Source organism: Clostridium gelidum (genome assembly GCF_019977655.1).
Taxonomy (GTDB): domain Bacteria; phylum Bacillota; class Clostridia; order Clostridiales; family Clostridiaceae; genus Clostridium; species Clostridium gelidum.
In genome coordinates this window covers 1,335,001-1,450,343 of sequence record NZ_AP024849.1, presented here as the reverse complement: position 1 = coordinate 1,450,343, position 115,343 = coordinate 1,335,001, and the positions used below count along the sequence as shown (strand labels likewise).

The 115,343-nt window shown below is 29.6% G+C and carries 89 protein-coding genes, 2 rRNA genes, 2 pseudogenes and 1 riboswitch (2 of these 94 only partly in view); of the genes and pseudogenes, 13 read left to right on the top strand and 80 right to left on the bottom strand.

The genetic code is table 11. The features are described from left to right. The 23 genes from psyc5s11_RS06500 to psyc5s11_RS06390 all read right to left on the bottom strand — a co-directional run. Positions 1-3,126, bottom strand: the 5' portion of a protein-coding gene (locus psyc5s11_RS06500; protein WP_224036806.1) for an RHS repeat-associated core domain-containing protein. 4,575 nt of this gene lie to the left of the window's left edge; only the first 3,126 of its 7,701 coding nucleotides appear in the window; its start codon is at positions 3,124-3,126; its stop codon lies beyond the left edge, outside the window. A gap of 34 nt (positions 3,127-3,160) precedes the next feature. Then, positions 3,161-4,042 carry a DUF4280 domain-containing protein gene (locus psyc5s11_RS06495; protein ID WP_224036805.1) on the bottom strand — a complete coding sequence of 294 codons (882 nt, stop codon included), beginning with the start codon at positions 4,040-4,042 and terminating at the stop codon, positions 3,161-3,163. A gap of 4 nt (positions 4,043-4,046) precedes the next feature. After that, a complete protein-coding gene (locus psyc5s11_RS06490) occupies positions 4,047-4,568 on the bottom strand; it encodes a hypothetical protein (protein ID WP_224036804.1) in 522 nt (173 codons plus the stop codon). Beyond that, entirely contained in the window at positions 4,565-5,668 is a 1,104-nt protein-coding gene (locus psyc5s11_RS06485; protein WP_224036803.1) for a pentapeptide repeat-containing protein, read from the bottom strand. Before psyc5s11_RS06485 ends, psyc5s11_RS06490 begins: the two co-directional genes overlap by 4 nt. Positions 5,669-5,746: 78 nt before the next feature. After that, a complete protein-coding gene (locus psyc5s11_RS06480; protein ID WP_224036802.1) occupies positions 5,747-7,189 on the bottom strand; it encodes a phage baseplate assembly protein V in 1,443 nt (480 codons plus the stop codon). A 362-nt stretch (positions 7,190-7,551) separates the two neighbouring features. Then, a complete protein-coding gene (locus tag psyc5s11_RS06475) occupies positions 7,552-8,175 on the bottom strand; it encodes a hypothetical protein (protein ID WP_224036801.1) in 624 nt (207 codons plus the stop codon). Between the two features lie 310 nt (positions 8,176-8,485). Then, positions 8,486-9,928 (bottom strand): type VI secretion system Vgr family protein, encoded by a 1,443-nt coding sequence (locus psyc5s11_RS06470; RefSeq protein ID WP_224036800.1) that lies wholly within the window; start codon positions 9,926-9,928, stop codon positions 8,486-8,488. A 25-nt stretch (positions 9,929-9,953) separates the two neighbouring features. After that, positions 9,954-10,733, bottom strand: coding sequence for a hypothetical protein (locus psyc5s11_RS06465; RefSeq protein ID WP_224036799.1), 780 nt, complete (start codon positions 10,731-10,733; stop codon positions 9,954-9,956). Positions 10,734-11,129: 396 nt separating this feature from the next. Then, positions 11,130-13,760: an Hsp70 family protein gene (locus psyc5s11_RS06460; RefSeq protein ID WP_224036798.1), complete on the bottom strand. Its 2,631-nt coding sequence runs from the start codon at positions 13,758-13,760 to the stop codon at positions 11,130-11,132. A gap of 27 nt (positions 13,761-13,787) precedes the next feature. Continuing rightward, positions 13,788-14,486: a hypothetical protein gene (locus tag psyc5s11_RS06455; RefSeq protein ID WP_224036797.1), complete on the bottom strand. Its 699-nt coding sequence runs from the start codon at positions 14,484-14,486 to the stop codon at positions 13,788-13,790. After that, positions 14,483-15,763, bottom strand: a complete 1,281-nt coding sequence (locus psyc5s11_RS06450; RefSeq protein WP_224036796.1) for a normocyte-binding protein — start codon at positions 15,761-15,763, stop codon at positions 14,483-14,485. The genes psyc5s11_RS06455 and psyc5s11_RS06450 overlap by 4 nt, the downstream gene beginning before the upstream one ends. 17 nt (positions 15,764-15,780) lie before the next feature. Continuing rightward, positions 15,781-17,655, bottom strand: a complete 1,875-nt coding sequence (locus tag psyc5s11_RS06445) for a PP2C family protein-serine/threonine phosphatase (protein ID WP_224036795.1) — start codon at positions 17,653-17,655, stop codon at positions 15,781-15,783. A gap of 97 nt (positions 17,656-17,752) precedes the next feature. Beyond that, positions 17,753-18,598, bottom strand: coding sequence for a PP2C family protein-serine/threonine phosphatase (locus tag psyc5s11_RS06440; protein WP_224036794.1), 846 nt, complete (start codon positions 18,596-18,598; stop codon positions 17,753-17,755). 11 nt (positions 18,599-18,609) lie between these two features. Then, a complete protein-coding gene (locus psyc5s11_RS06435) occupies positions 18,610-19,113 on the bottom strand; it encodes an FHA domain-containing protein (protein ID WP_224036793.1) in 504 nt (167 codons plus the stop codon). A gap of 90 nt (positions 19,114-19,203) precedes the next feature. Then, complete coding sequence (locus tag psyc5s11_RS06430) at positions 19,204-19,773, bottom strand: FHA domain-containing protein (RefSeq protein ID WP_224036792.1); 570 nt, start codon at positions 19,771-19,773, stop codon at positions 19,204-19,206. Between the two features lie 13 nt (positions 19,774-19,786). Then, entirely contained in the window at positions 19,787-20,230 is a 444-nt protein-coding gene (locus tag psyc5s11_RS06425; protein WP_224036791.1) for a DnaJ domain-containing protein, read from the bottom strand. Positions 20,231-20,576: 346 nt separating this feature from the next. Further along, positions 20,577-21,002, bottom strand: coding sequence for a membrane-associated protease 1 (locus psyc5s11_RS06420; RefSeq protein WP_224036790.1), 426 nt, complete (start codon positions 21,000-21,002; stop codon positions 20,577-20,579). Positions 21,003-21,062: 60 nt separating this feature from the next. Continuing rightward, on the bottom strand, positions 21,063-21,488 hold the full coding sequence (locus psyc5s11_RS06415) for a membrane-associated protease 1 (RefSeq protein ID WP_224036789.1): 426 nt from the start codon (positions 21,486-21,488) through the stop codon (positions 21,063-21,065). A 62-nt stretch (positions 21,489-21,550) separates the two neighbouring features. Then, on the bottom strand, positions 21,551-23,713 hold the full coding sequence (locus tag psyc5s11_RS06410) for a transcriptional regulator (RefSeq protein WP_224036788.1): 2,163 nt from the start codon (positions 23,711-23,713) through the stop codon (positions 21,551-21,553). Between the two features lie 781 nt (positions 23,714-24,494). After that, a complete protein-coding gene (gene nadC / locus psyc5s11_RS06405; RefSeq protein WP_224038138.1) occupies positions 24,495-25,331 on the bottom strand; it encodes a carboxylating nicotinate-nucleotide diphosphorylase in 837 nt (278 codons plus the stop codon). Continuing rightward, the gene (locus psyc5s11_RS06400) at positions 25,309-26,616 is read right to left on the bottom strand and encodes an L-aspartate oxidase (RefSeq protein ID WP_224036787.1); all 1,308 of its coding nucleotides are present in this window, start codon (positions 26,614-26,616) and stop codon (positions 25,309-25,311) included. Before psyc5s11_RS06400 ends, nadC begins: the two co-directional genes overlap by 23 nt. Positions 26,617-26,618: 2 nt before the next feature. Beyond that, positions 26,619-27,584 carry a quinolinate synthase NadA gene (gene nadA, locus psyc5s11_RS06395; protein WP_224036786.1) on the bottom strand — a complete coding sequence of 322 codons (966 nt, stop codon included), beginning with the start codon at positions 27,582-27,584 and terminating at the stop codon, positions 26,619-26,621. A 249-nt stretch (positions 27,585-27,833) separates the two neighbouring features. Beyond that, complete coding sequence (locus psyc5s11_RS06390) at positions 27,834-28,880, bottom strand: PocR ligand-binding domain-containing protein (protein WP_224036785.1); 1,047 nt, start codon at positions 28,878-28,880, stop codon at positions 27,834-27,836. Positions 28,881-29,212: 332 nt separating this feature from the next. On the opposite strand from psyc5s11_RS06390, the gene psyc5s11_RS06385 reads away from it, so the two are divergent. From psyc5s11_RS06385 to psyc5s11_RS06375, 3 genes are all read left to right on the top strand, one after another. After that, on the top strand, positions 29,213-29,581 hold the full coding sequence (locus psyc5s11_RS06385; protein WP_224036784.1) for a GntR family transcriptional regulator: 369 nt from the start codon (positions 29,213-29,215) through the stop codon (positions 29,579-29,581). A gap of 74 nt (positions 29,582-29,655) precedes the next feature. Further along, the gene (locus psyc5s11_RS06380) at positions 29,656-30,360 is read left to right on the top strand and encodes an ABC transporter ATP-binding protein (RefSeq protein ID WP_224038137.1); all 705 of its coding nucleotides are present in this window, start codon (positions 29,656-29,658) and stop codon (positions 30,358-30,360) included. Beyond that, the gene (locus psyc5s11_RS06375; RefSeq protein ID WP_224036783.1) at positions 30,354-31,157 is read left to right on the top strand and encodes an ABC transporter permease; all 804 of its coding nucleotides are present in this window, start codon (positions 30,354-30,356) and stop codon (positions 31,155-31,157) included. The genes psyc5s11_RS06380 and psyc5s11_RS06375 overlap by 7 nt, the downstream gene beginning before the upstream one ends. Positions 31,158-31,217: 60 nt before the next feature. Here psyc5s11_RS06375 and psyc5s11_RS06370 read toward each other — a convergent pair whose 3' ends face one another. The 3 genes from psyc5s11_RS06370 to psyc5s11_RS06360 form a co-directional block, all read right to left on the bottom strand. After that, complete coding sequence (locus tag psyc5s11_RS06370) at positions 31,218-31,982, bottom strand: amino acid ABC transporter ATP-binding protein (protein ID WP_311196413.1); 765 nt, start codon at positions 31,980-31,982, stop codon at positions 31,218-31,220. Positions 31,983-32,065: 83 nt separating this feature from the next. Further along, positions 32,066-32,842 (bottom strand): amino acid ABC transporter permease, encoded by a 777-nt coding sequence (locus psyc5s11_RS06365; protein WP_224036782.1) that lies wholly within the window; start codon positions 32,840-32,842, stop codon positions 32,066-32,068. A gap of 116 nt (positions 32,843-32,958) precedes the next feature. Continuing rightward, on the bottom strand, positions 32,959-33,792 hold the full coding sequence (locus psyc5s11_RS06360) for a transporter substrate-binding domain-containing protein (protein ID WP_224036781.1): 834 nt from the start codon (positions 33,790-33,792) through the stop codon (positions 32,959-32,961). A gap of 316 nt (positions 33,793-34,108) precedes the next feature. Continuing rightward, positions 34,109-34,283, top strand: a riboswitch (Lysine riboswitch). A gap of 153 nt (positions 34,284-34,436) precedes the next feature. Between psyc5s11_RS06360 and psyc5s11_RS06355 the strand changes: the two genes are divergently transcribed. Beyond that, a complete protein-coding gene (locus tag psyc5s11_RS06355; protein WP_224036780.1) occupies positions 34,437-35,867 on the top strand; it encodes an amino acid permease in 1,431 nt (476 codons plus the stop codon). Positions 35,868-35,971: 104 nt separating this feature from the next. Here psyc5s11_RS06355 and psyc5s11_RS06350 read toward each other — a convergent pair whose 3' ends face one another. The 15 genes from psyc5s11_RS06350 to psyc5s11_RS06280 all read right to left on the bottom strand — a co-directional run bounded on the left by psyc5s11_RS06350 (position 35,972) and on the right by psyc5s11_RS06280 (position 58,011). Further along, entirely contained in the window at positions 35,972-37,810 is a 1,839-nt protein-coding gene (locus psyc5s11_RS06350; protein ID WP_224036779.1) for an APC family permease, read from the bottom strand. A 675-nt stretch (positions 37,811-38,485) separates the two neighbouring features. Next, entirely contained in the window at positions 38,486-39,730 is a 1,245-nt protein-coding gene (locus psyc5s11_RS06345; RefSeq protein ID WP_224036778.1) for an Nramp family divalent metal transporter, read from the bottom strand. 566 nt (positions 39,731-40,296) lie between these two features. Then, entirely contained in the window at positions 40,297-41,931 is a 1,635-nt protein-coding gene (gene hcp / locus psyc5s11_RS06340; protein ID WP_224036777.1) for a hydroxylamine reductase, read from the bottom strand. Between the two features lie 299 nt (positions 41,932-42,230). Further along, complete coding sequence (locus psyc5s11_RS06335; protein WP_224036776.1) at positions 42,231-42,998, bottom strand: formate/nitrite transporter family protein; 768 nt, start codon at positions 42,996-42,998, stop codon at positions 42,231-42,233. 230 nt (positions 42,999-43,228) lie between these two features. Further along, on the bottom strand, positions 43,229-43,909 hold the full coding sequence (locus psyc5s11_RS06330) for a Crp/Fnr family transcriptional regulator (protein WP_224036775.1): 681 nt from the start codon (positions 43,907-43,909) through the stop codon (positions 43,229-43,231). Positions 43,910-43,953: 44 nt separating this feature from the next. Beyond that, positions 43,954-44,382, bottom strand: a complete 429-nt coding sequence (locus tag psyc5s11_RS06325; RefSeq protein WP_224036774.1) for a MarR family winged helix-turn-helix transcriptional regulator — start codon at positions 44,380-44,382, stop codon at positions 43,954-43,956. 187 nt (positions 44,383-44,569) lie between these two features. After that, positions 44,570-45,436 (bottom strand): NAD(P)/FAD-dependent oxidoreductase, encoded by an 867-nt coding sequence (locus tag psyc5s11_RS06320; protein ID WP_224036773.1) that lies wholly within the window; start codon positions 45,434-45,436, stop codon positions 44,570-44,572. Between the two features lie 129 nt (positions 45,437-45,565). Then, positions 45,566-46,045, bottom strand: coding sequence for a glutathione peroxidase (locus tag psyc5s11_RS06315; RefSeq protein WP_224036772.1), 480 nt, complete (start codon positions 46,043-46,045; stop codon positions 45,566-45,568). A gap of 158 nt (positions 46,046-46,203) precedes the next feature. Next, positions 46,204-46,512 (bottom strand): thioredoxin, encoded by a 309-nt coding sequence (trxA, locus tag psyc5s11_RS06310; RefSeq protein WP_224036771.1) that lies wholly within the window; start codon positions 46,510-46,512, stop codon positions 46,204-46,206. Positions 46,513-46,807: 295 nt separating this feature from the next. Continuing rightward, positions 46,808-47,560 (bottom strand): hypothetical protein, encoded by a 753-nt coding sequence (locus psyc5s11_RS06305; protein ID WP_224036770.1) that lies wholly within the window; start codon positions 47,558-47,560, stop codon positions 46,808-46,810. Positions 47,561-47,976: 416 nt separating this feature from the next. Then, positions 47,977-51,810, bottom strand: a complete 3,834-nt coding sequence (locus tag psyc5s11_RS06300; RefSeq protein WP_224036769.1) for a glycosyl hydrolase 53 family protein — start codon at positions 51,808-51,810, stop codon at positions 47,977-47,979. A gap of 30 nt (positions 51,811-51,840) precedes the next feature. Beyond that, on the bottom strand, positions 51,841-52,026 hold the full coding sequence (locus psyc5s11_RS06295; RefSeq protein WP_224036768.1) for a hypothetical protein: 186 nt from the start codon (positions 52,024-52,026) through the stop codon (positions 51,841-51,843). Positions 52,027-52,040: 14 nt separating this feature from the next. Beyond that, complete coding sequence (locus psyc5s11_RS06290; RefSeq protein WP_224036767.1) at positions 52,041-53,804, bottom strand: methyl-accepting chemotaxis protein; 1,764 nt, start codon at positions 53,802-53,804, stop codon at positions 52,041-52,043. A gap of 23 nt (positions 53,805-53,827) precedes the next feature. Beyond that, positions 53,828-55,891 (bottom strand): beta-galactosidase, encoded by a 2,064-nt coding sequence (locus tag psyc5s11_RS06285; protein ID WP_224036766.1) that lies wholly within the window; start codon positions 55,889-55,891, stop codon positions 53,828-53,830. Positions 55,892-55,923: 32 nt separating this feature from the next. Continuing rightward, positions 55,924-58,011 (bottom strand): beta-galactosidase, encoded by a 2,088-nt coding sequence (locus psyc5s11_RS06280; RefSeq protein WP_224036765.1) that lies wholly within the window; start codon positions 58,009-58,011, stop codon positions 55,924-55,926. A 551-nt stretch (positions 58,012-58,562) separates the two neighbouring features. On the opposite strand from psyc5s11_RS06280, the gene psyc5s11_RS06275 reads away from it, so the two are divergent. Next, entirely contained in the window at positions 58,563-59,582 is a 1,020-nt protein-coding gene (locus psyc5s11_RS06275) for a glycoside hydrolase family 53 protein (RefSeq protein ID WP_224036764.1), read from the top strand. A gap of 465 nt (positions 59,583-60,047) precedes the next feature. On the opposite strand, the gene psyc5s11_RS06270 is transcribed toward psyc5s11_RS06275, so the two are convergent. From psyc5s11_RS06270 to psyc5s11_RS06255, 4 genes are all read right to left on the bottom strand, one after another. Next, complete coding sequence (locus psyc5s11_RS06270) at positions 60,048-61,034, bottom strand: glycoside hydrolase family 53 protein (protein WP_224036763.1); 987 nt, start codon at positions 61,032-61,034, stop codon at positions 60,048-60,050. A 204-nt stretch (positions 61,035-61,238) separates the two neighbouring features. Beyond that, complete coding sequence (locus psyc5s11_RS06265; protein ID WP_224036762.1) at positions 61,239-62,780, bottom strand: ABC transporter substrate-binding protein; 1,542 nt, start codon at positions 62,778-62,780, stop codon at positions 61,239-61,241. Between the two features lie 55 nt (positions 62,781-62,835). Then, positions 62,836-63,726 (bottom strand): carbohydrate ABC transporter permease, encoded by an 891-nt coding sequence (locus psyc5s11_RS06260; RefSeq protein ID WP_224036761.1) that lies wholly within the window; start codon positions 63,724-63,726, stop codon positions 62,836-62,838. Positions 63,727-63,744: 18 nt separating this feature from the next. After that, positions 63,745-64,722 carry an ABC transporter permease gene (locus psyc5s11_RS06255; protein ID WP_224036760.1) on the bottom strand — a complete coding sequence of 326 codons (978 nt, stop codon included), beginning with the start codon at positions 64,720-64,722 and terminating at the stop codon, positions 63,745-63,747. 283 nt (positions 64,723-65,005) lie between these two features. On the opposite strand from psyc5s11_RS06255, the gene psyc5s11_RS06250 reads away from it, so the two are divergent. Genes psyc5s11_RS06250 through psyc5s11_RS06240 form a run of 3 tightly spaced genes read left to right on the top strand, consistent with a single transcriptional unit; the run spans position 65,006 to position 69,035 of the window. Next, the gene (locus tag psyc5s11_RS06250) at positions 65,006-66,553 is read left to right on the top strand and encodes a response regulator transcription factor (RefSeq protein ID WP_224036759.1); all 1,548 of its coding nucleotides are present in this window, start codon (positions 65,006-65,008) and stop codon (positions 66,551-66,553) included. Continuing rightward, positions 66,550-68,349: a sensor histidine kinase gene (locus tag psyc5s11_RS06245; protein WP_224036758.1), complete on the top strand. Its 1,800-nt coding sequence runs from the start codon at positions 66,550-66,552 to the stop codon at positions 68,347-68,349. The genes psyc5s11_RS06250 and psyc5s11_RS06245 overlap by 4 nt, the downstream gene beginning before the upstream one ends. Further along, on the top strand, positions 68,346-69,035 hold the full coding sequence (locus tag psyc5s11_RS06240; protein WP_224036757.1) for a DUF624 domain-containing protein: 690 nt from the start codon (positions 68,346-68,348) through the stop codon (positions 69,033-69,035). The genes psyc5s11_RS06245 and psyc5s11_RS06240 overlap by 4 nt, the downstream gene beginning before the upstream one ends. 172 nt (positions 69,036-69,207) lie before the next feature. Here the strand turns inward: psyc5s11_RS06240 and psyc5s11_RS06235 are convergent, their stop codons facing one another. The 6 genes and pseudogenes from psyc5s11_RS06235 to psyc5s11_RS06215 form a co-directional block, all read right to left on the bottom strand. Further along, positions 69,208-70,428 (bottom strand): peptidase U32 family protein, encoded by a 1,221-nt coding sequence (locus psyc5s11_RS06235; protein ID WP_224036756.1) that lies wholly within the window; start codon positions 70,426-70,428, stop codon positions 69,208-69,210. A gap of 119 nt (positions 70,429-70,547) precedes the next feature. Next, on the bottom strand, positions 70,548-71,276 hold the full coding sequence (locus tag psyc5s11_RS06230) for a YoaK family protein (RefSeq protein ID WP_224036755.1): 729 nt from the start codon (positions 71,274-71,276) through the stop codon (positions 70,548-70,550). Between the two features lie 297 nt (positions 71,277-71,573). Then, complete coding sequence (deoC, locus tag psyc5s11_RS06225; protein ID WP_224036754.1) at positions 71,574-72,224, bottom strand: deoxyribose-phosphate aldolase; 651 nt, start codon at positions 72,222-72,224, stop codon at positions 71,574-71,576. Positions 72,225-72,312: 88 nt separating this feature from the next. Next, on the bottom strand, positions 72,313-72,438 hold the full coding sequence (locus tag psyc5s11_RS27825) for a hypothetical protein (protein WP_258712431.1): 126 nt from the start codon (positions 72,436-72,438) through the stop codon (positions 72,313-72,315). Positions 72,439-72,921: 483 nt separating this feature from the next. Continuing rightward, positions 72,922-73,608: pseudogene (gene serC, locus psyc5s11_RS06220) on the bottom strand (3-phosphoserine/phosphohydroxythreonine transaminase); the annotation flags it as partial. Between the two features lies 1 nt (position 73,609). Then, positions 73,610-74,257, bottom strand: coding sequence for a bifunctional 2-keto-4-hydroxyglutarate aldolase/2-keto-3-deoxy-6-phosphogluconate aldolase (locus psyc5s11_RS06215; protein WP_224036753.1), 648 nt, complete (start codon positions 74,255-74,257; stop codon positions 73,610-73,612). A 321-nt stretch (positions 74,258-74,578) separates the two neighbouring features. Here psyc5s11_RS06215 and psyc5s11_RS06210 point away from each other — a divergent pair, with 321 nt between their 5' ends. Beyond that, positions 74,579-75,916: an aminotransferase-like domain-containing protein gene (locus tag psyc5s11_RS06210; protein ID WP_224036752.1), complete on the top strand. Its 1,338-nt coding sequence runs from the start codon at positions 74,579-74,581 to the stop codon at positions 75,914-75,916. 193 nt (positions 75,917-76,109) lie between these two features. On the opposite strand, the gene psyc5s11_RS06205 is transcribed toward psyc5s11_RS06210, so the two are convergent. The 6 genes from psyc5s11_RS06205 to psyc5s11_RS06180 form a co-directional block, all read right to left on the bottom strand. Further along, positions 76,110-76,676, bottom strand: coding sequence for a DJ-1 family glyoxalase III (locus psyc5s11_RS06205; protein WP_224036751.1), 567 nt, complete (start codon positions 76,674-76,676; stop codon positions 76,110-76,112). 93 nt (positions 76,677-76,769) lie between these two features. After that, positions 76,770-77,312 (bottom strand): nitroreductase family protein, encoded by a 543-nt coding sequence (locus psyc5s11_RS06200; RefSeq protein WP_224036750.1) that lies wholly within the window; start codon positions 77,310-77,312, stop codon positions 76,770-76,772. A 93-nt stretch (positions 77,313-77,405) separates the two neighbouring features. Then, positions 77,406-77,939 (bottom strand): MurR/RpiR family transcriptional regulator, encoded by a 534-nt coding sequence (locus tag psyc5s11_RS06195; protein ID WP_224036749.1) that lies wholly within the window; start codon positions 77,937-77,939, stop codon positions 77,406-77,408. A 12-nt stretch (positions 77,940-77,951) separates the two neighbouring features. Further along, positions 77,952-78,188, bottom strand: coding sequence for a MurR/RpiR family transcriptional regulator (locus psyc5s11_RS06190; protein ID WP_224036748.1), 237 nt, complete (start codon positions 78,186-78,188; stop codon positions 77,952-77,954). A 197-nt stretch (positions 78,189-78,385) separates the two neighbouring features. Beyond that, positions 78,386-79,081, bottom strand: coding sequence for a YczE/YyaS/YitT family protein (locus psyc5s11_RS06185; protein WP_224036747.1), 696 nt, complete (start codon positions 79,079-79,081; stop codon positions 78,386-78,388). Between the two features lie 32 nt (positions 79,082-79,113). Beyond that, complete coding sequence (locus psyc5s11_RS06180) at positions 79,114-79,284, bottom strand: AEC family transporter (protein ID WP_224036746.1); 171 nt, start codon at positions 79,282-79,284, stop codon at positions 79,114-79,116. A 162-nt stretch (positions 79,285-79,446) separates the two neighbouring features. Between psyc5s11_RS06180 and psyc5s11_RS06175 the strand changes: the two genes are divergently transcribed. Continuing rightward, entirely contained in the window at positions 79,447-80,310 is an 864-nt protein-coding gene (locus psyc5s11_RS06175) for a LysR family transcriptional regulator (RefSeq protein ID WP_224036745.1), read from the top strand. Between the two features lie 132 nt (positions 80,311-80,442). Here psyc5s11_RS06175 and psyc5s11_RS06170 read toward each other — a convergent pair whose 3' ends face one another. The 5 genes from psyc5s11_RS06170 to psyc5s11_RS06150 form a co-directional block, all read right to left on the bottom strand. Beyond that, the gene (locus psyc5s11_RS06170) at positions 80,443-81,858 is read right to left on the bottom strand and encodes a 6-phospho-beta-glucosidase (RefSeq protein ID WP_224036744.1); all 1,416 of its coding nucleotides are present in this window, start codon (positions 81,856-81,858) and stop codon (positions 80,443-80,445) included. 9 nt (positions 81,859-81,867) lie between these two features. Beyond that, positions 81,868-83,730, bottom strand: a complete 1,863-nt coding sequence (locus tag psyc5s11_RS06165; RefSeq protein WP_224036743.1) for a beta-glucoside-specific PTS transporter subunit IIABC — start codon at positions 83,728-83,730, stop codon at positions 81,868-81,870. A gap of 171 nt (positions 83,731-83,901) precedes the next feature. Beyond that, positions 83,902-84,723, bottom strand: coding sequence for a BglG family transcription antiterminator LicT (gene licT, locus psyc5s11_RS06160; protein ID WP_224036742.1), 822 nt, complete (start codon positions 84,721-84,723; stop codon positions 83,902-83,904). 35 nt (positions 84,724-84,758) lie between these two features. Beyond that, positions 84,759-85,310: a DJ-1 family glyoxalase III gene (locus psyc5s11_RS06155; RefSeq protein ID WP_224036741.1), complete on the bottom strand. Its 552-nt coding sequence runs from the start codon at positions 85,308-85,310 to the stop codon at positions 84,759-84,761. Positions 85,311-85,320: 10 nt separating this feature from the next. Continuing rightward, a complete protein-coding gene (locus tag psyc5s11_RS06150; protein ID WP_224036740.1) occupies positions 85,321-85,878 on the bottom strand; it encodes a DJ-1 family glyoxalase III in 558 nt (185 codons plus the stop codon). Positions 85,879-86,128: 250 nt separating this feature from the next. Here psyc5s11_RS06150 and psyc5s11_RS06145 point away from each other — a divergent pair, with 250 nt between their 5' ends. Then, positions 86,129-87,100, top strand: coding sequence for a LysR family transcriptional regulator (locus tag psyc5s11_RS06145; protein WP_224036739.1), 972 nt, complete (start codon positions 86,129-86,131; stop codon positions 87,098-87,100). Between the two features lie 43 nt (positions 87,101-87,143). Here the strand turns inward: psyc5s11_RS06145 and psyc5s11_RS06140 are convergent, their stop codons facing one another. The 14 genes and pseudogenes from psyc5s11_RS06140 to psyc5s11_RS06075 all read right to left on the bottom strand — a co-directional run bounded on the left by psyc5s11_RS06140 (position 87,144) and on the right by psyc5s11_RS06075 (position 106,011). Beyond that, positions 87,144-88,529 (bottom strand): MmgE/PrpD family protein, encoded by a 1,386-nt coding sequence (locus psyc5s11_RS06140; protein WP_224036738.1) that lies wholly within the window; start codon positions 88,527-88,529, stop codon positions 87,144-87,146. 238 nt (positions 88,530-88,767) lie between these two features. Next, positions 88,768-89,574 carry a hypothetical protein gene (locus tag psyc5s11_RS06135; RefSeq protein WP_224036737.1) on the bottom strand — a complete coding sequence of 269 codons (807 nt, stop codon included), beginning with the start codon at positions 89,572-89,574 and terminating at the stop codon, positions 88,768-88,770. Positions 89,575-89,709: 135 nt separating this feature from the next. Next, positions 89,710-89,925 (bottom strand): annotated as a pseudogene (locus psyc5s11_RS06130) (methyl-accepting chemotaxis protein); the annotation flags it as partial. A 150-nt stretch (positions 89,926-90,075) separates the two neighbouring features. Further along, complete coding sequence (locus tag psyc5s11_RS06125) at positions 90,076-90,606, bottom strand: flavodoxin family protein (RefSeq protein ID WP_224036736.1); 531 nt, start codon at positions 90,604-90,606, stop codon at positions 90,076-90,078. A 495-nt stretch (positions 90,607-91,101) separates the two neighbouring features. Then, positions 91,102-93,033, bottom strand: coding sequence for an ABC transporter ATP-binding protein (locus psyc5s11_RS06120; protein WP_224036735.1), 1,932 nt, complete (start codon positions 93,031-93,033; stop codon positions 91,102-91,104). Continuing rightward, positions 93,020-94,759, bottom strand: a complete 1,740-nt coding sequence (locus psyc5s11_RS06115) for an ABC transporter ATP-binding protein (protein ID WP_224036734.1) — start codon at positions 94,757-94,759, stop codon at positions 93,020-93,022. Before psyc5s11_RS06115 ends, psyc5s11_RS06120 begins: the two co-directional genes overlap by 14 nt. A 59-nt stretch (positions 94,760-94,818) precedes the next feature. Continuing rightward, a complete protein-coding gene (locus tag psyc5s11_RS06110) occupies positions 94,819-95,253 on the bottom strand; it encodes a MarR family winged helix-turn-helix transcriptional regulator (protein WP_224036733.1) in 435 nt (144 codons plus the stop codon). Positions 95,254-95,375: 122 nt separating this feature from the next. Then, a complete protein-coding gene (locus psyc5s11_RS06105; protein WP_224036732.1) occupies positions 95,376-96,134 on the bottom strand; it encodes an EFR1 family ferrodoxin in 759 nt (252 codons plus the stop codon). A gap of 126 nt (positions 96,135-96,260) precedes the next feature. Further along, entirely contained in the window at positions 96,261-98,036 is a 1,776-nt protein-coding gene (locus psyc5s11_RS06100) for a M3 family oligoendopeptidase (protein ID WP_224036731.1), read from the bottom strand. A 198-nt stretch (positions 98,037-98,234) separates the two neighbouring features. After that, the gene (locus tag psyc5s11_RS06095) at positions 98,235-100,361 is read right to left on the bottom strand and encodes a glycoside hydrolase family 3 C-terminal domain-containing protein (protein WP_224038135.1); all 2,127 of its coding nucleotides are present in this window, start codon (positions 100,359-100,361) and stop codon (positions 98,235-98,237) included. Between the two features lie 153 nt (positions 100,362-100,514). After that, positions 100,515-102,863 carry an alpha-xylosidase gene (gene yicI / locus psyc5s11_RS06090; protein WP_224036730.1) on the bottom strand — a complete coding sequence of 783 codons (2,349 nt, stop codon included), beginning with the start codon at positions 102,861-102,863 and terminating at the stop codon, positions 100,515-100,517. A 43-nt stretch (positions 102,864-102,906) separates the two neighbouring features. Then, positions 102,907-103,734 carry a carbohydrate ABC transporter permease gene (locus psyc5s11_RS06085; protein WP_224036729.1) on the bottom strand — a complete coding sequence of 276 codons (828 nt, stop codon included), beginning with the start codon at positions 103,732-103,734 and terminating at the stop codon, positions 102,907-102,909. Further along, positions 103,734-104,612, bottom strand: coding sequence for a carbohydrate ABC transporter permease (locus tag psyc5s11_RS06080; protein WP_224036728.1), 879 nt, complete (start codon positions 104,610-104,612; stop codon positions 103,734-103,736). The genes psyc5s11_RS06085 and psyc5s11_RS06080 overlap by 1 nt, the downstream gene beginning before the upstream one ends. A gap of 73 nt (positions 104,613-104,685) precedes the next feature. After that, positions 104,686-106,011, bottom strand: coding sequence for an ABC transporter substrate-binding protein (locus psyc5s11_RS06075; RefSeq protein ID WP_224036727.1), 1,326 nt, complete (start codon positions 106,009-106,011; stop codon positions 104,686-104,688). A 229-nt stretch (positions 106,012-106,240) separates the two neighbouring features. Between psyc5s11_RS06075 and psyc5s11_RS06070 the strand changes: the two genes are divergently transcribed. Then, positions 106,241-108,118, top strand: coding sequence for a cache domain-containing sensor histidine kinase (locus psyc5s11_RS06070; protein WP_224036726.1), 1,878 nt, complete (start codon positions 106,241-106,243; stop codon positions 108,116-108,118). Then, entirely contained in the window at positions 108,096-108,866 is a 771-nt protein-coding gene (locus psyc5s11_RS06065; protein WP_224036725.1) for a response regulator transcription factor, read from the top strand. The genes psyc5s11_RS06070 and psyc5s11_RS06065 overlap by 23 nt, the downstream gene beginning before the upstream one ends. A gap of 191 nt (positions 108,867-109,057) precedes the next feature. On the opposite strand, the gene psyc5s11_RS06060 is transcribed toward psyc5s11_RS06065, so the two are convergent. The 4 genes from psyc5s11_RS06060 to psyc5s11_RS06045 all read right to left on the bottom strand — a co-directional run. Then, positions 109,058-110,347 carry an O-acetylhomoserine aminocarboxypropyltransferase/cysteine synthase family protein gene (locus psyc5s11_RS06060; protein ID WP_224036724.1) on the bottom strand — a complete coding sequence of 430 codons (1,290 nt, stop codon included), beginning with the start codon at positions 110,345-110,347 and terminating at the stop codon, positions 109,058-109,060. A gap of 305 nt (positions 110,348-110,652) precedes the next feature. Further along, on the bottom strand, positions 110,653-112,401 hold the full coding sequence (locus tag psyc5s11_RS06055; protein ID WP_224036723.1) for an amidohydrolase: 1,749 nt from the start codon (positions 112,399-112,401) through the stop codon (positions 110,653-110,655). Positions 112,402-112,659: 258 nt separating this feature from the next. Further along, a 5S ribosomal RNA gene (gene rrf / locus psyc5s11_RS06050) occupies positions 112,660-112,776 on the bottom strand. Positions 112,777-112,912: 136 nt separating this feature from the next. Next, a 23S ribosomal RNA gene (locus psyc5s11_RS06045) occupies positions 112,913-115,343 on the bottom strand; it runs 481 nt beyond the window's last position.

Sequence of the window (115,343 nt, the reverse complement as noted above, 5' to 3'; positions counted from 1 at the left end):
AGTTTCTTTTAGTAAATTACCTATTTCATCGTAAACTTTATTCGTTTCAAAGTTGTTTCTATCTTTTATATAAATTTTGTTTTGATAATCATCATATTTGTATTCTTCAATACTTCCATCTTCGTATAATAAATGTGTTACTAAACCATCTTTATTATATCTAAATTTTTCTGTTGCTTGACTATCATTGCCATAGAACGTATTTTCTCTTTCACCTTCATCATAACTTGCTGTTGCAAAATCTCCATCTGGATATTCTTGTCTTATTACTCTTCCTTTTTTATCAAAGAAGTTCTTAGTATAAGTTTGTCCATTTTGGTCTGTTACACTGCTTATATAACCTTTTTCATCATAAGTATACCTTGTTATTCCTTGGTCAACATGAATAACATCTGTTAAATAATCTTCATCATATTTATATTGAACTGTTCTACCTAACTCATCTTTTATTTCAATTACTTTTCCATCTTTGTATGTGAAAAATAATTTATAATTTGAGAAAGTTGTTAGAGTTTCAATATTTTCTCCTAGATATTCTATCGCTAGTTTATTTCCAAATTTATTTGTTATATTTAAAAGTTTTCCTAAGTTATCATATTTATAAATCTTTTTATCTTTATTAGATTTAAACATCCAATAATCTTTTTCGTTCTTTAAGGAATATATCTTTGCTCCACCTTTGTCATTTAACCAATTTTCATCTACCTTATTAAAGGTTTCAACATGTCCATCAGTACAAAGTACCTTTACTTTCTTATCTCTAATATCTAAAAAGCTATCAAAGTTTAATTTCCAACTCTTACCTAATACACTTACATCTTCATTTATAGATTCATATTTTCTTTCAATCTTAAATTCTTCATGTATATCTGGTAATACAATATCTGTTGCTGGTATATATAAACTTCCTGTTACTGTATCAATAGGGTCTTTAGTACACTTTTTATTTTCAATAGATTTAGTCTCATTTTTACCTGAAATTGATTTTCCGTCAGGGTTCTTAGGTGATTCTCCCTTAGCACCTTTTCCTCCTCGCATGGAAAATCCTCTAGTAATCCCTCCCACGGCTACTGCACTACTAATTAAATTACCATAACTCTCTAAACCATTATTTATTTTACCATCATCCAATAAATCAGATGCTAATCCCATTCCGCCTGCCATACCACCATCAACTACTGCTCCTTTACCTAGGCTCGCAAGAACTTCCATTGATCCTCCACCAGTTGCCCATGCTATTGCTATTCCATTAATAATGGTTGTTGTCCATTTAATTGCATTATATACTCCTTGATTTCCTCCACATACAGTATCCCTCATAAAATTCTTTGATTTAGAGTAATCTCCTGCCTGGGCTTTCTGATAATCTTGAATTCCTTCTCCTACTTGTGATGCCCCAATAGCTGCTCCTGTAATACCACTTACTATGGCTACACCAGCTGCAAGAGCAACTCCACCTGTTAACACGGTTGCAGTTGCTAATATGATAATCCCTGCTACTACAGCTGCTCCTCCTAAAATTGCTACAAACAAACCATCTGACGTTTTTGCTTTTGCTGCATCAATCTTTGCTTTTTCAAATTCTAATGCTCCTGCATTCATTTGATCTATTTGAGCCTGAGCATCTGTATTTTCCCACGTTGTTACTGCTGCTGGCATTTCTACGGGGTCTTTACTTGTTCCTGCAAAATCAATTTTAGTAGCTCCTAAGGATGTTTCTTCAACTATATTACAACCTATAGTTCCTCCTTTTGATACTTCTATTTTACTTTTAGCTGAAAGCTCTATGCTTTGTGGTCTAAAGGGTGGTACATCGCCACTACCATCTCTCATTCCAAGTTCCACATTATCAGTAGCTGTAAGATTTATATTTTTTCCACTAAGAGATACATCTCCCGATTGTGCTAAGTTTAAACTTACACCTCCACCACCTGGTGAAAAATCCATATCACTTGGTGTTAGTTTCATTTCACTTCCTCCCGTATGAGAAAATGACTTAATATCTGGATTTTGTGTTTTACTTGCGTATTTTGCTGCTCCATCTGCACTTCTTACTGCATGGATAGCAATTGCTTCTTTTTCATCATTAGTTGAAAAATAGATATGAACCTGACTTTCTTTCTCTGGCATACAATACCATGCACTACTTTCTATTGCATAAGTAAAGTACTTTTGATTTGAATAAGCTTCAAATACTGGATCTATTTCAAAATGAACACTCATGGTATTTCCTTTTACATCTTTAACTGTTGCAGGAATACTCATTCCAAAAATCTTATGATTTACCATATAAGTAGTTCTAAGTCCTCTTTTAAGACCTATAGTGTATATTGTTCTTATTTCTTCTTTATAAACTTCAGTATGAATTTTAGCTACTACACATTTAACTTGGTTAAACACAACTTTTTCACCAAGTATTAATTTACTTGGACTTATAATATCCCAGGTTGTATATTCTTGAAGAAAATTCTCTTCAAATCCCATAGCTTCTCGCTTATTGTAATTATCAATGTCTTTTACTACTTCATATTCATCTATATTTATTTCTTTACTATTATCTAATTCTGGTATTCCAAAATGAAATCGTCCATATTCTTCTGTAGATTCAGCAAGTAATACACCATTAAAATGACTTGCTATCCTCTTTAAAAATTCCCAATCTGTCTCTTCATATTGTAGAATAAATTCTCCAATAGTCTGTCCATTGGTTATGTTATCAATGAAATTTTTCTTTGAATACGGTTCTAAAACTTTTGTTATAACTTCTTCATAAGTCATGTCTAAATTGCAAAAAGTTCTACTATTTTTTTTAATATCAAACTCCTTTGTATAAGAAACACATTGTAGTTCCATTGCATGAACTCCGCTTTCATAAGACATAACCATTTCATTTATTTTTCCTACAAATAGTTTAGTTTCTTCACCAGTATTTTCTTCAACCCTCCATACAATTACCTTTTCTTCACTAACATTCTTATTTATATACTCTAATATTTTCCCTTCCTCTATTAATAACTTTAAATTTAAACAAGCATGATTATTAATACGATCTAATATATTTATGTCTTCAACTTGAATTGCATCATAAGGTGTTTCTATTTTTAAACCTTTATATGTTATTACCATATAGATCCTCCCCTTATCTTCTTATAATTTTCATCTATTTTTCTTGTCCACATGTATAGAATTTAATTGTTCCTCCAAAAACACACATAGTTGTACATCTTCCAAGTAATGCAGGTTTACCATCAACAATAACTGTTTCCTCTCCATCTATCCACGATAAATCTCCATCTATAGCACATTTACATACACCTGCGCATTGTTTTACTAATTCGTCATCTATTTTATCTACTTCTTTAGCTGCTCCAAACAAATCCATAACTCTATCAAAAAAACCTTTCTTTCTATCTTGCGCTTTTTTTAACACTTCTTTAGCAGCCTCTTGTACGCTAGGATTTGATGGACTTTGACAAACTTTAAAACTTATTATATTTGTATCTGGAACACAATCTTTAACATTAAGTTGTGCAATATCATTTATATATTGACCATGACTTACTGGTATTACAACATAACTTCTATCTGGAGAACAACTGCATTCAATAATAGCTGCATTAACTATATACTGTTTTTTTAGATTTTCAATTCTATCTTTTTCTGCTTGTTCTGCTTGTTCTGCTTTTGCCGCCTCATCTTTTGCATTTTGTTTTTCTTCTGTTCTCTTTTTATCTATCGCTGCTAATCGCTCTTCAAGAGGTAGTTGTAGTAATGCTTGTCCCTCATCGTAGTCAGATTTTACTTTCTTTACTGTCTCTATATCATTTTTAATATTATCAACTTTTCGATCTACCAGACCTTCAACTTCAGTTGCAATTGTTGCACCAAGCTCTCCTCCATACTTGTCTTGCATTGCCTTATCGCTTTCATCTGAAAAAAGACTTTCAGAACTCGAGCTTGAAACTGAACTTGAATTTGCGAGTTGTTCTTCTACTTCTCCCGGATTTAATTTATAACTATTTTGCATACTTTCTTGAGCCATAAGTTTACTTCACCTCAACTTCCTCAAATTTAACCCCAGTAAATGTCCCTCTTTTTAACATGCTTTCTACTACATCAAGAGATACTATAAAATAATAATCTACCCCTGCTTTAATTTGAAAAATATTGTAATCTCCTATTTTCTTAGAATCCAAAACAATCTTATCTATCCAACCATTTTTAAAATAAATAGCCTTCTCACTTAATGCATCTAATAATTCTGGTAACACTAATCTATACACTTTTTGCTTTTTTAACTCTAGATTTGTGAATACAGCAATTTTATATATTATTGTATTTTCATATAATTTGAATATCTTATGCAAATCATCAGATATTAATAATACAGGTGCTTGTATAAAATCTGGATAAATGCCGCTGTTTTTTCCTTTTATAGGTACATTTGTACAATCTTTATATTTCTCTTCATCTTCTTTTAGCAAAATCATCTTTTGACTATTATTAAAATCTTCTATTTCAATTGCATTTTCAAGATTTCTATCTTGCTTTAAAACAAAGTACTTCATATTTCTTCGCCTCCATCTATATAAATAGTTTGAAGTTGTTCCGAAGTTAAATTAATAAACGGTATGTCCTTAGAACTAAATATGGCATCTTCTAAATTTGCTCCTTCAAAAGATACATTTTTAAACTTTGCATTTGTAAAATTGGAATTTTTAAGATTAGCATTTGAGAAATCAACATATCTAAGCTCGCATTTTCTAAAATCTATGCCAGTGCACTCTGCATTACTAAAATCAGAATCTTCAATTTCAGAATTTTCAAAGGATGTCACTATTACTCTTGCATTTATAAATATACATCTTTTTACTTTTGCATCCTTAAATTGACCTCTTATTATGTCACTTTCTGAAAAATCTATATTTTTGAGTTTACTTCCTTTAAAATTTATAAATAACATATTTTGTTTTGTTAAATCACCATCTTCGAGTTCACTATTTTTCCAAACAGTATATACAAAAGGTAACTTTTCTTCAGGCTGTTTTTTTAATTCTAAAAGTTCCTTTATATTTTTTTCTCTATTATCCATGGCAAAAATAGTTTCGCTTTTCCCTTGATATTCACTCCACTTTACTGTATAAAAATTTTCTACTCCACTTTCCTTCATCCATTCTTCTTCATCTAAATTCCAAAGCCAAGTTCGTGCGGATTCAGACATATTCCTATAACATTCTGTTACAAGTTCAAATATTATTTTTTGAATATCATAATCATTAACTTTGCCCATATAAATTCTTTTTTCTTTTACTAATGTTTGCTTAAGCTTAATAAAAGGCTCAAATAAAAAGCTTAGATCTATTTCTTCATATATAGAATGCGCATCTAAATACCACAATGAATTATAGCCATGAATTAATATCTTATAAGATTCATTTACAATATTAATTCTAAGGAGCTCAAATTGAAAAACTGCTATTTTATTCTCATGTTCCTCTTCTTCAGATTCCTTTGCTCTTTTTATTAAACTTTTAATACCTTCTATTATTAACTCTCTAACTTTTTCTTTATTATCATTAAAATTTTTTTGAAGAATTAATTTACTTTCTTCTGCTAAACTTTTTACCACTTTTTCTTTAAATTCTTCTATTGACTCTTCTCTATTCATAAAAATCCCTTCTTTCGCACATTAGGACTCATACTTTTTAAATTTATTATGTTTGGAATAAATGTTTACCATGATACCCTAGTTATTATTAACTTGTGTACCTTTTTCTTGTATTTGTCCTGAATTATCAAATACTAATCCGCCGCCTTTATCGCAGGCAAAATTTACTCCTTGTTTTGCACTTACTAAAAAACTTTTTTGCGCTTCAATTTTAATATTTTCTGTTGCATTAATATTTATATTATTTTGGCTTGTAATACTAAGTGTTCCATCACTTGTGAGACTCATTTCAGCTTGTCCACTATCACAGGAAATAAAAATTCCATTAGGTGTGAGCTTTACTTGCTTATCATTAGCTGTTCTCAAATATTTATCATCTGGATTTCCCATTCTATCTTCTGCTTCACCTGCCCCTTGCTCATATCCACTTACTGCACTAACTGCAAAAGATTCGTCTTCATCTTTCGTTGGAAAATATGCTCTAACACTATCCCCTATTTCAGGCATACAATACCATCCACTGCCGTCAGTTGATGCTGACATAGTAGAAAATTTAAACCAATAAGCTGTTCCTTCGTCTTGAGTCTCATCTATCTCTAAATGAATCCTCACAAGATCACTTTGAACTTGTATAATCTTCCCATCAATTGAGCTTCCTATAACTTTTGTATTAAATATTCTTTTCTGCCTTAATCCATTTTTCACTCTTAACTTATACGTATTTGTTAAGATACCATTTTTTATTTCATAAATTCCTTCATATACATAAAAAGCTTGCCCTTGAAATTGTATGTTTTCTCCAAGCTTTAATATTTCATAATTTTCTATTTCATATGTCATATAATCTACTTCACTTGCATCCTGCAGATAATTTTGAAGCATATAATTATAATTATCTAAATTTTTATATATTTTATAATTAATATTTTCTGATTTTAATTCTTTAGGCTGCTCTGGTACTTCCATAATGAATTGTATAGCCTTACCATCCATAGTAGGAAATAAACCTTGATTATATTTAGATGCTATCCTCTTTAAAAATTCCCAGTCTGTTTCCTCATATTGTATAAGTAATTCTTTTACTTCCTCATCAGGTATGTTTAAAATGTAGTTAGAACCACTATAATTTTGCATTATAGAACTTACAAGATTATGAGTTGTCATAGATGTGTTTTGAAAAGATTTAGATTTTAATTTTATGTCCATCAGATAAGACATACTTTTCGCCTCAATATTTAACGTATATATATCAAGTTCTACATTTATCTCTATCTTAGTAACAACTCCATTAAACAATGTTGTACTTTCATTTTCTACATAATAAACTTCTATAGTTTTATTATCCGTTGTTAAATTAACATCCTTATCTTTAGATTCATTTTTTAAAATTCCAGTTAGCTTTAAAACAGCATGTTCATTTATATTAGTTTCTATTTTCAAACTTTTAATTGATTCTAGATTGTAGCCATTAACTCTAATTTTTTCATAATTAATAGCTTCAACAATTTGATTTCCTTCCATTTTTATATGTTCCCTCCTTTTTGAATCACGTTCTTCTACTTTACTTATAGATACCCACTCCTGAAGTTTTAGTTATACTTGGTATTATATTCAACATTTACTATACTTAGGAACGTATCTAAACAGAGAAATTGGATAAATGTTTGTGAAAGCGGCATTAGAAAATAAGCTGTTGAAGCTACTTAATGGCAGGTTGTTCCATTATAGTTTGTCCAAATTTTACATTTGGAGCAAACTGTAATGGGTGCAACCTGACATTTAGTGGCTTCCAGCGAAATTTTCTTAGTCCGCTGGAATAAACATTTATTCAATTTCGGTGCGTTATACGCATAAGTATGAGTTCCACTGTGGGTATCTATTATTTATGATTTAATTTTAATAAGCATTATGCTTGCTTTTATTAAAAGCTCCCATGTTTTTATATCTCTATCAAAGCAATTGTAATTCCCAATTATCAATGTTCCTTTATGCTCTCTATAAAAAATCAAATTATGGATTTGCCCTCTTCCTGTTGGAGTCTTGTAAGTTCCATAGGATATTTTTGAAGAACCTTCCCCCATTTCGCCTTCTTCTATCCATTCTAAGTAAAGCTCCATATCCTTAAAGTTTTTTTCCATACCTTTTTTGAACTTAGCAAAGCTTTGCTTTTGAGCCCCTTTCTCTACATATGCTAGAGTAAAACTAACACCATTATTGTCGTTTATTAATGTAGTATTGGTCTTAGTGTTTACTCTTTCTTCAAAATATGATAGTGGCATTGGAATTTCTAACTTTCCATTTAAAAATGCTTTTCTTACAAACTTAAAATTAGTATTATTTATATATAAAGAACCTTCAGTAATTTGTTTCATTACTTCTTCAAGCGTAATTTCTTCTTTTTCTTCAGAAGCTAAATTTTCTTCATCAGATTCTTTTTTTAATTCCTTTTCTTTTTCAATTCTCTGCTGCATTTTTAACTTTGCTATTTTTTCATCTATATTATCCATGACAAATCAATCTCACTTTCTATTTTTAGTTAAATTTATTTTAGACTCAAATATAAAACAGCTCTAAACCCTGATTATAACTATATATTGTTATATTGTTATATTGTTATATTGTTATATTGTTATATTGTTATATTGTTATATTGTTATATTGTTATATTGTTATATTGTTATATTGTTATATTGTTATATTGTTATATTGTTATATTGTTATATTGTTATATTGTGGGCATTTTAAATCAATCATTTTATACTGTCAACACTTATTAAATAATTTTCTAAGTATTTATTTTCTAACTTTTATTTTTTATTAACCATTATTATGAACTCTAGTTCCATTAACTAAAATTTCATCGCCCTCTGACAATATAAGATTACTTCCAGATTCACATAAAATATCTACGCTCTTCTGTGCACTGATTGTCATTTCATTTTCAGCTCTTAAAGAAAGTTTTTGAGCACAAGCAATATTTATATTTTTTTGTCCTACTACATCTACACTTCCATTATTATTTAACTTCATAGATGCTTGTCCACCATCACATTCTATGAGTATCCCATTTGGTGTGAATTTAACTTCTTTACCTGCATCTGTCTTTAAAGATTTATTATCTGGATTAGACATTCTATCTTCTTTTGCCGCAGACCCTTCTTTTGCTTCATGTGTATCTATTGCGTTTACAGCAAATGCTTTGCTTTCATCCTTAGTTGGACAATCTAGCCTTATTTTTTCTCCTACTTCCGGCATGCAATACCAACCACCACCATCTGGTGATGCTGCCACTGTTGCATATGGGAACCAATAAGCTTCTGATTTATTTAAATTTTTGCTAATCTCTAAATTAACCTTAACTCTATCTCTTGTAACTTCTAATATTGACCCATTAATAGATATTCCTATAACATTCATATTATATAAACGCTTTGATCTAAGACCGCCCCTTGCTCTTAATTCATATATATTTTCTAATTTACCTTCGTCCATTGTATAAATTGCTTTTTTAACATAAAATTTATGACCAATAAAATTAAGGTTCTCACCTAAATTTAAGATTTCTTGAGTTTTTATTTTATAAGTAACAAAATCTGTTTCTAATACATTCTCTACATCATTACTTTTTACATCATTGTACTCATCAATAGCTTTTGAAATTGTATAATTTATAATTTCTGTTTTTGGCTCTATCTGTATTTCCGGAGTACCTAAAAACAAATGAATATCCTGAAATTCTATTGCGCTTATAAGGCTTTCATGATACCGAGACACTATACGTTTCAAAAATTCGTAATCCGTCTCATCATATTGAAGTATAAATTCTCCTATAGGTTCATCTACAATATTCATGTCATACTTAGCACTTGGATATACTTTCATTACTTCATTTATTAATTCATGAGTGGTCATATTTACATTTTGAAAATCTCTTTTTTTCTTCAAAATATCCATTTGATAATCAAGACTCTGAGCTTCTATAGATATCGTGTATACATAATTTATTATATTTACTTTTATTTTTGTAACAATTCCGTTAAATAAAGAAAAATGTGCTTCCTCTTTTTCATAGAATACTTCAATAAGCGTTTCTTCATCTGTATTTTGTACATAACTATCTTTCATTTCGTCATCTAAAATACCAGTAATTTTTATAATTGCATGATTGTTTATGTCATTTTCTATATTCATGTCCTTTATGAACTTAAATTCATATGGTGATACCCTTAAGTTGTCATATGCTATAAAATCTTCTTTCATAATTACATCTTCCTTTCTTTTTCTTTTAATCTATCAATATCTTTTTATATCGTCCGCTTTCTTTATGACTATTTCCCCTAGCTCCATTTTTTGCAGAATCTAATACTTCTAAAAGGTAGTAATAAACTTCTTCATTTGAATAATCCTTTATTTCAACATTTAATTTATATACTAAATAACTAACTATTATTTCTTTTTGAATAGCTTCCTTACTTTGAACACAAGTCATTCCAAATGATATATCCCAAGCTTCGCTTAAATTACATTGCAATAATTCTCTTCCAAATCTTCTTAGAATCTCGGGATTTAAGCTACTTTCCCCATAAGCTGCATAAGGTGAATAAATTGTGTTTACTGTATCGTATTCTGTGCATAGATCATTGAAATCCACATGATTAATTCTAAGCTTTGCACCAATTCGTAACTTAAATCTACAAATTTCAATTTCATTATTTTCTAAAGCAAAATTTTCATTTAAATTAATTTCTGTAGAATTTTTTCTAAAATCCTTATCCTCTACTGATGGTAAAAATTTCACTTTTAAAATCATTAGTTTATTATTACATTCATATTGGATTTTGTTTTCTTTCTTTAAAAGATACAGCGTATCTTGATGCTTCATTATTCCCTTGTTTATAGTTATAAAACCATCAATTACCTCTATATCACATCCAGAAATTACTCCATTAGAATATTCTTTTAACCTTGCATCTAAAAATTCCCTTGGAAAATCTCTAAGCTCTTCTAACATATCTATTTTCAAAAGTCGCCCACTATTAAAAAGCGGATAATTATTTTCGAACATATTTATTACCTCCTCTTCATCAAAACTCCCTCAACTCGCATTCTATAAGCATATTCTGAAGAATATATATGGTAATATTCTTCAGAATATTTATGGTAGTATTCTTCCCCATATATGGCTTAGAAATTTCACCCTAGCAAACCCAAAATCATAATATATAATAAGTACTCCAAGTTCATTGATAAACTAGAAATAGAGGTCCTGCTTTTGTGGAATGTTATATTAGAGGAGTTTGTTGGCTGTGTTTCTTCATTAGAAGTTGTTCCAATATGCTTGTTCAAAGCTTGCCTTTGAAGCAAGCATATTGGGTACAACTTCTGATGTTAGAAACACCCAACAAACTCCTCAATAACTGGAACAAATGCATGACCTCTATTTCGGTGGTCTCCAATGAACCTATTTAAGCCCATCGAAGAAGTTTCTCTCCCATTTATCATTTTCAAAATAGAAGAACTTCGCTTTTCCCATATATAATTCTTCATCTTTTCTTAAAACAGCAAGTACATAAAATCCCCAAAGTTCTTCTTCTGACCATACAAAGAATTTCACTTCACTATTTTCTATATTATCTGTTTCATGTTGAATTATATTAGGGTACATATCTCCTATGGTTTTTGCATCTGTTTTTTCTAATTCTTCTTCATTAAATTGATAGTTGTATTCATATTTTACATTGTCATTACTATCTTTTAAGTATAGTTTCAAAAGAATTCTATCCATAAATCTTGATATAAATCCTCGCACTTTTTCCTTACCTTTAATTAATACCTTTTGTTCCCCTGTATGAGTATACGCTGTTACAAGATATGGAAGGGTTGGTGCTTTGCTTTGTATTGTTATATCTGCATATCCAAAGTTTCTAGCATATAAATACTTTAATGCTCCCTTAAGGCAAGTTAGCTTTAATTCATATTCTTCTTTGGATTCCTTTTTACTCTTATTAACTTCTATTATTCTTCCAGGCATAAACTCTTTTAAAGCATCCTTAAATATCTCAACCTTACAGGATTGTCCTGTTAACTTAATAAGAGAATAATCATAGAGCTCATCATTTTCATAAAGTTTTTCTAAAAACTTCTTTATTATATTGTAAACATCACCTTTTATTAATGTTGTTATCTCATAGATACTTAAAGAAATACTTGGTGCTTCTTTTACCCCTTGCAATGTTCCCTTATTCACATATGATAATTTCCACTTATCAAAGGCTATTGTATTCTCCTCTGAATTTTTAATATCACTTGGTGCCAACATAACTTTTAAAATATCCGGATTTGCAAAGAATATTTTTTTAACTTCTTCTGCTAAATCAAACAAAAAATAATAATTACTTCTTACCTTGCAATAATCTTCTTTGCTTCTAGTTTCATATAATTGAAACTTTGTAGGAATGATTTCTTCTGCTCTTTCATATTCTTCACTTAAAGTCTCATATAATTCATTTACTCCAGACTTATCTACAAATCTGAATATATCAATTTTAAATTCATCTATTATAACTTTATTTATGTTTTGATTTGACTTGCTTAAAGAATTAGCCATTAAAATCTTTATAAACTGCATTATTCTAAAAGTAAGATTATTTCCACCAAAATCAGTATCACCATTTTCATAAGATGTCTCTATGTCTAACTTATAAGAAACTCTACCATTAGATATACTAAAGCTACAGCCTGAAAGATCTGTAGTTCCCCCTCCGCAATCTATAATAAGAGCTTTATACCATTCTCCTTGAACATATTTCTTTCTTTCCATTAATTCCGAAATTGTATTATAAAGTACAGCCACACTTTCTTCTAATATATTTTCACTTTTAACTGTGTAATCACTTAAAATATCCTTAAACAAAGTATGGAATTTGTATTTTTGCTTTGATGGACAAGATATGTAAATATTCTTGAATTTACATTTAAATCTTTGCTGTGCGAGCGATATAACATATTCCAAATAAGCTTTTATGATATCCTTCCTTTTTATAAAGGTAGTTCTTTCATTAACATCTATTACCTTTTCACTCTTTTCAAAATCACTTATCCATCTCTTTATATCATAAAATATGGTAAGTCCATCATCTATATATCTCTTTTTTGATTCCATCATTGCATCATAGCCAAAGATATATTCTATCTTGTCTTCTTTTATATGATTAACTCCTACAACACTTGGTATAAGAGGTGTTATTTCTGCATTTTCTTTACTTTCATCAATTATTTTAACGAATTTAACTTTATCATCCTCATAATCTGCATACTCTTGATTTTCAATTAAATTTTCGTTTAATCCTGGGAATATTTCTCTATCTATATAAATACCAGCAGTTGTATTTGATGTTCCAAAATCAATTGCTAGCGGCATTGTTGTCTCTTTCAATGGTCTTACTTCAAATTGTAGTAGAGGTAAAGAATTGAATGTTATAGAATAATCTACTTCAATTACATCGCCTTCATAAATATCATAAAGAAGCTCTGATTCTTTTTCTGAAAAAAATAAAAGATTATAATGTTTGCTTTGTGACTCCCTTACCTCTACATTCTCATTCTTTATTAAAAAATACTTATCCTTATTATTTTGCTTTATTCTTTTTATAGTGAATATACTGCAAATCTGAAAATTATTATCCACTAAAAGCACATTGCCCTCTTCCAAATTTTCACGACTATTTAAAACATAATTATCATTAACATCAATAGCTAGATTCTCATAAATCATTATTTTACCAGGATAGTCAATGTTTATACTCTCGCTTATGTTTTTTTTACTTCTCCTAAAAAATCTTTCAATTCTCTCAATTCCACCAACCATATAATAGTTTATAAGTCTGCTGTCTTTTTCACCTCTATATTTCATTATGAGCCTTATAAGTTCTTCTTTATCAAGAGGATTAATTATACTCTTAACTAGCTTTTCCTTATTACATATTTCTCTTAATTGAAATGTAGTCATGAGTCTTATATCTTTTTCTTTATATTTAGGTCTTCTCTTTTCTTGTTCATTATCCTTATGTAGTCTGTATGAATATAAACTCATCTTATCCCCCTATATTCTTAGTTACTTTTACTCGACCATAACTATTTCATCATTTCTCATAGTATTATCAAGTCCTAAAATCCCAAAATGTTGATTCCAAAATATTAATGGTTTCATATCTATGGATAGAAATGTATCTAATATAACATCAATTTTATTTTTGAGCTCTTTTGTCTCTACTTCACCTAGATAAATGTACATGTTTTTTGGTTTTTCTTTATTTGAATAAACTATGCTATTTTTAAAAACTTTCCTTAAAACCTTATTAAATAATTGAATTGATACTCCTGTCTTATACAAAGTAATAAGTCCATTTAGAAACGTCTCACGTTCTTCTTTCTCAAAGTAATTTATATTCCTCCCAAGTTCTTCTCCAAATACTTTATTTAATATATCCTTCATTAAAAATTTCTTATGAAATTCTGCTTTGCATAGTCCTTTTTTAAGATCTAATTCCGCTAAATAATGCAATAATATATCTAAAAGCACTTCCCTAAGTTCTCTACTTTCTTCAATATTAATGTTAAATAAATCCTTAAAAATTTCATAAAACCTATAGCATTCATTTATCTCTACAATATTATCTTCTGGTAATGATGTAGCATTTAGCTCATTAAAAGCAATTTCCATATAAGGACTGCATATTTTAGCTTTTACGAATTTTATATTTTTTCTATGAATTTTCTGTTTATCTGCTTTTAATAACATATCCCAAATATAATTCATAGTAATCTTCCTTCACATTCATACTCTGGATAAATCAATTGAACTTCCGATACTAAAAAACTTAAAATGTCTTTATTTAAATAGTTGTCTTTATCTACTGGTTCAAAATGTAAAATAAGAACCTTTTTTATATTATCATCTCTTATTTCATCTATTATAAAGTCATTTATATCATAAGTCTGCTTAAGTCTTTTTGAATGTTTTTTTTCTAACTTAACATCCTTAAATTTAAAGTAATTAGATGCTTTAAATGAATTTATAACTCGTGCAAGCTCCGTTTTAGTCTTTATTGTATATGATTTTTCAAATGATAATTTGTTAGAAAAATTTATATTAACCTCATTTGTCATAAGCTCGTATTCATATTTTTGTGATTTTCTTTTCTCATATGAGGTAACACACCATAAATTCCATAATACACTTCCATCTGTATCTGAAGATATTATCACTGATTCCTTTGTAAATGTGACCTTATTAATATCCACGTTTTCCTCATCAACCAAATATCCATTTTTCTGACCTTCTTTTACAATTGAAATATTATGTTCATAATCAACTTTCTCCATACATGGCATTGGAAATCCATTGCATTTAATTCTTAATTCTTTTACATTCCAAAGTGGTACCATATCATATTCTACATGCTGATTATACTTTTCAAAATCTACTTCAATTTTAATCACACTTTCATCAGCTTCAATCTTATCTTTACATCCTATTAGAACAACATCTGCAATCTTATGAATATATGGATTATTAATTGTTGTCCAACTAATATTACTATTTATAAAACTTTTATATAATTTACTCACTTTGTCTGCATATTGTTTATTTTTAACTACTTTAAACTCTGCCTCATGAACTTTTTTATTTGTTTCTATAGTTCCTTTTATCCTAATCTCACTACTAATCAGTTCCTTAAAAACTAAATAATCACACTTAAAGAAAACCTTAAACATATTTTTATGTTCTTTTTTTTCGATGGCTTTTAAAATTTCTATGGTATCATATGATTTCTCTTCTAAATCTTCCAATAGCATGGGGTATAAGAATTCATCAGTTGGATCTATATCATTTCTTCTTATTATTGTTGAATAAATATTATATTTTTCTTTTACATATGGTAATTCATTAAATACTCTTTCTTCTAATTCATTAAAGCTATCTTCTGAATATTGCTCTAGTGATGCAAATACACTATTCATTATTTTTTTCAGTGATATTCTGTCTTCTAAATCTTTTATTCCACTTAACTTCTCATAAATTTTATTATCCATTTCATCACCTACGTATACTAATTATTTTTTGTGGAAGCAATTGCCTCTGAAGTGCTTTGTTTAGAAGTAGACTGTTCTATTGCCTTCAGTTTTTCATCTACTTTTGACACGTCATCTGTGTATCCTAAATTACTATATATATCTTTTGCTAAAAGATATAATACCTTTGCAGAATTAGTATCACCTGATATATATCTCTTATTGGCTTCTTCTACATATTTATCTGCTTCTCCCTTTTTATCTGCCACTTCAGTTATTTTGGTATCCATAAGTGCTATTTTTTCTACCAATTCATCAGCTAAACTATGGGAATTTATTTCTTCAAAAGCTTCCTTAGCTAATGCATAATACATTTTTGCACTTACATAGTCCCCTTTTGTATAATTTAAATCTCCATTTTTTCTAAGATCTATAGCTTTATTTAATTTTTCTTCAGCAGCCTTCTTTTCTTCTTCAGCCTTTTTTGCGGCTTCTTCTGTTGTCTTCTTTTGATCTGCATCTGATTCTTTTTTATCTGCTGAAGCTTTATCTTCCACTGCTTTTTTATCTTTACCATCAGCTGCTTTTTGATCATATATTTTTTGAAGTTTATCCATGGCTTCTTTCTTTTCATCTTTTAAATAATAATTTAACGATAATCTTTTAGCTTCTAAGTAATTTGCTTCCGCTTCAGCTGGCATTCCATCTTCTACTTGTTTATCTGCTAAGGTTAATAAATCTGAAACATTTATACAATTTTTAACTATATCTATTTTTTTAAGGATATATCCACTTCCTATATTTTCAGCATCTCCTGATTTTTCTAATGCAAGTATATATTGGTCTAGGGCATCATCATATTTCTTACCCTCTAAATCTTTATCCCCAGCTACGATTATTTCAGTATACTTATAATCTTCATCTAAAGCTTCAGTATCATCTTTAAGCTTGTACTTTTTAGCTATATCTAAAGCTTTTTTATATTCTTCTGTTGCCTTTTCAATATTCTCATTTTTTATATACTGCTCAGCGTTTTGTTTAGCTTCACCCATAGCTGCAATATTGTCTTTTTTCTCATTATTTTTAATAATTAAATAAGCTACTATAATAGCTATAATTAAAAGTACTACTATTGTAGCTATTATCACTTTCTTTATTAATTTTTTCCTTTCAGGATTTATATACGCTTTCTCTACAAACGTTAATCCTAAAGTATAATTTTCCAGTTCCTTTGATTGTTTTGATAGAATCATATCTTCTATACTATCAACTACATCCTTTGGTTCCTTTGCGCCTTCTAAAGCATCTTCTATTTCCTTTGCATCACAATTTTCCCATACACCTTTTGTAAGAAGTGCAAAAACATCCCCATCTCCAAGTTTAAATTTCTTTGATACATATGGTTTACTTAGACTGCTTTCTCCTAAGTACGATGTAAGATTATTTCTCTCAATATGTTTTGATATTTTATCTAAAGGAAGCATATTTTTATCTGCTAACTCTTGGGTTACAGATTCATCTTTACTTTTTAATTTTAAATATCCATCTTTAAATAAATAAAATCTCGTATTTCCAACAACTGAATAAATCAATTTACTATAATTAGTAACAACAACTGTCATTGATGCTTTTAATCTTACATTTCTACTACTTGCTATTAATTCATTACTTGCGTTATTTAAATACTTTCTTATTGTAAATTTGTTCATAGTAGGCTTTTCTGTAAAGTCTTTTATAAACGATGTTACTGCTATTTTGGCACTTTCTAATTCTTTATCTTCATCTATTCCATCCGCTATGACATAACATGCATAATCATCTAATTCTATAAATGCAAAATAATCTTTATTTTGCAAAAAGGCTCCTTCTTCTGATACAAAATTTGTATTAAATTTTGAATTTAGTTTCCTCATTTTTTTCACCCTAACTTAGTTTTATTATCTATAATTTATTATAATTATCCCAACTCATAACGCCCTCGAATATCGATCATTGACAATTTACAATTTATCATTTCCCCACATATTTCATAAGTACAATGCTCCCATTGCAATTATTTAAATCATTATTTTTAACTGTTTCCATTATTTCTTTACATTTCTCTTCTACGCTAAATCTCTTCGCTTTTAGAATTTCCTCAAGTTCTATCCAACTTAAACCTTCATATACACCTCTGCTCATAAGTACAACTATGTCATTTTTATAGAGCTCAATTGGACTTTCACAAATTTCTATATTCTTAAAGGATTCTTGCCCCATATAATATAAAAGTTTCTTTTCTTTTAATGCATATAGAGCTTGTAATTTTTGAAGTTTTCCATTGTAATATTCTCTCTTTGCTACTTCACTTATAGCATGTCCTTCACTTAATCTAATAAGTTCTTTATCTCTAAAAACAGCAAGCATGGCATCTCCAACTAAGGCATAATACAATAAATTATCCTTTACTATTGCACTAAGTACACTAGCCCCACCTTTATCTTTTTCAACTCTTTTTATTATTTCGTGATTTACTTTTTTAAACACCTTATTAAAAAAATAAGTTATCTTATCAACATTTCCTTCTTCTTTAAACATCTTTATTATTGTTTTAACAGCTACAATACTAGAAATTTTTCCTGCCTCATTTTTGCCTAATCCATCTGCTAAAACTGCTAACGTCCCATAAGCTTCTGCTATTATATCTGCATAATCTTCTTGAATTTCTTCATATCCAATACACACTTCTTCTGCTATTTCTAAATCTTTTTTATTTATTTTCTTTATTAAAATATTCCTTATAATTAATAAAATTATCAATACTATTCCAAGTAAAACTATAAATTTTATATTTCCATATTCATTAATATTTAGCATATATCATGCACCTACTCATTATCTTGCCATTCAAAATGTTCTCCACAAAACGGCACAAAAAGAAATTTACTTTTTCCAAGTTCAATTACATCATAACCTGAAAGTTCTGAAGGCATATAAGCAGGCTCTCCATTTAGGTATGCAATACCCGAAGAATCCCCTGGTAATAATACATTGTTCTTTTTCTTTGGGTCATAAACTATTATTGCATGATTTCTGTTTGCAATATAATTATCCCCTATTATTTGTATATCCATATCATCTGCTCTACCTATGAAGTTCTTCCCATTTTTTATTTTATAATCTTTTCCGACTCTTGTACCTTCAATACACACAATCCATCCACAAACGGGATCAACTTCTTGATACAAAAGATTAGTCTCTATGTCCAAGTCTTCTTTAAAAGTCTCTGGTTTAGTTTCCTTTTTTGCAGTATCTATATTACAGTATGGACATATAGTCCCGTAACGTCTTTCACTAAACATATGTCCATTTTGACATCTAACTAGTCCCATTTATCTCACTCCTTCTTATCTCCTTTTGGTCGCTGCGTACTCACAGAGTAAGCGACCATCATCAAATCATAGATTTGGACTCTCCCTTATCTACTTAAGTAAAAGTTTAACTTTAGAAATAAATATAATATCTCCCTTTTTTAATTCACAGGGCGTATCTTTTACAATTCTATACTTTTTATTATTATCTATTTTTTGAATACTAACTCCACTTCTAGAGGATAAGTCTTCTATATACCATTTTCCAGCAGCATAATTTAAAACTGCATGGTTATTTTCAATTAATGTTGAATAAATAGATGAATTTAAATCAATAAAAACGTGTTCATCTATTGTATTCTTTCCTATAAGAAAAGATATCTTCTCTCCTATATCCCATGTTCTTATGATTTCATTATCTTCATTAACTAATTCAATTCCACTTATATTGCTTTCATCTTCCATGACTTCTACTTTATGTAACCTATTATATAAGTTCACAAAACATACTATCCCAAACGTTATAGCGATAACTATAATTGTTCCTCTTATATATAGAGATTCTATTGTTATATAAGCTACTACGCATATTAATGCAATTATAGCTCCTATAAATAAATTAATTAGTTGCATACTTGCTATTAGTTTATTATTAAATTTTTTATTATTATCATAATTCAAAGTACACACCCCATTACTTCTTTTTTATATTAAAAAAGCTTTCAAACATATTGCTAGTATCTATTGGATTTTTCTGTTTTTTCAATTTATCTTTATTAATATCACTTGTATTTGCATTAAACCCAAAGAAATTTTCAAAATATTTATTTAAGTTTTCCATACTTTCAGCTTTATCTTGGTATTTTTTTTCTCCATTACTCGAGTTACTATTTTTACTGTTTGTTTCTTTACTACTACTTTGTTTAAAACCAGATAATTTCTTATCATATTCTCTTCTCGAATCTTCATTACTTAAAATTTCATATGCTTCATTTACCTCTTGAAATTTTCTTAAAGCATTTTCATCATTTACATTTCTATCTGGATGATACTTTTTAGCTAAACTTCTAAATGCTTTTTTAACATCATCCTTAGTTGCTCTAATAGATATCTCTAATATTTTGTAATAATCTTTCACATTCTACCCCACTTAGTTCAGTTAACAATTAAGAGTTAATTTTAATTCTCACTTTTCCTTACATGACTTCTTTTATGTTTTTTTCTACATAAATTTAATATTAATATTAATCCACATTTTCTAAAACTTGGGTATATCTTTAAACCAAAAATAAGTAACATGTTATGTGGAGTGTTTCATTGAAATTTTGATGGTAGCGATTCTTGACTAGAAGTTGTCCTACAAAGCTTGTTCAAAGCTTGTCTTTGAAGCAAGCTTTGTGGGTACAACTTCTAGTCATAGAATCACCCATCTAAATTTCAGCGAAACCGGAACATAATATGTTACTTATTTCGGCCAGCAATAACTAAGCGCTATATCCGCCTTCTATTGTAACTAAGCTTAACTTGTCTTTCTTTTGTCTTACAATAAGTTCAAATGTACCTATACCTTCAGTATCTCCAAAAGTTTCTTTGTAATCTACTACAAATCCATTTGGATAAGTTATTTTTCTTATAATTTGATCTGCAGAAATTACTTCTACAGTAACTTTTCTATAACAATCTGCTTTTTCTGCTGGTACAAGTGACCATGTTCCCATTTTTCTTGTATTATCAAATGGATCTCCATCTACAGCTGTTAAGATCTTTCCACGTATAACCATTGTACTTCCGACATCTTTTGAACGAGCATTTGTATCCTTTGGAGTATCTGTAGCATATTTAACAGTTTCAACACTTTCTATACTAAGATCTATTGTTTCTGCGCCCTCAATTTTTACTCTAAATCCCATTTATTCATATCCTCCTTTTAATATCTTGTGTAGCTTACGCTAAACTAACTTATTTAATTTTTATTCGCCAAAACCGCCTTCAAACTTAACTAAAGCAGTTTTATCCTTCTTTTGTTTAACGTATAGTTTGAATGTACCTACGCCTTCTACATCTCCATATTCTTCTTCATAGTCTACTACGAAAGCATTAGGTAACGTAAATTGTCTTACTACTTGTGAAGCTGAAATAACATCTACTTTTATGCTTCTGTAACAATCAGCCTTTTCTGCTGGTACAAGTGACCATTGTGCTAATTTAATAGTACTATCTGCTGCTTCTCCTCCAACTGGTGTTAATATTTTACCAGTAATCATTAATGAGGTTCCTAAATCTGTTGAACGTGCATTAGAATCATCAGGTGTATCTGTTTTAAATTCTACAGTTAAAAGGCTTTCAATATTTAAATCGATACTTTCTGCGCCCTCAACTTTTACTCTAAATCCCATTTTTTGTCCTCCCTTTATTTTTTATTTATAATCAAAATGAATGTCTAGAACATCCATTGAAATTAACCAACATCGCTGCGTGTAATTTCTACTTCTAAATTCTTAATGTTTCCATTAAATACAAGATCAATGTTACATTTTCCTGTTTGATCATTTATTACAAAGTTAATATCATCACCATCTTGAATAATGGCATTACAATATTCTTTATTTGCCATCCATTTACTTTTTACACTGGTTGGATTATTACTAAAGAATTTAACAATATTATCTTCTTTAAAATCATTAGTATGGAATCTTAATATTCTTTCTATATAAGTTGTCACTAATGTTTTATATATTGATTCAAAATCATTTTCAGTAGCTTGTAAGCTTCTTGCTTTATACACCGTTATTTGCTTTATGTCTTTTCCATTTAATTGAGCATTTTCAGATGAAAAAACAAATCCAAAGTTTCTTCTGTTTATTAAATTTTTAATTTCATTTGTAAATCCTGATATTTCTTTAGCCAGTGTTGTTGTAATATTTAATGCATTTGACCCAGCTTCTATATCAAACCTTACTCCTGGATACTCATTAGATACATAATTATAATATTCTCTTAAATATTCTGGACATTGATATGCAGCCACAACACCAGCTGCTATATATGAGCCTCCAATATAAACTCCTTCTATCCAAAGTTTAAGAATATCTTCTTTTTCTTTAGATAATTCTGCAGAGCCATTTTCTGAAAGAATCATTTTCTTATCTAATATAACTCCTGATTTTTCTTTTGGAATAACTGTAAAATTGGGTATACATGGAATTGCAAATTCACTATATGAATTACGTAATAATGGTGCACATTTATCCATAAATTTATCAATTCCGGTTGTAGCTACATTATTAAATGTAGTATCTTCTCTTGGTTCGAAACTAAAGAAAACTTGCATTCTGTATTTTTGAACTGTATCTAAAAGCATTGCTAAATCTTCCATAGAATTTGAATCTGTCTTTTCAACTTGTTTATTTGCTTTAAATCTTTCTCTAACTTGCTTCTTACTTTGTGCCTCAAGTTCAATTGATGGAACTATTCCAAACCAAATTGTATTAGCAAAATCATTCTTATCATTTACTGAGCTTAAAAAGGTATTTAATCTAGGTAAATTATTAGAATTAACTAATCTATCCAGCTTTGTATTTGTAACTAGTAAGCTAGGCTTCATCCCTTTATTTTTTGTTTTATATTGGTCAAAAAACATTTTTACGCCTACTATTTTTTCAATTAAAGGCTTAACTGTTTTTATAAAATCATCTTTAGAAGTTTTATAAAAATCTAAATAAGTATTGTAATTTTCTATTTCTACATCTACATCAATGGAACTTACCATCGTTGAAGGTAACGGAACGAATGTTCTTACGACTAAACTCTTGACATAATCAGATTTCGATTCATTAACATCATCATAATCATCTTCAAAAGCTCCAATTAGTCCTATATTTGCCTTATCATCTATTGCCACTAATGATGTTTCCTCTACCTTTGGGGCTTCTAAAACTTTTAATTCTCCATTTTCTCCCATGCTTAAAACACCAAGTTTAAAAGCTTCATTTCCATTTTTGTTATCTTCAGCTCCAAGGAGTAATCTTGTTTTTATATCTTCAATTGCAAGAGGTAACATTGCCATGATATTGTTGTAATTTGAACTTGCTTCTTCAAACATAACATTAAGCTTGTCCCCGAAATCTAATTTACTTGGATCTTCATCTTCAAGTTCATCATATTTGCTGTATGTATATTGAATTTCTTTTCTAGTTTGTCTTATATCATCCATTACTTTTTTAGGAGATATCATATCCAATAAATTTTCAAATTTAAAATCTACATTTGCTATTCCTTGAGCTCTTTTAGTATCAATTAAAGTGAATAACATCTTCAAAAAGTCATTTGATTGATTAATTGGAATTTCTGTTATAAGTTCACTCGGAAAATTTTCTGGCTTTTTTAATGTATACATTACTTTTTGATTTGCCGCATCAAAAAATGAATATACTACTGGAGAAAACTTTTCTAGGAATTCATCAAAATCTTTAACTAAAAAAAGTTCATTAATTTCCTTTATTTTATCGTCATTTAAACTATTTATTCCTTTAGTGTCACCTATCACTGTAATTAAATCTAATTTTTCTGGATTTATTTCCTCAAATAATATTGTTCTATTGGTTTGCTCTATAACATCCATTTTTAATCCCCCTCTAATAATCATAAATTTACTTTTCAATCTAGGTTTAATATGCCTTATATAATATTAAATATTTCTTTATAAAATGAAATACTTTTACCATTGCTATTATTTTTTTCTTTTTTAATTTTTTTACTTTCAATCCACATTATTCTATTTATTTCGTTTTATTATTGTATTTTGCTATTTTAAAAATTATACTTTTTTACTTAAAATTACATTTTATAGATACAATACCACTATGATAATAATTTGTATATTGTACTAAAGTACACCTTTGTAAATAATATGTGAACTAAATTACACTTTTCCGCAAAATATTTACGCCATGCAAAAAGTATATTGTTTAGAAAAAAACACCAAATTATTATAATTTAATATTTACTAATTAAAGCTATAGCTCATTGATATCACTCAGTTTTTTAGAAAAAAAATTAATATTTCCCTTTTTTTATTTCTGAATAATTGTAATAAAAAAAGGATTTTTATATTCATATCACTGAAAATATTAAAATTATATTAATATTTTTTCTCAAAACATACAAAATCAATCATGAAAAGAATAAACCTTATATGTAAACCTTTTTTTATCTCAAATGTCTCTTTCATGCTTAAATTTATACGTTTTGCGATGCAAATATTGACTTTTTACAAAAAATAAGCATATTCAAACTATCTCATCTGAAATTAAAGTAATTTTATTGCACGAAAAAAGGAACCCCTTAGAAAAATAGAAATTTTTCTAAGGGGTTCCTTTTATTATAACATATCTGTATTAAATTCAGATCAAAGTTAAATTCTTCATACTAAAATCCAATATCTTTGCCGAATGAGTTAAAGCTCCCACAGATATATAATCTACTCCTATTTCTGCTATTTCTTTAATATTACTTAATTCCACATTCCCCGAAAATTCTATTAATGCTTTTTTGTTTATGAGATTCACTGCTTCTTTTGCTACATCTAAACTCATATTATCAAGCATTATTATATCAACTTTTGCGTCTAATGCTTCCTTCACCATTTCTAGACTTTCAGTTTCAACTTCAATTTTTCTAACAAATGACGAATTCTTTCTTACAAGCTCTACAGCATTTTTTATTCCACCTGCTGCACTTATGTGATTGTCCTTAAGCATAACTCCGTCCGATAAATTAAATCTGTGATTACATCCACCTCCAATTTTCACTGAATATTTTTCTAATATTCTAAGGTTTGGTGTTGTTTTTCTTGTATCTAATAACTTTGCATTTGTATGCTTTATTTTATTTACAAATTCATTAGTTAAAGTAGCTATCCCACTCATTCTTTGTAATAAGTTTAATGCTATTCTTTCTCCCATTAGCAAATTTCTAGTACTTCCCTTTAAAAATCCAACTTTATCTTTTGGATATACCCTATCACCATCACATTTATATAATTCAACTTCCACATTTCCTAGTATTTCAAACACTCTTTTGAAAATTTCAAGCCCAGCAATTATTCCTTCTTCTTTGCATAATAACTCTACTGTAGAAATGCTTTTTGTATCGACAATTGAATTTGTTGTTATATCTTCACTTGGAATATCTTCTATAAGTGCATTCTTTATTATCTTATCTACAACTAAGTAATTCATCATCTAGCTTGCCCCCCTTTTCTTTTATAACCTTCATAGCTAATTCCTTATTTTTATTTGATATTTCTTCCATAGATGTATTTATTTCATCCACAGTTAAAACTTTAATTTCCAAATCATCCACAGAATTGTTAATTAAACGTGCAGCTCTTCTTGAAAATACAAGTCCCTCAAGTAAAGAATTACTTGCAAGTCTATTAGCTCCATGTATTCCCGTGCAACTTGTTTCCCCAACTGCATATAAATTTTCCATAGATGTCTTAGAATTTAAGTCTACCTTTATGCCACCCATAAAAAAGTGTTGAGCTGGAGAAACTTTAATATATTCTTTTGTTATATCTGTTCCTCTCTTTAAACACTCTTTATAAATAGTTGAAAATCTATTTATTATATAATCTTGTCCCAAAAATCTTATATCTAAATTTACATAAGGTGTTCCTGTTTCTCTTATTTGCTTATACACCGCTTCTGAAACCACATCTCTAGGCAAAAGTTCATCTACAAATCTTTCTCCATTAACATTTGTAAGGATTCCACCTTCTCCTCTTAAAGATTCAGATATTAAAAATCTCCGTACATTATTCTCTTCTTCATAAAATGCTGTTGGATGAATTTGAATATAATTAATATCTTTTAAGGTTATGTTATGACGTGCCGCAACTGCTATTCCATCTCCAGTTAATATTCTTTGATTTGTCGAATTATTAAACAATCCACCTATTCCACCAGTTGCAAGGACTACAGTTTTTGCATAAACATTTATTTGCTCATTTTCTTTTATTAATATAGCTCCAATACACTTAATTTCTTTCTCTATTATGTCTACAAAATAAGTATCTTCATATATTTGTATATTATCTTTTTGTTTAACTTTTTCAATAAGAATCTTAGCTGTATTTTCCCCTGTATTATCCTTTGTATGAACTATTCTATTTATAGAATGTGCGCCTTCTTTAGTAAAATTCAAACTTTTATCTTCGTTTTTGTCAAATTCCAAACCCATTTCCATTAAATTTTTTATATTCTCCATTGATTCACAAGTTAATACTTTAACAGCTTCTAAATCATTTTTATACTTTCCAGCTTTTAAAGTATCTTCTATATATAAAGGAATGTCCTTTTCACCTCTTGCAACAGATATTCCCCCTTGAGCTAAATAAGTATTAGTACAACTAATTTTATCCTTGCATACAATCAAAATATTTAAATCTTTTCTTAAATTTAATGCACAATAAAGACCTGATACCCCTGAACCTATTATTAATGCATCAACAAATTTATTCATACCTAGTTGCCTAACTTATTTGTAGTTTCGGTAGATTGTAATTTATCTGTAGTTTCTATAGATCCCAATATATGCATGTTCTCTAAAGACCTTAGTGCTTTTTTTCTAATATCTTCATCTAAAATAATTTCATTATGCATATTTAATAGGGCATCATATAAATTTTCAAGGGTTGTCTTCTTCATATCTTGACAACATATTTTATCTCCAGGAATAAAAAAACTCTTACTTGGATTTTTCTTTTTTAATTCATGCAATATCCCTTCTTCTGTTCCTATTATAAATTCATTACCACCGTCATTAGTTGCATAATCTATTATTCCACTTGTACTTCCAATATAATCTGCCATATCTCTAATTTCTTTTGTACATTCTGGATGAACTAATACCTTAGCATCTTTATATTTTTCTTTTTCTTTTAATATGTCTTCTCTGCTTATCTTATTATGACATCTGCAAAAACCATCCCATAATATAAATTCTTTTTCTGGAAAAAACTCTGCAATATATCCCCCTAGATTTCTATCTGGTAAAAACATTATTTGTTTATTAGGTACATTTTTTAATATCTTTAATGCACTTGAAGATGTTACTGATACATCACAGTGAGCTTTTACATTGTACGTTGAATTTATATAACAAACCACATAAGCATCTGGATGCTTTTCCTTTAATTCCACTAACGCCTTACCACTCGCCATATCTGCCATAGAACACCCTGCACTAGGACATGGCATTAAAACTATTTTTTGTGGCGATAAAATCTTTGCGCTTTCAGCCATGAACCTAACTCCACAAAACATTATAACTTCCTCTTTGCAATCTCTAGCTATTTCACTTAAATAATAAGAATCCCCTACATAATCTGCTAACTCTTGCACTAATCCTGGCTGATAATAATGAGCAAGGATAATTGCATTTTTTTCTTTTTTTAGTCTTAATATTTCTTTTACTAAATCTATCCCCATATTTACACCTCTTCGCATATAATTTTACAAGTGTATATACACCAATAGCCATATTATATCACCACAAATTTTAATGTTCAACATATAGTGCAAATATTAATTTTATCATTTTTAACAGATCCTTATTTCAATCGAAATTATAAGAGCTATCTTAAATCAATTTAAGATAGCTCTAAAATATTTTAGTTTATAATATTTAGTATTCAAAAATAGCAAACCTGTATGCTTGTCTTTTTTCTTTCATGTGCTTTATTTTAATTTTTCCATCATGTTACTTAATTGTTCCACAATATATACAGAATCTTGAATATTTTCACCAACTGCTTCCATAGCTGATGATTGCTCTTTAGTTGTTTCAAGGGTTATTTTAGAGTTTTTTATAGTTCCATTAACTGATTCTTGTATTTTAGTTGTTAACTCTGAAATACTTATGGCTGTTTGCTTAGAATTTTCGGCTAAATTTTGTATTTCTTTTGCAACAACTGAAAATCCTCTTCCTAATTCTCCTGCACGTGCAGCTTCAATAGATGCATTAAGTCCTAACATTTTAGTTTGAGATGCTATGCCTTTAATAGCATCAAGTATGCTATTAATATGTTCTGTAATCACTCCTACTTGAGTTATTTCACCATTTAATTCTTCTTGTTGAGACGAAATATTATTTGCTGAAGCTGATAGTTCTTCTATTGTAGCAGATACTTGCATAAAATTATTTGATAATCTTTTTGAAACCATATCTAATTCAATTTGATTAAATCCATTTTTAGCAAGAGTATTTACAACAATAAATAATACGCTTGCTGCTTTTTCTATATTTTTAAAATCTACTATATTAACTTCATGCACTGCTTCTACAAGTAAATCTCCATTTACATCTATTTCTTTTGCGATTTGTATATAACTTTGTTCTTTAGGCGAATCTGATAGCACTTGTCCACCTAACACTGTCCCAATTAATTTGCCTTCCACTATAATAGGTGCTGCAAAATCTATAAGTCCTGCATGACATGGTCCTACAAAAGGTTTACCCGTTCTTGCTGCTTCTTCTCCCATCCTTTTATGAGAAGCGGCACACCTATCATCACCCTTTTTAGTTGAATGAATAAACCCGTCACAAAACCTTGTATAACTACTAGGATTGGTTACTGGATTCCCATCCTTATCCACAGTTACACTTGCACAATTCATTGCAAGTGCAAAATCATCCTGAAATTTTTGTAATAACTTGATATCAATTATGTCTTTTATCTCCAAAGCATTCATATCTAGTTCATTATTTTCTAACATTTTTATCATAAAAATCTCCCCTTATTTTTTATTTTATTTCATAATTGAAAATAATATTGTTATTTATACTAATTTTATACTATTTGTACTTTTTTGTCAAATAAACATATTTTTTATAGTTTTTATCATATGTATTTAAACTCATTCTATTAATTATCGATTATAGTTTTATTTTCTTGAATTATTTTGTATTAAATTGTTCTTTAATGCATTTTAATGTCCTACGAGATTTATAATAACAAGTTGAAATTTCTTATTGACAAATAATAACTATAATTGTATTATTGTATTATCACCTTAGTACAACAATACAAAAGTATAATTTATGAAGGAGTGAGACTATGTCATGGAATTTTAATGACGATAGACCAATCTATCTGCAAATAATGGAACAAATACAACTTAGGATAATTTCAGGCGTATATAAAGTTGGTGAAAAATTACCATCTGTTAGAGATATGGCAAGTGACGCATCAGTTAATCCAAACACAATGCAAAAAGCATTGACCGAATTAGAACGAACAGGTTTAGTATTTAGCCAAAGAACAAGTGGCAGATTTATTACGGAGGATAGTAATATGATTAAAGATATTAGAAATGGACTTGCAAAAGAGCAGATTGAAAAATTTCTTTATAACATGGAGAAAATCGGATATACAAAACAAGAAACAATTCAACTGGTAGAAAATATATCAAAGGAGATGAAATAATGAAAAATGATGAAAATAAATTGCTTTATGATTCTGCTCAAAATGATTCAACATCTAATTTTACAAATAGTAATGTGGATAACATCCCTATTTTAGAATGTAAGAACTTAGTTAAAACCTATGGTAATTCTGAAGCTTTAAAAGGTATCGACTTAACAATTAATCGTGGTAGAATTGTTGGACTTTTAGGACCTAATGGTAGTGGTAAAAGTACCCTTATAAAACTTGCGAATGGTCTTTTAACTCCATCAAGTGGAGAAATATTAATAAATGGTCTTAATCCTGGAATTGAAACAAAAAAAATTGTTTCCTATTTACCTGAGAGAACATATTTAAATGATTGGATGAAAGTTTCTGATATTATTAATTTCTTTAGAGATTTTTATGATAATTTTAATCCTGAAAAAGCCTATGAAATGCTTCAAAAATTAAATATAAATCCTAATGATAAATTAAGAACTATGTCTAAAGGGACAAAGGAAAAAGTTCAACTTATTTTAGTTATGAGCAGAGAAGCTGATCTTTATTTATTAGATGAACCAATAGCTGGTGTTGATCCTGCAGCTAGAGATTACATTTTAAATACAATCATCACTAACTATAATGAAAATGCAACTATTATTATATCCACTCACCTTATCTCCGATATTGAAAGAGTATTAGATGATGTAGTATTTATTTCATCCGGAAAAATATTCTTAACTAAAAGTGTAGATGAAATTAGAGAAACTGAAGGAAAGAGTGTTGATACTCTATTTAGGGAGGTATTTAAATGTTAGGAAAATTAATGAAATATGAACTTAAATCAACTGCTAGAACCCTTATTCCACTTTATATAGCACTACTCGCTTTTGCTATTATTAATAAAATTTTTATTGGAGCTGGTCTTGCTGATAAGCTTGAAGGCTTTGGTTCAATTCCTTTTATACTCAGCATTTTTGCGTATGGATGTACTATGGCTGCTGTTTTTATAGTTACATTTTTTGTAATAATACAAAGATTTTATAAAAATTTACTTGGAGATGAAGGATATTTAATGAATACTCTTCCTGTATCTACCATCACTAATATTACAAGTAAACTTTCAATTGCAACTTTTTGGAACATTGTAAGTGGATTTGTAGCAATACTTTCAATAATTATTATGGCATTTAATCCTGGTGCTTTTAATTACTTTTTTCGTGAATTATTTAGAGTGCTTTCAGAGGGATGTGCCCAATTTGGATTTCAACTTTATGTAGTAATTATAGAAATAATTATTGCCATTTTAATAGGATTAGTAAGATCTCTTACAATGATATATGCATCTATATCAATTGGACATTTATTTAGTAAACACAGAATACTTTCAGCATTTGGTGCATTTATAGTCTTAAACTTGATTACAGCTGCAATTTCATCTGCTGTAGGAATGGCTTTTTCATTTTCAAATTTCAATATTGTGTTTGATAATATTGAATCATTTTACAATATTCACATGTTTCTATTATTTGCTATATTATTTGATTTAGTATTCTTCATAGCTTACTTTATAATAACTAATTATATATTAAAAAATAAATTAAATTTAGAATAATAAAACATTAAAGGAAGAGGCAATAAGTATACTTATTGCCTCTTCCTTTATCATTTTATTTTAATGTTCCATAAATCTAGCTAAAAATTCGCGTGTACGCTTATTTTTAGGATTATTGAAGATAACATCTGGAATATCATCTTCTACAATAACCCCATTTTCCATGAATACAGTTCTAGTAGATACATCTCTTGCAAAAGCCATTTCATGAGTAACTATAATCATAGTCATACCTTCTTTAGCAAGTGCACGCATAACCTCTAAAACTTCTCCTACCATTTCAGGATCTAAAGCACTAGTTGGTTCATCAAATAAAAGCACTTCTGGTTCCATTGCAAGTGCACGAGCAATAGCAACACGTTGTTTTTGTCCTCCTGAAAGTTGATGTGGCTTAGCATTAATGTAAGGTGCCATCCCTACTTTTTTTAAATATCTCATAGAAATATCTTTAGCATATTCTTTATCTTTTTTTAGAACTTTAATAACTCCAATCATACAATTTTCAATCACTGTCATATTATTAAACAGATTAAATTGTTGAAATACCATGCCAACTTTTGCCCTGTAGCTTGTTATTTCTTTGCGTTTATTTAGTATATTCTCTTTATTGTGTAGTACCTCGCCTGAAGTAGGAGTTTCTAACATATTTATACATCTAAGAAGAGTTGATTTTCCCGATCCTGATGCACCAATAATACAAACTACATCTCCTTGCTTTATATTAAAATCAATATCTTTTAATACTTGGTTATTCCCAAAAGTCTTTCCTAAATGGCAAATTTCCAATATAGAACCATCAATATTCATTTTTGCAGCAGCTTCCATTTTATTTTCACACCTTCACTTTTATAATTTAGGCATATGAAAGAAAATAACTAGCATTTTGACTTGTTATTTTTTTAATATGCTTATCTGTTTTCAGTTATATCTCCTGACATATAGTCATTATTCTCCAATTTATAACTGTCAGGCCCATCCATTTTATTTTCTATAAAACGTAATAATCTAGAAATTATAAGATTTATAACAAAATAAATCATACAGATAATAAAAAACACTTCAAAATATTTATAATAAGCTCCAGATGCTGATTTACCTACAAAGAATAATTCTGTTACAGATATTACATTTAATACAGATGTATCCTTAATATTGATAATTAGATTATTACCTATCTGAGGCATTATGTTTCGTAATGTTTGCGGAAGCACTATATATATCATTGTTTGAAAATGTGTCATTCCAATTGCCTTTGCTCCTTCTGTTTGCCCTGAATCAACAGATAAAATCCCTCCACGTACAGTTTCTGCCATATAAGCACCTGTATTAATTGAAACAACTATTAATCCTGCTGCTAATGGAGATAAATCAATTGCAAATGCTTCCATAGCACCATAGAATATAACCATAGCTTGCACAATCATAGGGGTTCCCCTAAAAAATTCAACATAAGCAGATAAAATCATTTTTGAGCATTTTAATAGAACTTTATGGATTATATTTGCTTCTGAATCTATTTCTATAGTTTTTACTATACCTACTAAAAATCCTATAATACATCCAACTATTGTACCAACTATTGCAATTAAAAGTGTATAAAATGCTCCTTGTATAAATAGATTTCCATAATGTTGTAAAATAAACCATACCCATTGAAAAAATCCAACTGGCGCATTTGATGTCATATCTTTTCCACCTCACAAAAAATATATTTTAATCACTGCAAAGACAATATACTAGTATACTGACTTTTTTATTGTGCCTTAAAATAAGGAGGTTTATAATACAAACCTCCTTATTACTATTTTGATAATGGTTGCACTTTAATAGCCTCTTCCATCATCTTATTACGATCTTCTTCTGAAATTTCTGAAATTGCTTTATTAATCTTATCAGTTAATTCTTTATTTCCTTTTTTAAGAGCAATACCAATATTTACATCTTCATCAGAAGCCTTAAATCCCTTATCTCCTTCAGGATTTATCATAACTAAATCTGGATTTGAATGAACTGCTGCCATAGCTGTTGGTTTATCCATTGTAACAACATTTACTTTACCAGATGAAAGTGCAACTATTAAAGAAGGTACAGTATCCATAGCTGGTTTAATATTAGCATCTGGAATTTGCTTTAACATATCATACCAAACTGTACTTAACTGAGACGAGCAAATAGCGCCCTTTAAATCAGCAACACTTTTAGCATTCTCATAAGGAGTCCCCTTCTTAGTAAGTGCTACTATACTAGCTTTGTAATATGGATCTGAAAAATCTACACTTTGCATACGCTCTTTTGTAATACTCATTTGTGCAATTGCAACATCAATTTTTCCAGAAGTTACACCTGGAATTAATCCATCAAAGTCCATTTTATGTACTTCTAGTTTATATCCAATTTTATCTGCAACCTTTTGAGCAATCATTAAATCATACCCGTTTGCATATTCATTGCCACCATTAATCTGAATTGCATTGTTTGAATTATCAGTTTGCGTCCAATTAAATGGTGCAGATGCCCCTTCTGTGCCTACGCGTAACACTTTATCATCCCCTCCGCTTTTTGAACCACAACCACTTAATACACCAATAGTTGCAACACATAAAGCCACTGCAATTATGTTTTTTAATCTTTTCATAACTTAGTCCCCCTTAAATTCTTATTGCTAAAAAAATAAGCCAACTTTCCTTACTAAAGTTGACGCCATTGTCAATAACAATTATTTATATACTGAATTATACCCTCAGCATATATTATTGTCAATTACAAAACTTTTCATTTGTTTTATAAACGTTTTATCATTTCTTTTTTTAAATTATTGATAATTCCCCAACAAAACAGCACCTATATTAAGAGTATAAATATATCAAATTTTAATTTTTAATATAAAATATTAAAAATATTGACTTATTTTTAATTTTATTAGATAATTAGATATAATTTAATAGGTAGATAACTAAGATAGAGGCGCGAAATTTAAGAGTAATATTATGGATTTAAGCATAACCAATTAATATGAAAGGAACTTTCGCCGAAGTAAATAATAAATTGCTTTAATATTATTTACTGGTTTTATGTAAAATATGCATATAACTGTCACAATTCAATTTGTGGAGAGCTATTTTCAATGGAAATATATGCGATTTTTTATATTATTTCAATATGCAACTTCGTATTTATGTCATGAATATGCTTTCATGGCATTTTTTTATTGTGTAAATCTTTATTCATTATCTTAGTTGCTTGCTTATGTATTCTAATATCATAAGGAGAGTAAACGCAATGGATGAACAAAACAACGAATTAAAAAGAGGTTTAAAAGCAAGACACTTAAACATGATAGCTTTAGGTGGTTCAATTGGTACAGGTATATTTCTTGCAATGGGTGATACCCTAAATCAAGCTGGACCTGGAGGTGCATTAGTAGCTTATACATTAGTAGGTATTATGGTGTACTTTTTAATAACTAGTTTGGGGGAAATGGCAACTTATATGCCAATCTCTGGTTCTTTCAGTACATATGCTAATAAATTTATTGATCCAGCTCTTGGATTTGCTCTTGGTTGGAATTATTGGTATAACTGGGCTATAACAATAGCAGCTGAAATGGTTGCAGGTTCTTTAATTATGAAGTATTGGTTCCCTAACGTGAATGGATTCTTCTGGAGTATAATATTTTTAATAATAATAGTAGGTTTAAATGTCTTATCTTCAAAAGCATATGGCGAAACAGAATACTGGTTTGCTGGAATTAAAGTAGTTACAGTTCTTGTATTTTTAGCAATAGGTGTTTTAATGATTTTAGGTATAATGGGTGGGAGCAGTGTAGGATTTCATAACTACTTTATAGCTGATGGACCATTTCATGGAGGTATTAAATCTATATTTGCTATATTTTTAATTGCCGGTTTCTCATTTCAAGGAACTGAACTTATAGGAGTTGCTGCTGGTGAAAGCGAAAATCCCGAAAAAACTATACCAAAAGCTATAAAATCAATATTTTGGAGAATAATAATATTTTACTTAGGTACAATAATTGTCTTAGGTGCTATAATACCATTTACAGAAGCCGGCGTTTCAACAAGTCCATTTACAATGGTATTTGAAAGAGCTGGAATAGCAGGTGCTGCATCATTGATGAATGCAATTATATTAACTTCTGTATTATCTGCTGGTAACTCTGGTATGTATGCATCAAGCAGAATGTTATTTTCAATGGCTAAAGAAGGTATGGCTCCTCAAATGTTTGCTAAAACTAATAAAAGAGGTGTACCTGTAAATGCTGTAATTGCAACTACTATAATTGCTTCAGCTTGCTTTTTAACTGGTATGTTTGCAGAAAGTACAGTTTACGTTTGGCTAATTGCTGCATCTGGTCTTGCTGGATTTATAGCTTGGGTAGGTATAGCATTATGTCACTATAGATTTAGAAAAGCATTTATTTATCAAGGTAAAAATTTAAAAGATTTAAAATACAAAGCTCTATTCTATCCATTTGGACCTATACTAGCATTATTAATGTGTTTAATAATAATAATAGGTCAAGGATACTCATGCATAAAACCTGATGGAATTGATTGGCAAGGTTTAATTGCTTCTTATATAGGAATTCCATTATTCATTGGATTATATGTCGGTTATAAAATTAAACATAAAACTAAAGTTGTTCCTTTAGATGATGTTGATTTAGTTTTCTCTGAAAATAATATATAGATAAAGTACATAAAAAATATATTTTTAGATAATTAAAAATAAGAGTATTAAGAAATGATTTTCTAATCGTCCTTGATACTCTTATTTTAACTATTTTCTATAAATTATTCATTAATTATATAAGGTACAGTTATTATTATTACATTTCTCATTTTCAATATAGATCTTCTTAAAAATACAGATGTTTGATTGTGAAGAACTTGATGCCACCATTTATGTATAATGAATTGAGGCATAACTATTGTAATTACTTCATGTGTTTTTAATTGTTTATGTTTTTCATCTACATAAGAAACTAATTTTTCATTAACATTTCTATAAGGTGCATTTTCAATTATAAGATGTGCAGCAATTTTAAGTGTTGCAAACTTTTCTATTAATTTCTTTGTTTGTTCCTCATCTGTGCTCACATGATAAACTTCTATATTATCGCCAATTGTCAAAGCATAATTTAACGTCTTTATAAAAGATTTATTTATTGTTTGTACTGGTACAATAACATGTTTAGTTATAGCTTCTCTTACAATTAAACCTTCTACTTCTACATCTATCACTAAATTTTCTCTTACTTTAGTATAATGCTTTCTAATTCTTAGCATTGCTGTTACAAGTAGTGGTATACATATAAGTACAATCCATGCTCCATGTGTAAATTTCTCTACTCCTATTATTATACATGTTGCTGCTGTAACAGTTGCTCCTAAACCATTTATAAAAGCCTTATGTTTCCAATTTCCTTCTTTACTTTTTGTCCATTTCTTAAACATTCCAAATTGAGACAATGTAAATGATAAGAAAACACCTACTGCATATAGTGATAATAACAGATGTGTACTACCATTAACCATATATACCAATAATGATGCTGCTAAAAATAATAATACTATACCATTTGAAAAACTTAATCTAGTTCCTCTAGTGCTAAGTTGTCTTGGTACATATCCATCTTTTGCGAGTATTGATAATAACAAAGGTAAATCTGAAAATGCTGTATTTGCTGCAAGAGTAAGAATAATAGCAGTTGTAGCTTGTACAGCAAAAAACATTAAACTATTTTGTCCAAAAACTTGAATAGCTATTTGTGCTATTACTGTAATATCCTTACCAGGTATTGCTGTATACATTGTTGATAAGTATGATATTCCGCCAAATATTACAAAGACAATACATGCTAACAAAACCAATACTGTTTTAGCATTTTTTTGAGCTGGATTTTTAAAATTAGGAATTCCATCACTTACTGCTTCAATACCAGTTAATGCTGTACATCCTGAAGAAAAAGCTTTCAAAAATAACAATATAGTCAAATCCTGTGTAGAGTCATTTAATTGATACAACTCTACTGGAGTTACTTTTAAAACTAAAACCTTAAAAATTCCTGTTACTATCATTATTATTATAGATAATATAAATAAATATGTTGGTATTCCAAATAACTTAGCTGAGTCTTTTGTACCTCTTAAGTTTCCGAGTGTTATCAACCCTATTACTAAAATAGCTATTAACGCTTTATGTGGTAAAAGTACTGGAATTGCTGATGTTATTGCTGCTGCTCCTGCGCAAGTACTAACTGCAACAGTTAAAACATAGTCTATCATTAAAGATGCTGCTGCTACTAGTCCTGGTAATTTACCTATATTATCGCTAGCAACAATATATGATCCTCCACCATGAGGATAAGAATCAATTATTTGTTTATATGAAAATACGAGTATAAATAATAACACTGAAATTGCAATTGCGATCTCGATCATTGATCCATATGCACGCATTCCAATTGCAGGTACAAGTACTAATAATATTTCTTCACTAGCATAAGCTACGGAAGAAATAGCATCACTTGATAATATTGGCAAGCCCCAAAGAACATTAAATTTTTCGCCAGCTAATTCTGTTGTCTTAAGAGCCCTTCCAATCAATAGTGATTGAATTTTTTTAAACATATTTATTCCTCCATATTGTTTTAAAAACAATTAATCTTTATTCATTAATATATGCAAATATCTTAAAGGTTTATAATCACCTTCTATTGTATGTGATTACAACAATACAGATTATATATCCATTGATATCTAATGTAAATATGTTTATTTTCTATTAATCGTTTTCATTTATTTTTCATATAAATTTATTTTTCGACATTTTTCTTTATCATATTTTTATAACTATTTAAATTAAAATTTGAACATAATCTATATAATTTCTTTTATTTTTAAATTAATCATAATCAAAAAACCTTTATGCATATTACAACTTTAAATTATGCATAAAGGTTTTATTTATATTAGGCACAATCAAAAAAATAACAAGTCCATTTGCCAGCTTATTTTCCATCATGCTACGTCGGCAAATTGCCCTAATAGTCCCACTATAAGGGTAATTCGTCTCCTTGCTTGATGAAAAATATTCATGGCAACTTTGGACTTGTTATTTATTTTCATGTGCCTTATTTCAAAACAAGTTTTTCATTTGCTTCTTTAACACTTATATATATTGCAATTAACAATGTACAATTTATGCTCTTTATAGGTAGTCTGTGACCCATTTAGGATAAAATCCTACGTGATTTTTTTAATAATTAGTACTGAAATTGTAGAAAACTAATTACAATATATACTCTAAAGAATGCTTATTAATAACATAATATTTAATACTGCAACAATACCACCAATAATCCAAAGTATAATATTTTCTGTTAGTGTATTTTTGTATTGTCCCATAACTTTTTCTGATGATGTTAAATATAATTGGCTAAAGATAGTTATAGGAAGTTGTACACTTAATAACATTTGAGAATATATTAGCCCATTAAATGGATTATCAATAAAAAATATTATTAATAAAGCAAATAAAATAGTAATTAAAACACCTATTTTACTATGTTTATTATTTATATCATATTCTTCAGCAAATAATCCCGCAAATATTGATCCGCCTGCCATTCCTGCTGTAATGCATGATGCTATTCCAGCAAACAATAGTGCTATTGCAAATATTAATGATGAACTGCTTCCAAGTAGAGGTTGTAACATTATTTGAGCTTGTTCAACTTCTGTTACATTAATACCATTATCAAAAAATGTCACTGCCACTAATATCATTGCACTATTTATGACAAAACCTATTATCATTGATAACATAGTATCCATAAATTCATATTTTAATTGCTTTTCAATTATTGTTTTATCTTTTAAATTCCATTTTCTGCTTTGAATTACTTCAGAATGTAAAAATAAATTATGTGGCATAACAACGGCACCTAAAACACTCATTATTATTGGCAATGAACCACTTGGAATATTAGGAATCACTAAACTTTTCGCTGCCTCGCCCCAATTAACATTTACAAGTGCTGTTTCAAATATAAATGATAGTCCTATTATCGATACAAATCCTATAATAATTTTTTCTATCCGTCTATATGAATTTGTAAATAACATAAATATGATTAATATTGATGATGCTGAAGCACCTATTTTTATAGGTATATGAAATAACATTTTTAGCGCTATAGCTGCACCCAATATTTCTGCCATTGCCGTCCCTATAGCTGCAAGTACAGCTGTTCCTGTTACTACTTTTCCAATAGATGGTTTCATATGTTTATTTATTGCTTCTGAAATACAAAGCCCAGTGACTATACCTAAATGTGCCGCATTATGCTGTAGCAATATAAGCATTATTGTTGATAATGTAACAATCCAAAGTAATTTATAACCATAAGTAGATCCCGCTGCAATATTGGATGCCCAGTTACCTGGATCAATAAATCCTACTGTAACCAAAATTCCTGGTCCTACATATTTCAAAAATTCATTTCCAGTAAACTTCTTCCATTTAGAAATAAAATTATTCTTATTCATAATATATATTAAAATCCTTTCTCTATTAATTGATAATTATTATCAATCTATATTGATTATATCACCTTTTCACTATTAATTATATATATATTGTATTTTACAATCTACAATTCACAGCAAATTTTCTAAAATTATCATCATTAATTGAGAATTGATAATTAAACATTGATAATTGAAAATCACATCATATATACAAAAAAACATCAAGAATTTATAATCTCTATAAATTCTTGATGTTTTATTTTTAATGTTAGTATAGATAACCACAACTCAAGTTGTATTTATACTAGGTATTAAATTCAATAATTACCATACTTAAGAGCATATCCAAACAGAGAAATTGGATACATATTTGTGAAGTAGGCATTGAAAATAAGCTGCTGAAGCTTCTTAATGGAAGGTTGTTCCATTTATGCTTGTCCCAATGTATATTTGGAGCATGCATAAATGGGGGCAACCTTCCATTTAGATGCTTCCAGCGAAATTTTCACAGTCCTACGGAATAAATATGTATTCAATTTCGGCGGATGTAGGCATAAGTATGGGTTCCACTGTGGTTATCTATATTAGTTTAAGAACATTTCTATATCATCTTCTACAGTTGTAATTCCACCAATACCAAAGTTTTCTACTAAAACATTAACTACATTTGGTGAAAGGAATGCTGGAAGTGTTGGTCCTAAATGAATATTCTTTACTCCTAAGTGTAATAGTGATAAAAGAACTATTACTGCTTTTTGTTCATACCATGCAATATTAAATGCTATTGGTAATTCATTTATGTCTTCAAGTTCAAATACTTCTTTAAGTTTTAATGCAATTACTGCTAATGAATAAGAATCATTACATTGTCCTGCATCTAAAACTCTAGGAATTCCACCGATATCTCCTAAATCTAATTTGTTATATCTATATTTTGCACAACCAGCTGTCATTATAACAGTATCTTTTGGAAGTGATTCTGCAAAATTTGTGTAATATGATCTAGATTTTTGTCTACCATCACATCCTGCCATAACAAAGAATTTCTTTATAGCACCAGTTTTTACTGCATCAACTATTTTATCAGCAAGTGCTAATACTTGATTATGAGCAAATCCACCAACGATTTCTCCTTCTTCTATTTGAATTGGAGCAACACATTTTTTAGCTTGTTCAATAATTATCGAAAAATCTTTCTTTCCATTTTCATCAGCTGTAATATGAGTACATCCTTCATATCCTGATGATCCTGTAGTGTATAATCTACTCTTATAACTATCTCTTGGAGGAACTATACAGTTGGTAGTCATAAGTATTGGTCCATTAAAGCTTTCAAATTCTTCTGGTTGTTTCCACCATGCATTTCCGTAATTACCAACTAAGTGTGAATATTTCTTTAAGTTTGGATAGTAGTGAGCTGGTAACATTTCAGAGTGAGTATAAATATCTATCCCTGTTCCTTCAGTTTGAATTAATAATTGTTCTAAATCTTTTAAATCATGTCCTGAAATTAATATTCCTGGATTTGTTTTAACTCCTATATTAACCTTAGTTATTTCTGGATTACCGTATGTTTCAGTATTAGCTTTATCTAATATAGCCATTCCATCAACACCAAATTTTCCTGTTTCTAAAGTTAATCCTATATATTCATCTAGTGTAACGCTATTATCAGCAGTTAACGATAATGCTTTTTGCATGAAAGCACATATTGCTTCATCTTCATATCCTAAAGCATTTGCATGTTTCATATATGCAGATAATCCCTTTAATCCGTAAGTAATAAGTTCTCTTAAACTTCTAATATCTTCATTTTCAGTAGCTAATACTCCAACCGTTTCTGCTTTAGCTTCCATTTCTGCTCTGTCTGTAACATTATATAATGCAGCTGAACTTAATTCTTTATTGCTTAATTTTGCTAATAATTCTTCTTTTATATTTAAAGTTTCTTTCACTCTACCATAAAATACTTCTTTATCAAAATTAGCATTAGTTATAGTAGTGAAAAGGTTCATTGTTACCATAGTGTTAATAGCTTGTGATACTTCTATTCCTTCTTCTCTAGCCTTTGTTGCTACTTCTGATAAACCTCTAGTTGTATATATTAATAAGTCTTGCATTTTTGCTAGGTCTGGAGTTTTTCCACAAACTCCCTTTACAGTACAGCCTGTACACCCTGCTGCTTCTTGACATTGAAAACAAAACATTTTATTATCCATATTAAATCTCCTCCACACATATATTTATTGAAATTTATTTTTTAACTATGTAATTTCTTTAGGCTTGTTAATCACTCACCTTATAAACTTATTTTATATTGAAATAGAAAAATAGTATGTACCATTTGTTACATACTATTTTTAAAATAAATTCTTTTTAATTATATATGTTGTAATCCTTAATGTTCAATTATCAATTAATGATAGGAATTTTAGATACTTTACTGTGAATTGTAGATTATAAAATACAATAGATATATACTTTTTTTAATTAATTTATATCCCATTCTCTTACTTCTTTACTTCTTTTTTGAGATTATATAATAAGGTAATGCTAAAAATATAGTTCCACCAATCATATTCCCAAGCGTTACTACTCCTATGTTATATACATATCCTATTATACTTACACTTGCTGCACCTGGATTAAGTAATCCAATTGTTAAAAGAGTCATATTAGCAACGCTATGCTCAAATCCAGCTGTTATAAATGCAAATAAACACCAAAAAATTATAATAAGTTTACCAGATTCACTTTTTAATTTAAAACTACACCAAGTAGCTAAACACACTAATATGTTACAAAATATTCCACGCATTAATAATGGCAAAAATGGAATGCTCATCTTAGTTGCTGAAGTTTTTGCAATAAATTCCCCAACTGGTCCTGCTGAAAGTCCAGTTGCATAAAACATATATCCTGCAATAATTGATCCAAGTAAATTACCTATAAAACAAACGATCCAAATCTTAAAAGTATCTTTCCACTTTACTTCACCGCTTAACGATGCAGCTGTCATAACAAAATTATTCCCTGTAAAAAGTTCTGATCCTGCCATAATAACTAAGCTAAGCGCTATGCCAAAGGATGCTCCCATTACAATTTTTGTAGCAGGCGAACCACTACTATTCAGTAACCCTCCAATTGTAAATATAAGCATAATTCCCATTCCCACATAGAGTCCTGCAAGCATAGAGCTTACAAAATACCCAAGTCTATTTGTTTTTAATAAGTTAACCTTTGCTTTTGCTGCCATAACCACACTGTTAAATTCTTCACAAAACATATTATAAATTCTCCTTTCCTGTTTACGATATCATTAATATACTCAAATTATACTTTACTTAAAACTAAAACACCGTGATTAAAATCACGGTGTGGTAACTTCTTCTTTATCTCTAAAGACATGAATTTCTACTCCAAATTATCAATACTTTTAAGCTTATATTAAACGCATAAAAGAAATTATCAGACCACTATCCATGCATATTAGTCTGTTATTTTCTTTCATGTACTTTAGTCAAACAATTCTTCTTCCAATTCTTCAATTTTTAAAATTTTAATTACATTTCTATCAAATTCAATATAGTTTAAATCTCTAAGATTCATTAATTCTCTTGATAGGGATGGTCTAGGAATTCCCATTGCAGAAGCAATTTCTTCTTTACTTTCTTTTAAGTTTATTGTTTCACTTTTTTGCGCCTTTGCTTGTTCTAATATATAATTTATTACCTTATGCTTAATGCTTTTGAATGCAATACTTTTGATTTTAGAATTTAGCATTAGTATCTTATTACTTAATGCTGACATAAAATTCCCAAGTACTCGTTCATCCATTGTACATAGCTTCAGTATATCTGATCTACTTATATAAAGAATATTACAGTCATTAAATGCTATAACAGTTGATGGATATTTAGATTTCTTTGAAAATATTAAAGCTTCCCCAAATACATCTCCATTACTTAATCGCTTTAAAGTAATTTGTTTTCCACTAAGATATATTCTTTGAATTTCAATTGCTCCATCTAAAACGAATCCTAAATTATTGCACACATCTTCTTCATTTGCAATGACCTCTCCCTTTCTATATGCTTTCACTGAATATCCAATACTAGAAATTAACTTTTCAATTTCTTCATCAGTGTGATTATTAAAAAATTCATTTCCTTGTAATTTATTAATTATATCTTTCATATTAAATTTCTCCTCCGCCATAATAAATCAAAGGATTTTTATTATTACAAACTATTTAGTAATTCATCCAAATCTCTTTTTAATTCCATAGCTCTTTCCATGGTAATATTTATCTTACATGCCATTTGATGAGGTACTTCTGTCACCTCATCCTTTAAAAACCTTCCTTGCTGCGTTAATTCAACTATTACCACTCTATCATCATTTACATCTCTATACCTTTTTATTAACCCCATGCATTCTATCTTCTTTAACAATGGAGTTAATGTCCCTGAATCTAAATGTAATCTTTTGCCTATCTCTTTAACTGTGCTTTTTTCATCTTCCCAAAGTACGAGCATTGCAACGTATTGTGTATACGTAAGATTAAACTTATCAAGAAAAGGCTTATACAATTTTATTATTTCTCTTGATGTTGCATATAAAGAGAAACATAGTTGATTATCTAATTTAATGCTTTCATATTTATCCATAATTTTTTCTCCTATATCTATTCTGATTTATATAAATTTAATTTCAATAAATATAATTAAGTTTAACTTTCTTACTTATATATGTCAATCTAAAAAAGCCTTCTTAATTAACCAAACTCCACTTCTTTCATTCTCTCAGAGTAAGTTATTCATACAAAATCATTCTTAAGGAACTACTTAATATAATTTACTTTTTAGAAATAGAATCAACATAACTCGCTGCTGATAAACTTGCTATATTCCCTTCTCCAGCTGCTTTTATATATTGATATGGCTTTCCGATGACATCCCCTGCTGCAAAGCATCCATTTATATTTGTTTTCATTAATCTATCTACTTCAATATGGTTATCTACTATTTTAAGTCCTGGTACCAATTGTCCTGGAGAAATACTATCTCTTAATATAAAAATACCATCGGTATCAATCTCTGAATTTTTAAGCTTTAGTTTACTGACTTTATCTTCTCCAATAATTTCAACTGGAATATCATTTATGATTTCAATAGAAGAATCTACGCTGACCTCTTCTTTATACATAGGAATATAATAAACTTTAGATGCTATCGTAGCAATGAAATTAGCCTCTTCCTCTTCATGCTTATTGTATGATATTATTGTAACTACTTTATTTTTATATAAAGGAGCATCACAAGTTGCACAATATCCTACACCTTTTCCAAGTAATCTTTCTTCCCCATCAAATAATTTTCCATGTTGGACTCCAGTAGCCAATATTACAGACGTAGCTTCATACATCTTTTCATTTACCATTAATCCAAAGTATTCGCCCATTGCATAAATATTATTAATTTTTTCTTCTGTTATACTTATATCCATTTCCTTCAAATGATTATTGAACTCTTCTTGTATTTCTTTACCACTTTTTTTATAGAAGCCCAAATAATTATTTATTTCATGAGCCTTTGAAAGCTTTGCAGTAAGTTCCTTATTACCAAATATTATAAATTTCTTCTTTCTTATTTTTGCATTTAATGCAGCCGATAAACCTGCAGGACCACTTCCTATTATTGCAATATCATATCTTTCACTCATATTAATTTCCTCCAATACTTTTTGAATGTACCTTAACTATATCTATTTGAATATAAATTTCCAATTGAAAATTTTATTACTAATTTGTATTATAATATATATTCTTTTCTACAACATATATATTATAATTTAATAATTCAATAATTTCAAAATATCATCTTTTATCTTTAGTGGCTTTGTTGTAGGTGAATATCTTTTTACCACTTCACCTTCTTTATTAATTAGAAATTTAGTAAAATTCCATTTTATTTCTTTACTAAATAATCCTTTTTCTTCATTCTTCAAAAATTTATATAAAGGATGTGCATTATCCCCATTTACATCAATTTTTTCAAACATAGTAAAAGTAACACCATAATTTAATAAACAAAATGAGTGTATTTCTTCATTACTTGATGGGTCTTGACTTGCAAATTGATTACAAGGAAATCCTAAGATATCTAATCCTTGCGCTTTATATTCTTTATAAAGTTTTTCTAAGTCTTCAAATTGTGGAGTTAATCCACATTTGCTTGCAGTATTTACTACTAAAACTACTTTCCCTTTATATTCTTCCATTTTGATTTCTTGCCCATTCATTTTTTTTGCTGAAAAATCATAAAAATTCATCTTTGTATCTCCTCACATAATTTATTTAAGTTTGCTTTAATAATTGTAATTAAGGAAGCTCTTGTATTTATAAAAATTTAATTGTACTCAATATATATTCTTATAATAAAAACATAGCACTATTTATGTACTATGTTTTTATATTTAAAGAATATATTCTATAAATTAGCTTCAATTGCTTGCTGAATTTTTTCTTTTGGTAAAAAGCCTACAAGTTGTTCTACTTTTTGACCATCTTTAAAAATAAGCATTGTTGGTACACTTGCAATTTTAAATTCATTTGCTAAATCTAAACTTTGATCTATATCAACTTTTATAAAATTAGCCTTTCCTTCCATTTCACCCGATAATCCTTCAAGAACTGGCGCTAACATCTTACAAGGTCCGCACCAAGTTGCAAAGAAATCTACAACTGTAATTCCACTTTCTATTTCACTTCTAAATTCATTGTTATCTACTATTTTCATCTTTCATTCCTCCATTTTATCTGTAATTAAACTAATTATAGTTTATTTCTTTAGTTATTTTAAGCTTTTTATGTATTTAGTATACATACCTTTTATTGAATTTATCAAAATTCAATTTAATACAACCTTTTATGTCTTTATTGTACTTTGTATAATATTTATTGTCAATATCTTTCGCAATAATTTCTACATATTTCTTTAGAAATTATTTTTATATATTTATTATTCAAATATACAAAAAATCAACCCTATATGCAAATTCATATTACATTTAAAGTTGATTTAATCATTTTTATTATTTAATTATAATCTTAAAATCCTCAGGACTTATCTTGTATTCAATAAGCATTTCTATAACCGTATCCCTAAAAGAATTTTGAATCGACTTCTTTTGTATTGATTTAATTTCTTTAATAACCTTATTACTATTTTTGTTTTCTCTATATTGCTTTGTTAAAACTTCTGCTGTTTTTACAAGTAAATCATCCCAATCTTCAACTGTTACTAGATTGGTATCCAATTTAAACGCTTTAGGTTCTTTTAGTGAGAAGTCTTTATATATTTCTATTTCTTCTTCATTAATTATTTCATTGCTTACGTCTTCATTTTTTTCTTGAATTTTAATTTCTGGTTCTTTATTTATTTCATTAAGCTTAGCTTCTTTATTTTGTATGTTCTTTTCATACTCATCCTGCATCCATTTCACGTATTCGCCTAAAGTTTCTACAACATCATATATGGATATAGAAGTATCTCTATGATCTTTACTAAGTTTGAAATCTCTATTTTTCTTAATTATTTCACTTGATTTATCTTCTATATAGTCTATTGTATCTTCTAATATATTTGCTAAATTATTCAGACCATTTTGAATTTCAACAGACATTGCTGGAAAATTATCAATTACATATTCAATTGTATCAACATCAAAAAGCACTAAATTCTTTTTTCTAAAAACACTCTTTTCAATTTCTTTTGTTTCAGTTTTGATTTCATTAACTACATGTACTTCTTTTCCTTCAATTTCATCTTTCTTAAAAAATCCCATTAACTAACAACTCCATTCCATATATTATTTCTATATATTATATATTACCATATTATTACATGCATTTTGTTAATTTTATTAATTATTTTGCTTTAAATTTATTTTCTTAGCAAAATATATTTTGTAACATACTCTATGTTTTTTATAAAACATGTTATTTTTACAACAAAATAAGGATAGTAGATATTTTATTTGTCTCTACTATCCTTATAAGTTAATCTTTAAGAATATGCTTTCATTGAAGTTACAGTTTAGTTTACATTGTTTGCAACAAGAAATAATTTTTCTGCACTATTATCTGCTTTAAATCTTTCCTTAGTTATAGCTTCTATACTTAAATTAATAAGTTCAACTGTTAACTTTGCTGTTTATGCACTTTAACTTGACAATTTTCCTATTTACTCTGAATTTTACTACTAACCTATCCATTCTCCATTTGAGCCTAATTGATACCCATCTATTGTTGTATTAGCCGCCATTGATCCATCTTCATTACAGTAGTACCAAGTTTCTCTATCTTTTATCCAACCACTCGCCATGTATCCATTATCTTTTAGATAGTACCATTTGCCTTCATCTAATCTCCAATCGGTTTGCATAACTCCATTTGTTGGAGATAAATAAGCCCATCCTACATTATCTTTTTGCCAACCTACTTGTGGGTCTCCAGTGGCATTAACCATGTACCAATTATTATCTACTTTAGTCCAACCTTGTGCTATAGTTTCCGTTGCTGGAATTTCAGAAGTTGATGCAATATAAGTTGCATTTGCTTGAGTTGGTAAAGTAATTGTATTAGTTCCTATAGCAACTCCATCTGATAATTTTATATACTTGTCTAGTAAAGGTAAATATTTGTAGACTGCTACAACTTCACCTGCATCTTTATCTATAGGAATAGTAGCTCCATTACTTGATGTTTCTGTTGTTATAATTGCTCCTATTTTATTTCCTCCCTTAACTATTGGAGTTAAAGAAAGTTTAGTACCATCTGATGCCACTAATTCCTTAGTTTGTTGAGCTGTTGTTCCTTCACCTAAGACAGTACTTACATTAGTTATTAATTTTGTTTCAATAGCTTTTGCTTCTTCCCTTGTTACATTAGCTATTACTGCTGGTTTAATATATGGTATATTAGCTACACTATTATTGCTAGCTGTTGCACCAGTATCATTAGATGTTGTATTTGAACTTGTGCTAGATCCTCCACTGCTTGATTCTGATTTTACACTTAATGTAACAGCACTGCTTGTTGTTACATTTCCAATTCCATCTGTTATAATACAGCTATACTCTCCTTCATCACTTTTCACCACACGTTCTATTTTCAATATTGATCCATTAGATCCAGTTACTTTTTCACCGTCTCCTAAATCTCTATCATTTTTTTGCCATTGATAATTAAACGGTGCTCTTCCAGTTACTTCAATCTCAAATCTAGCTGTTTGTCCATTTGTTAGTGATAAACTATATGGCTGATTTGTTATGATTAATCTTTCTGCATCTGAATTACCTGATTCGGAATTTTCTTTATCTGACTCGCTCACTACTTTAATTGTTGTAATTCCAAATTTACTTTCATCTACTTTTGAAGTTGCTTTAATTTCGTAATCACCTAATGCTGCATCTTTCGCTACGCTTACAAGTCCATTTTCATCAACTGCTACCCTGTTGCTTGTGTCATTACTTGACCAACTTACTGTTTCATCCGCTCCTTCTTCTGCATCCACTTTTGCACTTAATTGCTTAGTTTTACCTATCACTAAAGTTACACTTGCTGGTGTTGTTACAACACTGTTAATTGCTGATACTTCATTAATTACCGTACTTGTCTGTATAAGTTCAAAATCATCATAAGATCCCCAGTATCCACCTGGAGCATTTAAATATGAACCAATAGTCAAAGTTCCGTCTGTGACGATAATATCCTTAATTATTGCCTGAGACCATACCGCCCAACCCGTATTTTTGATGTCAGCTGACAATCGATTACCATTTGAATTTTCTGCGAATATTTGGTTGGTACAGCTGTCCAAAGCTCCTTGAGACCAGGCTGACATACTATAAACTCCGTTTTTCAGACCTGTTATTTTTTGTGATGCTGTCAGTTCAAAAGCTGTGGCTTTATAGTAGCCTAATGCTTTTAATTCCGAACGCCTGTCATTACTGAGGCTTACAGCATTAGAATCAGATATTGTCCAGTTATCGAAACTTGATTCAAACCCTGAATTCTGAACAGGGTTACCGGCTTCTACTGTGAAGTTTATTACATAAGTTTTTATTGCAGAACCGTTTGTTACAGTTACTGTTGTATGTCCTGGCAAAGCAACTGTTGGTGTCACCTCTGCAGTTACAGAAGAATTCATTGCTGTAGCCGTTACCGTTGGCACCTCAGTAGTTCCCGCAAGCATAGCTACATCGTAACTGGTTACATCAGTATCAAATCCCTTAACTGTAACACCGTTTACTTGTAAGTCCTTCAAAGACGTGTCCTCATTCTTAGTCAACATGAAATCATCAATATTCCCCCACTGGCCTTCATTTCCCTTCACTTCCACTTTGACACCAATGGTAAGTGTCCCATTAGTTACCTCTACGTTACTGATTGTAGTTTTGCTCCAGACATGCCAACCTGAATTAGTGAATGTACTTGAGACTCTTTGTCCATCTCCATTTAACGCAAAAATCTCTGAGACCTTTTCTCCGCCTCCACCAGAAGTCCATGCGAATAACTTATATGAGCCGTTTTCCAAATCGGTTATTTCCTGTGAAGCTTCAAAATTTCCATTATAATAATGAAGTGCTTGCACTCCTTTATAAGAATCATTTTCAAAATTGACTGAAGTAGTATCTCCAGTCACATTCCAGCTTTCTCCATTTAACTCAAAGCTAGGATTTGTAATAGGGTTTGTACTTGCAACTACTGTCACCTGACAGGTAGCCGTTTTATGTTGATCGTAGCTAGTTGCAGTTATAGTCGCAGCACCTGGTACCATACCTGTTATTATTCCATTTGAAGAATTTACCTTTGCTATGCTTGCATCTGACGATGAAAAAATAACACCTTTATATGTGGAATTTGATGGTGTAAGAGTTGAATTTGCATTTACTGTATTTCCAACTTCCACAGTTACGGTTTCCTTATCAAGGGATATTCCAGTTACCGGGTAAGGGTTCAATTCTACTTCCCCAGGTAAAAAGGCATCAAGAGCTTTAGTTGGCTGTCCATCAGTCGACTTTCCATCATTGCCATTCCATGCAGATAGGCTGTATCCACTCCAGCTCTTAGCACCTTGTGGCTCCCAATAAAACACTCCTATTCCCTTATCATTTGGAACTTCCAATACTTTGTTTTGAACCGCTATAAGCATATTGTGAACGTTTATATCGTCAATAGAACAATCTGCACCGACCTCTACTACCATTACTTCTTTTCCATACCTAGAAGCCATATCATTTAAGTTATTCCCAAGAGCATAAATTGATGATGTATAGTCTCCTTCAGGATAATATGAAACACCTATTACATCGTATTTTGCACCGTTTGCTTTAAGTTTATCAAAAAGATTTCTAAAATTAGCATTGTCATACCCATTTGCTCTATGAATAATAACTTTTGATGTTGGGCTGACAATCTTAACTGCATCATAGCCTGAGTTTATCAACTCCACCAAATTACTTGGGTTACTAAGACTACCCATAGGAAGCAGCATTCCTGGATTAATTTCATTTCCTACCTGTACCCATTCTGGAGTCACACCTGCATCTTTCAGCTTTGTCATGACGTCATATGTGTAGTTATACAAATGGGTTTTCATCTGTTCCAAGTCATCATTTTTCCAAGCTTCAGGAATAATTTGTTTACCTGGGTCCGCCCAACTATCGCTGTAATGAAAATCAAGCATAATCTTGAACCCCATATTTTTTGCACGCACAGCCATGTTAACGGTTTCTTCAGTACTACAATGGCCACTTTGAGGATCATCTGATGGATTAACCCAGGTTCTTAACCTTATTGAATCAATACCGTGATCCTTTAGATTCTTTAGGCAATCCTCCGTATTCCCATTGTCATCTTTAAAAACAAACCCGCTTTCTTCCATCTGTGGCAGCCAGCCTACATCTGCACCTTTCACAAAGTTAACGTTTACTTCTGAGGCTTTAACAATTGTAGGCTTCTCAATTAAAATAAATGAAGAAAGTATTGTAACAGACAGTATTAATGAAATAATCTTTTTGATTTTTTTCATGATATTAACATACCCCCTATGTATTATTTTCTATATTATATAAAATATCACTATGATTAGTAATATTTTATTTTTGCCTCTTATATCAATTCTTCTATAATTTGTTAAACTTCCTAAATTGATACCTTTTAATAAACACTCTGTTGATAAAGAAAATAAATATACTTTAACTATATTGGTACAGCTTATTTCTTTATCATACTTTGTATTTATCATTATTGTTTCTCATCTTAACTTCTTAGCTTAAACTTTCCAATCATATTCTTCAGTATTTCTACTTGCACTGTTAATTCTTCACTAGCAGCTGCACTTTCCTCTGCTATTGCTGAATTTGATTGAACCACCTCTGAAATTTGCATTATTCCATCATTTATTTGTTTAATAGCTTGTGATTGTTCCTCAGTTGCACTTGCAATATCTTCTATTAAATTAGTAGTCTCATTTACATTATTTGCAACAACAAATAATTTTGATGCAGTATTATCTGCTATTAATCTACCTTTTGCTACAGCTTGCATGCTCAATTTAATAAGCTGATTACTTTCCTTTGCAGCTTCTGCACTTTGACTTGATAACTTTCTTACTTCATCTGCTACAACTGAAAATCCTTTTCCAGCTTCGCCAGCTCTAGCTGCTTCTATTGCTGCATTTAATGCAAGCAAATCAGTTTGAGATGCTATTTTATCAATTTTCACTATTATATTACTAATATCCTTAGAAGCTTTTTCAATGTCATTAATTGCATTTACCATTTCTTTCATTTGGCTTGTACTTTCCTCTACGTCATGTGTTAATTTATGAGCAATTTCATTAGTATTACTTGTACTTTTAGCATTTTTTTCTATTTTGCCGTTTATTTCTTCCATTGATGCTGAAAGCTCTTCAATTACACTTGCTTGTTCTGCAGCCCCTTCTGATAAGACCTGAGAAGTACTTTCAACCTGTTCTGCTCCCACATTTACTTGATTTGAAGAATCATTTAATTCATAAAAAACTTCATTAAGTGAATTTAAAATAGTATCCATTGAATTTTTTAATGTTATAAAATCGCCTTTATATTCTACTTTAGTGCTTATATCTATATTTCCTCTTGAAATATTCCCCAATACGTCTGATATTTCATATATATAACTTCTAAGATTTTTAACCATTATTGAAAATGAATCTGCCAATTCCCCAATTTCATCTTCTGAATTTATATCAATAGAAACATTTAAATCACCTTCAGCTATTTTTTCTGCAAGCTTTGAGATTTCTTTTATAGGATTCCCTATAATTTTAGCAAGATAAACCGCTGATATTACAGTAAATACGCAAGCTCCTATAATTGCTAATACAATAATAGAACTTGCTATTATTTGAAGCATTTTTAATCTGCTTACTACTTCATTTCCCATAGTTATACTTTCATTCATTAACGCTGAAACATCATCTGTTATTTGATTCATAAGTGGTGTTCCCTTTTCTCTAAGTGAATTTAGTGCTTCATCATTTTTCTTTGCCATACTCAAATTGATAACTTCAATTTTAACTGCCTGATATAGTGCTACATCATATGAAATCTTCTTAGGTAATGTCTTATCAGTTTTGGATTCATTAGCTTTTTCAAGTTCTGTTATCATCTCTTGAATTTTAGACATAGAAATATCAAGTTCATTTTTAGCTTCCGTTAATTGATTGCTGTCTTCCAACATTATAACGTCTCTTATAACAGACTTCGAATTTTGAACTTCCATGCCAAGATTTCCAATAACACCTTGTGAAAAACCATAATTTTTTAATGCATATTCATAATCACTATTAGTTTTTTGTAAAAAAACTAATCCCAATCCGCCACATATAACTGTAAGAATTGCCATAGTCATGTATGACATTAATAATTTCTTTTTTATTGGCAACTTTTTAAAATCCATAAATTTTATATGAGTTCTCAGTCCTTTTAAGCCCTTAAATTTTATATTAGAATTCATCTTTTTGTAAATTGTAAATTTCATAAATGCACCTTCATTCAAAAATTTTATTGTTTTAAAATTTTAATATCATATTTATTTAAACAGATTTCTTTACTTACTTTTTCACCAGAAAGCATATCTACATATTCTTCTTTTCCAAGTGATACAGTCTTTTCTGCTTCAGTAAAATTCATTACAAAGGTAAATTTATGTTCACCATTACTACGTTTTTGAGCTGTAACTCCCTTTGGTAATTCTCCATCTATAACACTCGTAATTCCTAAATCCTTTATAATCTTTGAATATAAATCATTATTGAAATCTTCCCCTGTTCGTGCTCCTATATAATAAGCCTTTCCTTCTCCGTATTTATTTACAGTTACTGCTGGCATATTTTCATAGAAATCATTTTTATATACTGCAAGAATTTCTGCTGTTTCTGCATGAATTAAATCGCAATAATCTTTAACTTCATAAGTGCCTTTAATATTTTCTATATTATTATCCTTAAACACTATATTATTTACTTCATTATCATATAATGAATCTATTTCCTCTGACCATATTCCCATAACTTCTCGAAGTGGTCCTGGGAATCCCCCTAAGAAGCAAAGGTCATTTTCATCAACAACTCCACTAAAGTAAGTAGTTACAAAAGTTCCACCCTTTTTCACGAATTCTGTAATTCTTTCTGCTACATTTTGACGAACCATATATAACATTGGTGCTACTACTAAATCATATTTTGAAATATCACGGTCCATATTAATAATGTCTACTGAAATTCCACTTTCCCAAAATACTCTATACGCTTCTTGGCAAGTTTCTTCATAATTTTTTCTATATTTCTTTAAACCTTGTAAATCCTCAATTGCCCATCTATTTTCTCCATCATATATTATTGCTACTTTAGATTCTGCAGTAGATCCCTGAATTTCTCTAAGTTTACTTAAAACTTCTCCAACTTCTGATACATCTCTAAATATTCTGGTATTTTCATGTCCTGAGTGGTCTACTACAGCACCATGAAACTTTTCTGAAGCACCTCTTCCTTTTCTCCATTGGAAATATAAAATTGAATCTGATCCATGAGCTAAGGCTTGTATTGATGATAATAAATGCATTCCTGGTCGTTTTAATTTATTTGCATCATGCCAGTTTACGAGGCTTGGAGTATTTTCCATTACCAAAAATGGTTGCCCATTTTTAAATGCCCTATACATATCATGGACAAAACCAATGCTTGATCCTAACTCTGCAGTACTTTGAAAATCATTGTGCCATGTTGGATAACTATCCCATGACGTTATATCTACTTCTTTTGCAAATTTAAAGTAATCAAGACCTGCATATGTCCCCATAAAATTAGTAGTTATAGGTACACTCGGTGTTATTTTTTTTATTGGTTTAATTTCATTTTTATAAAAATCTATTGTTTGGTCTGTAACGAACCTTTTCCAATCAAGATTTTGTCCGTGAACAAAAATTTCACCATTTTCAGATGGACTTTCTATTTGTGACCAACCAGTAAATTTATGACTCCAAAAACCTGTCCACCATGCTTCATTTAGTTTTTCTAAATCATTATTATATTTTTTCTTAAGCCAGTTTCTAAATGCATCCTGGCAAAATTCACAGTGACATTCTCCACTATATTCATTAGAAATATGCCACATTATTAATGATGGATGATCTTTATATCTTTCTGCTAAAAGTTTATTTATTTCGTAAGTCTTTTGTCTATATATTGGTGAAGTAAAACAATGATTATGTCTTTGTCCATGAAGATTTTTACTTCTATCACTATTTACTCTTAAAACCTCTGGATATTTTTCAGACATCCAGGCTGGTCGTGCACCACTTGGAGTAGCTAAAATTACATGAATATTATTTTTGGCCATATCATTCATGATTTTATCTAACCATTCAAAAGTATACTTACCTTCTTCAGGCTCTATTGTACTCCAACCAAATATGTTTATAGAAACACAATTACAATTAGCTAACTTCATAAGACGAATATCTTCTTTTAAAAGTTCTGGATACTTTAACCATTGATCTGGATTATAATCTCCTCCATGCAAAAATCCATTTACTTTATTATTAAATGTAGAAAACTCATTATTCATAAAACACCTCCATATGCAATAAATTATTGGTTTTATTTACATTGTTTTAAAATCCTTATCCCATATTTAATTAATTTGATTTCTCTATTTACTAATTCACCAGAAAGCATATCTACATATTCTTCTTTACCAAGTGATACAATCTTTTCTTCTTCAGTAAAATTCATTACAAATGTATAATTATTCTTTTCATTACTACGCATTTGTGCTGTAACTCCTATTGGCAAGGTTCCATCTATAACACTCTTAATATTTAAATCATTAATCAGTTTTGAATAGAAATCATTATTGAAGTCTTCTCCAGTTCTTGCTGCTATATAATATGATTTTCCTTCTCCATATTTATTTACAGTTACTGCTGGCATACTAGCATAAAAATCATTTTTATATACTGCAAGAACTTCTGCTGTTTCTGCATGAATTAAATCACAATAGTCTGTAACTTCATAAGTTCCCTTTAAATTTTCTACATTATTAGAAGTAAATTCTAAATGATTAACTTCACCATCATATAATGAATCTATTTCCTCCGCCCAAATTCCAGTAACTTCTCTTAGAGGTCCTGGGAATCCACCTAGGAAACAAAGATCATTTTCATCTACAATTCCACTAAAATAAGTAGTTACAAAATTTCCACCTTTTTTCACGAATTCAGTAATTCTCTCAGCTACATTTGGACGAACCATATATAACATTGGTGCTACTACCAAATCATATTTTGAAATGTCACAGTCCATATTAATTACATCTACTGAAATTCCATTTTCCCAGAATACTTTATAAGCTTCCTGACAAGTTTCATCATATCTTTTTCTATATTTCTTTAAACCTTGCAGATCATCTACTGCCCACTTGTTTTCAACATCATATATTATTGCTACTTTTGACTCTGATGTAGCTCCTTGAATTTCTTTTAACTTATTAAATGCTGCTCCCACTTCTGATACTTCCTTAAATACTCTAGTATTTTCATGACCACAGTGATCTACTACAGCTCCATGGAATTTTTCTGAAGCCCCTCTTCCTTTTCTCCATTGAAAATATAAAACTGAATCTGCTCCATGAGCTATCCCTTGCATTGATGATAAGAAATGCATTTGGGGACGTTTTAATTTATTAGTATCATGCCAGTTTACGAGGCTTGGCGTACTTTCCATAACTAAAAATGATTGTCCACCTTTTAATGATCTATATATATCATGTACAAAACCTACATTAGCTGCCAAGTCTGCAGTACTTTCAAAATCATTATGCCATGCAGGGTAATTATCCCAAGATGCTATATCTACTTCTTTTGCAAATTTCCAGTAATCAAGGCCTGTGAATAATCCCATATGAGGATAATTTCCCATGAAATTAGCTGTTACAGGTACGCCAGGTGTAATTTCTCTTATTGGTGCAATTTCATTTTTATAGAAATCTATTGTTTGATCTGTAACAAATCTATTCCAATCAAGGTTATGTCCATGAACATATACTTCACCTTTTTCAGATGGACTTTCTATTTGAGACCAGCTGGTGAATTTATGACTCCAAAAGCCTGTCCACCATGCTTCATTTAGTTTTTCTAAATCGTTATTATATTTTTTCTTAAGATAATTTCTAAATGCATCCTGGCAAAGTTCACAATGACAGTCTCCACCATATTCATTTGAAATATGCCACATTATTAATGATGGATGATCTTTGTATCTTTCTGCTAAAAGCTTATTTATTTCATAAGTCTTTTGTCTATATATTGGTGAAGTAAAACAATGATTATGTCTTTGTCCATGAAGATTTTTACTTCTATCACTATTTACTCTTAAAACTTCTGGATATTTTTCAGACATCCAGGCTGGTCTTGCTCCACTTGGAGTAGCTAATATTACATGAATATTATTTTCTTCCATGTCATCCATAATTTTATCTAACCATTCAAAGGTATACTTACCTTCCTCTGGTTCTATTGCACTCCAACCAAATATGTTTATAGAAACACAATTACAATTTGCTAATTTTAAAAGACGAACATCTTCTTTTAAAACCTCTGGATACCTTAACCATTGGTCAGGATTATAATCTCCCCCATGTAAAAGTCCCTTTACTTTATTATTAAATACTGAAAATTCTTTGTTCATAAATAATTCCTCCTACATTTTTCACATACTTAATTTAAACCAATAAATATTTTTATTTATACGTTTTCATCAATAACATAATGTTAGCATTATTATTAATACTTTATGTGGTAATTTTATTTACTTTTAGTAAAATATTATCTTTTATAATTCAATAATTTGGAGAGTTTTCAACTTAAACAAAAATGGAGCATCATTTTTGTTTAAAACTCCCCAGATTATTCATGAAATACTTTGCATCACTAAATACTAAACTTCATAAAGTTTAACTTTTCACTTAGAAAGGGCTCGAAAATGAGAGTCAACTTTGTTATATTTACTTTTCACAAAAAACAAACAAAGTAGCGTCTCAAGGGTTTATTAGAAAAATAATTAAATTTCAATAGAAAAGTCAAAATACATTTTGATGGGCGAAAAGATTTAAACATTTTACTACAAACTAAAGAAATTACTAATATATAGTTGCTAATAACATGATATTCTAAAATTGGATCTAATGTAATCGTATAATCAAAGCGTTTACATTTCAATTTTTTTTAAGGAGGGATTCTATGTTAATCAAAAATTTCAGAAGTATTTTTTCTCTAGCATTATGTGTGATTTTAATTTTAACTTTTTTTCCAACTAAAAATGTTCAAGCTACGACTACGTTTGCAAAAGGTGCAGATGTAGGTTGGCTATCAGAAATGGAATATTATAAATGGGCCTTTTATAACAGTAATGGTGTTAAACAGGATTGCTTGCAAATATTAAAAGACCATGGTATAAATTCAATTAGATTTAGGGTATGGGTTAACCCTTCACGTGGGTTTTGCAACAAGGATGATGTAGTAAAACAAGCAGTACGTGCAAAAAATATGGGATTCAGAATATTAATAGATTTTCATTATAGCGATACATGGTGTGATCCAGGACAACAGGCTAAACCAGCAGCATGGAAAAACTACGATTTTAATGGTTTAATGAATGCAGTTTATAATTATACCTATGATGTAATGAGCACATTAAAATCAAATGGAGTAAATCCAGAGTGGGTTCAAGTTGGAAATGAAACCAATAATGGTATGCTATGGGAAGAAGGACGAGCTTCCACAAATATGAAGAACTTTGCGTGGCTTGTTAATAGTGGTTATGATGCTGTGAAAAAAGTAAGCAGTAACTCTAAGGTTGTAATACACCTTCCTGGTGGAGATAATAATGAAGTATTTAGGTGGCTGTTTGATGGACTTAAAGCAAATGGTGCAAAGTATGATGTTATAGGTATGTCATTATATCCTAATACAACTAACTGGGCCAGTCTAAATAAATTATGTTTGGCTAATATGAATGACATGGTAAATAGATATGGTAAAGAAGTTATGTTATGTGAAGTTGGTATGGATGTTAATTCACCATTAATTTGTAAGGCTTTTCTTACAGATATAATAAATAAAACAAAATCTGTTTCTGGTGGAAAAGGTATAGGCGTATTCTACTGGGAACCTGAATGTTACGGTGATTGGAATAAATATTATAAAGGTGCCTTTGACAGTACCGGAAAGCCAACAGCGGCATTAGATGCATTTCTCTAGAAAATAATTTGTTAAATACAAATAGGATTTACTAAGTTAAATGAAGTTTTAGCATAACAAAATATTAAGCCAGAGTTCTCATGAATTAGAACTCTGGCTTAATTTTTTTATAGAGATTCACTGTGAAATCTAAGTTTATTCAGATATCAGTTGAAATTTGACAGATATTATTTAGATAAGGCTTAATCAATAAAATAATAATATATTTTCTTTCTCTCATTTTCATCATACTCCTTTAAATAATATATATATATCTTTTATATATGGAGGATATATGTTTTTATAAACCATATTACATAAAAATCAATAAATTTTTTTCTATTAAAATATTACAAATTTCTTATGTGATTTACTTTTAGATGCAAATAAAAAGATATTACTTCCTATAAAAATAGCGTAATATCTCTTTTAGTGACTGTCACCGTATGAAGAAATCATTTTTCAACAATAAATATTTTATGAAAATTAAAGTAAAAATGCATCAAGAACTGCAGTAGGTCTTCCATCCTTGCCCCAAGCACTTAATTTATATTTGCTCCAACTATATGCTCCTTGCGGTTCCCAATAAAACACTCCTAATCCTTTTCCTTCTGGAATAGCCTTTACTCTCATTATAACTTCTTTAAGCATATCATAATTATTCCTTACATTTGTATCTTCTCCACCGATCTCACATACTATTACTTCTTTGCCATACCTGGTTGCAAATTCAATTAAATTATTGCTCAAATTATCTATGGTTTCAGTATAATCTTTTTCTACCCAGTATGGATAATAAGACACACCAATTGCATCATATTTCCCTCCATTAGCCTTATGATTGTCAAAAAAGCTAATAAACCTCTCTCGGTTATCTCCTTGATCCAAGTGAATAATAACCTTTGCTTCCTTAAATACGGCTTTTACTGCTTCATAACCGCTATTTAACAACTTGGATAATTGTCCAAAGTTATCAGTGCTTCCTTCTGGCCACAACATACCACTGGGAATTTCATTACCTACCTGCACCCATTCAGGATTAACATCCTTAACCTTTAATGCATTCATGACTTCCAAAGTGTAATCATAAACATCTAATACCAATTGATCAAAACTATGCTTTTCCCAAGCCTCAGGTTTCTTTTGCTTTTCAGGATCTGCCCAGCTGTCACTATAATGAATATCTATCATCAATCTAAATCCCATTCTTTTTGCACGTACTGACATCTCCACGATTTCATCAGTACTACAATGACCGCTGGCAGGATCGTCAGAAGGATTTACCCAAGTTCTCAAACGTATTGAATTAATTCCATGATCCTTCAAAATCTTAAGACAATCTTCTTCTCCATTATCATTATAAAACTTATATCCTGTTGCTTCCATCTGCTGTAGCCAGCCTACATCTGCACCTTTTGCAAAACTCGTTTCTTCATTATGTTTTTTATTTACCATTTCTATTTCTCCTATCATACATTACTCTATATCATAATCATAAATTGCTTCTATATCCCATATACAGCCTACTTTGGGATATCTACTTCATATATCATTTATATATCAATATCTTTTATAAAATCCAAAGCTATTATCCCGCTTTTCATATTCATATGTAGTAATGGCAGATGATTTTTAATTCAAATCATCTGCCATTATGTTTTTAAACTTAAATATTAATTATTTGCTATATTCGTCCATATACTTCTTTGATTGAGTCTTACATTCTTCTAATATCTTGTCAAATCCTGCTTCTGATAATTTTTCTCTATATTGCTTTATACCAGCATCAACATCTTGAACCATTCCTAAATCAAGAGGTACTCCATATTGAGTTATAACATTTCCTACTGCTGACATTTCATTTTTCAATTTACTATCATCAAATGAAAATGCTGCTAATGGATTAGTTACTGTATAGTCTGATTTCCACTTATCTATTGTTTCTTGAACTATAGCTGGTTGATCTGCTGGTTTACGATGTTCTTTTTGGCTATACCAACCCCAAGGACACACATTTCCTGTTGGAAAGCTTTCACTTGCATCTAAAGTTTTATATTGCTTATCTCCCTCTGCTTGCCAGTGAGTTCCTTCAACTCCGAACCAAGTTAACTCATAAATATCTTTATCATATCTTAATAGATCTAATGCCATTAATGCTCTTTCAGGATTTTTAGAAATAGCATTGATAGCCATACCATTATTTGTATAAGTATTTATTAATCTATTCGTTCCCTTTGTTTGGTCAATAACTTGAGCATTCCATTCTGGATTACTTTTATTCATTCTTTGTACTCTATCTGCTACAGATCCAATGTTCCAAACCATTAATGCAGTTTTTCCAGCTACAAAGTCATCATCTCTTGTTGCTTTACTTGAAATTGAATCACTTGCCCAATATCCCTTATCTGCGAATTCTTTCATTTTATGTGCATATTCTTTATATTCTGGAGTATCTACATATGCAAATATATTTCCTGACTGATCATTAACATTAAATCCTATTGATGGTAATGGTGCTCCACTAATCCCTCCAAATCCATACCTCTCCATCATATATGGGTATTGAAGATTTTGACCACCACCATTTGCAATTACTTTGACACCACTTGCTGTATCTTTAGAAACAGCATCCATATATGCTTCTAATTGATCATAGTTATCAATTTTATCAATTCCATATTTCTTCATTAAATCACCTCTAGCGCCAAATACCCTTGTTCCATATTCTTCTTGGTCACTAGGAATCATGTAATTCTTTCCGTTTATTTTTCCTTGCTTCCATGCATCTTTTGGCTCATTTTCATAGATATTAGGTGCATATTTTTTTAACATATCGTCTGTTAGTTCATAGAACCCATTTTTTGTTGCTACTTGACTATAATACCCCCATGATGATGCTGTGAAAATCATATCAAAATTCTCACCTGATTGAAATAATAGTTGATATTTAGTAGTCATATCAGACCATGGCAAAAAGCTAACATCTAATGTTGCATTAATTTTTTTCTTCATAATTTCATTTACTTTACCATATACAGTATCAAAATCCTTTGGCTTATCCCCTATAAGGTACATTTTTAATTTTACTTCTTGTAATTTAGATGGATCTGAAGCATCAGCACTTTTACTGCTAGAACTTCCACACCCTATCATAAGTGTTCCTGCAAGCATTGCTGTTAATCCAACAGCAATCATTTTCTTAATAGTTTTTTTTATCATTTTTTATTCCCCCTGTTCACTTTTTTCCATTTATTGTAAATTAAAATTATGAGCTTTATTCCTTAACTGCTCCTATAGTTATACCTGATACAAAATATTTTTGTATAAAAGGATATACTAATATTATTGGTCCAGTTACTATTACTGTAAGCGCCATCTTTAAAGACTCACTAGGCATATTAATTGCTGAGCCTACACTTCCTCCAGTTTGAGATAAAACAGTCTTATATGCCTCAACATTATTTACTATTTTATACAAGTAATATTGAAGTGAATATAGATTTTCATTATTAATAAATAACATACTGTTGTACCAATCATTCCAGTATCCTATTGCTATAAATAATCCAACTGTTGCAAGTGCAGGTTTTGATAAAGGTAATATTATTTTCCAAAATATCTCAAAATCCCCTGCCCCATCAATTTTTGCAGCCTCAGTAAGCGCTTTAGGTATACCACCTAAATAACTTTTCATGAGAATAATATTAAATACACTTAGCATTGGTGGCAATAATAATGATAGATAACTGTCTTTTAAATCAAGATATCTAACCATCAGTATATACCATGGTACAAGTCCACCACTAAATAATGTTGTAAAATAGAAGAAGAATGAAAATTTATTTCTCCATCTAAAGTCTTTTCTTTGAAGTACATATGCTGTCATTGCTACTGTAAATAATCCAAGAGCTGTTCCTATAGTTGTCAAACTTATTGTAACACCATATGCTCTAAGTATTGCTACCGGTTCTTTTAATGCTGTTCTATATGCTTCTAATGAAAAACTTTGTGGAAAAAGTGAAAATCCATTAGCAATAATCTCTTTCTCATCAGTGATTGATCCCATTACAACAAGTGCAAATGGTATTAAACATAGCAGTGCTATTATTGTAATCAAACCATAACTTATTCCATTAAATAATTTTACGTCTGCAGATTTTTTCATATTACGTCTCACCTCCTATTAAAATAATGAATTGTCTTTATCATAACGTTTTACTATATAATTCGTTATTATTATTGTTATAAAACAAAATACTGATTGATATAAACCTGCTGCTGCGGACATTCCAACTTCGCCAGATTGCACCAATGATCTAAATGTAAATGTATCTATAACATCTGTTGCATTAAATAAAGGTCCATTATTACCTACGAGTTGATAGAACATTTGAAAATCACCTCTAAATATAGTTCCGATTGCAAGTAGCGTAAGTATTGTTAGTGTAGGAACTAAACATGGAATTGTAACCTTGAAAATTCTCTGAAAAATATTTGCTCCATCAATTTTTGCAGCTTCATAAATTTCTGAGTCTATTCCCATGATTGCTGCTAAATATAATACAGTTCCATATCCAACATTCTTCCAAGCTGAAGCAAATATTAATATAATTGGCCAGGCATAAGTATTCGCATAAAAATTTACTTTTTCAAAGCCTAGTTTGCTTAAAACTGCATTTATTGTTCCATTTTCAACATTTAATATGTTGTAAGCAATTACACCTACAACAACCCATGAAATGAAATATGGTAAAAACATTGCTGTTTGAGCAATTTTTTTAAAATATTTTTTAGAAATTTCTGAAATCAATATTGCCATTCCCATTTGCAAAGTTGTATTTACTACTATAAACCCTACATTATAAAGAATAGTATTTCTTGTTACTGTAAATGCTTGTCCTGATAAGAAAAAATATTTGAAATTATCAAATCCTACAAAAGGACTTCCAAAAATTCCATCTCTAAAGTTATAATTTTTGAAGGCTAGAACTGTTCCCCCCATAGGAATATAACTAAATATGAAAAAATAAAGTATTGCTGGTAATAGCATTAATAGTAATACTTTATTTTTTTTAATCTCCTTTAAAATACTAGCGCTTTTACTAATGTCTTTTATAATGTAATCATCATTAACTAAATTCTGATTAATTCCTCTCTCCATATATATCCTCCTTTTGTTATACGTTTTCATCAACAACATAATAATATCATTTCAAAAAAGCTTTTTTGTAGTAATTTTATTTACTTTTAGTAAAATTTTATTTTCTTTTAGTAAAGTTTTATTTTCTATTTTCTATTTTTGTTGTATACTATCAATGTAAATATTACTGCTATGCTTTTTTTATTTGAACTATAATTCTAGTTCTCCTCTTAAATTGATATTCTTTTATTTATACGTTATCAATCAACATGTCATTTATTTTAGTTTATGAGGGGGTAATCTGATGATAAATTTATTAATTGTAGATGATGAAATTTTCACTCGTGAAGGTCTTCTTGAAATGTTACCTTTAGATGAACTTGGTATAACTGAAACTAGACAAGCATTCGATGGCATTGATGCATTAAATGTATCTAAGGATTTTGAACCTAATATATTATTGACGGATGTTAGAATGCCTCGTATGAACGGTATAGAATTAGCATTTGAAATAAGAAAGTTATATCCTGAATGTTCTATAATTTTTATGAGTGGGTATTCAGATAAAGAGTATTTAAAATCAGCTATTGCACTTAAGGCGATCACTTATGTTGAAAAACCTATTGAATTAGATGAGCTTGAAAATGCACTTAAATCTGCAATTTCAGAAAATTTAAAATCTAAAACATTAAAGGATAGTATTGAAAATAAAATTGCACTAGAAATGAGTAGTGAATATAACAAATCAAATATAGAAAATATCATTAATTCTTGTGTTTCTAAAGAAATCCAAGAAAAGTTATATAAGGCATTTTTTGTAACCGTTTTACTTAAAGTGCAAACTCCAATTAAAAATGAAAATGAGAAACTTATTGACACATTAAAAGGTATTTGTTCTTTATACCTCTTTAATAATTTTATATCTATAAAAAATGAAAATGAAATAATTCTTCACCTTTTCTTTACTAATAGTGATAAAATTTATATGGATATTAAATCTAGTTTATTTAATTCCTTATTTATATCAATTGGTGAATATTTAGCAACCAATACAAATTACTATATCTGTGTTGGTAACATTGTTTCTGAAATGACAGATATTCCAAGGTCATATGATTCAGCTTGTATAATGTCAAATCACACATTTTTTTATGACTATAATTCTATAATACTTCCATTAAGTAATACTAATGATAGTTATATACTTAATGAAAATATTTATTCTGAATTTGATGCATATCTTTCTAAAGAAGATAATCAAAATATTATTTTAATAATAAAAAATTTAACTTCTGAAATCAGAAAGTTTACAGGTACTAAAGCTTCATATGTTAGAGATATATATTATAGATTATTTTTAAAAATATTTAACTTTTCTCTTGATAGAAACATAGCAATTGATGACTATATAAATTCTAACGATGTTTTTGATCAAATATTAAAGTGTCCGAATATTTTTATACTGGAAGGATTTTTAATAGATAAAATCAATGAATTTTTTATTATTTTAAAAGATAAAGCTTCAAAAAGTAACCCTGTTTTATCTGTTTTAGAATACATACATAATAATTATTCTGATTCTAATCTGGGTTTAGAACAAATTAGTAAAAACACCTTTCTTACTCCAGCATATATTTGCGTTATTTTTAAAGATTTTACCTCTACAACTGTAAACAAGTATATTAATGAATACAGAATTGAAAAAGCTAAACTCTTTTTAAAGGACTCTAATATAAGCATGAGTGATATTGCTACCAAAGTAGGCTATAGTGATGGAAATTATTTTTCTAAAATCTTTAGGAAAGCAACATCTTATACTCCATCTGAATATAGGAGGAGTTTTTCTAAATGAAACTAAATTGGGTTAGACAATTAATTAAAACTTTTAACTCTAAATTAATTAATCAATTTTTATTTATGTATTCAATACTTATAATAATTCCATTAACAATATTATTTACTTATACTTACACAAAAATGTCCACAATGATTGAAGATAATATTATACTATCTACTGAGCAAGCGTTTGATCAATCTTGTTCATATATTACTTATAAGTTATCTAGAATCTATAGCACATCGAATTCTATAGTTTTAGATGATAATTTTACTTCAATACTTAGAAAAAATCCTAAAAATTATCCAATTTATGATCAAGTTAGCGACTTATATAAGTTAAGATCTAATTTATCTTATAATCAAAATAATGTTGATATTTTTACTATAGACTTGTATGTAAATAAAGATTTTATTTACTCTAATGAAAATGTAAATATTTATTCTATGAATCAACTTGAGAATTCAAAATGGCTAAATAAAATTAACAGTGATAATTCTAGATTTTTTTGGTGTCCATCTTCATATTTAAGGTCTGATTCGCCTGATCTTCTTTGCTTAGGAAAAACTATTGTTAATCCTGATAATTATTCTGAAAATATAGGATATGTTATACTTAATTTTAAGAAACATGACTTGGAAAATATAATAGGAAAAATTAATTCTATTGATGGCAGTATAAGTTGCATAATAAATTCGAATGACGATGTAATTGCTTCTACAAATGATAGTACTTATATGAAATATAAAGATATTATCAATAATGTAAAACCAACAAATAATACTAAATTGAGTAATATTAATATTCATAATAATACTTCATTTATTCAAAGTTCATATATTAATAATACTGACTGGCGTATTATTAATATTGTCCCATATGAGATGATAAACTCCCAAATAAATACACAGCGATACATTTTAATAATTATAGTTCTAATTTTTGGTGGAGCTTCACTTTGTGCTGGATATTATTTTTTTAATTCTATAAATAGGCGCTTATCTAAAGTAATAAGAGGTATGAGAGAAGTTCATGCCGATACTCTTGATAATTTTATTGAAAATGATGGTGATGATGAACTTGGCGAACTTATTAGCAACTATAACTATATGATAGGTAAAATGTCAATATTAGTTGATGAACAATATAAATCTGGTAAAGCTGTTAAAAATGCAGAATTAAAAGCCCTTCAATCTCAGATTAATCCTCATTTTTTATATAATACACTAGATATGATAAATTGGATGGCTTATAAAAATATGAATTCAGAAATACGTTTAGCTGTTAAAAATTTAGCTAAATTTTATAAACTTTCTTTAAATAAAGGTAATGATATAACACCTATAGAAGATGAATTGCATCATGTTTCTTTATATGTTGAAATTCAAAACATGAGATACAGTAATAGAATATCCTTAGAAATTAATGTTAATAGTGATATTAGAAGTTATTTAATTCCTAAAATTACACTGCAACCAATTGTTGAAAACTCTATAACCCATGGAATTTTTGCAAAAGGTAATGTAGAAGGAAAAATAATTATTACTGGATCTATAGTTAATAATAATATTTATTTAAAAGTTTCTGATGATGGTATTGGAATTAAAGAAAGTGATTTACCTTTAATTTTGTCATCAGAAAAACATAAATCTAAGAATAAAGAATCAAAAGGTAGTGGATACGGAATTAAAAATATAAACGAAAGATTGAAACTTTATTATGGTGATGATTATGGACTTTCTTTCAGCAGTATATATGAAAAAGGAACTACCGTTACTATAAAACTACCTATAATACTGGAGGCATTATGAAAAAAGATTTTTACGATAAACCAATTTACACAATATCAAATTATATTATTAACTTTTTTTTAAGTAGTGTTTATTTATCTATTTGTAATATACTACTTATACTATTTTTTATTTTTACTGCAATAGATCCAAGGAACTTTAGTTTATTACTCCTATTTATTTGTTTGATACCTTTAGGTCCCTCTTTAGGCGCTCTATACTCTACAATTGGTAAAATAATTCGCGAAAAAGATATATACTTCTCATCATATTTTTGGAGTTCATATAAAAATAATTTTGTATCTTACTTAAAACTTTGGTTAATTGAGATTATTCTACTTACTATATTATTCATTGATTTTCAGTACTTCTATTTAAATATGCCAGAAAAAGGTATTCATATAATTTTTGTTGTATTAATTATAATATCATTAGTAATAGGCTTCTATACCTTCCCTATAAACTCTAGATTTGAAATTAAATTAAAGGATTTATTTATTATATCAATATACTATATGATAAAAAAATTCCCAACAACTATATTAAAAATTGCTGTTATTATCTTAATTTATTATTTATCAAACAAAATTTCAATTATATTCTTAATTTTTATACCTAATATAATTTGTTTTATATTTTTTTACTATGATAAAAGTATATTTACAGAACTTGAAACTAAATTTTTATCATCTGATAGCAATAAATAATTTTGATAAAAATATATTTTAGAATTTAACTATTTAATGGCAGGTTGTTCCATTTTCTGCTTGTCCCTTTGTTTCTTGGGATTGTGCAGAAGTTGATGCAACCTGCCATTTATAAATTTCTAATGAAAATTTTTTTGATTGTGCCTAAAGTCATTGTTACAGTTTTCATTGATTATTTTTTACTTTTAACGAGAATATCATTAGCCATTAATTCTTCTTCACATTTCACAGTAAAAATCATTTGTGGACGAGGTGCACTTTCTATTTCCTCACCATTTTCTTTTCTCATATCCTCAAATTTTATGATCTTGTTATCTCCTTTTATAGCTAAAACTTCAACTAAATCACCATTACAAACTTTATTTCTTTGTTGCACAGTTGCAATATGTGATTCCTTATTATAATCCTTCACAATTCCTACCATATCATAGTCTTGTATATATGCTGAACTTTCATAATTTTGTCTTATTTTTTCATCAAAATAAAAACCAGTTGTGTATGGTCTGTGGCTAGGTTTCATAAGCTCTTCCATTAATTTAGGGTCATATTTATAATTTTTAGGATCTTCTATGTATTTATCAATGGCTTTTCTATATGCTTTTACTATAGATGCTACATAATATGAACTTTTCATTCTACCTTCAATTTTAAGAGAATTTATACCTGCTTCAATAAGTTCTGGAATATGTTCTATCATACACAAGTCCTTTGAGCTCATAAAATAAATTCCATCTTCGCCTTCGTTAACCTTATGATAATCACCTGTTTCTCTTTCTTCATATAGATTATATTTAAATCTACAAGGTTGTGTACAAGTTCCCCTATTAGAATCTCTGCCAGTTATATAATTTGATAATAAACACTTGCCTGAGTATCCCATACACATTGCACCATGAACAAAGACTTCTATATCACAAGTTTCTGGTAATTCTTTTCTTAGTATCTTTAAATCATCAAGACTCATTTCTCTTGCTGCTACTATTCTTTTAACTCCAACCTTATGCCAGAACAAAGCAGATTTATAATTTAAATTACTAGCTTGAGTACTTAAATGTATTTCAAGCTCTGGTGCTACCGCACGAGCTATACTCATAATCCCTGGATCTGCAATAAGTACAGCATCAACACCTATTTCATATAATTCAGTAATATATTCTTCTATACCCACTAAATCTTCATTATGTGGAATTACATTTAATGTAACATGAATTTTTTTTCCTCTTGAATGTGCATATTCAAGACCTTCTTTTAATTCATCTATTGTAAAATTATCTGCTGCTGCTCTCAAGTTTAATTTATTTCCCCCAAGATATACTGCATCAGCACCAAAATTTATAGCAGTTTTAAGTTTCTCCAAATTTCCTGCTGGTGCTAAAAGTTCTATTCTGTTCATATTTTATTTCTCCTTATCTATTAACTAAATAATACTATAGCACATTTATAATATTATAGTCTTATATACTTATCAACAAGTAAAAATTTGATCTGTACTAGCACACATAATCAAACTTATTAAGATTCACAACTAATTGTTTTTTGCTCTTCAATCCTTAATAATATAACAGCACAAATTAACACAATTGCTGAACACCATATTGATTTTTCTCCAATATTTAATGTCAAAAATCCACCTAAAAAAGCTCCAAATATAAATGAAAAGATTATTGTGAAATAACGAATTGAGCGGATAGCTGACTTAATATCCTTTTCTGTAATAGCAATAAACGCTGCATAAGAAGCTGAACGTAAATTGCCTGTGGACATAGTTGTTGTATATGGCGAATCAACTAATTTACGGAATGAAGATACCTGAATCGAAGCAACAAATGAAACTATAACCGTCACAACAATATTGGGAATTGTATTTGGTATAAATCCTACAATAATAATGGCTAAAATTTCGATAATTAAGACTGCTTGTTTCCAATCTGATACAAATAATCGTGAATAAAATTTTTTTATTAATTCCACAACAATTACTCCAATCATACAAGCTAATATAGGTGGAACATGAGATAAGGCTTGTCCAAACTCACCCTTTGCAGCATATGCTCCCAACATTATAATATTTCCTGTTTGAGCATTAGCAAAAACTCCTCCCCTTCCTATGAATGTATATGCATCCAAAAAACCTCCAACAATTGCAAGAAGTATGCCAAGTCTTACAGATTCATGAATTGCATGATTTGAATGTATCTTTATCTTCTTTGTGTGTATTATATCAAAAACTTTATCAACCAAAATATCCCTCCCTATTGTATTTTCATAATTTTTGAAGGTACATATTCAATACCTTCTTTTAATTTTTCTGTTGTAAAATTATCTACCATATATGCTAATATAATTCACCATAAATATTCTTAAGAATATTACGATATTTATTTTAAACCATATTATCATATACGTCAAAATATGCACCTTAAAAAAAGTGCGTAGCACAATCAAGATCTTATTCACCTATAAAAATAGTGCGACGCACAATTATAATCTTATACATCGCAATCGCAAAAAGTATCAAACACAATTTTATCAATAATTTTATTTACTAGCTTCAAGAATGCTTATACTTGCACTTGCACCAATTCTATTAGCCCCTGCATTTACCATATCCATAGCAGAATTAAAATCTCTAACTCCACCTGAAGCCTTAACTCCCATTTCTGTTCCTACAGCTTTCCTCATAATAGCAACATCTTCCTTAACTGCTCCTCCAGTAGAAAATCCTGTTGATGTCTTAACAAAGTCTGCACCTATCTCTTTAGATATTTCACATACCTTAATTTTTTCTTCATCAGTTAAAAGGCATGCTTCAATAATCACTTTAACTACAGCTTTTTTATTAGCTGCATCTACAACTGCTTTTATATCTTCTTTAACTAACTCATAATTCTTTTCTTTTAAAGCACCAACATTTATAACTGTATCTACTTCATTTGCACCATTTTCTATTGCTTGCTTTGTTTCAAAAGCTTTAACTTCTTTAGTTGTGGCTCCTAAAGGAAATCCAACAACTACACATGTGCTAACATCTGATCCTTCAAGTTCTTTACTTACAATCGCAGCATTACAAGCATTTATACAAACTGAAGCAAAACCAAATTCCTTAGCTTCCTTGCAAAATCTTTTAACCTCTTCAATTGTTGCCTCTGGTTTTAATATTGTATGATCTATGTATTTAGCTATGTTCATAATTTATTTCTCCTTATCTTTAATATTATTTTAAATTTATCTACTGGAAATCAGCATATAAATCTGGATTTTTACCGAAACTTTCTAATTATGGCAAAGCATCTTTTATTTCAAAAATCCATTTCATAGCTTGTACATAATATAATGCATCTTCATGATTTTTATTAAATATCTCAATCACTCCCCAAATAGTTTTTAGATAATCCATCATCATATATTAAAATTCATTTCCATAGTGAGTATTTTAAATAAATGTTGTTAATATATTTAGAAATCACATGTTATAACAAGCATTAAAAATAATTTTTATATGTTTTAAACACCCATATTAATATAAGTGCAAATATAAGTATAAGAACGAATAATAACAACATTCTTTTAAAACACACTGTATAGAATTGAAATAGTATCTATAACGATCATATGGCAGGTTAAATTTTTATTTTGCAGCAGCTTCTTATCCTTGTATTCACAGTAGTATAGTTCGAATTATATATCAATAAATAAATTACCCATCTATGCTAGTACAAATTTTAAATCTAGGAGTTAATTAACTCTCTAAAACTTAAAAATGTAGTCGATCTAAGTTAACATTTCAGCTACATTTTTAAATATTTCATTTATATTTTGTACCTCTCATAAAACACACCATTAAGTGCTATATAGCTAAAACTATTATAATGTTAAGAATATGTTTTTATTTGTTTTCTTCTTCAAATTTCTTCATGAATTCAACTAATGCTTTAACCCCTTCTATTGGCATAGCATTGTATATACTTGTTCTCATACCACCAACAGTTCTGTGTCCTTTTATGTTTTCAAATCCTTCTGCTTTAGCTTCCTTTATAAATTTAGCATCTAATTCATTTCTTCCAGTTATAAAAGGTGCATTCATTAAAGAACGATCTTTCTTTACAACTGTTCCTTTAAACATGCTACTTGAATCAAGGTAATCATATAATATAGAAGCCTTTTCTTCATTAATCTTTTTCATTGCTTGGAGTCCACCCTTATTTTTAACCCAATTAAATACTTTTCCACATATGTATATTCCATATGCTGGTGGTGTATTATATAATGAATCATTATCTGCATGGATTTTGTATTTTAACATTGTTGGAGTACCTGGAATCACATCATCTGTAATTAAGTCTTCACGAATTATTACTACAACAACCCCAGCTGGTCCAACATTCTTTTGAGCTCCTGCATAAATCAATCCATATTTTGATACATCTACAGGTTCAGATAAGAAATCTGATGACATATCAGCTACTAGTATCTTATCTCCTGTTTCAGGAATATCATTATATTTAAGTCCATGCACTGTTTCATTGTGACATATGTAAACAAAATCTGCATCATCAGAAATCTTTAAATTCTTTCTATTTACTTTCTTTAGCTTTTCTATATGCTTCAACAAATCTTCTAGCTTCATTTTCAACAGCTGCATAATCTCCAGTTGCTGCACCCTTTGTTAAGTTACTTCCAGTTCCAACTGCAACTGCTCCTACATTTACCCATTCATGTATATTTTCAACTGCAACTCCGCCTGTTGGCATAAATTCACCTTGTGGAAGTGGTCCTCTAAATGATTTAATTACTGATGGTCCATATAAATTAGCTGGAAATATTTTAATTATATCAACACCATATTCTAAAGCAGTAATTGCATCCTTAATAGTCATTACCCCTGGCGTAACTAAAACTTTATATTTATTACAAAGCTTTAATGTATCTACATCTAAGCTTGGACTAACAATAAATTGTGCCCCAGCAAGTATACACGCTCTAGCTGTTTCAGTATCTAAAACTGTTCCTGCTCCAATAATTACATCTGTACCTTTGTATTTGTCTGCTGCTTCTTTTATCATTTCTAGCGGATTTGGAACTGTCATTGTAAGTTCCATAATTTTTATTCCACCTTTTACTGCAGCATCTACGATTTTAATAGCCTGATCCCTTGAATCACCTCTAATTACTGCAATAACTCCTGCATCTAATATTCCCTTTAATACTACGTTCTTTTTCATTCTTTGCACCTCTATTTTTATTTATTATGATTAATTTTATTTACTAAATCCCTTTAGCAATATTTTTATTATTTAATTGCTATTTTTACTTACCAAATAACATCACATACTTTATTAATAATTTATTCACCATATCCAAGTTTTTTTATAAATACTCTTATTAAAATTTCATCTATACCTGAACTACTATTATTCTTTTTTACCATAACTACTGCCTCCTAACAGAGATTTACTATACAATTATGGTATTATAGTATAATCTATATATCAACAAGTAAAATACAAATCTGTGCTAGTACAGTATTTAAGGAGTGGTTCATTTTGCTTAAATATGAAGAGATTATAGAATATATTAAAAACAGTATAAAAACAGAGAAATTAAATCATCCAAAGAAATTACCATCTATTAGATCCATTCAAGAACTGTTTCAGTGCAGTACTGGTACAGTTTTAAAAGCTTATTCAAAACTTGAGCAAGATCATATTATATATTCAGTTCCTAAAAGTGGATATTATATAATTGATGATTTTCATAATCCAACTCCTTCTAAACAACCTATAATTGATTTTTCAGCTGTAAATTTAAATTCCGAAGCTTTTCCATATAAGAATTTTCAACATTGTCTAAATAAATCAATAGACTTATACAAAGAAAAACTCTTTGCTTATTCTGATCCTAGGGGATTAACTTCTTTAATTAAAGTATTAACAAAGCATATCCAAAACTATCAAATATTCACAAAACCAGATAACATAATTATTACATCAAGTTCTCAACAAGTATTAAACATATTATCTATTATGCCGTTTCCAAATGGCAAGACTAATATACTTATTGAACAACCTACGTATTATGGAATGATAAAATTTTTAGAACTCAATAATATCCCTACTCTTGGTATAAATAGAGACTTTAATGGACTAGATCTAGATGAATTAGAGAAATTATTTAAATACGGTAATATTAAATTTTTCTATAGTATACCTAGATTTCATAATCCAACTGGAACTTCATATAGCAAACTTGAAAAGCAGGAAATTATTAAATTAGCTGAAAAATATGATGTATATATTGTTGAAGATGATATTGCAGCGGATTTAGATATGAATAAAAAAAATGATCCTATGTTTTCTTATGATACTTCTTCAAGAGTTATATATCTTAAGAGTTATTCAAAAGTACTCATGCCAGGTTTAAGAGTTGCAGCTCTTATATTGCCAGAATTATTAATTAATAGTTTTTTAGAATATAAAAGATGGACTGACATAAGTAGTCCTATACTGTCCCAAGGAGCCTTAGAAATATACATAAAAAACGGAATGTTTGATGCTCATATGAAGCAATTAGTTAGTTTATATGGTAGCCGTATGAATTCTTTAAAAGACACATTATTAGAAAATAAACATCCAAAGATTAAATACAATATTCCTGATTCCGGATACTTTGGTTGCATTTATGTTAATGGTTCTTTAAACTATGATAAAATCATTACATCATTACACCATAAAAATATAAAAATCTTTAACACAAGTGAATGTTTCCTCAAAGAATATAAGTGTGACAATTATTTCAGATTTACTATTAGTGAAGTAAATGAAAAGCAAATAAAAAAAAATATTCCTATAATACTTAATACTATTCAGAAACACTTGTTCTAACAAAGTTGATGGAGGAATTATAATTCCATATCCTTATGAGGAGTATATTAAAAAATAGTAGTTTGATCTATTATTTTCTTTTAAAAAATTCCATAACAATACTTTTAAAATAAAGTATTGTTATGGAATTTTACTTTTATGATGTAGGCGATGCATTATCAAGTTAAGGGAGGTTCAAAAAAACAATAATTACTTAGAAATTGCTTTCTCTTACCATATTGTAAAGCATTCCTTGCTTTAATTTATTACTATCCCCACCTAATACATCAATTAATGCATAAGCAAAAGGCAGTGTTGTAGCAGGCCCTCTACTAGTGATTAAGTGATCATCTATTACAACTATATCCTCTACATAATTTGCTTCTTTAAATAGTTCAGTATATTTCTCTCCAGGATATGATGTTATTGTACGCCCTTTGATAATTCCTGCTTTTTCTAAAATCATTGGTGCTGCACAAATAGCTGCAACAAATTTTTCTGGTGCCTTATCAAAATATTTAACCAATTCAATGACTCTTTCATCATCTCTTAAATTTGTTGCACCAGGTAATCCACCAGGTAAAACAATCATGTCATACTCTCTAATTTCATCACTTATAATTTTGTCTGCCTTTACTACAATATCATGAGAACCCTTTACCATTTCTTCATCGATGCTCACAGAATCACACTTAAATCCTGCTCTTCTTAAAATATCAATTACAAATAATGATTCTCCCTCTTCAAATCCTTCTGCTAAAAAAACTGCAATTCTACTCATTTAACTCTTCCTTTCATCGTGTACTAATTTATATTTTAATTATACTAAATTTGTTTTTTTCTCTCTACTGATTTCCCAATCTAGGAAATTGCTTTAATACTTATTATATGATATTGTGTTCTCTTTTTCCTTAGATACTTTAGCAGCAATCTTTTCATTAGCTGGATAACCAACAGTTATAATTAAATCAAGTTTTCTATCTTCCGGAATACCAAGAATTTTTTTTACACCTTGTGCATCAAATGCACCAATAATGCAAGTACCAAGCGAAAGCTCTGTGGCTTTCAAACAAAACATAGCAATTGCGCCACCTATATCACTCTTTGTATAGTCATCACCTTTTATTTTTCCTCGATTAATCGGTATATAATTTAAACCTTCATTTACCACTGCAATCATAATTGGAGCTGTCCTTGTAAATATATTCACATGATAATCATCATCTGAGGTGCATGCTTTTACTTTACAGAGAATATGTTCTTCATCTATTACGATAAACTTCCACGGCTGATAATTACGTGCAGAAGGTGCCATTAGTGCTGCAGCAAGACACTGGTAAATCAGTACTCTATCCACTTTTTTATCAATATAATTCCTAATGCTTCGACGCTTTTTAGAAAGTGTTGAAAAATCCATTTTTATCATCTTCTCTCCAAATATATTATTTTATAACATTGCCTATGTAAATATATTTCCCAAGATTGGAAATATATTTACATAGCTCTGCTTTTAATTATGTTTTTTTGTTAAATAGTACGCATAGTTTTGTGCAATTAAACTTCCCACTAACTGCAACTGAAAAGGATGAGATGCATAATCTTGTAATGATTTAAAAGAAATGACTTCATCAAAATATTTATTCGACATAGAATTATAATCACTGGTTACAAAATATACTTTTGGTTTGGCTTGCTGTTTTGGTATTCTTCGTGGAAAGATATGTTCAAAGTAAATTCCGGTATAACTGAAAATAATAATTAAATCTTTATCAGTTGCATTTTTTAAATACTCAAGTTGCTGCTTAAACTGTACTTTTGTCAAAGCTACTTTCCCAAGCATTAACAAATCACTTTGTAAATTCATCGCTACTGTTTCTGCCTTTAATAAACCCAGAATAGCTATTTTTTCATAACGATAAATATCTTTTACTAAATGCTTAAGGGCCTCATAATCAATAGATTCGCAAACTAAGTTCAAACTCTCCTTGACTCTTGTGACAAAATCCAATGAACGTGTATTAATATTATGATGATTTGAATACAAATCAAAATTAAATCAAGTTGTATTAATTAGTTCTTTAAGCTCTACAAAATCATTTAGTCCAACTTCTTTACAAAATCTACTAATGGAGCTGTTTGCCACATGACACTTTTTGGCCAGTTCACCTATATTAGATTGCTTAACCTCATCTATATGGCTTAAAATATAAGAAGCAATTCCACAATTTATTGAACCATCATTACTACTAACCAATTCTGATAGGAATACAATTTTTAATTTATCCCAATACATACTTTCACTCCATTCTTTATTCCTCTGATTCAACTAACTTTTAAGCCATTAGTATTTTGTATTAATAATGCATACTGAAATTTCTTATGACGAAATTTTATTACCTTTATATTTTTTCATATTCCTAATAATACAATTTAAACATAAGCTCTAAAAATCCTTCTAAAATCTCAAAAAGAACCCACAAAATGTGAGTCCTAATTTTGATTAATACAATTCTTTTCTATTTTTACTTTCAATCCATTAATTGATTTCATAAAAACATTTGTCAGCGGTCCAAACACTAACGTATAAATAATGGTTCCTTCACGTACAGTTGTATTTGGTATTTTAAAAATAATTATAATACCTAAAGAGAGTATAACAAAGAATATATCAACATATCGTCTTATAGTACCAAATTGTCTATGTAATTTTAATGCAATCACATTACATAATCCCTCAAATGGCATAGAAGTTAAGTTTGCTATAATCATTAAACTTACACCATAAGCCATTAATATAATTCCAAGAAATAATACAATGCATTTTAACCCATAATTACTTAATTGCAAATTAGCTATAATTCCTATGTCATATAGAAATAAATTCACAATATAGCCAAATACACTCGTAACTATCAGCTGTACTATTTGTATAAGTTTAAAATCATGTCTCAATAAAATAATTTGTCCAATGAAGCAGACATAATTAATAACTGATAAAACAGTACCAGTTTTCATATTAGTAATAATTCCAATGTTATTACTAATCCCAGATATTGTACTTTGCCCTAAATCTGATTTTATAAGCAACGTCATACCAAACGCTGAAATTATTATTCCTAAAATCAACATCAAACTTCTATAAATATATTGTTGATTTATTTTTAAATACTTACACATCTTTTCCATTATCAAATACATCCTTCATTATCTTATTTAATTTAAATTTTACTCAATATCACAATATAACATGGTACTGCCAAATTTACTACAATTCTTGAAAAAAGTTTTCCTGTATCTTGATCAAACCACTTTTTATAACTTAAAAAATATCCAATCGATAGCATCAATATTATACTGAATACACTTTGTATTGAATTAAAAACAACCATAATATATCCCCATTCTCAATTTTATAGTGTAATCTTTTATTATTTTTTGACTTTATCCCTAATTACTAATATCATTATAACAAAGGAATATTAATATTATAAATATCTATATACTATTACATATATACATATTTATGTATATATTATGAGGTGATATATCATATGGACTTGAAACAACTTACTTACTTTCTGGAAATAATAAAAGAAGAAAACATAACTAAAGCTGCTGAAAAACTTCATATAGCCCAACCACACTTAAGCCATCAACTAAAACTTTTAGAAGATGAATTAAATACTAAACTAATACAAAGAACTACCCGTAAGTTTCAGATAACAGAAGCCGGCGAGCTTTTACAAAAACGTGGTGAACAAATGATAAATTTATTAAAAACTACCATAAAGGAATTAAACGATATAAATGAAGGAATCACAGGAACTTTATCAGTTGGCACAATATCTGCTAAAGGTGATACTCTTTTATTAAAAAAAATTAATGAATTCCATAAAGCATATCCTAATGTAAATTTTATAATAAAAGAATGTAACACCATGGAGATTCTAGAACTATTAAAAGTTGGTTTGATCGAGATTGGCATAGTAAGAACCCCATTCAACTCTAATGAAGTTGAGTCTATTCATTTACCTTCTGAGCCCATGATAGCAGTATATTGCAACGATACTTATTTTAATGATAATAAAAATTCTATTAATATTTCCGAACTTAAAGATAAACCATTATTAATAAGTTCTAAATTTGAGAATATGTTGTTAGATGTATGTGAAGTATATAACTTTAAACCTAGAATACTTTGCCAAATTAATGATGCAAGGTCTCTGTTATTATGGGCTAGTACTGGAATGGGTATAGCAATAGTTCCAAAAGATTGGATTGACATTTCTAAGAATATCAATCTGAAATATAGTGAAATAAATGAGCCTTCTTTAATAACAAGATCTGAAATTATATGGACCAAAAATCATTATTTATCTTCTGTAGCCAATCATTTTTTAGAAACTTTCATATGATTAATATTTGAGAAATTTTAAATACACCATTAATTTTCTTTATATTCTTGAATATAGATGGGATTACCATAACCAATGATACCCTAATACATAAAAGATGGTTTCCAAGAGTATTCTCTTGGAAACCATCTTTTATAAATCTTCACCATTAGATTCTATACATTTTTTATACCAGTAAAACGAATTTTTTCTTGTTCTATCTAACGTTCCTTTTCCATCATTATCTTTATCAACATGAATGAATCCATATCGTTTCTTCATTTCTCCAGTACCTGCACTTACTAAATCAATACATCCCCATGGAGTATACCCCATTAATTCAACCCCATCTTCTAGAACTGCTTTCTTAATTTGCTCTACATGTTTTTTGAAATAATCAATTCTATATTCATCATTTATTGAACCATCTTCTTCAAATTTATCAACAGCTCCAAACCCATTTTCAACAATGAATAAAGGTATATTATATCTGTCATATAACCAATTCAAAGCAATACGAAGTCCTACAGGATCAATCTGCCATCCCCATTCACTAGCTTGAAGTAGAGGATTTTTATATCCTTTGATTTCATTACCCTCACTCTTATCTTCAGTTGTTGGATTTGCAATTTCTATAGAGCTTGAATAATAACTAAAGCCTATAAAATCAACAGTTCCTTTCTTTAATATCTTTTTGTCTTCTTCACTTATTTTAATATCTAAATTATTCTTCTCCATGAATTTCAATTGAAAACTTGGATATTTTCCTCTCACTTGAACATCTGTAAAGAAATATGCTTCATGTAATTTTTTAATATGCGCCATTACATCATCTGGATTACAGGTTGCAGCATATGATGTAGTATGCAATAACATAGTTCCTATTATAAAATCAGGATTTATTGATTTTCCTAGTATTACTGCCTTTGCACATGCAACAAGCATATAGTGAGCTGCTTGATACTTAGTTAATAATTCATTTTCACCTTCCGAAAATTTAATTCCTCCAGGTTTCCAAGGTTTGCGAATAATCATATTAATCTCATTAAAAGGCATCCAATATTTAACTTTATTCTTGTATCTTTTATACACAACCTCACAGAAATTCAAGAAGAAATCAATTAACTTAGGATTTCTAAAGCCACCATATTTTACAACTAAATTATATGGCATTTCAAAATGTGAAATTGTTATAACTGGTTCAATTCCATATTTTAAGCATTCATCAAATACTGAATCATAAAATAATAAGCCTTCTTCATTGGGTTCACTTTCATCTCCATTTGGAAAAATTCTTGTCCATGCAATGCTAGTTCTAAAACATTTAAATCCCATTTCATGAAACAATACTATATCTTCCTTATATCTTGAATAAAAATCTATTGCCTCATGATTTGGATAATTCATTCCTTCTATTATTCCGTCAGTTACAACTCTGTCTACTCCATGAGCACCTGCCGTCATAACATCACTAACACTTATTCCTTTTTCACCTTTATTCCATCCACCTTCAAATTGATTTGCTGCTACTGCTCCTCCCCATAGGAAACCCGTTGCCAATTTACTCATTCTATTCACCTACACTTCTACAATTAATAAGTCTTCTTGTTTTAAAATCTGCCCACTAGCAATTGGAGATACATTTTTAAATTCACTACTATTTGTCACAACTATTAATACTGTAGTATCATATCCTTCTTTCTTTATAGCTACTTCATCAAATTCGATCAATAAATCTCCCTTTTTAATTTTTTCATTTTGCTTAGTTTTTGCAGTAAAATATTTTCCTTCTAAATTAACTGTATCTATTCCAATATGAATTAGTAATTCAATTCCTTCTTCAGACTTTAATCCAATTGCATGGTTTGTGTGAAATAAAGCTTCTACTGTTCCATCAAATGGTGCATATACTTTACCGTCTTTAGGAACAATAGCAACTCCCTTTCCCATTACTTCTTGTGAAAACATTTTATCTTCAACTTCTGTTATTGCTTTCACTTCCCCAGTTATTGGAGCACTTATTGATACATTTCTTTGCAATTTAACACTTGATGTTGAACTGGTTTGTTCTTGTTCAGTTTCATCTTTTTCTTCATTAATTCCCAAAATAATTGTACTACCTAATGCTAAGAAAATACTAATACAAACTCCAATAATAATATGGATAAAACTATTAGCAACATAAGTTGGTAATGCTAATAAACCTGGTAGAATTAATGTAGTACCTGCACCTCCAAAGAAGTTAACATAAGCTGCACCAATACCACCTGAAACCATTGCACAAATCATTGGTTTTTTATATTTTAAATTATAACCATACATAGCTGGTTCAGTAATTCCAAATAAAGCTGTGATTCCACTAGTCAATGCTCCAGATTTTCTTGTCTTATTCCTTGCTAAAATAAATACACCTAAACATGCTCCAGCTTGTGCCATATTTCCTGTTAATTGTGCTGGTGAAATATATGTTTTACCAAACTCTGCAATTAATTGAGTGTTAATTGGTGTAACAGCATAATGCATACCAAACATTACCAATAAAGGTCTGAATGTTCCAAATATAAATGCTCCAAATATACCACTTGTTGCATACAACCATTGTATTCCTAATGCTATATAACGCCCTAAATATATCCCTATAGGTCCTATTGCGATTAATTCTAATGGAACCATAATAAATAACACTAACATCGGAACAAATAATATTCTAAATGCTTCCGGAATAATTTTCTCTACTTTTCTATATACCTTACTTAATATCCATACAGATAAAATAATTGGGATAATTGTGGATTTATAATTTACAAATAAAACCGGCAAACCTAAAAAACTAATACTTGCAATCCCTGTTTTAGCTGCTGTATCAGCTCCATTCATTATAGTTGGATACATGTAAGCACCAGCTAAAGCTATAGCCATGTATTCACTAGTTTTAAACTTTTTAGCTGCACTTACTGCTAAGAAAAATGGGAAGAAGTAAAAAATTAAATCTCCTACTAAGTTTAGTACTATAACAGCTCCTGATTTTGCATCTAAAATTCCAAAAGTAGTAATAATAGCTGAAAGAGATTTTACCATACCACAACCAATTAGAACTGGTATTATAGATCCAAAAACTCCAGAAAGCGTTTCAACTCCAGCAGAAATTGGATTTCTCTTCTTTTTAAACGTTCCCACTTCAATTCCACTATCTGAAATATTAATCATTTTTACAAACTCTTCAAAGACTCCATCTACTTTTGCTCCTAAAACTACTTGTAGTTGACCATTCTTAATTTGGGCTTTCAAAACCCCTTCTATTCTATCCATTTCTTCTAATTTAATAATTGATTCATCCTTAACATTTAATCTTAAACGGGTTGCACAATGAGTTGCATATTGAATATTATTTTCTCCTCCTACTAACTCCAATACTTTAACAGCTAAATCTTTGTTTTTCATAAAATTCCTCTCCTTCTTAAATTATAAAATATATAAATAATTATTGAATAAATGCTAGCTTTCTTTTTCAACAATGTTTTATCAATAAAAAATGACCAAGACATATGTATTAAATTACATACTATCTTGGTCATGCCTGATCGAATCAGTAACAGTCCATTTTTACATTATTTAATTTTTTAAACGTTGTATATGTAACAATAAATATAATTTTTCATCATTAGAACAATTCCAACCGTAATTTTTATTAATGTATTTTTCTATTTTTTCTACGCAAGTCAATTCCTCTTTATACTTTTCTTTAATCATTTCATAAAATAATTCATTTTCATTTTCGAGAGTCTTTCCTTCAACTTGCCTTCGTACAAAATACATTACATGCGTAACAAATCTTGTAAAGTTAATGGATTCTTCATCAAAATTTATTTTAAAATGATACTTTACAATATTTATTATTTCTCCTGAAATTGAAGTGACTTTTGTTGTTTCACTCAATTCATTTGAACCCATCTGTGCATTAACAAAATGTAATGCAATAAAGCTCGCTTCACTTGATGGTAATTGTATTCCCAATTGTAGTTCTATTATTTTAAGAGCCTCAATACCAATATGCTGTTCCATTGGATATAAACGTTTTATTTCCCATTGTAGTGGATTATTAACCTTTATAGCTTCATGATATCTTTCAATAGCAGAGTCAATATGATCTGTTAATGTCAAAAAAATTATTGAATTAACTTTTTTATTTAAATAGTTTTCACCAAAACGTATAATCTCCTCTGCTAAAGAAATAGTATCTGATGAAATAGCATTAAGTAATTCAAATGCTTTCATATTCTTAGGAGTAACATAAATAGTTTCAATTATGCTTTCATCTACAAGATCATATGGGATTGAGGGAAATCCAACTCCTTTTCCCATAATAATAACTTCTTCTTTTTTATCATTTAATGCTAAAGCAACATTGTTATTTATCTTTTTAATTACTTGCAATAATTTTCACCTCCTAAAAATAAAATTTAATTTAATTATTTTCCACCAGCAAAATTGTATAACATTTTCTCACGTAAAACTGATGTATCTTTACCAAATACCTCTGCAATCTTATATGCAAATGGATATGGTGTAGCTGGTCCTTGGCTTGTAACTATATTCTTATCTGCTACAACCACTTCATTTATGAAAATTCCACCGATAAGTTTTTCTGCATATCCTGTATATCCAGTTACCTTTTTACCTTCGATTACCTTTGCATCAGATAATACTACAGTACCAGAGCACATTGCACCTATATATTTATTGTTATCATTGAAATATTGCACCATTTTTATAACTTCTGGATTTTCTTTTAAGTTCTGTCCACCTGGACGTCCTCCTGGTAAAACAACCATGTCATATTCTTTTACTTCTTCACCAAAGGCTTTGTCACCTTCAACATACATGCCATGCATTCCTTTTACCAGCTTATCTCCAAAATAAAATGTATCGCAAGTAAGTCCAGCTCTTCTTAAAATATCTACTATAGTTAATGTTTCACCTTCTTCAAAACCTTCTGCCATTAATACTGCTATTTTACTCATAATTCCCCTCCTATTCTGCATTAAATGCATTAAAATAAACCATACGATTTTTAACTTCTAAGCTATCGCCACCAAGTACATCTACCAATTTATAAGCAAAAGCGTAAGCAGTTGCTGGTCCACGACTAGTAACTAAATTACCATCTACCACAACGCTGTCTTCTTTAAATTTCCCTGTTGTTTCAATCTTTTCATCATAACCTACATATGCCGTGAAGTTTTTACCTTCTAACACACCTGCTTTTCCTAAAGCAATTGGTGCAGCGCACATGGCGCATACAAACTTACCAGCTTGATTCATTCCCTTAAGTAACTTAATCACTCTATCATCATCTCTTAAATTTGTAGCTCCTGGTAATCCCCCAGGAAGTACAATCATATCGTATTCCTTTACATCATCACTAATAATTGAATCCGCCTTGACAACGATATCATGACAACCACAAACTTTTTCTCCTGCTATACTAATAGTATGGCACTCAATATTTGCTCTTCTTAGAATATCAACAATAGTTAATGCCTCACACTCTTCAAATCCTTCTGCTAACATAACTGCAACTTTACTCATCTTTACTATCCTCCTATTTGTTTTAATCTTTGTTAAATGCTTTTCCTTCAGTATGGTTATAGTTTAGCATGATTATATGCAACCGAAAAGCATATAAAAATTTCATATATGTAAAAATTAGTTGCAGTAAAACTTATGAAATTTTATGCCTTTATCTAGCTTTTCTCCCATTAATGCTACTTTACATAAGGTATTTCCTATGCTAAACTGACATCATCATTATATTTTTCATGCGCCTAGGAGGGATTTTATGTTAAACAATTATGAGTATTTTCTAGTTCTATCAGAGGAATTGAATATATCTAATGCAGCGAAACGTCTCTTCATATCTCATCAATGTTTGAGTAAATATCTTAAAGGAATAGAGGAAAACTACGGTGTTTCTTTTTTTGAAAGGAAGCCTAAATTTGCATTAACACCTGCTGGCGAATTAATGCTCGAGACTCTTCGCCAAATAGAGCTTGCAGAACAAAATTTAGAAAATCAGCTTATAGATATAAAAGAAGCTAAATCAGGTACCATAAATTTTGGTATTCCAGAAGGTCGTTATTCCATATTAGTTCCTAAGCTATTAAAAGAATTTTATGACCTTTATCCAAAGGTTAAATTAAATATTCATCGTGAAACCTCACCAAAGATGCAGGAAATGGTTCTAGATAATTCTCTTGATTTATTTTTGTCTGGCATAAGTAATATAACTATACATAGCTTAAAATATGAGATAGTTCTCAATGAACAAATGTATATTGTAATCTCTGACAATTTATTAAAACAATATTTTCCACATAAATACCCTGAATGTAAAAAGAATTTTGCAAAAGGTGTTGACCTACGTTTATTTAAGGAAGTTCCCTTTGTTCTTAATGAGAAAAACTTCAATTCCCGTATTCTCTTGGATAGACATTTATCTGAACTAGGTATTTCTTTAAATTGCATTAACGAATTGACTCAGCCTGATATACATTACCTCTTATGTGCTGAGGATTATGCTGCAAGTTTTTGTTTGACCATGTATCTGTCAGGAATAAATCAATTAAATAAGTTTAATAATACAAAGTCTCATCTTAATGTGTTTCCAATTGCAAACTTTACAGCGGAAAATCCACTTGCGCTTATTTATCATAAAAACAAAAAATTTCCCTCTTACATTAATGATTTAAAAAAGATAATCAAAAAATACTGTATCCCACAGTCTCATATTCTTGATGAATATGAGAAATAAAAACATTGGAGCTAATGAACACAATTCATTAGCTCCAATGCTTTTATAATCTAAATAACATATTAATATCATTAGTTTTCTCAAGATTCTTTAAAAGATCAAATCTTCCATCCTTTGTTTTTTCACAAGGAGTTCCTGTAACTAAATTATCAAATTTTAATTTTAGCATATCCCATCCAAATGGTGTTTCTTCATCTCCCAAAGGAACTGGAACCCACTTTTCATAAACGTTTCCATCATAAGTCTCTAAGATTACTTTAGCTGCACAAAAATGTGTTGGATTGTTTGCCAAGTATTCTTCAACTTCTTCATCCTTAGTAACTGTAATCTTTTGAACCAATTCTTGAATTTCAGCATCACTGAAACTCTTAAATACTAACTCTTCTGAATCCATACGTCCATGTTTTAAAGCTACAGCTGAAGTAAATTGAGTACTTGCCTGTGCTCCAACAGCTGTCTTAGGATTAGAATTTGACAGACGGTGCACAAAGGAAGATGTTCTAACATCTACTGATTTAATCACAGCTGGCGTTAAAGAATAACTTTCTCTTAAATCAACCATGGCATCCATCACTGCATGAAGTCCTCTTTGACAAGCATGACGTTTGAAATATATTTTAGTAACCTTAAAATCTTTACCAAGATTGTTAAGCACCTGGCTCATATCACAATGACCACTTGTACCCTTAAATGCTTGAAAAAATCCATATTTTCCTTCAAGTGCTGCATTCGGCCCTGTAAATCCACAGGAAGCAAGTCTTACTGCCCTCATACCAGTCAATGCTGCCCAACCGCTGCACATAATCTTTCCAGAAGTTCCGTCATTTTGATATTCAATTAATCCTCCTGTAAACAGAGACGCAATTCCCATAGCATCTTTTGTTTTTTCAGCATCAGCTCCAATAATCTTAGATACTAAAGCTGCAGCTGCAACAGCACCACATACGCCAGTAGCATCAAAACCTCTTTCACGATACATAAAAGGATTAATTGATTCACCTAAACGAGCATACACATCATAAGCTGCTGCAATGGCTGTGATCATCTCTTTTCCATCTTTCTTGTATAACTGAGCCATAGTAAGTAGAAGAGGTACTAATCCTGAACCTGGATGCCCCATTGCATGTCTGTAGCCATCATCTAAATCTGCACACCTTGCCATCATCGTATGGGCAAAAATAGCAGTATCAGAACCAGTTAAGACTTCTTCCTCCCCTATTAAAGATACTAACTCTTCATTTTTCACTACAGTATCTGCTAATTTTGCATACTCCATTATTTGCTCACTTAATTCACAGTAACGACCAAAGACCATGTTCCCATATGAATCCAATATTACCTGCTTTCCTACCTCAATTGCTCTATCTGATAAATCTTCATATCTAAGATTTACTACGTAATTTGCTAATCCATAAATTAAATAATCCATAATCTTTTATCCTTTTCATCACATTATTATTTGCTACACTTTACTTTCTATATAAAATTTTACCCAAACCAGTTCCGTTCATAACAGAATAGAAAGTATTGATTATAGATATATTAGCAGATTAGCCTGCAATTTCGAAGCACATATTTTTTACAATTATGTAACTTTTATTTGCAAATAGACTGCTGAAGTGTACAAATTCCACTATCTTAATATCTGATTTTTCCCTATTCACAATTTATTTACTTCTAATCTTTCTTATTTCTTTTACTTTACTTTTACTTATATACCTTTCTATTCCTTTGTCTTTTTTTATTATTAAGTAGTGATTTTTATATTCCAAATAACAACTACAATAAATCTCTTCATCATCAATCAATATCATATATAAATCATTACTTCTTAAAGTTTTAATTATTTCCTTCATATTAATTGATATTAGTAATAAAGTACTAATGATTATTTCCATAGTTAAAGCAATAATAAATATTTCATTTGGTTCATTTTTAGGGAATAATACAAATTTACTATTCATAATTTCAATATTTCTTGATATTCCATCTAATATAACGAATAAAAACAGTACTATTGAAACACTGAAAACATATATATTTTTCATATTCTTACTCTCAATATTATCCTCTAATGTTACTAAATCACCTTCTAATTTTTTTCTAAAATTCTTTTTTAAGTAACGAAATTTTTGAATTGCATCAATTGATACAAAAATTATTACTACTATAACTAGAGCAAATAAAATTAATTCCATAAAATATATTAAATTCATATTTTTTAGGCTGATATCAAAATTTATTTTATAAAAATTTTTAATGAACATACTTCCTAATACAATCACATAAATAAAAAATCCAATAAAACCTATCCATTCTATAACTACACTGAACATTGATTGTTTGCCTGGAACCTCTTTATATTTTATTTTTACAATCGCCATAAAAAAATTATAGAATGCTTTTATATGTAATACTACTAGTGTTCCTAATACAGTTAATATTGCTATTATATCTCTTGTTGTAAATTCCATAACTATATCTCCTTCCATATAATAATACAATTATACATAGTCTATCAAAATCCTTCTAAAATATCAAAAAGAACCGACCCAAATCCACTAATATGATTTGGGCCGGTTTCATAGTTTTATGTATATATGTATCTCTTACTTATAAATCTTGAATTTTTGAATTATTTCATTAAGATTTTGGGCAAGTTCTGCTTGACTTTGAGCTGTTTTTGCCACTTGCTCTATTGCCTCCGTAGTTTTATTCATGCTTTCTTTTATTACTTCTGCTTCTTCAGTTGATTTTTGAACTGAAGAAGCCATATTTTGAATTGCTTCACTTACTTGTCCCACTGTTGCAGTTACTTCTTCTGAATCACCTCTAATTACTGCAATAACTCCTGCATCTAATATACTATTTAATACTTCATTTTTTTCATTTCTGTACCCCTATTCTTATTGAAGATAAGGTACTCAATAATATCTACAGTATACTTTATAACTATTTACTGCACTTAAATTTTTTTAATGAATACTTTTTCCAAATTCAAAAATTTCTTGTATTTTCTCAGTACAATTCATAGATCCTTTCTTTTCCATTCCTGAAATTGTAACAATTCCTTTATCTTCCCACATTAAATAACTATTAGTTGCCTTATATTGTGCTATGGCTGCATCATATACACCTGAAACTCCTGAATTCAGAAGTAATCCAACGTATTTATGATGAAACCCTACCTTACCACGAGCATACATACGATCAATTGTGCATTTTAATTGACCAGTTATATCAAACCAATAAATTGGTGATGCAAATACAAGCATATCCGCCTGATCAACTGCTTCCAAAATTTCTGTCATATCATCCTTCTGAGAGCACACACATCCAGACGTAAAACAATATTGGCAAGCAGTACATGGTGACACCTTTAATGAACTAAGCTTTTTTATTGTTACCTCATGTCCACTCTCTCTTGCTCCTTTTGCAAATGTTTCTGCCATAATTTCTGTATTCCCGCCCCTTCGTGGACTTCCGCTAATTACTACTATATTCATCTTAATCCTCCTAATGTTTAATAAATTCCATACGAAATTTATTACTTGAAATATTTTTTACTAGAAATAAAGGTCATGCTTTTGTGCAGTTATACATCAGAAGCATGACCTTTATTTCGGTTAACCATCCCATAATGCAGTTCAGAATTTGTTTATCAATATAGATTCCCACTACTAAAGTTTTACTTATGCTTGGTATTATATTCAACATTTGCTATACTTAGGAGCATATCCAAACAGAGAAATTGGATACATATTTGTAACCACAAGGGTCATAATATGAAGTAGGCATTGAAAATAAGCTGCTGAAGCTTCTTAATGGGAGGTTGTTCCATTATAGTTTGTCCAAATTTTATATTTGGAGCAAACTATAATGGGTGCAACATCCCATTTAGAATGCTTCCAGCGAAATTTTCACAGTCCTACGGAATAAATATGTATTCAATTTCGGCGGATGTAGGCATAAGTATTAGTTCCACTGTGGGTATCTATAATTTATGACAATTCAAATGCTCCTGTATATAGTTGATAATACTTACCTTTTTCTTCAATTAAAGCATCATGATTACCTCTTTCAATAATTTCACCTTGATCCATTACCATAATTACATCGGAATTTTTAATTGTTGAAAGTCTATGAGCAATTACGAAAACTGTTCTACCATTCATTAATTTATCCATACCCTCTTGGACAATTTTTTCTGTTCTTGTATCAATACTAGATGTAGCTTCATCAAGTATTAAAACTGGTGGATCAGCAATTGCTGCTCTAGCTATTGTTAGAAGCTGTCTTTGACCTTGTGAAAGATTTCCTCCATCACCTGTAAGAATTGTATCATATCCTTTTGGCAGATGTTTTATAAATTGATCTGCATTTGCAAGTTTTGCAGCTGCTTTTACTTCTTCATCGGTTGCATCTAATTTACCATATCTAATGTTATCTGCAACAGTTCCTGTGAAAAGATGCGCATCTTGAAGTACTATTCCAAGGGAACTTCTTAAGTCATCTTTCTTAATCTTGTTTATATTAATTCCATCATATCTGATTTTACCATCTTGAATATCATAGAAACGATTAATTAAGTTTGTAATAGTAGTTTTTCCTGCACCTGTAGATCCTACAAAGGCTATTTTTTGTCCAGGCTTTGCAAAAAGCTTTATGTTATGCAATATTATTTTTTCATCATTGTAACCAAAATCAACATCATCAAATACCACTTCACCATTAAGCTTAGTATAAGTAATTGTTCCATCTTCATGAGGATGCTTCCAAGCCCAAGTTCCAGTACGTTTTTTAACTTCAGTTAATTCTCCCTTTTCATCTTCTTCTGCATTAACTAAAGTTACATATCCTTCATCCATTTCTTTCTTTTCATCAAGAAGCTTAAAGATACGTTCTGCTCCAGCGAGTGCCATAATTACAAAATTAAATTGTTGCGACATTTGGTTTATTGTTTGGCTGAAGCTTCTTGTTAATTGTAAGAAAGCTGCAAGTGCTCCAATGGTAAATCCAGCAAATCCTGAAATAGCAAGAATTGCTCCGACTATTGCAGCTAAAACATAATTAATATAACCGATGTTACCCATAATAGGCATTAAAATATTAGCATATTTATTTGCATTATTAGCACTATCAAAAAGCATATCATTTAATTTATCAAAATTAGCTTTTGCTTCATCTTCATGACAAAATACTTTTACAACCTTTTGCCCTTCCATCATTTCTTCAATATATCCATTTACTGCGCCTATATCTCTTTGTTGAAGTCCAAAGTATTTTCCACTTTTTCCACCAATTACTTTAGTAACTTTAAACATTAATAATATTATTAAAACTTGAATTCCAGCAAGTGGTAAACTTAAATAAATCATAGAAATAAAGATACTAATAACAGTAATAATAGCAGATAATAATTGTGGTATACCTTGGCTAATCATTTGTCTTAATGCATCTGTATCATTTGTATAAAGACTCATTACATCTCCATGGGCATGTGTATCAAAGAATTTAATTGGTAAATTTTCCATATGAGAAAACATATCATCTCTTATTTTCTTAAGAGAACCTTGAGAAACGACAATCATAATACGGCTATATATATATGTTGATATAACTCCAACATAATAAATTACTGCCATAGTAATTATCATCTTAAGTAATGGTCCAAAATCTGCACCAGTTTTATTCATTAGTGGAACTATATAATCATCAATTAAACTTCTTAAAAATAATGTTCCAATAACATTCGCAAGGGAACTTATAATAATAGTTACGGATACAATCAAGAATAAAAACTTATATTCCTTAAATACATAAGCGAGTAGCCTTTTTAATATTTTCAGTGAATCTTTATTAGCCTTTACTGAACCTCTTGGTCCATGATTACCTGGTCCTCTCATTGGTCTAGGTTTATTATTTTGACTCATTATTATCAGCTCCCTTCACTTGAGATTCATAAACTTCAGCATATATATCATTTGTCTTTAATAATTCATCATGTGTCCCAAATCCATCTATTTTACCATCATCTAATACAATAATTCTATCTGCTTCTTCTACAGATGAAATACGTTGCGCTATTATAATCTTTGTAGTATCTGGAATTGTTTCTTTAAATGCTCTTCGAATAAGAGAGTCAGTTTTTGTATCTACAGCACTTGTAGAATCATCTAAAATTAATATTTTAGGTTTCTTAAGTAGCGCTCTTGCAATACATAATCTTTGCTTTTGTCCTCCAGATACATTTGTTCCACCTTGTTCAATATGAGTATCATATTTATCTGGAAGAGTTTCTATGAATTCTTCTGCCTCTGCTTGTCTACATGCAGCGATCAGCTCTTCATCTGTAGCATTCTTATTACCCCATCTTAAATTTTCTTTTATTGTTCCAGAAAATAATACATTCTTTTGCAGAACCATAGAAACTTCATCTCTAAGCGTTTCTATGTCGTAATTTCTAACATCAACTCCGCCAACTTCAACAATTCCTTTTGTTGTATCATATAATCTTGGAATAAGTTGTACTAAAGTAGATTTAGCACTTCCGGTTCCACCTATAATACCTATAGTTTCACCAGAATTTATTTTTATGTCCACATCTTCAAGTACTGAATTTTCTATGTTTTTACTATATGAGAAATTAACATCTTTAAAAGTAATAGAGCCATCTTTTACTTCATAAATTGGATTTTCACAGTTTGTTAAATCACTTTTTTCATTTAAAACTGCAGTTATTCTTTCAGCTGATGATTTTGACATAATAACCATTACGAATATCATAGACAGAATCATAAGACTCATCAATATATTAGTAGTATAGGCAAATAAACTCATTAACTCACCAGTTGTCATTGAATTTGAAACTATCATCTTTGCTCCAAGCCAAGATAAAAGTAAAATACAAGTATAAACAGTAAATTGCATTGCTGGGGCATTAATTATAATTAATTTTTCAGCTCTTATAAAGAAATTATATAAAACTTCAGAAGCTTTATAAAATTTGCTTGTTTCATGCTCTTCTCTTACATAAGCCTTTACAGTACGAATTGAAGTTAAATTTTCTTGTACACTAGCGTTCAAATCATCATATTTCTTAAAAACCTCCACAAAATATGGATGTACTCTAGTCATAATAAAATATAATATAACTCCTAAAAATATAATTGCACCTACAAATATTAACGATAATTTTGGATTTATATAAACACACATTGCTGTTGCTGATACAAGCATAAATGGTGCCCTAACAAACATTCTTATTATCATTTGGAAGGCATTTTGAACATTTGTTACATCTGTAGTAAGTCTTGTTATAAGTCCTGCTGTAGAATACTTATCTATGTTAGAAAAAGAATAATTTTGTATATTATAATACATTCCTTTTCTTAAGTTTCTAGCAAAGCCTGTAGATGCCTTAGCTGCATGTTTCCCTCCAAGTACACCAAATGCAAGAGATAGAAATGATACTACTAACATTGCCGCTCCAACAATAGTCACAGTTTTCATATCTTTTTTATTCACCCCATTATCAATAATCATTGCCATTAACAGGGGGATAATCGTCTCCATTACTACTTCTAAAGCAACATATACTGGTGCCAAAATTGTGTCTTTTTTAAATTCTGTTACATAGCTTAATAATTTTTTTATCATAAATTTTCCTCCTTTTTTGTTAGGTTTCTAACTAATACTTCTTAAAAAAAAATTTGCTCTTAATCAGCAATTTTGTTAGATAATCTTTCTATTAAAGAAATTAACACCTCTAATTCTTCATCACTTAATTCATCTATTAAAGATTTTTCAAGTTCAAGAATAAGATTCTTTACATTTCTTTGAATCTCTGTGCCTTTTTCTGTAAGAATTATCTTTTTAAGTCTTGCATCCTTAGATACACTTATTCTTTGAATATATCCATTTTTTTCCATTAATTGAAGTACACTAGTTACTGAAGAACGTCGAATATCAAGCTCCTCTTCCATATCTTTTTGAAATATATCTCTTTTCTCAGAATTATGTTTTATAAAACCAAGTATTCTACCTTGAACACCTGTTATACCATATTTTGAAGTATCTTTATCTAGTTTTCTATGAATTCTCTTAGATAATATAATTATTTTTTTACCAATATGTATTTCTTTATCATTCATAAAATTACATACTCCTACTTTGTTAGATTTCTAACTAATTATATTTTAAATTATGCTATTTGTCAATTCTTAGACACAGTTTAAAAACAGCATGAATTTGTTTATCATGCTGTCTTTTAAATTTACAATAATTCTTCTCTTTTAATATATGGATTTAAGTATCTATTTTTTTTAATAGTAGATTTTCCAATATTTATTGCTTCTTTAGGGCATATGTTTATACATGCCATGCAATCAGTGCATTTACCAGACCATTTTGGTTTATTATTCTCCATTATAATATTATCTACGGGGCATACTTTTTCGCACATATTGCATCCAATACACTTATCATTTACATTAAAATTCTTGTCTTTGTTCTTATAATAATCTTTCCACATTATATGTCCTAAGATGCCAATTCCACCTTTAAAGTCTTTCTCTTTACACTCTCTTTTTTTAAGAGATTCTATAAACTCCAATAACTTACTTTCATTTTCCTTTATTGCATCTTTAGCCCTTTTTTCTGAAGGATTCCTACCTGCTCTTGTATAATTTGAAATATATTTAATAGTACAGTAATTACTTATTTTAATTTTATTAGGTAATAATTTGTTTATTTGACTGAAGCTAATATCTGCACCACCGCCTCCAGTAACTCCAATTGCAAAAATATATGTTTCCTTATTTATTTTTAACTTTGAAACAAATTCATTAACTACAATTGGTAATCCTGAACAGTGAATCGGATATATAAATCCAATTACATCTTCATAATATTCAATTTTATTTTCTTTTAATGCTTTGCTCATAGAAATTAATTCACAGTCTTTGATTTCATCTCTTATTGTTTTTGCAACATACAATGAATTTCCAGTTGCTGAGTTATAAAATATCTTCATGTTTTAACGCCTCCTATTATTATATTCCTTTAATTACGCATACCGATGCTAATTTGCTATTTTAGGATACGCCTTATCTATTTCATAAAAATATATTAACATATCCCAATTGATAAATTCTATATATTATTTATTACTAAGCTCAATAAACTCTTTTATATCTTCTTCAATTGTCTTTAAAGAATTTCGCCAAAATTCCTTATCATTTATATCTATACCCATAACCTTTGCTACATCAGCTATTTTATTTTTTCCTGTAATTGAAAGCAATTTTTCATAGTCTTCAGCAAAAGCCTTCCCCTTTTTGATATATTCAGCGTATAATCCTTTTGCAAAAAGTAATCCAAATGCATATGGAAAATTATAATAATTATACTCTGCATCATAATAATGTGGTTTCCATGTCCACATATATGGATGTAAAAAATTAGGATCTAATCCATCTCCATAAGCTTCTCTTTGAGCATTTAGCATAAGTTCTTTTATTTCATCAACGCTTAAGGCACTTTCTTTTCTTGCTTCAAAAAATGACTTTTCAAATAAGAATCTAGAATATATATCAACAATTACTTGGGTACAATCACTAATTTCAGTTTCAAGAATAGTTAATGCTTCATCTTTAGTTGCATCTTTAATTGCAGCTTTCTTAATTATTGTTTCACAAAAAGTAGATGCTGTTTCTGCTATTGGCATTGGATAATCTGAATTTAATGTAGTTTCATTATTTAAACATTCTCCATGAAAACCATGACCTAATTCATGAGCTAGAGTTACTACATCACCAAAATTATCTCCATAATTTAATAGTATTCTGCTTTCTCCAATAAAATGTAGATTTTCACAAAAGGCTCCACCTACTTTACCTTCTCTTGGCTTAACATCTATCCAATTTTTATTTATTGCTTTACTGGCGAAATCTCCTAAATTATCACTAAATGTTCTAAAGTTCTTTTCTACAAACTTCGTTCCATCTTCATAGGAAAACTTCATATCAGCTTCGCAAACTGGTGCATACAAATCATAAAATGGCAGACCATTTTTATGTCCAAGCAGTTCTCCTTTTCTTCTTAAATATTTTCTAAAAATAGGAAGACTTTCTTTCATCGCTGAAAACATTGCTTCTAATGATTCTTCATTCATTCTTGAATCTATAAGTGTTTTATCTAAAGGAGATCTATATCCTCGTGCATCACAAACAGTTAATACCTCACCTTTTATAGCATTTAGTGCTGCCGCTACCCCTTCTTCTACTTTTTTGTAAGATTTTATTTCTGCCTCGTAGGCTTTCCTTCTTACTTTTGAATCCTTATCATAAGCCATATTCAAAACTATAGTTAAAGGGACTTCTTTAATTTCATTATCTTCTTCAATATCTACCATTAATGTTGAAATCAAATTATCCTTAAGTTTAATCCAAGCATTAGAACCAGTATTCTTCATATTTGCTATTATATTTTCTTCTTTATCACCCAACAAATACTTACTTTGCTCAATTATATCCTTCAAAACAAATTCGTGTTCTTTAAGCACTTCAGATTTATTTATAATATCATCAATTCCATCTATATTACTAATATATTTTTCAAGCTTCGTAGAACTCTCTACTAAATTTGTTAATAGCTTTTCTAAAATATCTGAATACTTTAGTGCCTCTTTATCTTTTGTATTTACACTTAAGCTAAGATTTATAAAAATACCAAGTTTATTAGATAACTCTGTAACTATTGTAAATTTATTTATATACTCTTCTAATTTTCTAGTTAAATTTTCTTTATCTCTAGTTACATCCGTAGCCCATATATTAATATCTTCTATAACCTTAGTAAGCTTTTCTAGATCCTTCTTAAATTCATCACTATTAAAGGCTGAATATATTTCTTTTAAACTCCAATTTAATTCCATGTTAATTCCTCCTAAAATCATTTGACTTTCTTTGTTATTTTGTCTTTCCTTTTATTGTATCATTAATTAAAATAATTTATTATCATAATATTAATAAAAAACTAGAAGGAAAACACTGATAATAGTTGTTTAGCTTCTAGTTTATTTATATATCATTATTTTATTTATCCTTAATTCTAATAATTAAATTTTACTGCTTTAAAATTTATAAGTTGATTTTATATCAATTTGTTCTTTTAATCTTATATCCATTGAGGAACTAGCCACAAATATATTGAATTTACCCTTTTGAATAACCCATTTACTTTCTTCAATACTATAATATGCTAATGATTTTTTACCTAATTTTATTTTGACTTCTTTACTTTCATTAGCTTCTAAGGAAACCTTAGAAAATCCTTTTAACTCTATTTTAGGTCTCTCTACACATGATTCTTCATCATTAATATAAACTTGTATAACTTCTTTTCCTGTCTTTTGACCACAATTAGATATTTTTAAAATAATAGATATATTTATATCATCTTTATCTCCTTCTACTAAAACTTGTAAATCTTCATATTTGAAATTTGTGTATGAAAGTCCATGTCCAAAACAAAATAGTGGTTCTATATCATAAGATGAAAAATATCTATATCCAACAAACACACCCTCACTATATTTAACCTTTTCCCCACCCGGAAATTCTCCTATCTTATGTGCTGGGCAATCCTCTAGCTTCCTTGGGAAAGTTATAGGTAGTTTTCCAGATGGATTTACATCTCCAAAAAGCACTTCTGCCAATGCTGTTCCACCTTCCATTCCGTTATACCAAGTTTGAACAACAGCTGAAGCATCATCTATCCATCTTGTCATATTAACTGGTGATCCACTTAACATTACCACAATTGCATTTTTATTTACTTCTAAAACTCTTTTTATAAGATCATCTTGCTCATATGGAAGTTCTAAATCTGTTCTATCATAACCCTCGCTATCAATTCTACGTTTTATTTTGTCATTCTTAATTACTGTAATTCCGTTATTCTCCAGCTCCAAGTCTTCTGATATATGTTTTAATCCACCTATAATTATTACAGCATCACATGATTTTGCTAGTTCTACTGCTTCGTTTATTAATTCCTCTTTTAGATATTTATTGTTACTATATCCTTTTGCATATTTTACTTGAGTTTGGCCACCAAGTCTCATATTTATTCCAAGAAGTGGAGTAATTTCATATAAAGCTTTTATTTCTGCACTTACTCCTCCATTAGAATGAGTTATGTTTGCATTTTCTCCTATTACCCCTAAAGTTTTTATTTTTTTGTCTTCTAACGGAAGAATTTGTCTTTCATTTTTTAATAATACAATTGATTCTCTAGCAATATCTAAGGTTTTTTTTCTGTTTTCTTCAGAATTATACTCTCCTCTTTCCCTATTATCAGAAAACATATTTATCTTATACATCAGTCTTAAAATTCTTTTTATTTTTTCATCTATAACTTTTTCACTAATTTCCCCTTCTTTTACAGCCTTAATTAAAGGATTTGCAAAATAGTATTCATCAAAATTAGTTGTAACACTCATTTCTATATCCATGCCAGCATTGGCTGCTTCTACAGTATCATGTATTGCACCCCAATCTGATATAACAACTCCATCAAATCCCCATTCCTCCTCTAATATTTTTTTTATTAAATATTTATTATGGGAGCAATAATGTCCAAATAATTTATTATATGCAGTCATTATAGCGTAAGCATTTCCTTCTTTAACTGCTGCCTCAAAAGCTGGTAAATATATCTCTCTTAGAGTTCTTTCATCTAACTCCGGTTCCACATTTAATCTTTCTGTTTCTTGATTATTAACTGCAAAATGTTTTACACATACTGAAATATCATTTTTTTCCTGAACCCCTTTTATAAAAGGCACTGCCATCTTAGATGTTAGGTATGGATCTTCAGACATATATTCAAAGTTTCTTCCACAAAGGGGACTTCTAATAATATTTATTCCTGGTCCTAAAATAAAGTCCTTTCCTCTTCCCCTTGCTTCTTTTCCTAATACCTCACCTGCTTCATAAGCTAAATCTGTACTCCATGTTGCAGCTAGTGCAGTATTACAAGGAAGATAAGTAACATAATCATCAGAATTTCCAATCGGTGTCCAACTATCATCTGGAAATTCATGTCTTACTCCCATTGGTCCATCTGACATTTTTATAGGTAGAATGTTTAGTCTTTCAACCCCCTGTGTTCTAAATAATCCTGCACCATGGCACATACTAACCTTTTCTTTCAATGTAAGCTTTGATATTGTTTCATCTATTTTATTTTCAACCATGGTTGCATTTTTAATATTAGCTTCTATCCCTCTTGAATCAGCATCTATTTGCTTTAAGAAGAAGTCTGAATTAATTGTTTTTTTCATTACTTTCCTCCAAGTTTTCTACTATATTTTATAACTAAGTAGGAAGGGTTTCCCCTTCCTATTTAATTAGTTTAAATAACATATGCATTTGCAATTTCCAGAGTTTAATAAAATCTTAGTATCCTCACCTTCAATTATAAATTTTCCTCCATCAACCTTAGTTATATTTGATACATTCTTTAATATTAAAGTCCAATCACCATCTCTTCCAGTAGATTTAACACTAATTTGATATCCTTCTTTTAGAACTTCTACCTTAAGAGTTTTATTACCATTCATATCTATAACAGTAGTTTTTGCTTTTATATTATCTTTTAATTCATATGCCTGAATTGATATATTATTTCTATAATCATAATCTGGTTTTGAATCTTCATATCCAGTAGCAATTAAACTGTTTTCCTTTATCATCATAGGTACACTTAAATAACTATGTGCTTCCTTAATCCATCTGCCACCATTATATTTCTTTCCACTTATGAAATTTGTCCAATTTCCTTCTGGTAAATAATAACTTGCTTCTCCATCTTCATTAAAAATAGGTGCAACTAGAATTGAATCTCCAAGCATATATTGTTTATCTAAATAGCTGCAAGCTGGATCATCTTGAAATTCTAATACCATAGCTCTCATAACAGGAATACCTTTTTTAGATGCATTACTAGATATATTATAAAGGTACGGCATTATACTGCATTTTAACTTAGTGAAAAATCTAACTACATCACAAGCTTCTTCGTCATATAACCATGGTACTCTATATGAACTGCTTCCATGTAATCTACTGTGAGATGATAATAATCCAAAGGCTACCCATCTCTTATAAAGATCTGCTGTTGCTGTACTCTCAAAGCCACCTATATCATGACTCCAAAATCCAAAACCAGACATACAAAGTGATAATCCGCCTCTTAAACTTTCTCCCATTGATTCATAATTTGCTTCACAATCTCCACCCCAATGTACTGGAAATTGTTGTCCTCCTGCTGTAGCTGATCTTGCAAATAATACGGCTTCCTTTTCTCCTATGTTTTCTTTAATAGTATCAAATACTACCTTATTATATATTTGAGTATAATAATTATGCATCTTGTATGGATCTGATCCATCAAAATAAGCTACTTCAGTCGGTATACGTTCACCGAAATCAGTCTTAAAGCAATCCACTCCCATCTCAATCAATTCTTTAAGTTTATTTGAATACCATGTGCATGCATCTGGATTTGTAAAATCTACAATTCCCATAGCAGGTTGCCACATATCCCATTGCCAAACATCACCATTAGGTTTTTTTAATAAATATCCATTTTCCATACCTTCATCAAATAGTTTTGACTCTTGACCAATATACGGATTAATCCAAACACATATTTTTAATCCTTTTTCTTTTAGTCTCTTTAGCATTCCTTTAGGATCTGGAAATACTCGCGTGTCCCATTCAAAGTTACACCAGTTAAAATCTTTCATCCAGAAACAATCAAAATGGAATACTCTAAGTGGAATATCTCTTTCTGCCATTCCATCTACAAATTCAGTTACAGTCTTTTCGTCATAATTTGTAGTAAAAGATGTTGTTAGCCATAATCCAAATGACCATGCTGGCAGTAATGCTGGTTTTCCAGTTAAGCTTGTATAATTTTCAATAACCTCTTTCATGGATTCTCCACTAATTATGAAATAATCCAAGCATTCTCCTGGAACACTAAATTGAACTTTACTAACTTTCTCTGATCCTACCTCAAAAGATACTTTTTCTGCATGATTTACAAATACACCATATCCCTTATTAGTCATATAAAAAGGAATATTTTTATATGATTGTTCTGTACTTGTTCCGCCATCTTCATTCCATATATCAATACTTTGCCCATTCTTTACTAGCGGCGTAAATCTTTCCCCTAATCCATAAACTAATTCTCCTACAGATAATTGTAATTCTTCTTTCATAAAAACGTCATCATCTGAAACATGCATAAAAGTTCTTTCCTCTGAAGTTTTTACATATGCTAAACTTTTAAACATACTGGAGGTTATTTTTTTATCTCCTTTATAAAAACTCATTGCCCATAACTCTTTATTTATAACCATTTTAAGATTTCCTGATTTAAATAAAACGTCTTTTTCATTATCTTCAATTTTCACCTTAGTATTTTCAGCTTCATAAATATCAAAACTTGGAGTTTTCTTTTTCTTTCCCATATAATGATACGCTCTAACTCTTATTACATTTTCCATAGGCGATGAAATTTTATATGTTATAACAGGTCCTCCAAGAGTGTCCCCTCTACCATTTATTTTGTTACAAGGTACATATATTGTTAATGCATCTTCTTCAATCTTAGTACTATAAACCTCTTGAGGACTAAACACTTGATATCCTGCCTTGTTTATCCAACAACCATTACTAAATTTCATATGAACCACTCCTATTATATATTTTTAATAATACTTTTTTATATTAACCTTTTACAGATCCTGCTGCCACTCCTCCAACAATATACTTTTGTCCTAATATAAATACAACCAGAACAGGAATCAATGTCAACATTATATCTGCACTAACTAAATTCCATGAATTTTCAAACGCTCCAAAGAAATTATAAACAGCTAAAGTCATTGGCCATTTTGCTGAATTATTTAAATAATAAAGTGGCATAGTAAAGTCATTCCACACAGCCATAAAATTCAAAACGAATAAAGTTGAAAGAATCGGTTTTAATAGTGGTAAAATTATACTAACAAACAATCTAACTGGTCCACATCCATCAAGAACTGCGGCTTCATCTATTTCTCTAGGAATTGTTGAAATAAAACCATAAGATAAGAATAAACTAAGTGGAATATTAATTGCCGCATAAATCAGAATAATACCAGGTCTAGTATTCACAAGATGAAAGACTTGCAATACTTTCATAAGTGCAACATTATTTATAGGTATTGCTATACCAGAAATAATGAAATAGTATATAAAATTATTAATTCCTCTTCGATTCCTTGCTATAACAAAAGCTGCTGCCGATACAACAATTGTAATAATTAAACAACTAACTGAGGCATACAAAAGACTATTAAAAAAGGAGGAAATTAATTTTCCTTGTTCAATTACTATTTTATAATTTTCAAATATCCATTCTTTTGGGAGAGAAAGAGACATCTTGTTTGATTCTCCTTTTGTCTTAAAAGAATTAATGAATAATACTACCATAGGTATTAAAACAATTAAACTAATAAATATCGCTATAATATTTACTATTATAGTACTAACAGATTTTTTCAAACTAAACATTACATTTCAACCTCCTTATTTTCCATAGATTTTATAATGAAATATAGACAGAATAATAAAACAAAGAATAAAATACTCGATAATGTAGTACCCATTGCATAATTTCCATTTGAGAATTCTTTATAAACTGCTGTATTTATTACTCCAGTTGCATTACCTGGTCCACCATTAGTTAATGAATAAATCATATCAAATACTCTAAACCCATATGTTACATTTAATATTGTTACATTTATAATAATTGGTTTTAATAATGGTAATGTTATAAAGCGGAACTTTTGCATAAAAGTAGCGCCATCAATCTCTGCTGCTTCATAATAATCTGGAGAAATAGACATTAATCCAGCAATAATAACAACCATTATGTATCCCATACCTTTCCAAGTATCTACTGACATAACAGTAGGAAAAACTGTATTCAAATCTGTTAACCAATTCATTGCTAAAAAGTCTAATCCAATAGATTTAAGAAAATTATTCAAAAAACCTGTTTGTGGGTGTAACATGCTTTTAAAAACAAGACCAACTACTAAATAAGATATTACTTGTGGCGAAAAAATAACCATTCTATGAAAGTTTTTTAATTTAATTACTTTTTGTGTCAATAGTAATGCTAATATTAGTCCTACAACAGTCTTCATAATAGTTGTAACGGTTGTAAACATAACAGTATTCCATAAATATGTACGATATTCTGGTTTTCCTTGAAATACTTCTATATAATTTTTTAATCCAGTAAAATTAATTTTATCTGTAAAATTATTCCAATCAGTAAAAGAATAAAATATACCAATAATTCCAGGTAAAAAACAAAGCATGAAGAATATAATTAATGCACCACTTGTAAAATACCATGGATATAATTTATTTCTATCCATTCCTAAATCCCTCCATTTTATATAAATAAGGTTTCTACAAGAAGAAACCTTATTCATATATAACTAAATTTTTTTATTTATTCCAATCTGGATCTTTTTGTAGTTTAGCTTGTTCTGTACGTCGATTCATAATTGTTTTTAAAATATCTTCAGGAGTTGACGCTCCAGTATACATAGCTTCTAAATCTTTACCAATATCCATCCATTGACTATCAATATATTTAACACCAGCTTGCATAACCATTCCCTTTTTTAAAGAATCAATATATGCTTGATCTTCTTTTGAATATTTTGATTGAATTTCTGGCCAACAAACTTCAGATAATCCTGGTTGACCATCTAAACGTTTTTGTAAATTCTCAGGTTTTGCTAAAAATGCAAGAAACTTTAATGCTTCATCTGTATGCTTGCCATTTTTATTAACGAAATATGCATTACTTGCTGGATTTACTCCTATTGCTTGATTATCTCCCCAAGGCATTACAAAAATACCTAATTTATTAGTATCAAAATCTGGAAAATCTGCTTTTACTTCACTTCTCCATGCAGATTCTGCTATAAACATAGCTGTTTTTCCATTTACCATTTCTTCTTTAGCATTTTCAACAGAATTGCTTAGATAATTTTCTCCATAGAATCCCAAATTAGAGAATTCTTTTAATTGTTTAATAATAGTTGCTAATTCTGTTACAGAATCTAAATCAACTTGATTTTTATTAAGTTTGTTATATAAATCTTCATGCTTTTGTTGGTACATAGCTCCTGTTTCAAATAAAGGAAGTACTTGATGCCAACCATTTTGAGTTCCTTCAAAAATTGGAGTAACTCCAGAATCTTTTATCTTTTGGCATACATTTTTAAATTCTTCATAATTTGTAGGAACTTTTAATCCTAATTTTTCAAAAATTTCTTTATTGTATACATAAAAGTACATCTTCTTTCCAGGGAAAGTAATACCATAGACTTTATTATTATTAGAAATTGAAGGAAGAACATTAGGATCCATTCTACTTACCCATTCTTCTTTTGATACATCCATAACATATTTTTCCGGATTCACTCTTGTTACTAAATTCAAAGGATCAGCATCTGCACAGAAAATATCTGGTGCTTCACCAGAATCTAATTTTACTTTCAATAAATCACGCCATTGAGCATCAGGTGAAATTTGAAAATCAATTTTAGTTCCCGTTTCAGTTTCAAATTCTTTTGCCAATTCCTGTACAACCCCAGATGTTGGAAGACCCGATTGATGTGAACCAAATGTTAATGTCACTTTTTCACTACTACTTGAAGATTTTACATCACCACTAGAATTTCCTCCGCATCCTGCAAGTATACCCCCTGCCATGATAGTAATACATAAAGTACTTAATAATTTTATTAAACGTTTTCTCATAATTTACCCCTCCATTTTATATAATATTGTATATATTTTTGAGACCTGTTTGAAAAATACCAAATCAGCATCTTACTCATTATTTCTTATAACCACTTAATGATATGCTTTACATTGAGTACATCTTTATAATAACATCCTATTAATTTATTAAACATAGACAAAATAGAACTTCCTTTTGCACTTTTTTGAACAATATTATATAATACACTTTGAAAGGAGCATCATAATGAATCGAAAACTTTATTATTCCCAAAAGGTATATTTATTTTTTATTTATGGACTTCTAGTCACTGTATTATTATCCTTATTTTTTATTTGCTTCTATTCATTTTATAGTAAGAATATTTATAAAGATGCAAAAACAAAATCAGAAACTATCTGTGCCTCTGTTCACAAATCAGTATCTACAGAGCTTAAGAATATGTCTACTATATCTATGAATATTGTATATTCTAATGCTATTAAAAAGAATTTTACAAGCTTTGCAAAAAATAATATTCTTGATGAAATTGAACCAGATAATTTTTCTTCATCACGAGAAAACGTTTTAGCCATATATGATATTATTACAGCGATTATTGGTCCATTTCAATCTGCATCTCAAGTTAATCTCTATACCCTAAATGGAACATGTATCGGCTCTGGTTATTTTCAAGGAGTTACAAATATTAATTTACAAGCCATTCCATGGTATAATTCAACTATTGAAAAAAATGGTGCTAAAAATATTTCAACCACTACAAAATTATTAAATGTACCAACAAAATCTAAAGATATAGCAGATGATAATTTTCTCTCTTTAACTCGTGTATTTTTTAATAGTAGTAATGATCCAGAAGGCATTGTTGAAGTATTACAAGATTCCAATGTAATCTTTTCTTTAATTTCAGAATTAAAGATTAAAAACCCTTCAACTTCATTTTATGTATACAATGAAAAAAATGAATTAGTTTACCCATATGCATCAAATTTAACTACTAACACAGATTACATAGATATTATAAAAACTAATAATCTAATACCTTCTGTTGGATATTTTGTTGATACTTATAATAAAGAAAACGTTCTTATGTCTTATCAAAAAATCGACTCATATAATTGGACAATTGTTACTAGTGAACCAAAATACGTTGTCTTTAAGTCTTTAAGTTCATTTAAAGAAGGTTTTGTTATTATTATTATTATTTCAATTTTTTTCACTTTACTTTTATGTTTTATTATATCAAGTCGTTTAACTTCCCCCTTAAGCAAGTTAACTCGTGCAACAAAAAAAGTAACTCTCAGTAGAGTGTTAAGTGAAAACGAAACCATACTAACCTCTGCTAACAGCAATATTCGAGAAATTTCTGAATTATGTCAATCATTTTTAGAAATGTATGATAAATTAAAAGATTCTTCCCACGAAATTTTATTGTTAAAATCGGAAGAAACGCGAGCAAAGCTACAAGCAACTCAGTCTCTTGTTAATCCACACTTTTTGTACAATAACTTAACTAATATAAGCATTATGGCAGAGGAAAATATGAATGAAGACATTATAAACATATGCACTGCATTATGTGATTATTTTCGATATATTACAACATATGATGAAACTGCAGTTCCTCTCTTTCAGGAAGTTTTATATACAGAAAAATACATTGAGTGTATGAAAATTAGGTATGGAGAAGATTTTATTTATTATTCTAATATTGAAGAATCAACAAAAGATATTTTAATACCAAAATTAATAGTGCAGCCTATTGTGGAAAATGCTTTTAAGTATGGCTTTAGTTCTTCGCCTCCATGGAATCTAAAAATCAGTTCTAATATAGAAGATGAAAAATGGCTAATTCATATTGAAGATAATGGCGGATGTCTTAGTGATACAAATAAAAATAAACTTTTATCTACCTTCCATAATATCAATATAAATGAAGAGTTGAAAACACTAAAAATTGGTGGAATGGGACTTAGAAATGTATATTTAAGATTACACCTTTTATATAATGAACATGCTATTTTCAAAATTGATAATTCTCAAAAAGGTAAGACAATCTTTACAATTGGTGGTCCAATTTATTTAAGCAAGGAGGATTTTTATGAGCAATATACACAAATATAAATATATTGTAGCTGAAGATGAACATCTAATCAGACAAAATTTAATAAAAAAAATTGACTATCTATCTATTCCTCTTGAGTTAGTTGGTGAGGCTAGTAATGGAAAAGATGCTATATTTCTTGTAAAAGAACATTATCCATCCTTAGTGATTACAGATATACAAATGCCACAATCTGATGGATTAGAACTGCTTAAATATATTCATGACAATCATCCACATATTAAAACTATGATATTAAGTGGATTTAACGACTTTTCATATGCTCAATCAGCATTAAAATATGGTGCCAAAGATTTTCTTCTAAAGCCTATTAAACTTGAAGAACTTAATACTGCGCTGCAAAATATCCTTATTCTACTTGACTCAGAAAATAAAGAAATATCATCCTTTTCAATTGACCCCCATAGTTTAAAACCAGAAAAGCTAAGCAAATTAATGGAAACTTATTTACGTAGCAATTACTCATCCACAATTTCATTGAATAAAATTTCTAATCAATTTGGATTTACAACTGAATATTTAAGTAAACTATTCAAAAAATATATTGGTGAAACTCCAATTAAATATATTACAAAAATTCGTATTAACGAAGCAAAGCTACTTTTAATTAATCAGCCTGATCTGGAAGTTCAAAAAGTTGGCGAATTAGTTGGCTATAAAGATGCTTTTTATTTCAGTCGTGTATTTAAATCCAATGTCGGAGTTTATCCGAGTGATTATAGAATTAAAAATTTAATGACCCGTTAATTTTAATATTTTACTGTACATAATAACATAATAAAAAATGTTCAGTACTAAAAAATTAAACTAGAAGCTAAACACTTATAATAATTGTTTAGCTTCTAATTGGGTTAATTATATATTTTATTTTTTATCTATTAAAGGATGTCTTTAATATGATTCAAATTAATTGTAATTATTTTAAGTTCAATTTAGGTCTAACCTTCGAATGCTTGTGATAAATCATATATTATATCATCAATATGTTCTGTTCCTATAGACAAACGAATTGTATTTGGCTTAATTCCTTGATCTAATAATTCTTCTCCACTTAATTGTGAGTGAGTAGTACTTGCTGGATGAATTACTAATGACTTAACATCAGCAACATTTGCAAGTAAAGAGAATATTTCTAATTTATCAATAAATTCTTGTGCTTCCTTTTCTCCACCTTTAATTTCAAAAGTGAATATAGATCCTGCACCATTTGGAAAATACTTATTGTATAATGCATTATCTGCACTATCAGGTAATGATGGATGATTTACATTTTCAACCTTTGGATGATTGCTTAAGAAATCTACTACCTTTAAAGCATTTTCAACATGTCTTTCTAATCTAAGTGAAAGTGTTTCTAATCCTTGTAATAATAAAAATGCATTAAATGGACTGATACATGCACCCGTATCTCTAAGTAGAATTGCTCTTATTCTTGTTACATAAGCTGCTGGTCCAACTGCTTCTGCAAATTTAATACCATGATAACTTGGATCTGCTTCTGTTAATTGTGGGAATTTTCCTGATCCTATCCAATCAAATTTTCCTGAATCTACAATTACACCTCCTAGAGATGTTCCATGTCCACCTATAAACTTAGTTGCTGAATGCACAACTATATCAGCACCATGTTCAATTGGTCTGAAAAGATATGGTGTTCCAAATGTGTTATCCACTATTAATGGAATTTTATGCTTATGTGCAATTTCTGCAAGTGCATCAACATCTATAATATTTGAATTCGGATTTCCAAGTGATTCTATAAATATTAATTTAGTATTATCTTGAATTGCATTTTCGAAATTTGCTAAATCTGTAGGATCTACAAATGTTGTAGTTACACCATAAGTTGGTAATGTATGTGCCAATAAATTATATGATCCCCCATATATAGTTTTAGCCGAAACTACATGATCTCCTGCCTTTGTTATATTTTCAATTGCATATGTTATTGCTGCTGCTCCTGATGCTACCGCAAGGCCTGCTACTCCACCTTCTAAAGTTGCAACACGATTTTCAAAAACATCTTGTGTAGAATTTGTTAAACGCCCATATATATTACCAGCATCTGCTAATCCAAATCTTGCTGCTGCATGTGCTGAATTTTTAAACACATATGAAGTTGTTTGATATATTGGTACTGCTCTTGCGTCTGTTGCTGGATCTGGATTTTCTTGTCCTACATGTAATTGTAATGTTTCAAACTTTAATTTTCTTTCCTTATTACTCATAATTTTTTTGCCCCCATTTATTTATACTTTTTATTTTTTATTTTTAACAATCCATATATATATGATAGTTTTACTATGATTTGATAATACTACTATTATTTATTTATGTCAATAAATAAAGTTTTTATTTTATTTATATTTTACTGAAAATAACCTATTTAATAATATTTCTATCAAAAATAGGCTTCTCATAAAATAATATACTTAAAAGAAATTAAATATCCAAAACAAATTATGATACTAAATTTTATTTTTAATGTTACTAATATATAAACATTTTCCATAATAGCTACTAGCTATTGATTTTATTCATTTAAATAAACTAAATCCCCATTAAAATATGTTTGAACAACATTAATATCATGTATATCTAATGGTTCTGTTGTAAATATATTTTTATCTAATACTATGAAATCCGCTTTTTTCCCAATTTCTAAACTTCCTATTTCTTTTTCTTTACCTAGTACATAAGCTGCATTTATGGTAAATACTTTAATAGCTTCAATTACTGATATTCTCTCACTAGGGTTTAACCTATATCGTGTATCATTCAAATCTACTTTTTCAGGATATCTTGAAGGGATAAAATCATATAAATTGCGTATTATAGCACATTCAATGGCATTTAATGGACTAGACTCTTCAGTAACTCCATGGTCTGAAGCTCCTGCTGTAACAATTCCTTGATCAATTAATGATTTAACTGGGTATTCTCTGTGTGCTCTTTGTTTTCCTATTACTAGTACTTCATTTTTACTTGAGTTTACATTCTTATAAAACCAAAATGGTTGTATTATAGCATTTATATTTAAAAGTTTCATTCTTCTTATATAATATTTAGTTATCAAATCAATATGAATTAATGAATTTCTATAGCTATGTTTCATATTATTAGCAGAATCGTCTATTGCATCAATTGCTAATTTACAAGCAAAATCTCCAACTGCATGAATAAATACATTAAAATCCAGTCTATTTGCCATGGTTATTGCCTCTTTAAATTCAACTATATCCCACTTAAAAATGCCATTAGTTTCAGTGTATTTTTCACCTATGCTTTCATAAGGTTTAAACAAATACGCTGTTTCCATTTCTATAATACCATCTGCTAAAAACTTTGCTATTGATACATCGAATAGGTCTGTTTTATACATTATTCTGTTTCTTTTTAATTGATGTATCTGTTCACATATAGTTTTTTTACATACACTATATGGCATAATGGTAAACCCATAGATTATTTTGAGCTTAAGTTTATTAGTTATTTCCAGCCTTCTATAAAGTTCCAATGTTATTTCTAATTCTTCCTCATCAATTAAACTTATTGTTGTTATTCCATATGAATGTAAAATATTCTGATATTTTATAAATCTACTTAAGTATTCATTATCTTTGTAATTCTTAGCATTATCTATATTAACCAATCTTATAGCATTTTCTTTTAATGTACCCCATAATTCTCCTTGTTCATCTAATTCTATTTTGCCTCCAACTGGAGGTTTTGTATTTTTAGTTATTTTGAAATACTCAAATGCTTCTTTATTTAACCATAAGGTATGATTATTACAATCCTTTAATACTATTGGTTTATCAGTTATTATCTTTTCAAGCCACTTTTTATTTGGACCTTTAAATACTTCTATATATCTATTTGGATCATTTTCTTTTCCTTCAAAATCAGAGCTTTTCCAACCTACTCCATAAATTATCTTTTCTTCTGGATGAGCATCAACGTAGCTTTGAATTGAAGTTAAGTATTGGGAAGGATTACCAGCCTCAAATAAAGACAATGCATCCTTTTTCATCATTATTCTTTCTGGTATGTGACACTGAGTATCAATAAACCCTGGCAACATTATTCTAAATTTCAAATCAACTATTTCTGTTTTATCAGTAGAATAATTTCTTACTTCTTCATTACATCCTAAAGCCAATATACGTCCATCCTTAATAGCCATTGATTCATAAACACTGTTTTTATCATCAATACTATATATGACTCCATTAACAAAAATTTTATCAGCGTTACTAGAATACTCTTTATTTAACTTCAATATTAAGTTACACCCCTCTTATTTAGCAATAAATTACAAATATACTTTATTATATTCATAAAATTTAAATGAATGAGGCATTTCCATTATTATATAATATATTTAAAAATATATTATCTTTATTAATGTTTAGTAAAATAATTTATCTAATGAGACAATACAATTTATGCTATATTTTCTAAATAAAAAATACCGCCTTAGCAAGTAATTTCTTTATACAACAAAAAAAGATAGTTATAATAACTATCTTTTTTATTTACCTCGCAACGTCCTACTCTGCCACACAGTCACCCGTGCAGTACCATCGGCGCTATAGACCTTAACTGTCCTGTTCGGAATGGGAAGGAGTGTTACCTCTATGCCATCGTCACGAGATTAAGTGAGTTCCCAAATCTATGATTTGGTTGAACGAACTTATTCAAATTCGTTAGAATTTGTTTTCCTTTGAAAAAACTATGTTCTTTCAAAATTGCATATAGAATTAATGTATATTTACAACTTGATTAAATAATTGGTCAAGCCCTCGACCTATTAGTATCAGTCAGCTAAATATGTTACCATACTTACACCTCTGACCTATCAACCTTGTAGTCTTCAAGGGGTCTTACTAGCTTACGCTATGGGAAATCTCATCTTGAGGTTGGCTTCACACTTAGATGCTTTCAGCGTTTATCCATTCCCGACTTAGCTACCCAGCTATGCTTCTGGCGAAACAACTGGTACACCATAGGTCAGTCCATCCCGGTCCTCTCGTACTAAGGACAGCTCCTCTCAAATTTCCTACGCCCGCGACGGATAGGGACCGAACTGTCTCACGACGTTCTGAACCCAGCTCGCGTGCCGCTTTAATGGGCGAACAGCCCAACCCTTGGGACCTACTTCAGCCCCAGGATGCGACGAGCCGACATCGAGGTGCCAAACCTCCCCGTCGATGTGAACTCTTGGGGGAGATCAGCCTGTTATCCCCGAGGTAGCTTTTATCCGTTGAGCGATGGCCCTCCCACGAGGTACCACCGGATCACTAAGCCCGACTTTCGTCCCTGCTCGACTTGTAGGTCTCGCAGTCAGGCTCCCTTATGCCTTTGCACTCTACGAACGATTTCCGACCGTTCTGAGGGAACCTTTGGGCGCCTCCGTTACATTTTAGGAGGCGACCGCCCCAGTCAAACTGCCCACCTAACAATGTCCTGTCACCAGTTTCATGGCATCCAGTTAGAACTTCAATACTATCAGGGTGGTATCCCAACAACGACTCCACCAAAGCTAACGCTCTGATTTCCCAGTCTCCCACCTATCCTGTACAGACAATACCGAAATTCAATGCTAAGCTACAGTAAAGCTCTACGGGGTCTTTCCGTCCAATCGCGGGTAGCGAGCATCTTCACTCGCACTACAACTTCGCCGGATTTGCAGTTGAGACAGTGCACAAGTCATTACGCCATTCGTGCGGGTCAGAACTTACCTGACAAGGAATTTCGCTACCTTAGGACCGTTATAGTTACGGCCGCCGTTTACTGGGGCTTAAGTTCACACCTTCGCACTTACGTGCTAAGCATTCCCCTTAACCTTCCAGCACCGGGCAGGCGTCAGCCCCTATACATCAGCTTACGCTTTAGCAGAGACCTGTGTTTTTGTTAAACAGTTGCTTGTGCCTATTCTCTGCGGCCTGATTTCTCAGGCACCCCTTCTCCCGAAGTTACGGGGTCAATTTGCCTAGTTCCTTAACTGCAATTCTTCCGTCGGCCTTAGGATTCTCTCCTCATCTACCTGTGTCGGTTTGCGGTACGGGCACTACTTCTCTTTCTAGATGCTTTTCTTGGAAGCATGGAATCAGATACTTCGGTTCCGTAGAACCTTCCCCATCACGCCTCAGAATTGTTGGAACGGATTTGCCAATCCCAACTCCCTAAACGCTTAGACTAGCATCCAATAGCTAGCACATCCTATCCTTCTCCGTCACACCATCGATAATAACGATAATAGTGGTATTGGAATATCAACCAATTGTCCATCGACTACGCCTTTCGGCCTCGCCTTAGGTCCCGACTAACCCTGAGAAGACAAACTTTACTCAGGAAACCTTAGATATTCGGCCTGTAAGATTCTCACTTACATCTCGCTACTAATGCCAACATTCTCACTCGTAATCAGTCCACCGCTCCTTACGGTACGACTTCAGCCCGATTACGACGCTCCTCTACCGCTTACAATAAATTGTAAACCCGTAGCTTCGGTGGTAAGTTTGAGCCCCGGACATTTTCGGCGCAGGATCTCTTGACTAGTGAGCTATTACGCACTCTTTTAATGAGTGGCTGCTTCTAAGCCAACATCCTAGTTGTCTTAGAAATCCCACATCCTTTTCCACTTAACTTACACTTTGGGACCTTAGCTGACGATCTGGGCTGTTTCCCTTTTGACCATGGAACTTATCTTTCACAGTCTGACTGCCGGACTGATAGTATATGGCATTCGGAGTTTGATAAGGTTCGGTAAGCGCTATGCCCCCTAGCCTATTCAGTGCTCTACCTCCACTACTCACATTTTCCGACGCTAGCCCTAAAGCTATTTCGAGGAGAACCAGCTATATCCGAGTTCGATTGGAATTTCTCCGCTATCCACAGCTCATCCCATGCTTTTTCAACAGCAACGTGGTTCGGTCCTCCACGAGGTTTTACCCTCGCTTCAACCTGGCCATGGATAGGTCACCCGGTTTCGGGTCTACAGCATGCAACTAGTCGCCCTATTAAGACTTGGTTTCCCTTCGGCTCCGTACCTTAAGTACTTAACCTCGCTACATACCGTAACTCGTTGGCTCGTTCTACAAAAAGCACATCATCACACACATAAGGTGCTATGATCGGTTGTAGGCATATGGTTTCAGGTTCTATTTCACTCCCCTCCCGGGGTTCTTTTCACCTTTCCCTCACGGTACTTCTTCACTA

What these genes read in the sequence shown, in the direction of transcription:
- psyc5s11_RS06065 (WP_224036725.1), top strand. Translation starts at nt 108,096, where the DNA reads ATGAGCAATATACACAAATATAAATATATTGTAGCTGAAGATGAACAT.
- psyc5s11_RS06325 (WP_224036774.1), bottom strand. Translation starts at nt 44,382, where the DNA reads ATGGATAAATATGAAAGCATTAAATTAGATAATCAACTATGTTTCTCT.
- psyc5s11_RS06250 (WP_224036759.1), top strand. Translation starts at nt 65,006, where the DNA reads ATGATAAATTTATTAATTGTAGATGATGAAATTTTCACTCGTGAAGGT.
- psyc5s11_RS06315 (WP_224036772.1), bottom strand. Translation starts at nt 46,045, where the DNA reads ATGAATTTTTATGATTTTTCAGCAAAAAAAATGAATGGGCAAGAAATC.
- psyc5s11_RS06455 (WP_224036797.1), bottom strand. Translation starts at nt 14,486, where the DNA reads ATGAATTATATTTGGGATATGTTATTAAAAGCAGATAAACAGAAAATT.
- psyc5s11_RS06410 (WP_224036788.1), bottom strand. Translation starts at nt 23,713, where the DNA reads ATGGATGTTATAGAGCAAACCAATAGAACAATATTATTTGAGGAAATA.
- psyc5s11_RS06360 (WP_224036781.1), bottom strand. Translation starts at nt 33,792, where the DNA reads ATGAAAAGATTAAAAAACATAATTGCAGTGGCTTTATGTGTTGCAACT.
- psyc5s11_RS06305 (WP_224036770.1), bottom strand. Translation starts at nt 47,560, where the DNA reads ATGGGATTTTTTAAGAAAGATGAAATTGAAGGAAAAGAAGTACATGTA.
- psyc5s11_RS06490 (WP_224036804.1), bottom strand. Translation starts at nt 4,568, where the DNA reads ATGAAGTACTTTGTTTTAAAGCAAGATAGAAATCTTGAAAATGCAATT.
- psyc5s11_RS06205 (WP_224036751.1), bottom strand. Translation starts at nt 76,676, where the DNA reads ATGAGTAGAATTGCAGTTTTTTTAGCAGAAGGATTTGAAGAGGGAGAA.
- psyc5s11_RS06100 (WP_224036731.1), bottom strand. Translation starts at nt 98,036, where the DNA reads ATGGAATTAAATTGGAGTTTAAAAGAAATATATTCAGCCTTTAATAGT.
- psyc5s11_RS06435 (WP_224036793.1), bottom strand. Translation starts at nt 19,113, where the DNA reads ATGGGACTAGTTAGATGTCAAAATGGACATATGTTTAGTGAAAGACGT.
- psyc5s11_RS06300 (WP_224036769.1), bottom strand. Translation starts at nt 51,810, where the DNA reads ATGAAAAAAATCAAAAAGATTATTTCATTAATACTGTCTGTTACAATA.
- psyc5s11_RS06110 (WP_224036733.1), bottom strand. Translation starts at nt 95,253, where the DNA reads ATGAATGATAAAGAAATACATATTGGTAAAAAAATAATTATATTATCT.
- psyc5s11_RS06235 (WP_224036756.1), bottom strand. Translation starts at nt 70,428, where the DNA reads ATGAACAGAATAGAACTTTTAGCACCAGCAGGAAATTTGGAGAAACTT.
- psyc5s11_RS06415 (WP_224036789.1), bottom strand. Translation starts at nt 21,488, where the DNA reads ATGGGATTTAGAGTAAAAGTTGAGGGCGCAGAAAGTATCGATTTAAAT.
- psyc5s11_RS06170 (WP_224036744.1), bottom strand. Translation starts at nt 81,858, where the DNA reads ATGAGTAAATTGGCAACGGGTTTCCTATGGGGAGGAGCAGTAGCAGCA.
- psyc5s11_RS06070 (WP_224036726.1), top strand. Translation starts at nt 106,241, where the DNA reads ATGAATCGAAAACTTTATTATTCCCAAAAGGTATATTTATTTTTTATT.
- nadC (WP_224038138.1), bottom strand. Translation starts at nt 25,331, where the DNA reads ATGAATTACTTAGTTGTAGATAAGATAATAAAGAATGCACTTATAGAA.
- psyc5s11_RS06495 (WP_224036805.1), bottom strand. Translation starts at nt 4,042, where the DNA reads ATGGCTCAAGAAAGTATGCAAAATAGTTATAAATTAAATCCGGGAGAA.
- psyc5s11_RS06485 (WP_224036803.1), bottom strand. Translation starts at nt 5,668, where the DNA reads ATGAATAGAGAAGAGTCAATAGAAGAATTTAAAGAAAAAGTGGTAAAA.
- psyc5s11_RS06285 (WP_224036766.1), bottom strand. Translation starts at nt 55,891, where the DNA reads ATGAATAATGAGTTTTCTACATTTAATAATAAAGTAAATGGATTTTTG.
- psyc5s11_RS06135 (WP_224036737.1), bottom strand. Translation starts at nt 89,574, where the DNA reads ATGGAATTTACAACAAGAGATATAATAGCAATATTAACTGTATTAGGA.
- psyc5s11_RS06400 (WP_224036787.1), bottom strand. Translation starts at nt 26,616, where the DNA reads ATGAATAAATTTGTTGATGCATTAATAATAGGTTCAGGGGTATCAGGT.
- psyc5s11_RS06060 (WP_224036724.1), bottom strand. Translation starts at nt 110,347, where the DNA reads ATGAGTAATAAGGAAAGAAAATTAAAGTTTGAAACATTACAATTACAT.
- psyc5s11_RS06180 (WP_224036746.1), bottom strand. Translation starts at nt 79,284, where the DNA reads ATGGTTGTTTTTAATTCAATACAAAGTGTATTCAGTATAATATTGATG.
- psyc5s11_RS06345 (WP_224036778.1), bottom strand. Translation starts at nt 39,730, where the DNA reads ATGAATAAGAATAATTTTATTTCTAAATGGAAGAAGTTTACTGGAAAT.
- psyc5s11_RS06460 (WP_224036798.1), bottom strand. Translation starts at nt 13,760, where the DNA reads ATGAGTTTATATTCATACAGACTACATAAGGATAATGAACAAGAAAAG.
- psyc5s11_RS06390 (WP_224036785.1), bottom strand. Translation starts at nt 28,880, where the DNA reads ATGATAAAAATGTTAGAAAATAATGAACTAGATATGAATGCTTTGGAG.
- psyc5s11_RS06125 (WP_224036736.1), bottom strand. Translation starts at nt 90,606, where the DNA reads ATGAATATAGTAGTAATTAGCGGAAGTCCACGAAGGGGCGGGAATACA.
- psyc5s11_RS06355 (WP_224036780.1), top strand. Translation starts at nt 34,437, where the DNA reads ATGGATGAACAAAACAACGAATTAAAAAGAGGTTTAAAAGCAAGACAC.
- psyc5s11_RS06365 (WP_224036782.1), bottom strand. Translation starts at nt 32,842, where the DNA reads ATGACATCAAATGCGCCAGTTGGATTTTTTCAATGGGTATGGTTTATT.
- psyc5s11_RS06335 (WP_224036776.1), bottom strand. Translation starts at nt 42,998, where the DNA reads ATGTTTTGTGAAGAATTTAACAGTGTGGTTATGGCAGCAAAAGCAAAG.
- psyc5s11_RS06120 (WP_224036735.1), bottom strand. Translation starts at nt 93,033, where the DNA reads ATGAGTCAAAATAATAAACCTAGACCAATGAGAGGACCAGGTAATCAT.
- psyc5s11_RS06480 (WP_224036802.1), bottom strand. Translation starts at nt 7,189, where the DNA reads ATGGAAGGAAATCAAATTGTTGAAGCTATTAATTATGAAAAAATTAGA.
- psyc5s11_RS06290 (WP_224036767.1), bottom strand. Translation starts at nt 53,804, where the DNA reads ATGAAATTTACAATTTACAAAAAGATGAATTCTAATATAAAATTTAAG.
- psyc5s11_RS06440 (WP_224036794.1), bottom strand. Translation starts at nt 18,598, where the DNA reads ATGCTAAATATTAATGAATATGGAAATATAAAATTTATAGTTTTACTT.
- psyc5s11_RS06320 (WP_224036773.1), bottom strand. Translation starts at nt 45,436, where the DNA reads ATGAGTGAAAGATATGATATTGCAATAATAGGAAGTGGTCCTGCAGGT.
- psyc5s11_RS06330 (WP_224036775.1), bottom strand. Translation starts at nt 43,909, where the DNA reads ATGAAAGATATAATTAATAAATTACAAGGAAATGAATTTTTTAATAAT.
- psyc5s11_RS06080 (WP_224036728.1), bottom strand. Translation starts at nt 104,612, where the DNA reads ATGGATAGAAATAAATTATATCCATGGTATTTTACAAGTGGTGCATTA.
- psyc5s11_RS06145 (WP_224036739.1), top strand. Translation starts at nt 86,129, where the DNA reads ATGTTAAACAATTATGAGTATTTTCTAGTTCTATCAGAGGAATTGAAT.
- psyc5s11_RS06275 (WP_224036764.1), top strand. Translation starts at nt 58,563, where the DNA reads ATGTTAATCAAAAATTTCAGAAGTATTTTTTCTCTAGCATTATGTGTG.
- psyc5s11_RS06115 (WP_224036734.1), bottom strand. Translation starts at nt 94,759, where the DNA reads ATGATAAAAAAATTATTAAGCTATGTAACAGAATTTAAAAAAGACACA.
- psyc5s11_RS06150 (WP_224036740.1), bottom strand. Translation starts at nt 85,878, where the DNA reads ATGAGTAAAGTTGCAGTTATGTTAGCAGAAGGATTTGAAGAGTGTGAG.
- psyc5s11_RS06175 (WP_224036745.1), top strand. Translation starts at nt 79,447, where the DNA reads ATGGACTTGAAACAACTTACTTACTTTCTGGAAATAATAAAAGAAGAA.
- psyc5s11_RS06265 (WP_224036762.1), bottom strand. Translation starts at nt 62,780, where the DNA reads ATGATAAAAAAAACTATTAAGAAAATGATTGCTGTTGGATTAACAGCA.
- psyc5s11_RS06165 (WP_224036743.1), bottom strand. Translation starts at nt 83,730, where the DNA reads ATGAAAAACAAAGATTTAGCTGTTAAAGTATTGGAGTTAGTAGGAGGA.
- psyc5s11_RS06215 (WP_224036753.1), bottom strand. Translation starts at nt 74,257, where the DNA reads ATGAAAAAGAACGTAGTATTAAAGGGAATATTAGATGCAGGAGTTATT.
- psyc5s11_RS06095 (WP_224038135.1), bottom strand. Translation starts at nt 100,361, where the DNA reads ATGGTTGAAAATAAAATAGATGAAACAATATCAAAGCTTACATTGAAA.
- yicI (WP_224036730.1), bottom strand. Translation starts at nt 102,863, where the DNA reads ATGAAATTTAGTAATGGTTGTTGGATAAACAAGGCAGGATATCAAGTG.
- psyc5s11_RS06370 (WP_311196413.1), bottom strand. Translation starts at nt 31,982, where the DNA reads ATGGAAGCTGCTGCAAAAATGAATATTGATGGTTCTATATTGGAAATT.
- psyc5s11_RS06245 (WP_224036758.1), top strand. Translation starts at nt 66,550, where the DNA reads ATGAAACTAAATTGGGTTAGACAATTAATTAAAACTTTTAACTCTAAA.
- psyc5s11_RS06450 (WP_224036796.1), bottom strand. Translation starts at nt 15,763, where the DNA reads ATGGATAATAAAATTTATGAGAAGTTAAGTGGAATAAAAGATTTAGAA.
- psyc5s11_RS06075 (WP_224036727.1), bottom strand. Translation starts at nt 106,011, where the DNA reads ATGAGAAAACGTTTAATAAAATTATTAAGTACTTTATGTATTACTATC.
- psyc5s11_RS06280 (WP_224036765.1), bottom strand. Translation starts at nt 58,011, where the DNA reads ATGAACAAAGAATTTTCAGTATTTAATAATAAAGTAAAGGGACTTTTA.
- psyc5s11_RS06475 (WP_224036801.1), bottom strand. Translation starts at nt 8,175, where the DNA reads ATGGATAATATAGATGAAAAAATAGCAAAGTTAAAAATGCAGCAGAGA.
- psyc5s11_RS06240 (WP_224036757.1), top strand. Translation starts at nt 68,346, where the DNA reads ATGAAAAAAGATTTTTACGATAAACCAATTTACACAATATCAAATTAT.
- psyc5s11_RS06470 (WP_224036800.1), bottom strand. Translation starts at nt 9,928, where the DNA reads ATGAAAGAAGATTTTATAGCATATGACAACTTAAGGGTATCACCATAT.
- psyc5s11_RS06105 (WP_224036732.1), bottom strand. Translation starts at nt 96,134, where the DNA reads ATGAAGATATTTTATAACTCAGCAACTGGAAATTCATTGTATGTTGCA.
- psyc5s11_RS06465 (WP_224036799.1), bottom strand. Translation starts at nt 10,733, where the DNA reads ATGTTCGAAAATAATTATCCGCTTTTTAATAGTGGGCGACTTTTGAAA.
- hcp (WP_224036777.1), bottom strand. Translation starts at nt 41,931, where the DNA reads ATGGATAATAAAATGTTTTGTTTTCAATGTCAAGAAGCAGCAGGGTGT.
- psyc5s11_RS27825 (WP_258712431.1), bottom strand. Translation starts at nt 72,438, where the DNA reads ATGATGATGGATTATCTAAAAACTATTTGGGGAGTGATTGAGATATTT.
- psyc5s11_RS06420 (WP_224036790.1), bottom strand. Translation starts at nt 21,002, where the DNA reads ATGGGATTTAGAGTAAAAATTGAGGGCGCAGAAACAATAGATCTTAGT.
- nadA (WP_224036786.1), bottom strand. Translation starts at nt 27,584, where the DNA reads ATGGGGATAGATTTAGTAAAAGAAATATTAAGACTAAAAAAAGAAAAA.
- psyc5s11_RS06155 (WP_224036741.1), bottom strand. Translation starts at nt 85,310, where the DNA reads ATGAGTAAAATAGCAGTATTAATGGCAGAAGGTTTTGAAGAAGGTGAA.
- psyc5s11_RS06140 (WP_224036738.1), bottom strand. Translation starts at nt 88,529, where the DNA reads ATGGATTATTTAATTTATGGATTAGCAAATTACGTAGTAAATCTTAGA.
- psyc5s11_RS06185 (WP_224036747.1), bottom strand. Translation starts at nt 79,081, where the DNA reads ATGGAAAAGATGTGTAAGTATTTAAAAATAAATCAACAATATATTTAT.
- trxA (WP_224036771.1), bottom strand. Translation starts at nt 46,512, where the DNA reads ATGAAAATAGTAGATAACAATGAATTTAGAAGTGAAATAGAAAGTGGA.
- psyc5s11_RS06200 (WP_224036750.1), bottom strand. Translation starts at nt 77,312, where the DNA reads ATGGATTTTTCAACACTTTCTAAAAAGCGTCGAAGCATTAGGAATTAT.
- deoC (WP_224036754.1), bottom strand. Translation starts at nt 72,224, where the DNA reads ATGAACATAGCTAAATACATAGATCATACAATATTAAAACCAGAGGCA.
- psyc5s11_RS06350 (WP_224036779.1), bottom strand. Translation starts at nt 37,810, where the DNA reads ATGTTTAAAAAAATTCAATCACTATTGATTGGAAGGGCTCTTAAGACA.
- psyc5s11_RS06190 (WP_224036748.1), bottom strand. Translation starts at nt 78,188, where the DNA reads ATGTATTGGGATAAATTAAAAATTGTATTCCTATCAGAATTGGTTAGT.
- psyc5s11_RS06445 (WP_224036795.1), bottom strand. Translation starts at nt 17,655, where the DNA reads ATGAGGAAACTAAATTCAAAATTTAATACAAATTTTGTATCAGAAGAA.
- psyc5s11_RS06385 (WP_224036784.1), top strand. Translation starts at nt 29,213, where the DNA reads ATGTCATGGAATTTTAATGACGATAGACCAATCTATCTGCAAATAATG.
- psyc5s11_RS06255 (WP_224036760.1), bottom strand. Translation starts at nt 64,722, where the DNA reads ATGGAGAGAGGAATTAATCAGAATTTAGTTAATGATGATTACATTATA.
- psyc5s11_RS06375 (WP_224036783.1), top strand. Translation starts at nt 30,354, where the DNA reads ATGTTAGGAAAATTAATGAAATATGAACTTAAATCAACTGCTAGAACC.
- psyc5s11_RS06295 (WP_224036768.1), bottom strand. Translation starts at nt 52,026, where the DNA reads ATGATAAATACAAAGTATGATAAAGAAATAAGCTGTACCAATATAGTT.
- psyc5s11_RS06270 (WP_224036763.1), bottom strand. Translation starts at nt 61,034, where the DNA reads ATGATAGGAGAAATAGAAATGGTAAATAAAAAACATAATGAAGAAACG.
- psyc5s11_RS06260 (WP_224036761.1), bottom strand. Translation starts at nt 63,726, where the DNA reads ATGAAAAAATCTGCAGACGTAAAATTATTTAATGGAATAAGTTATGGT.
- psyc5s11_RS06085 (WP_224036729.1), bottom strand. Translation starts at nt 103,734, where the DNA reads ATGTTTAGTTTGAAAAAATCTGTTAGTACTATAATAGTAAATATTATA.